Source organism: Spectribacter acetivorans (genome assembly GCF_031846305.1).
Lineage (GTDB): Bacteria > Pseudomonadota > Gammaproteobacteria > Nevskiales > Salinisphaeraceae > Spectribacter > Spectribacter acetivorans.
Genome location: NZ_JAVRHY010000013.1, coordinates 1 through 81,432 on the forward strand (window position 1 = coordinate 1; position 81,432 = coordinate 81,432).

83 protein-coding genes and 5 tRNA genes are annotated in these 81,432 nt (G+C 65.6%); 70 read left to right on the plus strand and 18 right to left on the minus strand.

Going from position 1 to position 81,432, the window contains the following annotated elements; genetic code table 11:
- Positions 1 to 96 precede the first annotated feature (96 nt).
- Positions 97 to 750: a YqgE/AlgH family protein gene (locus tag RM531_RS12500; protein WP_311659678.1), complete on the minus strand. Its 654-nt coding sequence runs from the start codon at positions 748 to 750 to the stop codon at positions 97 to 99.
- A 136-nt stretch (positions 751 to 886) separates the two neighbouring features.
- Here RM531_RS12500 and RM531_RS12505 point away from each other — a divergent pair, with 136 nt between their 5' ends.
- The 3 genes from RM531_RS12505 to RM531_RS12515 are packed head-to-tail and all read left to right on the plus strand — an operon-like array spanning position 887 to position 3,486.
- Positions 887 to 1,957 (plus strand): patatin-like phospholipase domain-containing protein, encoded by a 1,071-nt coding sequence (locus RM531_RS12505; RefSeq protein ID WP_311659679.1) that lies wholly within the window; start codon positions 887 to 889, stop codon positions 1,955 to 1,957.
- A gap of 33 nt (positions 1,958 to 1,990) precedes the next feature.
- Positions 1,991 to 2,578 (plus strand): Maf family protein, encoded by a 588-nt coding sequence (locus tag RM531_RS12510; protein ID WP_311659680.1) that lies wholly within the window; start codon positions 1,991 to 1,993, stop codon positions 2,576 to 2,578.
- Complete coding sequence (locus tag RM531_RS12515; protein WP_311659681.1) at positions 2,575 to 3,486, plus strand: bile acid:sodium symporter family protein; 912 nt, start codon at positions 2,575 to 2,577, stop codon at positions 3,484 to 3,486. Before RM531_RS12510 ends, RM531_RS12515 begins: the two co-directional genes overlap by 4 nt.
- Here the strand turns inward: RM531_RS12515 and RM531_RS12520 are convergent.
- Together RM531_RS12520 and msrA are read right to left on the minus strand one after the other, a co-directional pair.
- Positions 3,483 to 4,628: an alpha/beta fold hydrolase gene (locus RM531_RS12520; protein WP_311659682.1), complete on the minus strand. Its 1,146-nt coding sequence runs from the start codon at positions 4,626 to 4,628 to the stop codon at positions 3,483 to 3,485. The genes RM531_RS12515 and RM531_RS12520 overlap by 4 nt on opposite strands.
- A gap of 57 nt (positions 4,629 to 4,685) precedes the next feature.
- Positions 4,686 to 5,363 (minus strand): peptide-methionine (S)-S-oxide reductase MsrA, encoded by a 678-nt coding sequence (msrA, locus tag RM531_RS12525; RefSeq protein ID WP_311659683.1) that lies wholly within the window; start codon positions 5,361 to 5,363, stop codon positions 4,686 to 4,688.
- 81 nt (positions 5,364 to 5,444) lie between these two features.
- On the opposite strand from msrA, the gene RM531_RS12530 reads away from it, so the two are divergent.
- On the plus strand, positions 5,445 to 6,062 hold the full coding sequence (locus tag RM531_RS12530; RefSeq protein WP_311659684.1) for a class I SAM-dependent methyltransferase: 618 nt from the start codon (positions 5,445 to 5,447) through the stop codon (positions 6,060 to 6,062).
- A 16-nt stretch (positions 6,063 to 6,078) separates the two neighbouring features.
- Here RM531_RS12530 and RM531_RS12535 read toward each other — a convergent pair whose 3' ends face one another.
- The 6 genes from RM531_RS12535 to RM531_RS12560 all read right to left on the minus strand — a co-directional run bounded on the left by RM531_RS12535 (position 6,079) and on the right by RM531_RS12560 (position 13,079).
- Complete coding sequence (locus tag RM531_RS12535) at positions 6,079 to 6,921, minus strand: formate/nitrite transporter family protein (protein ID WP_311659685.1); 843 nt, start codon at positions 6,919 to 6,921, stop codon at positions 6,079 to 6,081.
- 76 nt (positions 6,922 to 6,997) lie between these two features.
- Positions 6,998 to 8,914, minus strand: coding sequence for an N-acyl-D-amino-acid deacylase family protein (locus RM531_RS12540; protein ID WP_311659686.1), 1,917 nt, complete (start codon positions 8,912 to 8,914; stop codon positions 6,998 to 7,000).
- Positions 8,915 to 8,997: 83 nt separating this feature from the next.
- Positions 8,998 to 10,752 (minus strand): pyrroloquinoline quinone-dependent dehydrogenase, encoded by a 1,755-nt coding sequence (locus RM531_RS12545; RefSeq protein ID WP_311659687.1) that lies wholly within the window; start codon positions 10,750 to 10,752, stop codon positions 8,998 to 9,000.
- Positions 10,749 to 12,059: an MFS transporter gene (locus RM531_RS12550; RefSeq protein ID WP_311659688.1), complete on the minus strand. Its 1,311-nt coding sequence runs from the start codon at positions 12,057 to 12,059 to the stop codon at positions 10,749 to 10,751. The genes RM531_RS12545 and RM531_RS12550 overlap by 4 nt, the downstream gene beginning before the upstream one ends.
- 90 nt (positions 12,060 to 12,149) lie before the next feature.
- Positions 12,150 to 12,554, minus strand: coding sequence for a gamma-glutamylcyclotransferase family protein (locus RM531_RS12555; protein ID WP_311659689.1), 405 nt, complete (start codon positions 12,552 to 12,554; stop codon positions 12,150 to 12,152).
- An 81-nt stretch (positions 12,555 to 12,635) separates the two neighbouring features.
- Entirely contained in the window at positions 12,636 to 13,079 is a 444-nt protein-coding gene (locus tag RM531_RS12560) for an Hsp20/alpha crystallin family protein (RefSeq protein WP_311659690.1), read from the minus strand.
- Between the two features lie 127 nt (positions 13,080 to 13,206).
- On the opposite strand from RM531_RS12560, the gene RM531_RS12565 reads away from it, so the two are divergent.
- From RM531_RS12565 to RM531_RS12580, 4 genes are read left to right on the plus strand one after another with little or no spacing between them, the layout of a single operon-like run.
- Positions 13,207 to 13,989 (plus strand): NUDIX hydrolase, encoded by a 783-nt coding sequence (locus RM531_RS12565; RefSeq protein ID WP_311659691.1) that lies wholly within the window; start codon positions 13,207 to 13,209, stop codon positions 13,987 to 13,989.
- Positions 13,982 to 14,821 (plus strand): MBL fold metallo-hydrolase, encoded by an 840-nt coding sequence (locus RM531_RS12570; RefSeq protein ID WP_311659692.1) that lies wholly within the window; start codon positions 13,982 to 13,984, stop codon positions 14,819 to 14,821. Before RM531_RS12565 ends, RM531_RS12570 begins: the two co-directional genes overlap by 8 nt.
- Positions 14,796 to 15,092 carry a hypothetical protein gene (locus RM531_RS12575; RefSeq protein WP_311659695.1) on the plus strand — a complete coding sequence of 99 codons (297 nt, stop codon included), beginning with the start codon at positions 14,796 to 14,798 and terminating at the stop codon, positions 15,090 to 15,092. Before RM531_RS12570 ends, RM531_RS12575 begins: the two co-directional genes overlap by 26 nt.
- Positions 15,089 to 15,859 (plus strand): crotonase/enoyl-CoA hydratase family protein, encoded by a 771-nt coding sequence (locus tag RM531_RS12580; RefSeq protein WP_311659697.1) that lies wholly within the window; start codon positions 15,089 to 15,091, stop codon positions 15,857 to 15,859. Before RM531_RS12575 ends, RM531_RS12580 begins: the two co-directional genes overlap by 4 nt.
- Before the next feature lie 24 nt (positions 15,860 to 15,883).
- Here the strand turns inward: RM531_RS12580 and RM531_RS12585 are convergent, their stop codons facing one another.
- Entirely contained in the window at positions 15,884 to 16,651 is a 768-nt protein-coding gene (locus RM531_RS12585) for a dienelactone hydrolase family protein (RefSeq protein WP_311659699.1), read from the minus strand.
- 134 nt (positions 16,652 to 16,785) lie between these two features.
- Between RM531_RS12585 and RM531_RS12590 the strand changes: the two genes are divergently transcribed.
- Entirely contained in the window at positions 16,786 to 18,558 is a 1,773-nt protein-coding gene (locus RM531_RS12590; RefSeq protein ID WP_311659702.1) for an AMP-dependent synthetase/ligase, read from the plus strand.
- A 3-nt stretch (positions 18,559 to 18,561) separates the two neighbouring features.
- On the opposite strand, the gene RM531_RS12595 is transcribed toward RM531_RS12590, so the two are convergent.
- From RM531_RS12595 to RM531_RS12610, 4 genes are all read right to left on the minus strand, one after another.
- Positions 18,562 to 19,356 carry an enoyl-CoA hydratase-related protein gene (locus RM531_RS12595; RefSeq protein WP_311659705.1) on the minus strand — a complete coding sequence of 265 codons (795 nt, stop codon included), beginning with the start codon at positions 19,354 to 19,356 and terminating at the stop codon, positions 18,562 to 18,564.
- 19 nt (positions 19,357 to 19,375) lie between these two features.
- Complete coding sequence (locus RM531_RS12600) at positions 19,376 to 21,064, minus strand: isovaleryl-CoA dehydrogenase (RefSeq protein WP_311659707.1); 1,689 nt, start codon at positions 21,062 to 21,064, stop codon at positions 19,376 to 19,378.
- Positions 21,061 to 21,711: a TetR/AcrR family transcriptional regulator gene (locus tag RM531_RS12605; RefSeq protein ID WP_311659709.1), complete on the minus strand. Its 651-nt coding sequence runs from the start codon at positions 21,709 to 21,711 to the stop codon at positions 21,061 to 21,063. The genes RM531_RS12600 and RM531_RS12605 overlap by 4 nt, the downstream gene beginning before the upstream one ends.
- Before the next feature lie 70 nt (positions 21,712 to 21,781).
- Positions 21,782 to 24,727 (minus strand): choice-of-anchor Q domain-containing protein, encoded by a 2,946-nt coding sequence (locus RM531_RS12610; RefSeq protein WP_311659711.1) that lies wholly within the window; start codon positions 24,725 to 24,727, stop codon positions 21,782 to 21,784.
- 184 nt (positions 24,728 to 24,911) lie between these two features.
- On the opposite strand from RM531_RS12610, the gene RM531_RS12615 reads away from it, so the two are divergent.
- A complete protein-coding gene (locus RM531_RS12615) occupies positions 24,912 to 25,685 on the plus strand; it encodes a class II aldolase/adducin family protein (RefSeq protein WP_311659713.1) in 774 nt (257 codons plus the stop codon).
- Positions 25,686 to 25,801: 116 nt separating this feature from the next.
- On the opposite strand, the gene murB is transcribed toward RM531_RS12615, so the two are convergent.
- On the minus strand, positions 25,802 to 26,794 hold the full coding sequence (gene murB, locus RM531_RS12620) for a UDP-N-acetylmuramate dehydrogenase (RefSeq protein ID WP_311659715.1): 993 nt from the start codon (positions 26,792 to 26,794) through the stop codon (positions 25,802 to 25,804).
- Positions 26,795 to 26,933: 139 nt separating this feature from the next.
- Here murB and RM531_RS12625 point away from each other — a divergent pair, with 139 nt between their 5' ends.
- Both RM531_RS12625 and RM531_RS12630 read left to right on the plus strand, forming a co-directional pair.
- On the plus strand, positions 26,934 to 28,112 hold the full coding sequence (locus tag RM531_RS12625; RefSeq protein ID WP_311659717.1) for a pyridoxal-phosphate-dependent aminotransferase family protein: 1,179 nt from the start codon (positions 26,934 to 26,936) through the stop codon (positions 28,110 to 28,112).
- Positions 28,113 to 28,140: 28 nt separating this feature from the next.
- On the plus strand, positions 28,141 to 28,833 hold the full coding sequence (locus tag RM531_RS12630) for an HAD-IB family hydrolase (protein WP_311659719.1): 693 nt from the start codon (positions 28,141 to 28,143) through the stop codon (positions 28,831 to 28,833).
- A 28-nt stretch (positions 28,834 to 28,861) separates the two neighbouring features.
- On the opposite strand, the gene RM531_RS12635 is transcribed toward RM531_RS12630, so the two are convergent.
- Complete coding sequence (locus tag RM531_RS12635; RefSeq protein ID WP_311659720.1) at positions 28,862 to 30,796, minus strand: pilus assembly protein TadG-related protein; 1,935 nt, start codon at positions 30,794 to 30,796, stop codon at positions 28,862 to 28,864.
- A 214-nt stretch (positions 30,797 to 31,010) separates the two neighbouring features.
- Here RM531_RS12635 and RM531_RS12640 point away from each other — a divergent pair, with 214 nt between their 5' ends.
- The 11 genes from RM531_RS12640 to RM531_RS12690 all read left to right on the plus strand — a co-directional run bounded on the left by RM531_RS12640 (position 31,011) and on the right by RM531_RS12690 (position 43,431).
- Positions 31,011 to 32,795: a M61 family metallopeptidase gene (locus tag RM531_RS12640; RefSeq protein ID WP_311659721.1), complete on the plus strand. Its 1,785-nt coding sequence runs from the start codon at positions 31,011 to 31,013 to the stop codon at positions 32,793 to 32,795.
- Entirely contained in the window at positions 32,792 to 34,636 is a 1,845-nt protein-coding gene (locus tag RM531_RS12645) for an AMP-dependent synthetase/ligase (RefSeq protein ID WP_311659722.1), read from the plus strand. The genes RM531_RS12640 and RM531_RS12645 overlap by 4 nt, the downstream gene beginning before the upstream one ends.
- Positions 34,637 to 34,649: 13 nt before the next feature.
- Positions 34,650 to 35,276, plus strand: coding sequence for a glycerol-3-phosphate 1-O-acyltransferase PlsY (gene plsY, locus RM531_RS12650; RefSeq protein WP_311659723.1), 627 nt, complete (start codon positions 34,650 to 34,652; stop codon positions 35,274 to 35,276).
- A complete protein-coding gene (locus RM531_RS12655; RefSeq protein ID WP_311659724.1) occupies positions 35,273 to 36,262 on the plus strand; it encodes a biotin--[acetyl-CoA-carboxylase] ligase in 990 nt (329 codons plus the stop codon). The genes plsY and RM531_RS12655 overlap by 4 nt, the downstream gene beginning before the upstream one ends.
- On the plus strand, positions 36,259 to 37,011 hold the full coding sequence (locus RM531_RS12660) for a type III pantothenate kinase (RefSeq protein ID WP_311659726.1): 753 nt from the start codon (positions 36,259 to 36,261) through the stop codon (positions 37,009 to 37,011). Before RM531_RS12655 ends, RM531_RS12660 begins: the two co-directional genes overlap by 4 nt.
- 209 nt (positions 37,012 to 37,220) lie before the next feature.
- Positions 37,221 to 37,296: transfer RNA gene (locus RM531_RS12665), tRNA-Thr, on the plus strand.
- 170 nt (positions 37,297 to 37,466) lie between these two features.
- A complete protein-coding gene (locus tag RM531_RS12670) occupies positions 37,467 to 37,934 on the plus strand; it encodes an NAD(P)H-dependent oxidoreductase subunit E (protein ID WP_311659729.1) in 468 nt (155 codons plus the stop codon).
- The gene (locus tag RM531_RS12675) at positions 37,931 to 39,454 is read left to right on the plus strand and encodes a formate dehydrogenase beta subunit (protein WP_311659731.1); all 1,524 of its coding nucleotides are present in this window, start codon (positions 37,931 to 37,933) and stop codon (positions 39,452 to 39,454) included. The genes RM531_RS12670 and RM531_RS12675 overlap by 4 nt, the downstream gene beginning before the upstream one ends.
- A gap of 36 nt (positions 39,455 to 39,490) precedes the next feature.
- On the plus strand, positions 39,491 to 42,343 hold the full coding sequence (fdhF, locus tag RM531_RS12680; RefSeq protein ID WP_311659733.1) for a formate dehydrogenase subunit alpha: 2,853 nt from the start codon (positions 39,491 to 39,493) through the stop codon (positions 42,341 to 42,343).
- A 7-nt stretch (positions 42,344 to 42,350) separates the two neighbouring features.
- Positions 42,351 to 43,199 (plus strand): formate dehydrogenase accessory sulfurtransferase FdhD, encoded by an 849-nt coding sequence (fdhD, locus tag RM531_RS12685; protein ID WP_311659735.1) that lies wholly within the window; start codon positions 42,351 to 42,353, stop codon positions 43,197 to 43,199.
- A complete protein-coding gene (locus RM531_RS12690; protein ID WP_311659737.1) occupies positions 43,192 to 43,431 on the plus strand; it encodes a formate dehydrogenase subunit delta in 240 nt (79 codons plus the stop codon). The genes fdhD and RM531_RS12690 overlap by 8 nt, the downstream gene beginning before the upstream one ends.
- Here the strand turns inward: RM531_RS12690 and RM531_RS12695 are convergent.
- On the minus strand, positions 43,423 to 44,349 hold the full coding sequence (locus tag RM531_RS12695; RefSeq protein ID WP_311659739.1) for a LysR family transcriptional regulator: 927 nt from the start codon (positions 44,347 to 44,349) through the stop codon (positions 43,423 to 43,425). The genes RM531_RS12690 and RM531_RS12695 overlap by 9 nt on opposite strands.
- Positions 44,350 to 44,503: 154 nt before the next feature.
- On the opposite strand from RM531_RS12695, the gene RM531_RS12700 reads away from it, so the two are divergent.
- The 46 genes from RM531_RS12700 (at position 44,504) to RM531_RS12925 (ending at position 78,628) form a co-directional block, all read left to right on the plus strand.
- A tRNA-Tyr gene (locus tag RM531_RS12700) sits at positions 44,504 to 44,588 on the plus strand.
- An 80-nt stretch (positions 44,589 to 44,668) separates the two neighbouring features.
- Positions 44,669 to 44,742 (plus strand) — tRNA-Gly (locus tag RM531_RS12705).
- Positions 44,743 to 44,913: 171 nt separating this feature from the next.
- A tRNA-Thr gene (locus RM531_RS12710) sits at positions 44,914 to 44,988 on the plus strand.
- Between the two features lie 185 nt (positions 44,989 to 45,173).
- Positions 45,174 to 46,364, plus strand: a complete 1,191-nt coding sequence (tuf, locus tag RM531_RS12715) for an elongation factor Tu (protein ID WP_311659740.1) — start codon at positions 45,174 to 45,176, stop codon at positions 46,362 to 46,364.
- Positions 46,365 to 46,503: 139 nt separating this feature from the next.
- A tRNA-Trp gene (locus RM531_RS12720) sits at positions 46,504 to 46,579 on the plus strand.
- Positions 46,580 to 46,616: 37 nt separating this feature from the next.
- On the plus strand, positions 46,617 to 46,991 hold the full coding sequence (gene secE, locus RM531_RS12725) for a preprotein translocase subunit SecE (protein ID WP_311659742.1): 375 nt from the start codon (positions 46,617 to 46,619) through the stop codon (positions 46,989 to 46,991).
- An 11-nt stretch (positions 46,992 to 47,002) separates the two neighbouring features.
- On the plus strand, positions 47,003 to 47,536 hold the full coding sequence (gene nusG, locus RM531_RS12730) for a transcription termination/antitermination protein NusG (protein ID WP_311659743.1): 534 nt from the start codon (positions 47,003 to 47,005) through the stop codon (positions 47,534 to 47,536).
- A gap of 149 nt (positions 47,537 to 47,685) precedes the next feature.
- Positions 47,686 to 48,114, plus strand: coding sequence for a 50S ribosomal protein L11 (gene rplK, locus RM531_RS12735; RefSeq protein WP_311654048.1), 429 nt, complete (start codon positions 47,686 to 47,688; stop codon positions 48,112 to 48,114).
- A gap of 4 nt (positions 48,115 to 48,118) precedes the next feature.
- Positions 48,119 to 48,814 (plus strand): 50S ribosomal protein L1, encoded by a 696-nt coding sequence (rplA, locus tag RM531_RS12740; RefSeq protein ID WP_311659744.1) that lies wholly within the window; start codon positions 48,119 to 48,121, stop codon positions 48,812 to 48,814.
- A gap of 271 nt (positions 48,815 to 49,085) precedes the next feature.
- Complete coding sequence (rplJ, locus tag RM531_RS12745) at positions 49,086 to 49,613, plus strand: 50S ribosomal protein L10 (RefSeq protein ID WP_311659787.1); 528 nt, start codon at positions 49,086 to 49,088, stop codon at positions 49,611 to 49,613.
- A 90-nt stretch (positions 49,614 to 49,703) separates the two neighbouring features.
- A complete protein-coding gene (gene rplL / locus RM531_RS12750; protein WP_311654045.1) occupies positions 49,704 to 50,090 on the plus strand; it encodes a 50S ribosomal protein L7/L12 in 387 nt (128 codons plus the stop codon).
- A 260-nt stretch (positions 50,091 to 50,350) separates the two neighbouring features.
- Positions 50,351 to 54,436 carry a DNA-directed RNA polymerase subunit beta gene (gene rpoB / locus RM531_RS12755; RefSeq protein WP_311659788.1) on the plus strand — a complete coding sequence of 1,362 codons (4,086 nt, stop codon included), beginning with the start codon at positions 50,351 to 50,353 and terminating at the stop codon, positions 54,434 to 54,436.
- 98 nt (positions 54,437 to 54,534) lie between these two features.
- Positions 54,535 to 58,773, plus strand: coding sequence for a DNA-directed RNA polymerase subunit beta' (gene rpoC / locus RM531_RS12760; protein ID WP_311659745.1), 4,239 nt, complete (start codon positions 54,535 to 54,537; stop codon positions 58,771 to 58,773).
- A 148-nt stretch (positions 58,774 to 58,921) separates the two neighbouring features.
- Positions 58,922 to 59,296, plus strand: a complete 375-nt coding sequence (gene rpsL, locus RM531_RS12765) for a 30S ribosomal protein S12 (RefSeq protein WP_311654043.1) — start codon at positions 58,922 to 58,924, stop codon at positions 59,294 to 59,296.
- A gap of 13 nt (positions 59,297 to 59,309) precedes the next feature.
- Positions 59,310 to 59,783 (plus strand): 30S ribosomal protein S7, encoded by a 474-nt coding sequence (gene rpsG, locus RM531_RS12770; RefSeq protein ID WP_311654042.1) that lies wholly within the window; start codon positions 59,310 to 59,312, stop codon positions 59,781 to 59,783.
- Positions 59,784 to 59,819: 36 nt separating this feature from the next.
- Positions 59,820 to 61,934, plus strand: a complete 2,115-nt coding sequence (gene fusA, locus RM531_RS12775; RefSeq protein ID WP_311659746.1) for an elongation factor G — start codon at positions 59,820 to 59,822, stop codon at positions 61,932 to 61,934.
- A 12-nt stretch (positions 61,935 to 61,946) separates the two neighbouring features.
- Entirely contained in the window at positions 61,947 to 63,137 is a 1,191-nt protein-coding gene (gene tuf, locus RM531_RS12780; RefSeq protein ID WP_311659740.1) for an elongation factor Tu, read from the plus strand.
- A 172-nt stretch (positions 63,138 to 63,309) separates the two neighbouring features.
- Positions 63,310 to 63,624, plus strand: a complete 315-nt coding sequence (rpsJ, locus tag RM531_RS12785; RefSeq protein WP_311654039.1) for a 30S ribosomal protein S10 — start codon at positions 63,310 to 63,312, stop codon at positions 63,622 to 63,624.
- A gap of 147 nt (positions 63,625 to 63,771) precedes the next feature.
- Positions 63,772 to 64,491, plus strand: coding sequence for a 50S ribosomal protein L3 (gene rplC, locus RM531_RS12790; protein ID WP_311659747.1), 720 nt, complete (start codon positions 63,772 to 63,774; stop codon positions 64,489 to 64,491).
- Between the two features lie 5 nt (positions 64,492 to 64,496).
- Positions 64,497 to 65,105 carry a 50S ribosomal protein L4 gene (gene rplD / locus RM531_RS12795; protein ID WP_311659748.1) on the plus strand — a complete coding sequence of 203 codons (609 nt, stop codon included), beginning with the start codon at positions 64,497 to 64,499 and terminating at the stop codon, positions 65,103 to 65,105.
- Positions 65,102 to 65,401 carry a 50S ribosomal protein L23 gene (gene rplW, locus RM531_RS12800; protein ID WP_311659750.1) on the plus strand — a complete coding sequence of 100 codons (300 nt, stop codon included), beginning with the start codon at positions 65,102 to 65,104 and terminating at the stop codon, positions 65,399 to 65,401. The genes rplD and rplW overlap by 4 nt, the downstream gene beginning before the upstream one ends.
- A gap of 37 nt (positions 65,402 to 65,438) precedes the next feature.
- Complete coding sequence (rplB, locus tag RM531_RS12805) at positions 65,439 to 66,275, plus strand: 50S ribosomal protein L2 (protein WP_311659751.1); 837 nt, start codon at positions 65,439 to 65,441, stop codon at positions 66,273 to 66,275.
- Between the two features lie 25 nt (positions 66,276 to 66,300).
- Positions 66,301 to 66,570 (plus strand): 30S ribosomal protein S19, encoded by a 270-nt coding sequence (rpsS, locus tag RM531_RS12810; RefSeq protein ID WP_311654034.1) that lies wholly within the window; start codon positions 66,301 to 66,303, stop codon positions 66,568 to 66,570.
- Between the two features lie 20 nt (positions 66,571 to 66,590).
- Complete coding sequence (rplV, locus tag RM531_RS12815) at positions 66,591 to 66,926, plus strand: 50S ribosomal protein L22 (RefSeq protein WP_311654033.1); 336 nt, start codon at positions 66,591 to 66,593, stop codon at positions 66,924 to 66,926.
- Between the two features lie 9 nt (positions 66,927 to 66,935).
- A complete protein-coding gene (gene rpsC / locus RM531_RS12820) occupies positions 66,936 to 67,616 on the plus strand; it encodes a 30S ribosomal protein S3 (protein WP_311654032.1) in 681 nt (226 codons plus the stop codon).
- 6 nt (positions 67,617 to 67,622) lie between these two features.
- Positions 67,623 to 68,036 (plus strand): 50S ribosomal protein L16, encoded by a 414-nt coding sequence (rplP, locus tag RM531_RS12825; RefSeq protein ID WP_311654031.1) that lies wholly within the window; start codon positions 67,623 to 67,625, stop codon positions 68,034 to 68,036.
- A gap of 14 nt (positions 68,037 to 68,050) precedes the next feature.
- Positions 68,051 to 68,254: a 50S ribosomal protein L29 gene (rpmC, locus tag RM531_RS12830; protein WP_311654030.1), complete on the plus strand. Its 204-nt coding sequence runs from the start codon at positions 68,051 to 68,053 to the stop codon at positions 68,252 to 68,254.
- Positions 68,255 to 68,259: 5 nt separating this feature from the next.
- The gene (rpsQ, locus tag RM531_RS12835) at positions 68,260 to 68,538 is read left to right on the plus strand and encodes a 30S ribosomal protein S17 (RefSeq protein WP_311659752.1); all 279 of its coding nucleotides are present in this window, start codon (positions 68,260 to 68,262) and stop codon (positions 68,536 to 68,538) included.
- Positions 68,535 to 68,900 (plus strand): 50S ribosomal protein L14, encoded by a 366-nt coding sequence (rplN, locus tag RM531_RS12840; protein WP_311659753.1) that lies wholly within the window; start codon positions 68,535 to 68,537, stop codon positions 68,898 to 68,900. The genes rpsQ and rplN overlap by 4 nt, the downstream gene beginning before the upstream one ends.
- Positions 68,901 to 68,908: 8 nt before the next feature.
- Positions 68,909 to 69,235: a 50S ribosomal protein L24 gene (rplX, locus tag RM531_RS12845; protein ID WP_349255445.1), complete on the plus strand. Its 327-nt coding sequence runs from the start codon at positions 68,909 to 68,911 to the stop codon at positions 69,233 to 69,235.
- A 15-nt stretch (positions 69,236 to 69,250) separates the two neighbouring features.
- Positions 69,251 to 69,811 carry a 50S ribosomal protein L5 gene (gene rplE / locus RM531_RS12850; protein WP_311659757.1) on the plus strand — a complete coding sequence of 187 codons (561 nt, stop codon included), beginning with the start codon at positions 69,251 to 69,253 and terminating at the stop codon, positions 69,809 to 69,811.
- A gap of 17 nt (positions 69,812 to 69,828) precedes the next feature.
- Positions 69,829 to 70,134: a 30S ribosomal protein S14 gene (gene rpsN / locus RM531_RS12855; protein ID WP_311659759.1), complete on the plus strand. Its 306-nt coding sequence runs from the start codon at positions 69,829 to 69,831 to the stop codon at positions 70,132 to 70,134.
- A 68-nt stretch (positions 70,135 to 70,202) separates the two neighbouring features.
- The gene (gene rpsH, locus RM531_RS12860) at positions 70,203 to 70,598 is read left to right on the plus strand and encodes a 30S ribosomal protein S8 (RefSeq protein ID WP_311659761.1); all 396 of its coding nucleotides are present in this window, start codon (positions 70,203 to 70,205) and stop codon (positions 70,596 to 70,598) included.
- Positions 70,599 to 70,622: 24 nt separating this feature from the next.
- Positions 70,623 to 71,153, plus strand: a complete 531-nt coding sequence (gene rplF, locus RM531_RS12865) for a 50S ribosomal protein L6 (RefSeq protein ID WP_311659763.1) — start codon at positions 70,623 to 70,625, stop codon at positions 71,151 to 71,153.
- A 50-nt stretch (positions 71,154 to 71,203) separates the two neighbouring features.
- A complete protein-coding gene (rplR, locus tag RM531_RS12870; RefSeq protein ID WP_311654022.1) occupies positions 71,204 to 71,560 on the plus strand; it encodes a 50S ribosomal protein L18 in 357 nt (118 codons plus the stop codon).
- Between the two features lie 89 nt (positions 71,561 to 71,649).
- Entirely contained in the window at positions 71,650 to 72,150 is a 501-nt protein-coding gene (rpsE, locus tag RM531_RS12875; RefSeq protein ID WP_311659767.1) for a 30S ribosomal protein S5, read from the plus strand.
- Between the two features lie 20 nt (positions 72,151 to 72,170).
- Positions 72,171 to 72,365, plus strand: a complete 195-nt coding sequence (gene rpmD / locus RM531_RS12880; RefSeq protein WP_311659769.1) for a 50S ribosomal protein L30 — start codon at positions 72,171 to 72,173, stop codon at positions 72,363 to 72,365.
- A gap of 2 nt (positions 72,366 to 72,367) precedes the next feature.
- On the plus strand, positions 72,368 to 72,796 hold the full coding sequence (rplO, locus tag RM531_RS12885) for a 50S ribosomal protein L15 (RefSeq protein WP_311659771.1): 429 nt from the start codon (positions 72,368 to 72,370) through the stop codon (positions 72,794 to 72,796).
- A gap of 36 nt (positions 72,797 to 72,832) precedes the next feature.
- On the plus strand, positions 72,833 to 74,143 hold the full coding sequence (secY, locus tag RM531_RS12890; protein ID WP_311654018.1) for a preprotein translocase subunit SecY: 1,311 nt from the start codon (positions 72,833 to 72,835) through the stop codon (positions 74,141 to 74,143).
- A gap of 113 nt (positions 74,144 to 74,256) precedes the next feature.
- Positions 74,257 to 74,373 carry a 50S ribosomal protein L36 gene (rpmJ, locus tag RM531_RS12895; protein ID WP_311659772.1) on the plus strand — a complete coding sequence of 39 codons (117 nt, stop codon included), beginning with the start codon at positions 74,257 to 74,259 and terminating at the stop codon, positions 74,371 to 74,373.
- 108 nt (positions 74,374 to 74,481) lie between these two features.
- Complete coding sequence (gene rpsM, locus RM531_RS12900) at positions 74,482 to 74,838, plus strand: 30S ribosomal protein S13 (protein ID WP_311654016.1); 357 nt, start codon at positions 74,482 to 74,484, stop codon at positions 74,836 to 74,838.
- Between the two features lie 56 nt (positions 74,839 to 74,894).
- Positions 74,895 to 75,299 carry a 30S ribosomal protein S11 gene (rpsK, locus tag RM531_RS12905; RefSeq protein WP_311659774.1) on the plus strand — a complete coding sequence of 135 codons (405 nt, stop codon included), beginning with the start codon at positions 74,895 to 74,897 and terminating at the stop codon, positions 75,297 to 75,299.
- Positions 75,300 to 75,313: 14 nt separating this feature from the next.
- Positions 75,314 to 75,943, plus strand: a complete 630-nt coding sequence (gene rpsD / locus RM531_RS12910) for a 30S ribosomal protein S4 (protein ID WP_311659776.1) — start codon at positions 75,314 to 75,316, stop codon at positions 75,941 to 75,943.
- Between the two features lie 49 nt (positions 75,944 to 75,992).
- Positions 75,993 to 76,994 carry a DNA-directed RNA polymerase subunit alpha gene (locus RM531_RS12915; protein WP_311659777.1) on the plus strand — a complete coding sequence of 334 codons (1,002 nt, stop codon included), beginning with the start codon at positions 75,993 to 75,995 and terminating at the stop codon, positions 76,992 to 76,994.
- A 33-nt stretch (positions 76,995 to 77,027) separates the two neighbouring features.
- The gene (gene rplQ / locus RM531_RS12920) at positions 77,028 to 77,429 is read left to right on the plus strand and encodes a 50S ribosomal protein L17 (protein WP_311659779.1); all 402 of its coding nucleotides are present in this window, start codon (positions 77,028 to 77,030) and stop codon (positions 77,427 to 77,429) included.
- 125 nt (positions 77,430 to 77,554) lie between these two features.
- On the plus strand, positions 77,555 to 78,628 hold the full coding sequence (locus RM531_RS12925) for a DUF481 domain-containing protein (RefSeq protein ID WP_311659781.1): 1,074 nt from the start codon (positions 77,555 to 77,557) through the stop codon (positions 78,626 to 78,628).
- Position 78,629: 1 nt separating this feature from the next.
- On the opposite strand, the gene RM531_RS12930 is transcribed toward RM531_RS12925, so the two are convergent.
- The gene (locus RM531_RS12930; protein ID WP_311659784.1) at positions 78,630 to 79,661 is read right to left on the minus strand and encodes a helix-turn-helix domain-containing protein; all 1,032 of its coding nucleotides are present in this window, start codon (positions 79,659 to 79,661) and stop codon (positions 78,630 to 78,632) included.
- 146 nt (positions 79,662 to 79,807) lie between these two features.
- On the opposite strand from RM531_RS12930, the gene RM531_RS16100 reads away from it, so the two are divergent.
- Positions 79,808 to 81,208 (plus strand): fatty acid desaturase, encoded by a 1,401-nt coding sequence (locus RM531_RS16100; RefSeq protein ID WP_349255444.1) that lies wholly within the window; start codon positions 79,808 to 79,810, stop codon positions 81,206 to 81,208.
- Positions 81,209 to 81,432: the final 224 nt, after the last annotated feature.

The window sequence follows — 81,432 nt, forward strand, 5'->3', positions numbered from 1 at the left end:
GGGAGGGCTTTAATCCGCCGCTTGGGCGTATATCCCGGCCACATCGGGTTCCTTATCAATAAAAGGCCGGGTCTGCGCTATACACGGGTTGGTGGCTCACAGGTCGCCGCCTTCTTCCTGCATCGCCGGCCCGCTGCGTCCGGTAATCCGCTCCATCAATCGAGCCCAGAGCGTGTCCGGCTCGGTTTCAAAGATATCCGCTGCCTCGGCGGTCGTAATCAGCCACGCGCCGGAGCTGATCTCCCGCTCCAGCTGATCGGCGTCCCAGGCCGTATAGCCGGCAAAGAAACGGACCTGGTTTGCCGCTGGCGCCTGTTCCAGTACGGCATCGATGCTTTCGGAATTGATGCTGTAGGACATGGCCGGGGTTACCGTCCGCATGCCGGATACATCGGCATCCGGCTCGGTTCGCTGTAACACACTCAACGCGCGCGGGCGTAGGGGGCCCCCCGAGAAAATGTTGTAGTCCGCCGTCTTATTGCTAGGTGGGTCCGCCAGGATATCCGCCAGTGTTCTGTCGGTGGCCCGGTTGACCACGACCCCGGCGGCGCCGTCGTCATCGTGACCGATCACCAGCACCGCGGTTTGCTGAAAGGGGCCCTGGGAGCCGGGGGCGGCCACGAGAAACGTACCCTGCAGACTGCTGGAGGAAGCAGGCGCCTCGGCGATGGCCGGACCTGCACTGATCCCGATAATGAAAACCGCCGCGATCATGCGTCGATAACGGCTGAACGTGTCATGGAAGATCATGGAAAAACCCGTTGTGATGAAGCCGGACCGATAGCGCCGCGTTCGGTTTCGGGGCGTTGATTCGGCCATAATATCCAGATGAACTCGACGGTACGGGATTTCGCGACAGGCCGCAGACGGATACGCGGGCGCGGTCGTGAATGATGCGCTGCTGGATATTCGCGCCGGGCCCGTCGCGCGGCAGTACATCGAGCGGCACGGCCTGACACCCACGGCGGTTCGGGCGGTGACCGGCGCCGCCGGCGGACCGAAATGGCTGATTCTGGGCAGTCTGGATCGTTGGCTGTTCGGGGATTGGTTGCACGGCGCCGGGCCGACGGTCGAACTGGTCGGCTCGTCCATCGGTGCCTGGCGTTTCGCGATGGCCTGCAGCCTGAACCATCCGGCGGGCTGTATTACCCAGCTGGAATCCGCCTACATCGAGCAGTGCTATTCCGCAGCCCCGTCGCGCGACGAGATCACGCAGACCACGCGCGGAATCCTGGACGGCTGTCTCGACGAAACGGTCCTGAAGGGTGTACTCGAGCATCCCCGCTTGCGCCTGACCGCGATCACGGCCCGCAGTCGAGGGCCGGCCGCGACCGAAGGCCGGCTTCCGTTGGGGATGGCCGGCGTTGCGGCGGCGACACTCAACCTCATCCACCGGCCGTGGCTGGGATCCCTGTTCGAGCGAGTCCTGTTCCAGTCGCCGGGGTCCCGGATACAGGTCGCCGCGGACGGGATTGCAACGAGGCGGGTTACGCTGAGCCGCGACAACATGGCCGACGCCATCTACGCCAGTGGCAGTATTCCGATGCTGATGGCCGGTGTTCGCGATCCGGCCGGGGCACCGCGTGGTTGTTATCGTGATGGCGGCATTGTCGACTATCACATCGATCAGCCGTTGATCGACGACGGCGTCGTACTCATGCCGCATTTCGCGGGCAGGGTCACGCCCGGCTGGTTCGATAAATGGGTACAGCGCAATCCGCGCTTCACTCGCCGACTGCTGCTGGTAGGGCCGGGCCCCGGCTTGCTGGCGCGCCTGCCGCACGGGCGGGTGCCGGACCGGCATGACTTCCGCCGCTACGCCGGCCACGATGACGCGCGCATCCGTGACTGGCGCCAGGCGGTGGGTGAGGGTGAGCGGTTCGCCGACGCCTTTGCACATGCCGTTGACCGGCAGTTGCTCGCGGCGCGGGTTCGGCCACTGGCGATGACGCACTGACCGACTTGCAGAATCCAACGCCCGAGACCTGCCATGAATAATCATGACGCCGCCGATCAGCTGATCGGCCTCGCCTCGCAATCGCCGCGTCGGTCGGCTCTGCTGGACCAGATCGGAATCGCTCACGCGACCATCCCGATCGCGGTGGACGAGCGGCCGTTACCCGGTGAACGGCCGGAGGACTACGTGATCCGGCTGGCGCTGGCGAAGGCCGAGGCCGGTCGCCGCGTACGTCCGACGCTGCCCGTGCTGGGTGCCGATACCTCGGTGATAATCGATGGCCGCATTCTCGGCAAGCCCGCGGACCGTGAGGATGCGTTGCACATGCTGGCGCTGCTGAGCGGTCGGGAGCACGCGGTGCTGACCGGCGTGGCGCTCGCCGGGCCGGCAAGCGATCACGTCCTGAGTGTCAGCCGCGTCACCATGGACCACATCGATCCGGTTCGCGCCGAAGCCTACTGGGCGTCAGGTGAACCCGTCGACAAGGCCGGCGCCTATGCCATTCAGGGGCTGGGCGCGGTCTTTGTCAGGCACCTGGCCGGCAGCTATTCCGGGGTGATGGGGCTGCCACTGGCCGAGACCGCAGAATTGCTGGCCGGCTACGGTATTCGCCGGCCATGACACTGGCAGTCGCGTTGACGCGGGGGCTGCCGCTGTTCGCGCTGCTCGCTGCGCTGACGGCGTTCGTCTGGCCGGGCGTGTTCGTGCCGGGCCGGGACCTCATCGTGCCGTTGCTCATGCTGATCATGTTCGGCATGGGCGCCACCCTGACCCCGCGGGACTTCGGCCATGCGTTTGCACGGCCCGGCGCCATCGGCCTGGGGGTGGCACTCCAGTACCTGGCCATGCCGCTGGTGGCCTGGTTGATTGCCACCGTCATGGCGTTGCCCGATCAGGTGGCAGTGGGGCTGATCCTGGTGGGTGCCGTATCGGGTGGCACCGCCTCCAATGTGATCTGCCATCTGGCCCGCGGTGACGTGGCCTTGTCCATTTCCATGACGGCCGTATCGACGCTGGTCGCCGTGGTGGCCACGCCGCTACTCACCTGGCTGTACGCCGGGCGCGGCGTACCGGTGCCGGTGTTCGACATGATGCTCAGCATCACGCGGATCGTGATCCTGCCGGTATGTGCGGGCATGGCGCTGAACGTGCTGGCTGGTGCCCGTCTGGCCGGACTCAAGCCTTGGCTGCCGGTGGTTTCCACCGTGGGCATCGTGCTGGTGATCGGCATCATCGTGGCGCTCAATCGTGAATCACTCGCCAGCATGGGTCCGGCAGTCGTGCTGGCGGTGGTACTGCACAACGGCGTCGGTCTCGCGCTGGGTTATGGCGCGGCCATCGTGATCTGGGGCGATCCCGTGCGGGCTCGAACCGTGGCCATCGAAGTCGGCATGCAGAATTCCGGGCTGGCGGTGGCACTGGCCACTCAGTACTTCAGTGCCGCGGCGGCCATGCCGGGGGCGCTGTTCTCGGTTTGGCACAACCTGTCGGGCTCGGTGCTCGCGGCCTGGTGGGCGCGCCGGGCCTAATCCGAACGCTCGGCCAGCCATTCCGCGGCCATGCGCCAGGTATTGGCGGGCGCCTTGCCGCCGGCGAATACGCCCGCATGGCCGCCCGGCGCCATGGCAAAGGTCTTGTCCGCGGACATGACTACGTCCATGACGGCACGGGCGCTGGCCTCGCCCACCAGCGTGTCGTTGTCGCCGGCGATTGCCAGCAGCGCGCAGTGGATGTGCTCGAACTTCGCTTCCGAGTCGCCCAGCGTGATGCGGCCGGTGGCCAGGGCGTTGTCCAGCCCTACCTTGACGAAAAAATCCTGCACGATGCCGCCGGGGTAATCGAGCATGTGGTCGAACCAGCGGCTGGTGGTGGTGTGAACCTCCACGTACTGGCGATCGGCCAGGTGCACCAGCAGATCCCAGTAGGTCATCAGGCTGCCCACCGGGGCGGTCATCTTGAACAATAGGGAATTGGCCCAGCCGGGGACCTGGAGATAGCCAGGATCCATGTCGTGGAGCCGGAAACCGGTGTAGCGCCGGACCACGTAGGTGGGCAGGTTCAGCAGCATCAGGACCCGCGCGGCCAGGGTGGAATCGTGCATGTCGATGGGACTGGCCACGGTGACGATATTGCGGATATGCGCATCGCCCGACACGCCGGCGTAGATCAGCGAAAACAGCCCGCCCATGCAGTAGCCGAACAGAGTCAGGTCGGTTTCGCCGGAATGGCGCCGAACTTCGGCCAGCGCTGCCGGCATCATCTCCATGGTGTATTCGCGCACGCCCAGATGGGAATGTTCGCGCCCCGGTTCGCCGAAATCGAGCAGATAGACATCGAACCCCCGGGCAAGCAGGTAGCGCACCAGACTGCGTTCGGGCAGCAGGTCGAAGATCAGGGTGCTGGCCGCCAGCGGCGGCACCAGTACGACCGGGGTGCGATGACGGCGCCGGGCCACCGGGATGCGGTCGTCCCCCACCCGAATGGTGCGGCTGGTCAGCGGCGGATAGTGACGCAGCTTGAGCAGGCCCGCCTCGAGCAGCACCTCGTAGGGTGTCTGATCCGCCTTGATCAGCCGCTCTGGCCGGAACAGCCGGTCGTAGCCGTTGGTCAGCGCCTGCGACACCCCCCCGGCGCGGCCGGGTCGTGCGTCCGGCGTGAATCGTCTGAACATGAATACCCCCGATGTCGGGGCTTCATGATACGCGCCGGGCCATTGGGCAACCAGCGATCAGGGCTTGCCGGCGGCGTCGCCCCAGAGCTCCTCCAGCCGGGCGGTGCGGCCACACGCGTTCTTGTAGAAGTTGTAACGGACCGGCTTCTTCTCGTAATAGTTCTGGTGATAATCCTCGGCGGCGTAGAAGGTCCGGGCCTCGCGGATCGGGGTGACAATGGGCGAGGGGGCATCAGCGTCGTCCTTCAGGGCCTGGCGCGAGGCTTCGGCCAGCCGGCGCTGCTCGTCATCGACCACGAATATCGCACTCAGGTACGAGTGCCCCTTGTCGCAGAACTGCCCGCGATCGTCCGTGGGGTCGACGTTGTGCCAGAACGATTCCAGCAGCGTCTCGTAGGTAACGACGGACGGATCGTAGCGGACCTGAACCGCCTCCAGATGACCGGTGTCGTTGTAGGTCACCTGCTCGTAGGAGGGATTCTCCACGTCGCCGCCGGTATACCCCGACGTGGTCTCGACCACGCCTTCCACCTCATCGAAAGCCTGCTCCACGCACCAGAAGCAGCCGCCGGCGAACACCGCCGTCGCCAGATCACCACTGGCCGCGGCCTCGTTGGTGTCATCGGTCGCGGCCGCCGCCGCTTCGGTCTCGTTGCCGGAAGTCGATTCGGCGCAGGCCGGCAGCATGGTGACGGCTGCCGTCAGGGTCAGCGTCATCGCTATCCATCGCATCATCGTGTTACCTGCCGTGGGTTCGCTCAGTAGACCGTGCTGCGGTCATAATGCTTGCCCGGAATAGTACGTCAGGACCGACCGATGGGATTCTACGATCGCTACTGTCTGCCGCTGCTGCTGGATTTCGCCTGCGGGATGAAGCCGATCCGCAAGCAGCGGGAGAAAATCCTGCCGCTGGCCCGCGGCCAGATTCTTGAAGTGGGCATCGGCACCGGCCTGAACCTGGCGCATTACGACCCCGCGAAGGTGGAAAAGATCTGGGGTCTGGACCCGGCCACCGACATGCATCGCAAGGCCAGGAAGCGGCTGGCCGGCACCTCGCTGGACGTGGAGCTGATGCCCCTGTCCGCGGAAACCATTCCTGGCGAGGATGCCCGTTTCGATACCGTGGTGCTCACCTACACGCTGTGCAGCATTCCCGACCCGGTGGCCGCCCTGCGGGAGATGAAACGGGTGCTCAAGCCGGGTGGCCAGCTGATCTTCTGCGAGCATGGCAAATCCCCCGATCCCGGTGTGGCCCGCTGGCAGGAGCGGCTGACGCCCGCCTGGCGCAGGATTGCCGGTGACTGCCGCATCGGCCGCGACATCCCGGCGCTGCTCGCCGAGGGCGGGTTCACGCCTGACGATCTTCAGCAGGGCTACATTCCCGGCCCGAAACCGCTGGCCTACAATTACTGGGGCACGGCCCCGGCGGGGTGACAGGCGCTTGGCGCGATTACTCGATTTCCTGCCGGACCTGGGCATAGGCCAGCAACGAGAACAGCGCGGTACCGCCGATCACGTTGCCGATGAACGCGGGCACCAGGAAACCCCAAAGGGCCTTGAGCGCGCCGATCTCGCCGGCCAGCAGTAACAGCCAGGCCTCCGCCGAGCCCACCACCACGTGGGCGAAGTCGCCGAGCACGATCAGATAGGTCATCAGCACCACCACCCAGATTTCAAAGCTGCGGCTGTTGGGCAGCATCCACACCATGGCCGCCACAAAAAAGCCTGCGGGGATGCCGTGAACAAGCATCTCGATCCAGCTTTTCTCCATCAGCGGCCGCGACACTGCGCGGAAGGAGTCCAGCTGTTCCGGAGTTGCAAAGCCAAAATGTGCGAACAGCACGGCAATCAGCGTGCCCGCCAGGTTGGCGGCGAATACCACCAGCCACAGCCGCAGGGTGTAGTAAAAGACACGGCTTGTGCGCTCGGCCATCAGCGGCAGCACTACCGTGATGGTGTTCTCCGTGAACAGCTGCATGCGGCCGAGCACCACGATCAGAAAGCCCACGCAGTAGCCGAAGTTCTCCAGCAGCGAGCGCCAGGCCGTGTCCGGTAGTTCCAGATGCAGCAGACCCTTGGCGAATACCGAGGCGGATATCACGATGCCGGCGGCCAGGCCGGACCACCACAGCGAGCCGAACGGGCGCTGCAGCTCATCTTCGCCGTCGCGCCTAATGGCCTGGTAAACCGCACGCGCCGTCAGACGGGTGCCGTGAAGTTCCTGGTGGGCGGTCTGCTGGGTGGCCATCCGCGGCGCGCCTCCGTTGTACTGGGTGGAGCGAGTGCCAGCCATGGCCGATACCCGCCGGGCGACAGCCTACCGGCGTCGCATTCCCCGGATCATCCCGGAAACGCCGAACCCGTGAGAATCATGCGGCTGCGGTGACGGTACGTTGTTCGCGGGGATGGTCACGCTGCCGCAGCGCCCGACCCAGACAGTCGTGCCCCAACGCCAACGTGAAACCACCGTCGCGCCAGGCGAACCGGCCGTTGACCATCACATGCCGCACCACGTCCGGCACACGGTTGACCATCTGGTGGTGGTCGAATTCGTCTCGCCAGACATGCTGCACGGTAGTGCCCGGGTCCCAGGCTCGCAGAGCCTGAGGGTCGATCACGGTGATATCCGCCTGCGCGCCAACGTCGAGGGTGCCGGCGGTCAGACCGAGGAACTCGGCCGGCTCCCGCGTCAGCCGCCGCACCTGGGTGGCCACCTGCGCCGGGCCGTCCTCGTCGGCGAGCTTGAGGGTTCGCAGGTTGCCGTCGTAGAAGGCCATGTTGGTCAGATGGGCGCCGGAGTCGTTGAAGCCGGGCAGGATCAGCGGGTGGAACAGCAGCTTCTTGAGCATCGCCGGATCGCGGTTGGCCACCGTGACGTGCCAGCGCAGATCGGTGTCGAAGGTGCGCAGCAGGTAGATGAAGAAATCGCAGTCGTCGCCCACCGGGTTCGGCATCGCGGCGAATGCAGCCTGTTCCCCGGTCGAGCGCGCCGCGCCCGTTTCGCCGGCCTGCCATCGCCGCAGCCGCTCGAAGACCACCTGCATGGATTCGCCGACCCATTCCGGCGCGCCGCCGGCGTCCAGGCACATATCGTCGAGCCGGCGGCTGAGGACTTCGTCTTCCAGCCGCAGCTTGCGTTTGAGGTTGGCCAGGTTGAAGCCGGACTTGCCCTTGCGCCACATGGCGCGGAAGCGGGCCACGAAGTCCGGGTCGTCGAGGATGCGCCGGCGGGCCGCCCGGTCTTCCAGGTCCGGTTCGTTGAGCTCGCGCAGTTCCGGAATTTCCTCGGACAGCGGGGTGATCGGCCCGTCGGCCCACACGGTGAACGGGGCGGACAGCGCCTGCAGCCGGAAGCGGCCGTTGAGGAAACGCGAATTGAGCAGCTTCGACAGCACCAGCCCCATTCGGCCGATGGAGCGATTGGTGGTCACGTCCAGCGCGGCTACCGCGGTCAGCTTGAGCGGCTTGCCGAACAGGCGCCCACTGGTGAGCAGGAACTTGCGGATGATCGACGGCCGGCTGTCCTTGTTGGGCGTGGCCTGCCACACCCGGCCGCGTTCGCGCAGGATGCCGGTCAGCCGCTTGAGCTCGGTATAGGTGGCGAACTGGGTGGGAATACGCACCCGCCGGTGCGGGTCGTTGGCGAGATAATGGAAGGGCAGGTCGTCGGTGGAGAAGCCGAGATAGCCCTCGTCCATGCCCTTTTCCAGCAGGCGGGCCATGGCCTCGATCTCGGCATCGGTCGGCGGCCGTGACACGCTCTCCTGCAGGCCCATCACCTCGATGCGCAGCATCGAGTGCGGAATCATCGGCGCGATGTTCGGGCCCAGGGCCAGCTGGTCGAAATGATCCAGATAGCCGCCGGACTCGTTCCAGGTGATCTGGTCTCCCACCTTCTGTAGCACGTGCTTGGGGATGTTTTCCACCCGGGCGAAACAGTCCACCAGCGGATCCTGGCCGGCCTTGCGCTGGTTGCCGAAAGCCATGCCCAGGCTGCAGTTGGCCACCAGGGCCGTGGTGGTGCCATGGCGGATGGCCTCCGGCAGCCCCGGGGCCAGTTCTACCTCGAGGTCGAAATGGGTGTGGATGTCGAGCAGGCCTGGCATCAGCCACAGGCCCTCGGCCTCGATCACGTCCGCGGCCGCGCTGCCGGGCAGGTCCGGCCCGCGCGCGGCGATGCGGCCGCCAGCGATGGCGATGTCCTCAACCTGCGGTAATGCGCCCTGGCCATCGAACACCAGCGCGCCGCGAATCAGTACATCCCATTGATCAGGTCTGGCAATCACGGTAACCCTCCCGGGCAGCACGGTAACCTGCCCCTAGGAAACCGCGCATACCGGCATTTGTCCAGTCCGGGGCTGGCAGCGTCCTAGTCGGGCAGGGCGAACACCAGCAGCCGATCCCCGGTAGGGAAGCCGAAAAGCCCGTTGCCGCCTGCCGCGACCGCCAGATACTGGCGCCCGTCGATGCGATAGGTGACGGCCGGCGCGTTGACGCCGTACTCGGCCTGGTGGGTCCAAAGGGGGGTCCCGGTTTCCGCATCCAGCGCATGGAACGCGCCATTACCCTCGCCGGTGAATACGAGGTCACCGGCGGTCGCCAGCAGGCCGCCGACCATGGGCTGATCGAAGCGCCGTTGCCAGATCAGCTTGCCGGTGACCGGGTCGATGGCGCTGACGTTGCCCCAGTCCGGCTCGTCGGTGAAGCGGAAGTAGCCGTAGCTTTCCCAGGGGCTGTCGGGGCCTGCTTCCAGCGGTTTGATGAAATAGGTCGCCGGTTTGTGAATGCCCTGCACGTAGATCAGCCCCCGTGCCGGATGCCGGGCCGCGGGGGACCAGCTGGCACCGCCCAGGATCGCCGGCGTGACGCGGGTGCCGTCCTCGGTGGGCGGCGCAAACAGGTTCTCCTGGGGCACGAACGGTTCGGAACGTTTCACCAGTTCGCCGCTGGTCCGGTCCAGCAGATACAGCCAGCCGGTCTTGCCGGCCTGCGCCAGCAGTTTGCGCGGCTTGCCGTCGATTTCGGCGTCGAACAGTACGGGCGGGCTGGCGGCCTCGTAGCCCCATTGGTCGTGGGGCACCTGCTGAAACGCCCAGGCCAGTTCGCCGGTGTCGATGTCCAGGGCCACGATGCTGGAGGTGTGACGGTTGTCGCCGGGCCGGGACTGGCCGTCGATCTGTGGCGACGGATTGCCGGTACCCACGTACAGCAGCCCCAGTTCCCGGTCGACCGCCGGGGCCTGCCAGATCGACCCGCCGCCCACGCGCCAGGCGCCGCCGTGGTCGGCCATGGCGGCGCGCTCGGCGTCGATGTCGCGTTTCAGAGGCGTGCCGCCGGGCGTGGTGGTGGCGAAGTCGCCTGCCCAGTCGGTCTTATTGACGGTGTGCCAGCGCCAGAGCTCCTTGCCGGTATCGGCGTCGAAGGCCGCGAGGAAGCCGCGCAGGCCCTTGTCACCGCCGGCAATGCCGATCACCGACAACTGTTGCTTTCCCTGCTCGTCGGTTTCGACATGCAGGCCGTAGCCCGCGCCGCTGGTGCCCACGAACACCTTGCCGTCGACCACCTGCGGCGCCATGTTGAATGACAGCCCGGTCGCGCCGACCACCTTGCCGCCCTTGAAATGGGGGTTGCCGGTGATGGCGGCCACCGCCTCGGCGGCGTCCGGCCGGGTATTGCTCGGCTGGACGTCCCAGATCACCTCGCCGGTATCGGCATCCAGCGCGATCAGCCGCGCATCGATGGTGCCCAGGAATACCCGGTTTCCGGCCACCGCCACCCCGCGGCTGGAGGGCCCGCAGCAGAACTTGTCGGTGGTGGTTTCGTGGCGATAGCGCCAGAGTTGCTCACCGCTGGTCGCGTCGAGGGCGACCACGTCGTTGTAGGGCGTGGACAGGTACATCCGGTCGCCGTGCACGATGGGCGTGGCCTGGAAGCTGGCCTTGCGACCGTTGTCGTGCTGCCAGACCAGTTCCAGGTCGTCCACGTTGTCCCGATTGATCTGCGACAGGGTCGCGAACCGCGTGTTGGCGTGGTCGCCGCCGTGCAGGGGCCAGTCGTTCGGGCTTGCCCCGACGCCGGTGCTTATCAGGATGGCCGCCAGCGCGGCCCGTGTCGTGTTGTTCATTGCACCTCCGGTAATCGAATGGCCAGCAGGCTGCCGGCGATGGCAAGCAGGGCCAGCAGCGTCAACGCCGCGGGCGTGCCCAGCAATGCCGCCAGCGACGCCAGTCCGCCGCCGACCAGCAAGAGTACGCCGATCAGCGTGTTGCTGACGGCGGTGTAGGCAGCCCGGTGCTCGGCATCGGCCAGATCCACCAGATAGGTCTTGCGCGCCAGCCGGACGCCGGCATGCAGCCACATCAGCGCGAAGAACGCAGCTGCCAGCAGCAACGTGGGTGTATGGAACAGTCCCATGGCGGCCACTGCCAGATGCACCAGCGCGGCCAGCAGACCGGTGGCGATCATCACCCGGCGGGCCGAGCGGTCCGAGGCCCGTCCCCACCAGGGCGCGCCGAGCAGGTCCGCCAGTCCGCTGACCGCCAGGAATACCGCGAAGCTGGTCAATGTGCCGCCGCCCTGGCGCGCCAGGTCCACGTAAAAGGGTGCTCCCAGGGCGGTGGAAACGAGCAGGCCCCGAACCAGGATGAAGCGGGCGAACGCCGGGTGATCCCGTACCAGGCGCAGATTGGCCCAGGCCTCAGTCAGGGCGTTGCCGCCGCCGCTGGTGGCGCCGGGCACTTCGCGCAGGCCGGCAAACACCGCCGCGGCGATCAGCCAGAGCAGGCCGGCCATCGCCAGCAGACCCGCGAGCATGGCCGGGGCGTCCGACAGTCCGGGCCACAGCAGTACCAGCGCCGACAGCAGCAGGGCGAACCCGCCCGCACCACTGGCGGCGTAACCGGATAATGTTCCCCGCCGGGTCTTGGCAATGGTCTTGCCGAGCACGTCCTTGTAGGCCACGGATGCCACGCCCCGGCCCAGCGACAGCAGGGCGAGCAGCGCCAGCAGCGTGGCCCCGGCGGCGACGCCCTCCAGCGACCACGCTGTCCAGGCCATGCCCGCCGCGGCCAGACCCTGGGTCGCGGCACCGGCCACCCAGAACCACTTGCGTACCGACACCCGGCGCATCCATCCGGCCACCGCCAGTTGCGGCAGCAGCGCCAGCGCCTCGCGCAGCGGTACCAGCCAGCCCAGCATCCAGGGCGGAGCGCCGAGCGATCCCAGCAGCCAGGGCAGGGTGAGTTTCGGGCTGGCCAGCAGGTCGCCGGCCTTGTTGGCGAACAGCGCCGGCAGGTGGACGAAGAAATTGGCCGGCTGCTCCCGGCACGCGTCGTCGGAAATATCGCGACAGACCCGCGCGTCCTCGTCACCAGTGACCAGGTCGTAGAGATCGCGGACAGGGCTGGCGGGTGGCGTGGCCGATCGGGTCATGCGCAAGCGGGCAAACGAGGCCTGGGGGCCGTGAGTGTCAGCGCCGCATCATGCCCCGGAACGTCGACGGGTTGGAAGACGGGAACACGATCAGCGTCGACGGGCCGATCCGCGTCCCGGCAAGCGCCGGCGCTTGCACCAGTCCCCGGCCAGGCGCGGCCATCGCGGATCGATCGCGGCCACCCAGAGATACAGCCAGGCCCCACCGAAGGGCGTGTCGATTTGCCAGCGGTTGTAGCTGCGTGGTACGTCCTCGAGACGATCCAGTGTTCGCAGCGTCGCGCGGTCCACCGCATAAACCTCACCGACCAGCGCATGGCGCCCGCGGGCCGCGGCGGCCGGAAACGGGCCGGTGTCGAACAGGTGATAACGGGGCGGGGTCACCGCCCGGCCGAGATAGGTCGCGTTGCGCAGGTACCCGGCGTTGGATTCGCCGCGGCGCAGAGTGCCGTAGACGAACACGCGAATCGGCCGGCTGTCGGTCAGGTCGTGCATGGGGAGCGGCGAGTGGCAGGCAAAAGAGAAACGCCGCCCGAGGGGGGCGGCGTTGACGTACATGGTCTAACGGTCGGCCGATCAGTGCTGGACCGTGATCTTGCGCGGCTGCGTGGCGGCGCGCTTGGGAATCGTGATCTCGAGTACCCCGTGACTGCCGCGGGCCTCGACCGCGTCGGCGTCGACCGTATCCGGCAGGGTGAATCGGCGGTGGAACCGGCCACGGGCGCGTTCCACGCGTCGGCGCACATCACCGTCGCTGGCGTCGGGCACGATCTGTTCGCGATCACCGCTGAGGGAGAGCACGCCGTTTTCCAGCGTGATGTCGATTGCCTCCGGGGCGACGCCCGGCACGTCGGCGTAGAGGACGAATCGTTCCGGATACTCGTGGATATCCACCGCCGGCACCCAGTCCGCCGTGGCACTGCTGGATTCGGCCGGCTGGCCCGATTCGTCGAACAGCCGGTTGATATCATTCTGGAGCTGGGAGAACAGGCTCCAAGGTTCGTAGCGCATCATGGTCATGACTACCTCCTGTACTCTTGAAGAATGAGCCTTGGCTCGACATCTGCTGAATAGGGACCGCGGCGGGCGTTTTCAAGACGCCCTCATTGCCTGTTCGGCGTCCTGATAATCCAAACGATCTAGCTTGATGACATCGCCCGAGGAACAGGTCGCCATCCGCGACGCCGCCACCGTCGTGATTCTCCGGGATGGTCCCGGTGGCCCCGAGACCTTCATGCTGCGCCGCAACCGCCGGACCGTGTTCGGTCCCGGGGCGCATGTGTTTCCCGGCGGCGCCGTGGATCGGGCCGATGCCGCGACGGATATGCTTGCCTGCTGCGACGGCCTCGACGATGCCGGTGCCAGTGCGCAGCTCGGTATCGTCGCCGGCGGCGCCGCCTTCTGGATTGCGGCCATCCGCGAATGCTTCGAGGAGGCCGGGGTATTGCTGGCCACCGACGACCAGGGCCGGCCGTTGCCGCCGGACATCGATCTGAGTGCCGAGCGGGCAGCCCTCAACGCCGGACAGACCACCCTGCGCGACATCTGCCACCAGCGCGGCCTGCGTCTGCCGTTGGACCGCATCGTGTACTACAACCACTGGATCACGCCGCCGGGCGAGCCGCGGCGTTTTTCCACCCGTTTCTTCGCCTGTCCGGCGCCGGCGGGTCAGGCCGCGGTGCATGATGGTCAGGAAACCGTGGCCGGTCGCTGGCTGCAGGCCGCCGAGGCGCTGGCTCTGCACGAGCGCGGCGAGCTGCCGATGATGCCGCCCACCGTGTTGCAGCTGCGCTTTCTGGCCGAGTATCCCGACGTGGCCGGCGTGATGTCGGTGCTGCGTGAGATCCAGGACGTGCCCGCGGTGTCGCCGACGCTGGAGCGGGATGGCGACGGGTTTCGCGTGCTGCTGAGCACCGGCCGGCATGACTGACGAGTTCGAGCCGGGTGTTGCGGTGCCGGTGGCTTCCGGGGTCCGGCGCATCACCGCCCCCAACGGCGGGCCGATGACCGGGCCCGGCACCAACACCTACTTGGTGGGCGAGCGCGATGTGGCGGTCATCGACCCGGGGCCGGACGATGCCGGGCATCTTGAGGCCATCGCCGAGGCCGCCGCCGGGCGCGCCCGCTGGATTCTCGTGACCCACAATCATCCCGACCATACCGCCGGGGCCCGGTCACTGGCCCGGCGGCTGAGGGTTGGGGTGTACGCGCATCCGGCGCCGCTGACCGGTATCCGCGAGCGCGGCTTCGCGCCCGATTATCATCTGGCGGACGGCCAGCGCATCGAAGGCGACGGGCTGACCTTGCGCTGCCTGCACACCCCCGGCCACAGCGCCGACCATGTCTGCTTCCTGCTGGAGAATCAGGGTCTGCTGTTCGCCGGTGACCACGTGATGGAGGGGGTGACCGTGGTGATCGCGCCGCCGGACGGGGACATGGCGGCCTATCTGGCATCGCTGCAGGCCCTTCGTCGGGAGCAACTGCAGCGGCTGGCCCCGGCCCATGGCGGGCTGCTCGACGATCCCGATCAGCGTCTGGCCGGGATCATCGCACACCGGCTGCAGCGCGAGGCCGATATTCTGGCGGCGCTCGAGGCTCGGCCCGCGGATGTTATGGCGCTGACCGCCGTGGTCTATCCGACGCTCGCCGAGCCGCTGCGAACGGTGGCCGGCTGGCAGATTCAGGCCCATCTGGACAAACTCGCGAATGAAAAAAGGGTCATGCAACGGGACGACAATGGCATCTGGCAACGTGTGGCGTAACGTCAGCCGGTGGTTTGCAGCGGTGGCGCTCATGCTGTCGCTGGCAGCCTGCGACGGCAGCATCAACCGCGACAACTTCGACCGCATTGAAGAGGGCATGAGCCGGTCGGCCGTGATCGAGCTGCTGGGCGAACCCGACGAGCAATCCTCGCTCGGCCTCGGCAGTTTCAGCGGGGCCACACTGCGCTGGGTGGACGGCGACCGCAGCATCGCGGTGATGTTCGCCAACGACGAGGTGGCGTTCCGCAGCTTCAGCCGGGCCGACCCGTGAGTGATACCCCTGTCGTGACCCGGCGCGACGGCGCCACGCTGATCGTCACCCTCAACCGGCCGGCAGCCCGCAATGCGGTCGACCAGCCCACCGCCGAGGCCCTGTCAGCGGCGTTCGAGCAGTTCGAGAACGATCCGGACCTGTCGGTGGCCGTTCTGACCGGCAGCGGCGGGCACTTCTGCGCTGGTGCCGACCTCAAGGCGGTGGCGTCGGGGCAACGGCGTAACCGGGTGGCGCCGGACGGCGACGGGCCGATGGGGCCGTCCCGGATGGCGCTGTCCAAGCCGGTGATCGCCGCGGTGGAGGGCCACGCCGTGGCCGGCGGGCTGGAGCTGGCCTGCTGGTGCGATCTGCGCGTGGCGGCGGAAGACGCGGTGTTCGGCGTGTTCTGCCGGCGCTGGGGGGTGCCGCTGATCGATGGCGGCACCGTGCGCCTGCCGCGCCTGATAGGCGCCAGCCGGGCCATGGACATGATTCTCACCGGCCGGCCCGTGGATGCTCGCGAAGCCCTGGACTGGGGACTGGTCAACCGCTGCGTGGCGCCCGGCACTGCCGAGGCGGCGGCGCTGGAACTGGCCCGCCAGCTAGCATCGTTTCCGCAGGACTGCCTGCGCCACGACCGGCTGTCCGCCCTCGAGCAGTGGTCGCTGCCGGCGGATTCGGCCCTGGCCAACGAGTTCGAGCACGGCCTGGCCTCGATCGAGCAGGCCGCCGCCGGGGCGTCCCGCTTCGCCGGCGGCGCCGGTCGCGGCGGTTCGTTCGACTAGGGGTTGCTGAAAAAAAACAGCCCCCTAGCGCGCGAACAGCTCGTCGAAGAAACGCTGCATGTGGGCCCAGGACCGCTGGGCGGCCGTGGCATCGTAGCCAACCCCGTCCATGCCCAGCGCGTCGGCAGCCGGGTTGGTGAAGGCGTGTTTCGCGCCGCCATGGGCGACGAAATGCCAGTCCACGCCGCCACGTTCGGCCATTGCCCGCTGCCAGGCGTAGGCGTTCGCTGCGGGCACCAGCGAGTCGGCCGCGCCGTGCTGGACGAGAATGGCGGCGTCGATGGCATCGCCGTCCCCGGGTACCGGCAGACTGCCGTGGAAGCTCACCACGCCGCCCAGGTCGGCGCCGCTGTAGGCCAGCTGCAGCACGCTGGTGCCGCCGAAGCAGAAGCCGATGGCCGCCAGCCGGTCGGCATCGACGCGATCATGTCCCGCCAGTTGCTCCAGTCCCGCCGCGGCCAGCCCGCGTAGTTCCGGGCCGGCAGCCTTGGACCATTCACCCGCCTCGGCCGGGTCCTCGGTGGTACGGCCGCCGCCGTACATGTCGGCGGCGAAGGCCACATAGCCCATTGCCGCCAGATCGCGTGCCCGCTTCCTGGCGTAGTCGTTCAGGCCCCACCACTCGTGGATGACGAGTACCCCGGGACGCGGCCCCTCGAGGCTGTCGTCATACGCGACATAGCCGCGATGTTCGGTGCCGTCGATGTCGTAGGACAGGGTATCGGTGCGAATGTCGGCTTGGGCGGTGGCGGTCATGGCAATCAGGCCGAGAGCGAACAGGCGAGGGAACATGGCAGGTCGAAGGATCAGGGAAGCCGAAGCCGAAGACTAGCCCGGTGAGCGGCAGCGGTCCAAACCCCGGATCGTTTGCTACCATCAACGGCCGCTGAACGAACGGTCAATTACCACAAGAGGGGAAGCGCCGCATGAGCGAGAACGTGATCCAGATTTTCCGCCAGACTGCGCGCACGCGGGCGGATACGGCGGCGCTCAAGAGTCCGCAGGGCGATGGCTGGCAGACCATGACCTGGCGCGAGTACGAGCGCGACGTAATGCTGGCTGCGCGCGGTTTCATGGCACTCGGGCTGGAACGCGGTCGGGCGGTGTCCATCATCGGCTTCAACCGGGCCGAGTGGCTGATTGCCGATCTGGCCGCGATCGCTGCCGGCGGGATGCCGGCAGGCATCTACACCACCTCCAGCGCGGAGCTGTGCGCCTACGTGGCCGGTCATTGCAAGGCCCAGGTCGTGGTGGTGGAAAACGCCGAGCATCTGGCCAAGTTCCAGAGGGTTCGCGACCAGCTGCCCGAGCTCAAGGCCATCGTGATGATGGACGGGTCCGACCCGGCCGAGGATGTCCATGCCTGGGAGGAGCTGCTGGCGCTGGGCGATCAGACCGACAACGCCGAGGACCTGGAGGCCCGCATTGCCGCCCAGACTCGGGATGACGCCGCCACCCTGATCTACACCTCGGGCACCACCGGCAATCCCAAGGCCGTGCAGCTGTCGCATCACAACCTGATCTGGACCGCCAGTACCGTGGCCCGCAAGGTCGACGCCCGTGCCGGCGACGATCAGATCAGCTACCTGCCGCTGTCGCACATCGCCGAACAGATGTTTTCCATCCACGGTCCGATCACCTTTGGCGGCACCATCTGGTTCGCCCCCAGCCTGGAGGAACTCGGCGCCACGCTCGCCGCCGTGCGCCCGCAGACCTTCTTTGCCGTGCCCCGCGTGTGGGAGAAGATTCAGCATCGCATGCAGGCGGCCGGGGCCGAGGCCTCGCCGGTGCAGAAGAAGATCGTGGCCTGGGCGAAATCGGTGGGCCTGAAGGCCGCGGCGGCGGAGGAGAACGGCGGCAGTCGGCCGCTGCTGTATCCGCTGGCCGAGAAGCTGGTATTCAGCAAGGTCAAGCAGCGACTCGGTCTGGATCGCACCCGCTTCCGGGGTACCGGCGCGGCGCCGATCTCGCGCGAGACCCTGGACTTCTTCGCCGGCCTGGATCTGATGCTCTACGAGGTCTGGGGTCAGAGCGAAACCACCGGGGCCGGCACGCTCAACGTGCCCGGCGAGGTGAAGCGCGGAGCCATCGGCAAGCCCTATCCGGAAACCGAAATCCGCATCGCCGATGACGGCGAGATCCTGATGCGCGGTCCCAGTGTGTTCATGGGCTATCTCGATAACGAGGAAGCCACCCGCGACACCCTGGATGCGGACGGCTGGCTGCACACCGGCGATGTCGGCCACATCGACGACGACGGTTTCGTGCACATCACCGATCGCAAGAAGGAGCTGATCATTACCGCCGGCGGCGAGAACATCTCCCCGGCCCATGTCGAGGGCGAGCTCAAGACCATCGGCGTGGTCAGCCAGTGCTGCGTGATCGGCGATCGCCGCAAGTACCTGTCCGCCCTGATCACGCTGGACGAGGAATCCCTGCCGGAAGCCGCGGCTGCGGCCGGCAGCCCGGCAAAGACTGCCGCCGAAGCCGCCGAGTGTGATCGCTTCCGGGCCTGGTTCGACCAGCAGCTGGCCGCGGTCAACGCGCGTCTGGCGCGGGTGCAGACAATCAAGCACTACCGGCTGCTGGCGGAGGATTTCACCATCGACGGGGGCGAACTGACGCCGACCATGAAGCTCAAGCGCCGGGTGGTCTACGACAAGTACGCCGACCAGATCGAGGCGCTCTACGCCGACTAGCCGTCAGCGGCCGCGAAAGGTCGGCGGCCGCTTTTCCATGAAAGCGCTGATGGCCTCGGCGAAGTCCTCGGTGTGCTGGCAGGCATCCTGGTAATCGGCTTCGCCGGCCATCTGGCCGGCGAGGCTGTCCCCCGCGCCGGCGTCGACCAGTTGCCGCGTCCAGGCCAGTGCCTGCGTGGGGCGGGCCGCCAGTGACGCCGCCAGCGACATCGAGGTGTCCTCCAGCTCGGCGTCGTCCACCACCTGCCAGATCAGGCCCCAGCGCTCGGCGCGTTCGGCGTCGATCACCTCGCCGGTGAGCATGGCACCCAGGGCCTTGGCCCTTCCGGCCAGCCGCGGCAGCAGATAAGTGGCCCCGGCATCCGGTACCAGGCCGATGCTGCTGAAGATCATCTGGAAAGCGCCGGCCCGGCCGGCTACCACCATGTCCACTGCCAGCGCCAGGCTGCAGCCGGCGCCGGCCGCGAGGCCCTGTACCGCCGACACCACCGGCATGTCCAGCCCGCGCAGCTTCTCGATCAGCGGGTTGTAGTGCACCCGTAGCGGGTCGCCCAGCTTGAAGTCGCCGCGGGTCATGCCGCTGCCCACGCCTTCCTTGAGGTCGGCGCCGCTGGAGAAGGCGCGGCCGTTGGCGCGCAGCAGCACCGCCCGGGCGTTGTCGTCGGCCTCGGCGGCATCCAGTGCCCGGGGCAGTTCCCGCAGCATGGCCTGATTGAGGGCGTTGAGCTGGTCGGGCCGGTTCAGGGTGATGACGGCCACGCCGTCGCGGACGGTGGTGTCGAGTGTCTCGTATTGCATGGTGGCTTCCGGTGGAGGGTCAGGCGGGCCGTGCCCGTTCGACGATGGCGCGTTGATCGAGGCCTTCCGGCAGCGTGCCGTAGGCCAGATAGCTCTGTTCGCCCAGTCTGCCGGCACAGAAGGCCTTTGCCACCGGCTCGTTGCCGGCGCGGATCAGGAGCGAGGCCTGCAGGCCCAGGGCCAGGTCTTCGGTGAACCGCCGCGCTCGGGGTTCGAGGTCGGCGGGCCGTTCGAACTGTGCCAGCAGGCGGGCGAGATGGGCGTCGAATGCCGGATGCTGGCCGCGCGAGGCGCGAAGTTCGGCGATCACCGCCTCGACCGATTCGGCATCCCGGCTCATCGCTCGCAGCACGTCCAGGCACTGGACATTGCCCGAGCCCTCCCAGATGGAATTGAGCGGCGACTGCCGGAACAGCCGCGGCATGATGGTTTCTTCCACGTAGCCGGCGCCACCCAGGCATTCCTGGGCCTCGTTGACCTGCGCGGGGGTGCGCTTGCAGATCCAGTATTTGCCTACCGGGGTGGCCAGGCGGGCGAACGCCTTTTCCGTCTCGTCGCCGTTGGCCGCGGCGCCGAATGCCCGCGCCAGCCGCAATGACAGCGCCAGGGCGGCTTCCGATTCCAGCGCCAGATCGGCCAGCACGTTGGTCATCAGCGGCTGTTCGATCAGGGGGCGGCCGAAGGCTTCGCGATGGGCGCAGTGGTGAATCGCCTGGGCGGTGGCCTGGCGCATCAGCCCGGCCGAGCCGACCATACAGTCCAGCCGGGTCTGGCCGACCATCTCGATGATGGTGGGCACGCCCCGGCCCTCGGCCCCGATCATCCAGCCGAAGGCGCCGCGGAATTCGACTTCGGACGAGGCGTTGGAGCGGTCCCCCAGCTTGTCCTTGAGCCGCTGGATGTGGATGGCATTGCGGACGCCTTCCGGACGCCACTTGGGCAGCAGGAAGCAGGACAGCCCGCCCTCGCTGTAGGCCAGCACCAGAAAACCGTCGCACATGGGCGCCGAGAAGAACCATTTGTGGCCCACCAGCTCGTATTCGCGGCCGGGTCCCGGTGTGCCCAGCGGGGTGGCGCGGGTGGTATTGGCGCGCACGTCGGAACCACCCTGTTTCTCGGTCATGCCCATGCCGATCGTCAGCCCCGTCTTTTGCTCGAACGGGCGGCAGCTCGGGTCGTAATCCGGTGCCAGAATGCCCGGCAGCCATTGTTCGGCCACATCCGGCTGATGCTTCAGCGCCGGGACCGCGGCGTGGGTCATGGTGATGGGGCACATGGTCCCGGACTCGAACTGGTTGTGCAGGTAGGCCAGGGCCGAGCGGACTACCTGCGCGCCGTCGCGGTCGGCCGTCCAGGTCAGGCTGTGCAGGCCGTGTTCCCGGGCCAGTTGCATCGAGCGGTGATAGGCGGGATGGAACTCGACTTCGTCGATGCGGTGGCCGTAGCGATCGAAGGCCCGGAGCTTCGGCGGGTTCTCGTTGGCCTGGAACCCGATGTCCAGCAACTCCTCACCGCAGATGGCCCCGAAGCGGCGCAGTTGTTCGTCGCCCCAGCCGCCGCCCTCGCGAGCCAGGGCGTCCACAAGGGCCTGGTCGCCGGTATAGGCGTTGGCGCCGGTCAGCGGGGGCGGCTGGTTGGTGACGTCGTGGGTGGGATGGGTAATGTCGGGCCATTCGGCGCCGTGGTCGATCGGATCGGGATGGCTCATGGGTGGCTCCGTGCCGAGACCGCGCGCAGGCACAGTGCTACGGTCTGCTGGGTGAATTCGTTGACCGGTAACGCCGGCGGGTCGGCGGCCTGTGGCGATAGCGGACCGACCAGTGTTTCCGCCAGCATGCCCACCAGGGCGGTGGCGCTGAGGTCGGGCGATTGCGGCGGAAATGCCGCCTGCCGGATGCCGTCACCGACCAGGTCCGCCAGGATCGCCGCATAGGTACGCCGGAACACCAGCCGTTCGGCCTCCACCAGCGGGTCGACCGGCTCGGCGAGCAGGGCATAGGCCAGGCGCGGCGCCGCTAGCGCTCGCTGAATGAAGGTCTCGGCGACGCGCTGCAGGCGGATGGCGGCACTATCAGGCCCACCGGCGGCGGCCGCAACGGCATCGACTTCCTGCCCGGCCACGCGCTGGAACACGGTGGCGAACAGCTCCGCCTTGGACGGGAAATGCCGGTAGATGGTGCCGGTGGCCACGCCGGCATCGGCCGCCACGATCTGCATCTGGGCCGCCTGATAACCGCCCGCGGCAATTCGCTGCCGCGCGGCCTGCAGAATGGCGGCCCGAGTGCTGGCCCGGCGCGACCTGATGAGATTGGTTTCTCGGTAGGCGATGGCAGTGGTTCGGCTTGGACTGCCCAAGAAGTGAACCGGGATTCACATCACCTGTCAAGCCGGCCGTGACAAGCGGATTGCCACGGCCGGATGGGATCTACAGGTTGATCAGGATGCCGGGCCCGAACACTGGCAGACCCTGGCCGACGACCACGCTGTCGGTGCTGCCGGCGGCTTCCAGTTCCAACAGCCGGAAACGGACATCACCCTGAATCGCCGGATCGCCGAAGAAGATCGGGTCCGGCGGCGGAATTTCGTCGCCTTCGCTGCAGGCGCTCAGCCCCACGGCCACCAGCACCGCCAGCATCAGCCAGCCGTGGCGGCCGCGCCGACGGCGGACCATCACCAGCAGGCCGGCCAGCAGGCCGCCGGCCATCAGCGGGGCATCGACCTGCCAGTTCTGCACCAGCGGGTCGTCGACCGGCTCTTCCGGCTCCGGCAGGGCGCGCAGCACGACCAGCAGGCTTTCGCTTTCGCCCGCGTCGAATACTCGCCCGGCGCCGCCGTCGAACTGGAACTGGGTGCCGGTTCCGTCACCGGTGCCAACCACGTCCGTTTCGTTGTCATCGAGGATGCCGTTGCCGTTCTCGTCCACGACGATCTCGAATTCCAGCGGCGCATCCAGGTCACGCAGTCGCAGCCCGATCAGTGCCTCGACCCCGCTGTTGAGCAACATGTCCGCGCGGAATCCGCTCAGGGTGACATCGTCGTCGCCGGTGTTCTCCAGGCGGAAGGCCAGCACCAGCAGGTCGCTGTCGAGGGTGGCGTTCACCGCCTCGGGGGCGGTGTTGGTGACGGTCAGACGCGGGGCGTCCGCGCGTTCGAAGGCGCCGCTGTCGCAGGGCGTAATGCGCTCTGCATCGCGCTGGTCGCGCAGGTTGACGGCCGGGTCGTTGCACAGCGCGTCGGCACCGGCGTCGACGGCGGGAGAGTCCGCCTGCAGCGGGTGGGTGGTGGTGGGGCCGCCGAACAGCTGGAGGTCGTCGAGGCTATCCGCGCCCGTGGTGACGGTATTGGCGTCGACCTCGACGGCATCGGCCACGAAGTCGTTGCCCTCGCCATCGGCGCTGTTGCCAGTGACCAGGCTGCTGGCCAGCGCGATGTCCGGCGTGGGTGTCGCGCCCACGGCCAAACCACCACCATCGCCGGCGGCGCGATTCTGCGCGACCGTGCTGAAACGCAGCTGGCTGCTGCCGCCGCTGATCTGATAGACGCCGCCGCCATCGCTGACCGTGGCTTGGTTGCCCGAGATGGTGCTGTTGGTCACCACCAGCGTGCTGTTGCCGCCGTTCCAGAGGCCGCCGCCCTGGCTGGCTGAATTGAAGGCCACCACCGAGTCGTCGATGCGGGCGGTGCCGCCGCTGACATGCAGCCCGCCGCCGTTGCCGGGGTTGCTGCCGGTCATGTTGCCGTCGGCTTCATCATCGCCGCCCAGGGTGACCTGATTTAGCTGCAGGTTGCCGCCGGTCATTTCGATCGCCGCGCCGGCCCGTTCGGCGGTGTTGCGGAACAGTTCGGTTCGGGTCAGCGTGACGTCGGCACCGGCGTTGAACAGGGCGCCGCCGGAGCCGCTTTCCCCGTCCGCCGCGTTGTTGCGCAGGCGGGAATTGCTCCAGTCGAGACTGCCGCTGGCCAGATAGACACCCGCGCCGCCCTGACCGACATCCGCGCCGGCCGCGCCATTGCTGGTGACGTCGATCTGACTGCCCGTCAAGGTGCCGCCGTCGCTCCAGATGGCGCCGCCGGCGATGGCAGCGCCGTTGCCGCGCAGGGACACGGTGTCCAGCGCCACGGTGCTGGCACCATCCACGTAGATGCCGCCGCCACGCAGTGTGCGGATATTGCTGCCGTCTTCTGGATCGGGCTGCAGCCCGTTGTTGGCGAAGGCGACGCGGCTGGCGCTGAACGACGCGCCGTCGAACAGGGCGAGCGTGCCGCCGTTACGCGCCGCATAGTTGGCATTGAGAATGCTGCCGTTGATCTGGATGCTGCCGCCGCGGCTGAGGATGCCGCCGCCGTCTCCGTTCTCGCCGGACGCGTCGCCGTCGGTGATGGTGCTTTCGACGATTTCGATGGCGCCGCCATCGTTGTAGATATTGCCACCACCCTCGCCTTCGGCATCGTGGCTGGTCAGATTGGACGCGGTGATCGTCAGCGTGCCGCTGCCGCCCAGCCAGATACCGCCACCGTTGCCGGTGGCCAGGTTGTTATTGATGTTGGCATCTTCCTGCAGCACCCCACCGTTGGGCAGATGCAGGCCGCCGCCGTCGGCGGGGTCGAAGCCCTCGCTGTCGCCATCCTCGTCACGCTCGCCGGCCACGTTACGGGTGATGAAACCGCCCGAGAATTGCACGTTGCCGGGTGCGCCGGAGCCGTCGGCGATGGCGCCGCCGGCACGATAGGCGGTGTTGTTGTTGAGGCTGCTGCCACTGGCGTTCAGGCTGCCGCCGACATCGATATAGACGGCGCCCCCGGCTCCGGTACCCGCGGCAGTGCCCGTGGCCAGCCCGTTGACGATATTCACGCTTTCCAGAGTCAGCGCAGCGCGGGCGATGATGTTGCCGCCGTTGGCAGTGGTTGCCCGGCCGCCGGCGAGATTGACCCGCTGCAGGGTCAGGGGCGTGTCCAGTTCGAGCACTCGGTGATCGGCATCGTTTTCGGCCAGGGCATCCAGGAGAACCCGGGGTTGATCGCTGTCGATGTCGGGATCGCCGCCGTCGATGGTCAGCGCGTTGCCGCCAGCATCGTTGACTGCCAGCGCCATCGTGGGCAGTTCCAGCGTGTTGCCGGCCAGGCCGCTGGCGAAGGTGATGATGTCGTCGCCCGGCGTGCCGTCAGCCGGGCAGTCCTCGTTATCGACCGCATTGGCATTGGCGTTGTCCAGCGCCTCCCGCAGGGTGCAGTCGCCGTCCGCGGCCACCGTGTCGTCGAGCACGGTGACTTCATAGGTTGCGGCCTGGGCAAGGGGCAGGACCAGCATCAGCACGCCGGCACCGGCCAGGCGCAGCCAGGGGCTGCGCACACTCGAAAGGGTCAGCATCATCATCAATCCTCGTTGTGCCGTGCCGGGCGGCGAACGGCCAGTCGAAAGCGCGTGATCGTAACATTGTGACGGGCTTGGACAGCGGCTCGCGCCAGTGGTGCGGCGCGGGTTAGAGTCGGTATCACACAACTGGCGGCATCAGGCCGGTGCCGACGGTCCCGATACGCCACCGAAGGGGATGTTCATGGTGACAGCCGCTACAACCAACCAGGATGTCCGTCGCCAGGTCAGCGACGCCGAGTGGGAACGCCGGGTGGACCTGGCCGCCTGCTACCGGCTGGTGGCCATGTTCGGCTGGGATGATCTGGTGTTCACGCACATTTCGGCCCGGGTGCCCGGGCCCGAGCACCATTTCCTGATCAACCCCTACGGCATGTTCTTCGAGGAGATTACCGCCAGCTCGCTGGTCAAGATCGACGCCGAGGGCAACAAGGTGATGGACTCGCCCTACGACACCAACCCGGCCGGGTTCACCATTCACAGCGCCATCCACGCCGCCCGCGAGGACGCGCTCTGTGTGCTGCACCTGCACACCCGCAACGGCATCGCCGTGTCGGTTCAGGACGAAGGCCTGCGGGCCTATTCGCAGCAGTCGCTGTTTCCGCTGGCCTCGCTGGGGTATCACGACTACGAGGGCGTGGCCCTCAACGAGGACGAAAAGCCGCGACTGGTGGCCGACTTGGGCGATGCCAACAATCTGATCCTGCGCAACCACGGGCTGCTGACCGTGGGCGAGACAGTGGCCGACGCCTTTCTGGCCATGTACCTGCTGGAGAGCGCCTGCCAGATACAGGTGCTGGCGCAGAGCACCGGTCAGACCCTGCGGGAAGTGCCCGATCCGATCGTGGCCGGCATCAAGCAGCAGGCGGACAAGGTCACGCGCGGGCTGGGCGGCAAGCTTGCCTGGCCGGGTCTGCTGCGCAAGCTAGATCGGCGCGACCCGTCGTTCAGGGACTGAGCCGGCCGGACGCCGCCCACAAAAAAGCCGACCCGCAGGTCGGCTCGCGACACGGGGCATACCCCCGAAGCCGCTGTCGAGTTCATAATTTGCCAGCGTCAGATGACAACTTTATTTCAGGGCGCCCGCGTGTCGGCGGGCAGCCGCGTTACCGGCGCGAACTCGCCCACGAACCCGATTTCGGGCGTGAGCCAGTGACCGGTCTCGGCCGACACCACTTGCTGCGCGTGCATGATCAGCGCGCAGATATCGGCGGCAGTGGCGCCGCCCCGGTTGACGATGATGTTGGCGTGCCGCGGTGAAATCTGCGCGCCGCCGCAGATCAGTCCCTTCAAGCCGCACTCGTCGATCAGCCGGCCCGCGCCGATGCCCTCGATCTTGCGGAAGATCGAACCGGCCGAGGGTTCCGTACCCAGCGGCGGATGACGCTGGCCGCGCCAGTCGAGATTGGCGGCCATGATCTCGCGTAGCCGTGCGGCGTCGGCCGGGGTCAGCGCGAAGGTGGCGGACAGCACGATGTCGTCGCGGTCGTGCAGCACCGAGTAGTCGTAGCCAAACCGGAAGTAATCCACGCCCACCTCCCGGTACTCTCCCTCGGCGGTGAGTAGCTGCGCGCTTTCCAGCACTTCCGCGATGAACATGGTGCGGTCCCGCTCGGGCGGCGGCGACAGAAAATGCAGGTTCTGCCACAGCGCCCCGCCGACGGTGGAGGGGATGCCGACGAAATGTTCCAGGCCGGACAGGCCGCGGTGAACCGCCGCGTCGATGACATCCGGGTACATGATGGCGCCGCTGTCCGCGGTGAGCCGATGGCCGGTCACGTTGATCGCGCCGCTGCTATTGCGGATCACCAGTCCGGGATGGCCGCGGTCGCCGACCAGCAGATTGGCGCCGCAACCCAGCAGCAGGTAGTCGATGTCCAGTCGGCGCGCGGCGCGCACGGCGTTTGCCAGGTCGTCCGCGCCACGAGTTTCGAGCAGGCACTCGGCGGTTCCACCGACCTGAAAGGTGGTCAGCGGCGCCAGCGGCACCTCGCGGGCGAGGGGGCGGCCGATGGCCTGCTCGAAATCCCGAATCTGGGCGGGATTGATGGGACGGACTCTGGGCATGGTTTGGCGGACATCGAGGCGACGGAACGCGCCGGGCAAGGCACCCATTTCAAGGTGCCGCCCGGCGGGCAGGGGTTAGCCAGCTTGCGGCGAATCCAGTATCGTACCGCGCTGGTTTGACTTTGATGAGCACCCGCCTGTGACGCTTACCAGTTTTCAGCCGCCCAAACGCCTGCTCATGGGGCCCGGCCCCTCCGACGTGCACGATCGCGTGCTTGCCGCGATGGGTCGTACCACCATCGGGCATCTGGACCCCGAGTTCATTCGCCTGATGGACCAGATCAAGGCGCATCTGCGCGCGGTGTTTCTCACCGACAACGATCTGACGATGCCCATCTCCGGTCCGGCCACCGCCGGCCAGGAAGCCACCATCGTCAATCTGCTGGAGCCCGGCGACAAGGTAGTGGTCTGCGTCAATGGGGTGTTTGGCGGCCGGTTGGCCGAAATGGCCCGCCGCGCCGGTGCCGAGGTGACCACGGTGGACCAGGACTGGGGCCGGGCCGTCGATCCGGAGGCCCTGCGCGCGGAACTCAAGCGCGTGGGCCCGGTGAAGCTGGTGGCGTTCGTCCACGCCGAAACCTCGACCGGCGCCCTGTCGGATGGCGAAACGCTGGCGAAGATCGCCCACGAGGCGGGGGCGATGGTGCTCATGGACACGGTGACGTCGCTGGCCGGGGTGCCCGTGCGCATTGACGACTGGGGCATCGACGCCTGCTATTCCGGCACACAGAAATGTCTGTCCTGCCCGCCCGGCCTGTCGCCGGTAACCTTCAGCAAGCGGGCCCAGGACGTGATGAACGAACGCCAGGCGCCGGTACAGAGCTGGTTCCTGGACCTGTCGCTGCTGACCGGCTACTGGAGCGGCGGCGCCCAGCGGGCCTATCACCACACCGCGCCGGTGAACGCCCTCTACGGGCTGCATGAATCGCTGGTGATGATTCTGGAAGAAGGGCTGGAATCGGTCTGGGCGCGCCATCGGCGCTGCCACGAAGGCCTGGTCGCCGGACTGGAAGCCATGGGGCTGACCATGGCCGTGCCCGCGGCGGAACGGGTGCCGGAACTCAATGCGGTCCGGGTGCCCGAGGGCGTGGACGAGGCCGGCGTGCGTCGGCGCTTGCTCGAGGACCACGGGATCGAAATCGGCGCGGGTCTCGGCCCGCTGGCCGGCAAGATCTGGCGCATCGGCCTGATGGGCCAGAGTAGCCGCCCGGAGAACGTCGCCCGTTGTCTGGCCGCGCTGGAAACGGTGTTGCAGCAGTCGGGTTATCAGGTCCGGCCCGGTGAAGCCACGGCAGCCGCCGAGGCCGTGGCCGGCTGAGCATGCCCACGGTGATCGGGGGCCGGGAATGCAGGCGGAGGTAGCCGATCCCACTGGGTCGGCGGCCGTCGGCACCCGGCGGGTGGCGGTATTCGATCTCGATGAGACCCTGACCCGTCACGATACGTTCCTGCCGTTTCTTCGCGGCTATCTGCGCCGTCATCCGGCCTGTGTGGTTGGCCTGCTGTGGTTGCCGGTACGCGTCGTGCGGGGCTGGCTGGCCAACCGGCGAACCGGAATCAAGCGCGCGGTGCTGGTCAGCGTTGCCGGCGGCCAGCCGCGGCAGCGGCTGCTGGCCTGGGCGCAGGCATTCGTCGACGATCTGCTCGAACACGGCATGCGCCCGGCCGCGCTGGACTGCCTGCGCGAACACCTGGCCGCAGGGGACCGGGTGATCCTGGCCACCGCCAGTCTCGACATCTACGTCGAACCATTGGCCCGGCGACTGGGTATCGAGGAAGTGGTCTGTTCGCGCGTGGCCTGGACCGGCGACGACCGGCTGGCCGGCATGAATGGCCTGAACTGCCGCGACGCCGAAAAGCTGGCCCGTGTCCGCGCGGTGCTGGGCGATGGCGTCGAGCCGACCGAAGTGATCATGTATTCGGATTCCCATGCCGATCTGCCCCTGCTGTCCTGGGCCGGGCAGGGGGTGGCGGTATCACCCACCCGCAAGCTCGCGGCATTGGCGGAAAAGCTGGGGCTGGATCATCGAGGCTGGTGAACGGCGGCAGTTTAGTGGAAAGCGCTTGCTAGTCCGCGTTGCACTGACGGTCGGTGCAGTAGATCGCGGGCTGGTTGATCAGGACCGACTGCACGGAAACGTCGGCCGCGCCGGCACTCAGGCCCAGCAGGTTGAACAGTGGTTCCAGCAGGGCATCGTCCAGCGTATCGAGTACCGGTTCCAGAATGCCGGTAACGAGGTCAAGCAGATCGCCGCTATTGGGATTGCCCAGACCGAGCAACCCGCCCAGCAGACCGTCCAGAATGCCGTCCAGCAATCCGCCGATCAGTCCGCCTACCAGCCCGTCCAGGGCATCGAAGACGTCGCCCAGGGCGCCGGCGTTGAAGAGGTCGACGTCCAGATTCGCCAGCAGGTTGTCGGACAGACCGCTCAGCGCGCCATTCAGGGAATCGGAAAGATCCGGGCCAACCGTTTCTGTCTGAATCTCGGCCTCGTCCTGCGGGGGGAAGGGGCCGACGAACTCCACTGCCTCGGAATCCGGCGCCCCGACCGAAACTCGCGGCGCGTTCTCCGCGGTGACCTGGGCCACGCCGGCAATGTTCAGAATCGTGATGTCCTGACCGGGTGCGGGTGGCTGCGGGTCGAACGCACCGATGTCGGCAAACTCGCCGATGCCGAGATCGGCGATGCGGGTGGTCGCGCCGACCTCGACGAAATGCTGGAAGGTTCCGTCGTTTTCGGCCAGCGGTGTCTGGCCCGCACACTGGATGTCGTCCAGCGTGGCTTCGGCAGATGCCACCTTGATGTAGATCGGCAGATTGAGAAACGGCCCGCCCAGTAGCCCCGGTAACACGTCGAGCACCGTCACGTTCAGCTGAATCGCGGCCTGTGCGGTGGTTGCGCGGGTACGCGGCTGGTTGCTGCCGTCGAGGCCCGCCCGGCCGAAGGCGATCTGCGGTGGCTCGATGATGTTGACTTGCCCATCCACGGTTGCGATGCCGCCCAGGTCCACGCCCACGGGAAGATCGACGGGCGAACCCAGGTTGGCCGCCTGCGCCAGCCCGGTGAGAAGATCCAGGGCGTTGAGGGGCAGGCTCGCTGCCAGGTCCTCGAAGCCCTCCTCGATATTCAGTATCTGGCCCAGCTGCGAACTGCGGCCGGGATCGGCCAGATCGGCCAGGTCCCGGAGCGTTGCAGCGGCCAGAGCGTTGGCGGAGCCGGTGGTGGCATCCAGCGTGTCGGCCAGGAAGCCGAGTGATTCTGGTAGCGTGAAGTTGGTTTGCAGCAGGTCCTCGACGCCGGTAACCGTCGCGTCGGCCTGTAGCAGATCCCCGATCGTGAGCTGGGCATCCGCGAGGCCCTCGTAGCTGACGAGGTTCACCTGGTTGGTGCCGAGCAGGGCGGCCAGAATGCCCTCGCTGCCGTCGAGTCCGCCAATGCGGGCCAGCGACGTGCCAACCGAAATACCCGCCTGGGGACGACTGATGGCGGTGGCCGAGGCGGTCAGCGGGCGATCGGCAGTGAAAAATGCCACCAGCGGCGTCGGCGCCGGGCGGGTCAGGGTGACCTGGGCCGAGTCGGCATCGAACTGATTACTCGGCTCGAAGCTCAATAAAGAGCCGTTAGATTGTTGAATGCCTAAAACTAAATCATTACTAATCGCTGGTGCGCCGTCATCGTCAGATTGGTTGTCGATGGCATTGTCTACCGCGCATTGAGCGGATTCCTGTTCGGTCGGATTCGGGCCAAGGTCACAACGTTCTGGAGGAGGCGATGGCGTACCCAATCCGCAGCCTCCAAGAGCGCGTGCCGCATCCAGCGCCGCAACCTCAGCCGTGCGCTGAAGCTGGGTCTGGGTGGCGTACAGCCGCCCCACGTCCACCGCCAGACCCAGTGTTGCCACCAGCGCGACCAGCGTGAACGCGGTAAAAACGAGGGTGGCCCCGCGCTGCCGTCCCGGACTGGCGGGACACCCTCGCAGTTGCGGAAGGCGATTGGGCATCGACAAACTCCAGGGAAAGACAAACGCCACCGGGGTGGCAGCGGCGCCGGAAGGTTCCGGTCGCCGTCCGGTTGCGCCACCCGATGCGGTACCTTGTCTATGGTTATCGGGAGTCTTGCAGAAAACCTGAGGGGCGGAAAGCCGACCAGCCCGGCACGCTGCATGCAATCCGGCCGGCAGCGGCGTAGAATCGCGCGCCTTTCAGGAACCCGGCATGCCGATGACACCGGTCGAGTACGAGGTCAGCGCCGTTTCGCCGCGTGGACACCGATTCCGCGTGACCTGCACCGTGCCCGCGCCCGATACCGAAGGCCAGCGGTTCACGCTGCCGGCCTGGGTGCCGGGCAGTTATCTGATTCGCGAATTCGCCCGCAACATATTGTCGGTGGCCGCCAGCGATGCGGCAGGCAACCCGGTCGTCGTACGCAAGATCGACAAACAGACCTGGCAGGTGGCGCCGGTGGCGGGCGCCCTGACCCTGACTTACGAGCTGCACGCGCGCGACAGCTCGGTGCGCGCCGCTTATCTGGATGATCAGCGTGGTTTCTTCGACGGCACCTCGGTCTATCTGCGTCCGGTGGGTCGGGAAACGTCGCCCTGTCGGGTTCGTCTGTCACCGCTGCCTGATCACGACTGGCAAGTGGCCACCAGTCTGCCCGCCGTGGCGGTCGATGCGGCAGGTTTCGGCGAGTATGCCGCGGATGATTACCGGAGCCTGATTGATCATCCCGTGGCTATGGGGCGGAACATCGACCGGATCGACTTCCAGGCCGGCGGGGTGCCACATGCCTTTGTCTGTCTGGGGCGTCATGATGCCGATCGCGAGAAGCTGGCCGCCGATCTGACCCGCGTGTGCGAAGCCCAGGCGGCGGTGTTCGGCGAGATGCCGATGGACAACTACCTGTTTCTGGCCCAGATCGCCGGCGCCGGTTACGGCGGTCTCGAGCACCGGGCGAGTGCCGCGCTGCTGGTCGACCGCAACGCACTGCCGGTGGCTGGTGCCGCCGCTCGCAGCGACGCCTATGCCGAGTTGCTCGGCCTGTGCAGCCACGAATATTTCCACCTCTGGAACGTCAAGCGGATTCAACCGGCCGCGGTGGCCGACAGCGACCTTGCGACGGAAGCCCATTTCGAGGATTTGTGGGCCTACGAAGGGGTGACCAGCTACTACGACGATCTGGCCCTGGTGCGGGCCGGGCTGATCGACGAAACCGCGTACCTCGGCCGGCTGCAGCGGATCGCCAACCGGCTGGCCGGCAATCCGGGCCGGCGCTGCCAGAGCCTGGCCCAGTCCAGCTTCGATGCCTGGACCAAGTTCTACCGGCCGGACGAGAACAGCCCCAATGCGGTGGTCAGCTATTACGGCAAGGGGGCGCTGGTGGCGCTTTGCCTGGATCTGCTGCTGCGTGACCGAACGGACGGCGACGTCAGCCTGGATGACGTGATGGCCCGGGTCTGGGCCGAGCACGGGCGTCCGGGCATTCCGGTGTCTGATAACGGGCTGGAGGCAATTGCCGCCAAGGTGGCGGGCGCCGATCTCTCCGATTTCTTCGACGGCGCCGTGCGGGGCACCGAAGAATTGCCCCTGGCCGAACTCCTGGCGCGCTTCGGCGTCCGGGCCCGCCGGGTAACGCCGGATACCCGCGACGGCGCAGCCTTTCTGCTGGCCCAGGGGCTGCGGCTCAATGCCGGCGCCGGGCCGGCGCGGTTGCTGCACGTGTTGACGGACAGTCCGGCAGAAGCCGCCGGCCTGTGCCCCGGGGACGTGATCGTGGCAGTGGACGGTCTGCGTGCCGAGGCGGATACCCTGACCCGGCGGCTTCGACGCGTCCCGACCGGGACCCCGGTAACCCTGCACCTGTTCCGCGATGACGAACTGCTCACGCGGCGCTTCGCCCCGCGGGCGCCGGCCGCTGACCAGTGGCGATTCCGTTTGATCAGCCGCTGCGACGCCGAGACGGCGGCGCGGCGCACGGCCTGGTTGTCGTTGCCGTCATGACGGATGCCATGCACTGGGTACCGGCCGCCCGGGCCACCACGCTGCCGGCGCTGTTCGCCGGCCGGGTGGCGCTCACGCCCAACGAAACCGCCTATCGCTACTTCGATCCGCCGGCCCGCCGCTGGCGATCCCTGACCTGGGCACAGGCCGAGCGGCTGGTCGGCCGCTGGCGGGCCGGTCTGGCCGGCAGCGAACTCGCCGCCGGGTCGCGAGTCGCCATTCTGGTGCGCAACAGCCCGAGCTGGGTGGCAGTCGATCAGGCGGCGCTGGATCAGGGGCTGGTGTCGGTAGGCCTGTTCTGCGGTGATACGCCCGCGAGCAGCGGCGACGTGTTGCGCGACAGCGGCGCGGCGCTGGTGGTGGTGGCCAAGGGCCGCTGGTGGCGGTCGATTCTGGCGGAGGACGACTGTCCCGCGGTGCAAACCGTGGTCGCTCTTGACGGGGATACCGACGGGGATACGCGGCTGGTGGCCGGCGATCAGTGGTTGCCCGACGAGCCGCAGCGGGCGTCGTTGACTCCGGCGCCGACGGAGCTGGCCTCGCTGGTCTATACCTCCGGCACCTCCGGCCGCGCCCGAGGGGTGATGCTCAGCCATGCCAGTCTGGTGTGGAACGCCTACGCCTGCGCCCGCGCGGTGGACACGCCGGTGGACGAGCATCTGGTGTCATTCGTGCCGCTGGCCCATGCCTACGAGCGCACGGTCGACTACCACCGCGCCCTGATTACTGGCGCCACGCTCTCGTTCTGCCGCCATCCGCGATTTCTCAGTCTGACCCTGGCCAACGCTCGTCCGACGGCGCTGGTCGGGGTGCCGCGAATCTACGAGCACTACTACACCGAGCTCCAGCGCAGTCTCACCCGGCGGCCCCGATGGGTGCGCCGGCTGGTGCGCCTGACCACGGAACTCGGCTGGTCGGTATTCGAACGCCAGCAGGGGCGCGGGCCCCGACGTTTGCGGCATCTGATCTGGCCGCTACTGCGGCAACTAGTGGCGCGACCCTGCCTGCGGCCCTTCGGCGGCCGGCTGGAAGTGGCGATTTCGGGGGCGGCGGCGCTGCCCCGGCCGGTAGCGCGAACGCTGATCGGCCTTGGATTGCCGATCCTGCAGGGCTATGGCCTGACCGAGGCCGGTCCGGTGGTCAGCGTCAACCGGATGGATGACAACGATCCCGCCAGTGTCGGCTCGCTACTGGATGACGTGCAGACCCGCCTGGGACCCGACAACGAGCTGTGGGTGCGCACCCCCGGCGTGATGCAGGGCTACTGGGGCGATGCCGAGGCCACCGCGGCGGTGCTGGAATCCGGCGGCAACTGGCTGCGCACCGGCGACAAGGTCAGCCGTCTGGACCAGAGCCGCCTGTTTCTCACCGGTCGGCTCAAGGAAATCATCGTGATGGCGACCGGCGACAAGGCCTCGCCCGAACCGCTGGAACGCACCATCGGCCTGGACCCGCTGTTCACCCGGGCGGCGGTGGTGGGCGAAGCCCGGCCCTATCTGGCGGCGCTGGTGACCTGCGATGACGCGGCGCTGCACGCCCTCATGGGCACGCTGGGGCTGGACCCCGAGAGCCCCGCGGACCGCTGGGATCCGCAGCTCGAGCGGGCGATGCTCAAGCGCATTGGTCAGCGCCTGCGCCATTTCCCGGGTCATGCGCAGATCCGCCGGGTGGCGGTCGTCGACGAGGTCTGGAGCGTCGACAATGGCCTGCTCACCGTGACCGAGAAGCTGCGCAGGCGGGCCGTGGCGCGGCGCTATGCCGGCGAGATCGAGCGGCTCTATGGTCGGCGGGCGGCGGCCGCGCAGAAGACCGATTTTTCCTACAATGTGAACGTCGGCTGATCGGGGGCAACCTGTGATTGCAACACTGCTGGTGATTGTCGCGGCCTATCTGATCGGCGCGCTGTCGGGTGGGCTGTTGATCGGCCGGCTGCTGGGCAAGGCCGACCTGCGCGCCGCCGGCAGTGGCAACGCCGGGGCCACCAATGCCCTGCGTACCGGGGGAAAGCTCTACGGCGTGCTGGTGTTGTTGTTCGATCTGGCCAAGGGACTGGTTGCCGGCGGACTGCTACCGCTGCTGGTGGTGGGTGGACCGGGCTGGCTGGCATTCGCCTGCGGCGCCGCCGCGGTGATCGGCCACGTCTATCCGGTGTACTTCGGTTTCGCCGGCGGCAAGGGGGCCGCGACGCTCATCGGCGTGCTTGTCGTGCTGGCGCCCGGGCCGCTGGTGCCCGGGGTGCTGACGTTCGTGGCCGTGCTGGTGCTTTCCGGCATGGTCAGTCTGGCGATTCTGCTGGCAATGGGGGCGGTCGTGTTCGCCCAGGCCGTCTGGGTGTGGCCGGCACTCGGTTCGGCGCCGGTTCTGTTCGCCCTGGCCATGTGGTTGCTGATGCTGTTCACCCACCGGAGCAATGTCTCCCGGCTTCTGGCCGGGGAGGAAAGCCGCTTCGAGCAGGTGATGCTGCTGCGCCGGCGCCGGTGAGCGAATCCGCCCGCGTGCCGCTGGACCCCGGCGCTGTCATCCACCATCTGGCCGACGGCCACTGGCATTCCGGTACCGCGCTGGCGGCTACGCTGGGTCTGAGCCGGGCCGCGGTATGGAAACGGGTGGCGGCGGCACGGGGGCTTGGCGTGACCATTCATGCCGTGCGCGGCCGCGGTTACCGGCTGGCGCGACCGTTCGAGCCGTTGCAGGCGGATGCCATTCGCAAGGCGATGCCGGTTGATGCCGCGTCGGCGCTGAACTCGCTCGCGGTCTGCGGCTCGATTGATTCCACCAGCGACCGTCTGCTGGCTGCGCCCGATACCGGCGCCCATGCCTTGTTCGCCGAGCACCAGAGCGGGGGGCGCGGTCGTCGCGGTCGCCAGTGGGTATCGCCCTATGGCGCGAATCTGTACCTGTCGCTGAGCTGGACGTTTGATCCGGCGCCCAATGCGATTGGCGCGCTGGGACTGGCGGTGGGCATCCGCCTGGCCGAGGCCCTGCGTGACCTCGGCCTGGCCGAGATCGGTCTCAAGTGGCCGAACGATCTGCTGGTGGACGGCGCCAAGCTCGGCGGAATCCTGATGGAACATCGCGGCGAGGCGGCGGGCGGCTGCCGGATCGTCACCGGCGTGGGCCTGAATGCCGCGATGGAAGCCGGGCAGGCCCGGGACGTGGACCAGCCCTGGACCGCCCTGGATCGGCTGCTCGCCGTACCGCCGCCGCGAAACCGGGTGGCCGGCCACTGTCTGGCCGCGGTGATCGGCGCGATGCAGGATTATCAGAAGCATGGCTTCCCGCCCTTCCAGCGGCGCTGGCCGGAGTTCGATGCCTTGCGGGATGCCCCGATCGAAGTGGATATCGACGGGCACCGCCAGGCCGGGTACGCGGCCGGTCTGGCGCCGGATGGGGCCCTGCTGGTGCGGCTGGATGACGGCGTGCGTCGCTGTTATGCGGGCGATGTCACGGTGCGGGGGCTGGCATGACGCTGCTGGTGGACATCGGCAACACCCGGGTGAAATGGGCCCGGGCCGATGCGGCCGGCCGACCGGGTCCGGTTCAGGCGCTGGCCCATGACGGGCGCGGCGACTGGGTCGACACCTTGCCGACCGATTTCGATGGCCCGGTCTGGTTTGCGACCGTGGCCGACGCCGATCTGGCTACACCGCTGCAGGCCTGGTCCCGGGATCGACTGGACCGGGCGGCGGTGGAGGTGGTGTCCACGGCGAGTGCCGCGGGTGTGCAATGCGCCTATGCCCGACCGGAATGCCTGGGCGTCGACCGCTGGCTGGCCTGCATCGGCGCGTTTCACCGCGGGCCCGGCTCGGTGGTGGTAGTGGATGCGGGCACGGCCCTGACCGTGGATGTGGTGGATGCCACGGGATGCCATCAGGGCGGATTGATCGTGCCGGGCATGGCGACGATGCAGCAGGCGATTCACGCGCATACTCGAATCCGGTCGCAGCCGGTTGAGCAGGTGCCGGATGATCTGGCCCGCGACACCGATACGGCGGTCGCGGCGGGAGCGCTGCACGCGGCCGTTGGTCTGATCGAGCGGGTGTGTCGGCGATTCGCACTGGATCGGCGGATACTGGCCGGCGGCGAGGCCGCACGGCTTGCCGATCGTCTGGAAGGCGACTGGCATCTGGCGCCGGATATCGTGCTGGAAGGACTGGGGCGAGTGGCCGTGGAATCCGCCATCAATGCATCGTCAAGCAACGGCCATTCGCGATAGACTTTGCGGCGCTCGGATCCGGCGCGGCCCGAGCGCGCCATTAGCGATGGATTGCCTCAAGCCGGCGTAGCTCAGTTGGGCTCGCCGGAGAGAGACGAAGCACGGCTTCGTTCCGGCGAGCGAGCGCCATGGATGGCGCCCCGGATAGCGCCGGATTGTTAAGCGAGGGCAGGACGCCCGAGCGTGACTAGTGTGATGGACCGCCTTAAGCCGGCGTAGCTCAGTTGGTAGAGCAACTGATTTGTAATCAGTAGGTCGCGGGTTCGACTCCTGTCGCCGGCTCCACATCCTCCCCATGGCGCGGCCGCCCATTCCGCGCCGCACCATTGCCCCTCTCTATCACCAAATCGGAAATTGCAATTTGACTGTGCCGTGCAGCGGCGTAGCTTCTTGAGGGCAATATGCGCGTTGTTCAGGTATCGCGCGACTGAAGCCATTAAAAAGAGCACGACAGCATGAGCGCGGAGGAAACAGCCAAGTCACGACAGGTTGAAGCCATCTGTGAGCGACACGCCAATCGGGAGGGGCCGTTGTTGCCCATTCTCCACGATTTGCAGGCGGCATTCGGCTATGTGCCGGGCGAGGCAATCGGTGAAGTCGCGCGATACCTGAATCTTTCCCGCGCCGAGGTCTACGGCGTGGTGACTTTTTATCACGATTTCCGGCGGACGCCGCCGCGCCCGCACAGTCTGAAGGTGTGCCGTGCGGAGGCCTGCCAGGCGGTGGGTGGCCGCGAAGTATGGGCAATGGCATCGTCGCTGGCGGCCGATCCGGCCTGCCGGGTGGACGTGGAGGCGGTGTACTGCCTCGGCAACTGCCCCTGTGCGCCGTCGGCCCAGTTCGATGAACGAACGCTCGGCCGGCTGACGCCGGACCGGGTCAGCAGCCTGATCGCCGGCGCGGTCGGAGGCGAGGCATCATGAGGGTATTCGTACCGGCAGACAGCACGGCGGTGTCCATCGGGGCCGACGAGGTCGCGGCGGCGCTGCGGTCCGCTGGCCTTGATGTGGTCCGGACGGGGTCCCGCGGTCTGTACTGGCTGGAACCGCTGGTCGAGGTGGAAACCGAAGGACGCCGCATCGGCTACGGGCCGATCCAGGCGAACGACACCGCAACGCTGGTGGAGGCACTTCAGGCGGAAAGCCGCGATGATCCGCGCTGCGTGGGCGACGTCGACGAGTTGCTCGCCAGTCAGGGGCAGCAACGGCTCACGCTTGGCCGCACCGGCCGGTTAGTGCCGGGCGACTGGGACGATTACGTCGCCCATGGCGGCACGGCCGGATTGCGCGCCGCGCTGGCCATGGAACCGCAGGCGATTGTCGATGAGGTCAAGGCCTCCGGGCTGCGCGGCCGCGGCGGGGCGGGCTTTCCCACCGGCATCAAGTGGCAGACCGTGCACGATCAGGAAGTTACGCCGAAGTACATCGTCTGCAATGCCGATGAAGGCGACAGCGGCACGTTTGCCGATCGCATGCTGATGGAAGGCGACCCGTTCTGCCTGCTGGAAGGCATGACCATCGCGGCCTTGGCGGTCGGCGCCGAACGGGGCTACATCTATCTGCGGTCCGAATATCCGGACGCCCATCGCATGCTGGAAAAGGCGCTGGAAGCGGCGCGCGCCAACGGCATGCTGGGCGAGTCGGTGATGGGCTCGGGCCAGGCCTTCGATATCGAAGTCCGCCTGGGCGCCGGGGCCTACATCTGCGGCGAAGAAACCTCATTACTGGAAAGCCTGGAAGGCAAGCGGGGCGTGATTCGCTTCAAGCCGCCGCTGCCTGCCATCCAGGGTTTTCTGAACCGGCCGACGGTGGTCAACAACGTGATCACGCTGGGCTCGGTGCCGGCCATTCTTGCCGACGGCGGCGCGGCCTACCACGCGGTCGGCGTGGAAAAGTCCCGCGGTACGCTGACCGTGCAGCTTTGCGGCAATGTGGCCCGGCCCGGTCTGTACGAAGTGCCGTTCGGGGTCACCCTCGGTCACTTGATCAACGAACTCGGCGGCGGCTGCGCCAGCGGTCGGCCCGCCCGGGCGGTGCAGGTTGGCGGCCCGCTGGGCGCATATCTGCCGCCGGACCTGTTCGACACGCCGCTGGATTACGAGGCCTTCGCCGAGGTCAACAGCATGATCGGCCACGGCGGCGTCGTGGTATTTGACGACACCGTGGATATGGTGGCGCAGGCGCGGTTCGCGCTGGAATTCTGCGCCATCGAGTCCTGCGGCAAGTGCACGCCCTGCCGTGTGGGGTCGGTGCGCGGCCAGGAGGTGATCGACCGGATCACCGCCGACGACGATCGCGACCGCAATATCGCGCTGCTGCGCGAGCTGTGCGAAACCATGATCCAGGGGTCGCTCTGCGCGCACGGCGGGATGGCGCCATTCCCGGTGCTGTCCGCCCTGAACCATTTCCCGGACGATTTCGAGCCGCGCACCGCCGCGGCCTGATTCCGAACTCATCAGCGGTCCTCCCAGGAGGCAGCCATGTCGACCCAGCTCAAACCCACCGATTTCGGCACCCCCGCCAGTCATTCCGACCAGCAGGTGACGCTGGAAATCGACGGTCAGTCCGTGACGGTGCCCGAGGGCACGTCGGTCATGCGGGCAGCCCTGGAATCGGGCATCGATGTGCCCAAGCTCTGTGCCTCCGACAACCTCGAGCCGTTCGGCTCCTGCCGGCTCTGTCTGGTCGAGGTCGAGGGCAAGCGGGGCTATCCGGCTTCCTGCACCATGCCGGTGGCCGAGGGCATGGAGGTGCGCACCCAGAGCGACAAGCTCAACGAGCTGCGGCGCGGGGTGGTGGAGCTGTACCTGTCGGATCACCCGGGCCAGAGCGTGACGCCCGACGGACACGGCGATGACGAACTGCTGCAACTGGCCGATCAGCTTGGCGTGACCGAGGTTCGCTACGGCCGCGACGGGGCCAATCACCAGGACGTCGAGCCCGATGCCTCCAACCCCTATTTCCGGTTCGACTCGAGCCGCTGCATCGTCTGTTCGCGTTGTGTGCGGGCCTGCAACGAGGTGCAGGGCACGTTCGCGCTGACGGTGGACGGCCGCGGTTTCGCGTCGATGATCAGTGCCGGTACCGATTCGGACGACTTCCTGAATTCCGAATGCGTGTCCTGTGGCGCCTGCGTGCAGGCCTGCCCGACCGAAGCGTTGCTGGAAAAGGACGTGATCGAACTGGGCATGCCGGAACGGGCGGTGACCACTACCTGCGCCTACTGCGGGGTGGGCTGTTCCTTCCAGGCCGAGATGAAGGGCGACGACGTCGTGCGCATGGTGCCCTACAAGGAAGGCAAGGCGAATCACGGCCATTCCTGCGTGAAAGGCCGCTTTGCCTGGGGCTATACCCAGCATCCGGACCGCATCACCTCGCCGATGATCCGGGAAAAGATCACCGACCCCTGGCGGGAGGTGAGCTGGGACGAGGCCTACGATTTCACCGTCCAGCGCATTCGTGCCATCAGTGACGAGTACGGTCGTGCGGCGCTCGGGGCGATCACCTCCAGCCGCTGCACCAACGAGGAAACCTATCTGGTGCAGAAGCTGGCGCGGGCCGTGTTCGGCACCAACAACGTCGACACCTGCGCCCGGGTGTGCCACTCGCCCACCGGTTACGGTCTGAAGACGACGCTGGGCACCTCGGCAGGCACCCAGGATTTCGACTCGGTGGAAGAATCCGACGTGATGCTGGTGATCGGTGCCAACCCCACCGACGCGCACCCGGTGTTCGCCTCGCAGATGAAGCGACGGCTGCGGGCCGGGGCCCGGCTGATCGTGGCCGACCCGCGGGCCATCGACCTGGTGCGTTCCGCGCACGTCGAGGCTGACCACCATCTACAACTCAAGCCCGGTACCAACGTGCCGCTGATCAATGCGCTCGCCCACACCGTGCTGGACGAGGGGCTGGCCGACGAAGACTTCGTCCGCGATCGCTGCGAGGTCGACGAATACGCGGAATGGCGCGACTTCATCCTGCGACCCGAAAACAGTCCGGAAACCGTGGCCGAAATCACCGGCGTGCCGGCCGCTGACATTCGCGCCGCGGCGCGGCTTTACGCCACCGGCGGCAATGCCGCGATCTATTACGGTCTGGGCGTGACCGAGCACAGTCAGGGTTCGACCATGGTCATGGGCATGGCGAATCTGGCCATGTGCACCGGCAACATCGGCCGCAATGGCGTGGGCGTGAATCCGCTGCGCGGCCAGAACAACGTGCAGGGCTCCTGCGACATGGGCTCGTTCCCGCACGAACTGCCCGGCTACCGGCACATATCGCGACAGGACGTGCGCGACATCTACGAGAAGGAATGGGGCGTCACCCTGGACACCGAGCCGGGTCTGCGGATTCCCAACATGATCGACGCGGCCACCGGCGGCACGTTCAAGGCGCTTTACGTGCAGGGCGAGGACATTCTCCAGTCCGACCCGAATATCAAGCACATCGCCGCCGGCCTGTCGGCGATGGAGTGCGTGATCGTGCAGGACCTGTTCCTGAACGAAACCGCCTCCTACGCCCACGTATTCCTGCCCGGTTCATCGTTCCTGGAGAAGGACGGCACCTTCACCAATGCCGAGCGCCGCATCAATCGCGTGCGCAAGGTGCAGGAGCCGCCGGCCGGCAAGGGTGACTGGGAAATCACCCAGGACCTGGCGCAGAAGCTGGGGTATCCCATGCACTACAACCACCCGTCCGAGATCATGGACGAGGTCGCTCGCACCACGCCGACGTTCCAGGGCGTGAGCTTCGAGCGTCTCGACCAGCTCGGCAGCATCCAGTGGCCGTGCAACGAGGAACATCCGGAAGGCACGCCGGTCATGCACATCGGCGAGTTCGTGCGCGGCAAGGGCAAATTCATGCTCACGCCCTATGTGGCCACCGACGAGCGGGCCAACCGCAAGTTCCCGCTGCTGCTGACCACCGGCCGGATTCTTTCCCAGTACAACGTGGGCGCCCAGACCCGTCGCACCGAGAACCGTGTCTGGCACGGCGAGGACTGGCTGGAACTGCATCCGTCGGACGCCGAGACCCGGGGTATCCGGGACGGCACGCTGGTAGCGGTGGCGTCGCGCATGGGTGAAACCACGCTGCGAGCGATCGTGAGCGAGCGCATGATGCCGGGCGTGGTCTACACCACGTTCCACTTCCCGGAGACGGCGGCCAACGTGATCACCACCGAGTATTCCGACTGGGCCACCGAGTGCCCCGAATACAAGGTGACCGCGGTGGAAGTGCGTCCCTGCAACACCATGTCCGAGTGGCAGAAGCGCTATCTCGACGATCGGGAGAATCAGCAGCGCATCGCGGAACCCGAAACCGAGAAGGCCTGACCGAATCATGACCGCCCCGGTCGACAGGGCCGATGCCGACCAGGCCTGGGTGGCCGGTCGGATAACCGCGCAGCGGTGGTCGGACGGCGCGGTCGAGCCGGTCACGCGCGCCTTCCCCGAGGAAGTGCCGGTGGCCGTGGTGGTCAACGACGAAAACTACGCGGTGATGCTGGCGTCGCCGGCCGATACCGAGGACTTCGCCTACGGGTTCCTGCGGTCGGAAGGCGTGATCCGGCATCCGGACGAAGTGGACAGCGTGATTCGGCACCTGCGGCCGGAAGGGCATGTCGTCGAGGTTCGTCTGATCGGGGAAATGCCGGCGTCCGCGCGACGCGAACGACGCCTGGCCGGGGTGAGCAGTTGCGGCCTGTGCGGGGTGGAAAGCCTGCGCGACGCCATCAAGCCGCTCGGGCGCGTACCCGACGGCCCGGCCTTCGACGGCAACGCGGTGCTGCGGGCCATGGCGGGGCTGCGCGACCACCAGCCGTTCAACGCGGTGGCGGGGGCCATGCATGCGGCGGCTTTCGCTGGTCCCGACGGCATGCTGCGGACGGCCCGCGAGGATGTGGGTCGACACAATGCCCTGGACAAGCTTATCGGCGCTCTGCTGCGAGACCGTGTGGATCCGGCGAGCGGCTTCGTGGTGATGTCGAGCCGCTGCAGTTATGAACTGGTTCAGAAGGCCTCGGCGTTCGGCCTGCGCCTGCTGTGCACCGCCTCGGCCCCGACCGCCCTGGCGGTACGGCTGGCGCGCGAGGCCAACATCACGCTGGCCTGTCTGGTGCGGGACGGCGGTTTTCTGCTGATGACGGGGGCGGAGCGAATGCAAATGCGGGAGGTGATCGCGAATGGATGACCACAAGATGGTTCACATGGCCAATCAGATTGCCGCCTACTTTCAGGCTTATCCCGAAGCACGTGCCCGGGAGGGCGTGCTCGACCACATCGTGAAATTCTGGCCGCCGCAGATGCGTTCTCAGCTGGTGGCATTCCGGGTCGGGGGCGGCGAAGGGCTGCACCCCCTGGTGGAGTGGGCCGCCCAGGAGTTGTCCGACGCAAATGCCGGGGCGCCCGCCGGTTCAGCCTGAATCCGCGGGGAGCAGGTGGTCGCCCGCCAGCGGAAACAGCGGCGTATCCCGGCAGACCTCGAACAGGGCAGCCACGATCGGCGATAGCGGGTCGCGTGCCAGGGTGACCAAGCCCACCTGGTGGCGCACCTCCGGCTCCACCAGTGGAATGCTGTGCACCGTGCTCTCGTTGCCGAACAGCTCGCTGAAATAGGCGGGCATGATGCTGGCCCAGCCGCCGAAGCGGACATGGGACCACAGCGCGACCACCGAATCCGTCTCGATTTCCGCCACCGGGCTGCACTGCGCAGCGTGAAACGCGCCGTTGATGATGCGCCGGTTCTGCATGTTGGGCGTGAGCAGGCAGAGCGGCAGCGCCGCCGCCTCGGCCCAGGTCACGCTTTCGCGGTTGGCCCACTCGTGCTCGGCCGGCAGAAACAGCTGGTAGTGCTCGTCATAGAGATGCCGGGTCTCCATACGCTCGATCGGCTCGTTATCGAGATAGGTAATACCGGCGTCGAAGTGGAACGCCTCCACCTCCCGAAGAATCTTGTCCGACGTGCGCGAATGGACGGACACCGCGACGCTGGGATAACGCGCGCGCATGGCACCGGATACCGCCACCACCATCGGCAGCGCGGACGGGATCACGCCCAGCGCCAGGCGCCCGCTCAGGCCGCCCTTGAGCGCGGAAAGCTCCTGGCGCATGGCATCGCAGTTATCGAGAATGGTCTCGGCCCAGCGCAGCACCCGTTCGCCTTCCGCGGTCAGCGCGTGATACCGGTGGTCGCGTTCCACGATCGGCACGCCCAGTTCCTGCTCCAGCTGGCGGATGCGGCCGGAGAGCGTGGGTTGGGTGACGTTGCAGCGCTGCGCCGCCCGCGTGAAATGTCGCTCCTGGGCAAGCGCGGAAAGATACTGAAGCTGCCGGATATCCATGGGGACGGACCCTGCCGAAGTTCGCTGACCGGCATGGTAACCGAGTCGATGGCGAATCGCCGCGCCGGCGGTTGACATCGTGCCGGTGAACCCGAAGAATACGCGGCTCTTCGCGGCCGGGTACGTGTCCCAAAGCTGCGGAGCGAGAAGCACCGGAGGGGTGCCCGAGCGGTCAAAGGGAGCAGACTGTAAATCTGCCGGCTTAGCCTTCGAAGGTTCGAATCCTTCCCCCTCCACCAAACAGGAAGCAGCCGCTAGCGGTTCTGCCGGTATTCGGCTGGCCGAAGAGCGAGGATTAGCGGGTGGGTTTAACGAGCAGGCGGGCGTAGTTCAACGGTAGAACCTCAGCCTTCCAAGCTGATGATGTGGGTTCGATTCCCATCGCCCGCTCCAGAATAACGAGGATGAGCAGCGACGAGTGAGTGGATGGTAATGGCGCCGCCAGGCGGGCTGATGATGTGGGTTGCTCGGCGTATCCATGCGCCTCGCCCTTCGGGCTCCCTGACGGTCGCGCCGATTCGTTCCATACGAATCGGTCGATTCCCATCGCCCGCTCCAGATCATGCCCGGATAGCTCAGTGGTAGAGCACTCCCTTGGTAAGGGAGAGGTCGGCGGTTCAAATCCGCTTCCGGGCTCCATGTTGATTCCGCCGGTCGGGCTTCCAGCCGCCACGGTGGAAGGCGAGCCGAGAATGCGGTTCTCGGTTCGCTACCGGTCGGGCATGCCGGCCGTTGGCACGGCCTTGTGCCATTGGGAGTCGTAAGACGGCTCCTTGTCGGGAAGGTTTCGGGAAACGGACTAGATACAAAGGTAGGCAGCATCCATGTCCAAAGCAAAATTCGAGCGCAGCAAGCCGCACGTGAATGTGGGCACGATTGGTCATGTTGACCATGGCAAGACGACGTTGACGGCGGCGTTGACGGTGGTATCGAACCGGTTGTTCGGGTCGGAGCTGTCGGCGTTTGACATGATTGACAAGGCGCCGGAAGAGAAGGCGCGCGGCATCACGATTTCGACCTCGCACGTCGAGTACGAATCGGAAGGCCGTCACTACGCCCACGTGGACTGCCCGGGTCACGCCGACTACGTCAAGAACATGATCACCGGTGCCGCGCAGATGGACGGCGCGATTCTGGTGGTGAGTGCGGCCGACGGCCCCATGCCGCAGACGCGCGAGCACATCCTGCTGTCGCGCCAGGTTGGCGTACCGCACATCGTTGTCTACCTGAACAAGGCCGACATGGTGGATGACGCCGAACTGCTCGAGCTGGTGGAAATGGAAGTGCGCGAACTGCTCGACGCCTACGACTTCCCCGGCGACGACACCCCCGTGATCGTCGGCAGTGCCCTCAAGGCCCTGGAAGGCGAAGAGTCCGAGCACGGCATCGAATCCATCGTCAAGCTCGTGCGCGCGATGGACGACTTCATCCCCGAGCCCGACCGTGCCGTGGACGGCGCCTTCATCATGCCGGTGGAAGACGTCTTCTCCATCTCCGGTCGCGGCACCGTGGCCACCGGCCGTATCGAGCGTGGCATCGTCAAGGTGGGCGACGAGATTGCGATTGTCGGCCTCAAGGACACCGCCAAGACCACCGTCACCGGCGTGGAAATGTTCCGCAAGCTGCTTGACGAAGGCCAGGCGGGCGACAACGTCGGCATTCTGCTTCGCGGCACCAAGCGCGAAGACATCGAGCGCGGCCAGGTGCTGGCCAAGCCGGGCAGCATCACCCCGCACACCAAGTTCGAGTGCGAGGTGTACGTCCTGAAGAAGGAAGAGGGCGGTCGTCACACCCCGTTCTTCAAGGGCTATCGGCCGCAGTTCTACTTCCGGACCACCGACGTGACCGGCGCCTGCGAGCTGCCGGCGGACGTCGAGATGGTGATGCCGGGTGACAACGTCACCATGAACGTGGAACTGATTGCCCCGATCGCCATGGAAGAAGGCCTGCGCTTTGCGATTCGCGAAGGCGGCCGCACCGTGGGCGCCGGGGTGGTGACCAAGATTACGGAGTAGGTCGGAAGGCCGCCGGTCCGGGCGCCCCGTGCGACCCGGGCCGGCCTTTTCGGCAGGCCGTACTGCCCGATTGCGAGCGACGCTTGTCGGTGCCCGCAGTTGTGGTACCATCCGCCTCCTTTTTCGGCGGCGCATCGACAGGCCAGTAGCTCAATTGGCAGAGCAGCGGTCTCCAAAACCGCAGGTTGGGGGTTCGAGTCCCTCCTGGCCTGCCATCTCAGTGTGCTGACCCGGTTCAGGATTGTAGATTCCATGGCAACTCAGGAAGAACACGGCAGTTCCGTGAAGGACACCGCGCTGCTCTGGCTGGCGGTGCTTGTCCTCGGCGGCAGCATGTTCGCCTATTACTGGTTCGAGCCGCAGTACAGCGACCTCGTCCGGGTCCTCGGCATGCTGGCGGGCGCGGCGGTGGCGGTGTTCATCGGCCTGCAGAGCGCGACCGGCAAGACGGCCTGGTCCTATATACAGGGGTCGCGCACCGAATTGCGCCGGGTGGTCTGGCCGGGTCGTCAGGAAACCATCCAGACGACGTTGATGGTCATTGTCGTGGTCATGATTCTTGCCGTTTTCATCTGGGCGCTGGACGTGATGCTCGGATGGGGCGTGCAGATGTTGACGGGTCGATAGGGGTTGTGGTGATGGCCAAGCGTTGGTACGTGGTTCACGCCTATTCCCAATACGAGAATCAGGTCAAGAAGGCCTTGATCGAGCACGTCAAGCGTCACGAAATGGAAGAGCATTTCGGCGATATTCTCGTGCCCACCGAGGAAGTGGTGGAGATCAAGGAAGGGCAGCGCCGCACCACGGAACGCAAGTTCTTTCCCGGCTATGTGCTCGTCAACATGGAAATGAACGACGACACCTGGCACCTGGTGAAGAACGTGCCCAAGGTGCTGGGCTTCATCGGTGGCACCGCGGACCGGCCGGCGCCGATTTCCGACAAGGAAGCCGCGCAGATACTCAACCGGGTCGAGGAGTCGGTGGAAAAGCCTCGGCCCAAGACCCTGTTCGAACCGGGCCAGGAGGTGCGTGTTACCGATGGCCCGTTCGCCGACTTCAACGGCGTGGTCGAGGAAGTCAATTACGACAAGAATCGCCTGCGGGTGGCGGTGATGATCTTCGGGCGCTCCACGCCGGTGGATCTGGATTTCTCGCAGGTCGAGAAGGGATAACGCAGTTTCGCGTTTCGTGTTGTCGGTTTTGTGCCGAAGGGTGTGCGAGTAATGCCCTGCTCAAGATGCCGACGCGCGAGACATTTCACTGATCTGGGAGCCGCGGGCGGTTCGTCCGACCCCGGCGCTGGCACCAGAAAGAGGTAATCATGGCTAAGAAGATCAGCTCGTACATCAAGCTGCAGATTCCGGCCGGCAAGGCCAACCCGAGTCCCCCCGTGGGCCCGGCTCTGGGTCAGCACGGCGTGAATATCATGGAATTCTGCAAGGCGTTCAACGCCGAAACCCAGGATACCGAGGCCGGCCTGCCGATTCCGGTGGTGATCACGGTCTACGCCGATCGCAGCTTCTCCTTCGTCAAGAAGACGCCGCCGGCATCGATCCTGCTCAAGAAGGCCGCCAAGATCGACAAGGGCGCAGCCGATCCGCTCAAGGAAAAGGTGGGTCAGGTCACGCGCGCGCAGCTCGAGGAGATCGCCGAAACCAAGTGGCCGGATCTCAACGCAGCCGATATGGACGCCGCGGTGGCGATTATTGCAGGTAGTGCCCGGAGCATGGGCATCAAGGTGGAGGGCTGAAATCATGGCGAAACTCTCCAAGCGTCAGCGGCTGTTCCAGGAGAAGGTCGACGCCGAGCGCGCCTACTCGCTGGACGAAGCGATCACGCTGCTCAAGGAACTCTCGAACGCCCGTTTCAATGAATCCGTAGAGGTCGCGGTCAACCTCGGTGTTGACCCGCGCAAGTCCGACCAGAACGTGCGTGGCTCCACCGTCATGCCCAACGGCACGGGCAAGAGCGTGCGCGTAGCGGTCTTCGCCCAGGGCGACAAGGCCGACGCCGCCCGCGAGGCCGGCGCCGATATCGTGGGCTTCGACGACCTGGCCGAACAGATCCAGGGCGGCGAAATCAACTTCGACGTGGTGATCGCCTCCCCGGATGCGATGCCGGTGGTGGGCAAGCTGGGCCAGATTCTGGGCCCCAAGGGTCTGATGCCGAATCCCAAGACCGGCACCGTCACCGCCGATGTGGCAACGGCCGTGACCAACGCCAAGGCGGGTCAGGTGCAGTACCGCACCGACAAGGGAGGCATCATTCACTGCGGCATCGGCAAGCTGGATTTCGGTGCCGAGGCATTGACTCAGAACCTCAATGCGCTGATCGCCGATCTCAAGAAGGCGAAGCCCGCCAACGCCAAGGGCATTTATCTCCGGAAGATGACGCTGTCCACGACCATGGGTCCGGGGATAACGATCGATCATTCGGGCGTCGCCGCCTGAGGCGACACCCGATTAACCGCACCGGCCGGCCTCGGCTGACCGGTGCGGCAGAGGAATCTTTGCTGCGTAGCCCATCGATCAAGGCTGCGTCGTCAAAGACCGCCGGTGGCTGGCCTCACGGCCGGCATTAAAGGCGAATCAACGCCGGCCTGCGCAGATGGCGTGTCGTTATTGTCGCGATTCGCCGTTGAACGGCGCCGGTCTTGCGACCGGGGTCATCAAGGGAATCGGCGTCGCGTGTTGCGGCGTCGAACGACAAGGAGTGATGGCTATGGCCATGAGTTTTGAAGCCAAGAAGGCCATGGTTGCGGAAGTCAGTGATGTGGCTGGCCGTGCCCATTCCGCCGTGCTGGCGGAATACCGCGGATTGACCGCGGGCCAGATGGATGATCTTCGGGTCAAGGCACGCGAAGGCGGCGCCTACCTGAAGGTGGTCAAGAACAATCTGGCCAGGATCGCGCTCAAGGGCACCGACTATGAATGCATGAGTGATGCATTCGTGGGACCGGTGATCCTGGGATTCTCGCTGGAGGATCCGGGCTCGGCCGCGCGGGTGATCAGTGGTTTCATGAAGGGTAACCAGACCCTGAAGGTCACCGCGATCGCATTTTCGGGGCAGGTTCTGCCGGGCGAACAGCTCGACCGCCTTGCCAAGCTGCCGACCCGTGACGAGGCGCTGGCCCAGCTGATGGGCGTGATGACCGCGCCGATCACCAAGTTGGTCCGCACCACGCGCGAACCGGTGGCACAGGTTGCCCGTGCCACGGCGGCGGTGCGAGATCAGAAGCAGGCCGCCTGATACCGCGGGTCCGGCACAACCGGATCACCATGGTTTTAACGATAACCGAAGGCGGCCCCGGCCGCTGATACTGAACAGGAGTAAATGAAGATGGCTGCTAGCAAGGAAGAAGTACTCGAAGCGATCAGCGAGATGTCCGTGATGGACGTGGTCGAGCTGGTCGAGATGATGGAAGAGAAGTTCGGCGTGTCTGCCGCGGCGCCGGTGGCGGTTGCCGCTGGTGGTGCTGCCGGTGGTGACGCCGGTGGTGAGGCTGCCGAGGAGCAGACCGAGTTCGACGTCGTCATGTCCAGCTTCGGCGAGAACAAGGTCGGTGCCATTAAGGCCGTCCGTGCCATCACCGGCCTGGGTCTCAAGGAGGCCAAGGAGCTGGTCGAGGGTGCGCCGTCCACGATCAAGGAAGGCGTTTCCAAGGACGATGCCGCGGAAATGAAGAAGCAGCTGGAAGAAGCTGGCGCGTCCGTCGAGCTCAAGTGATCGGCGTCGGTTCATTGCCGACATCCGTTTACATGGCCGCCGTGTGCGGGCCGGGGGATTCCCCGGCTCGCGTGCGGCGTTCAGATTGAGCTATAATCGCGCGACAGTTGCTCACGACCATATTTCGACAACGCTGACAGAATTCGGCTGGTAGCCCAGAGGCTGCCGGCCTTTTCCCGTTGTCCGACTCTGGCCGCGCCAATAGCGGCCCCGTGCCGCCGCCATTCCGATGGCGCATCTCGATGAGGTTTGCAACAGACATGGCCTACTCTTTCACCGAGAAAAAGCGCATCCGCAAGGATTTTGCCAAGCAGCATTCCGTGCTGGAGCTGCCGTTCCTGCTGGCCACCCAGCTGGGCTCGTACCGGCAGTTCCTGCAGGTTGATCTCGATCCCGCCCGCCGAAACGACATCGGCCTGCACAGCGCCTTCAGCTCGGTCTTCCCGATGGTCAGCTATTCGGGCAGCGCCGCGCTGGAGTATGTCAGCTACCGCCTCGGTGAGCCGGCCTTCGACGAGAAGGAATGCCGCATCCGCGGGTTGACCTACTCGGCGCCGCTGCGGGTAACCGTGCGCCTGGTCATCTACGACAAGGAAAGCAAGGCCAACCCGAAGCCGGTCAAGGACATCCGCGAGCAGGAAGTCTACATGGGCGAACTGCCGCTCATGACCGATACCGGTACGTTCATTATTAACGGCACCGAGCGGGTGATCGTCAACCAGTTGCACCGCTCGCCGGGCGTGTTCTTCGATCACGACCGGGGCAAGTCGCATTCGTCGGGCAAGTTCCTGTACTCCGCCCGGGTGATTCCGTACCGCGGATCCTGGCTGGACTTCGAGTTCGATGCCAAGGACAACCTATACGTGCGCATCGACCGCCGCCGCAAGCTGCCGGCGACGGTGCTGTTGCGGGCGCTGGGCTATGACACCGAGCAAATGCTCGAGATGTTCCACGACACCAACATGTTCCACCTCACCGACAAGAAGGTGGAGATGGAGCTGGTGCCCGAGCGCCTTCGCGGCGAAACCGCCACGTTCGATATCAAGGCCGGCCGCAAGGTGGTGGTCGAGGAAGGCCGCCGCATTACCGTGCGCCACATCCGCCAGCTGGAAGAGGCGGGTGTCAACAAGCTGGACGTGCCCGAGGCCTATCTGGTTGGCAAGGTGCTGGCGCGCAACATCGTCGATACCGATAGCGGCGAAGTGCTGGCGGCGGCCAACGAGGAAATTACCGAGGAAACGGTCGAGTCGTTCCGGGCGGCGGGTATCAAGGATATTCCGACGCTCTACATCAACGATCTGGATCACGGTCCGTACATTTCCAACACGCTGCAGGTGGATACCACCACCACGCCGCTGGAAGCGCTGGTGGAAATCTACCGCATGATGCGTCCCGGCGAGCCGCCGACCAAGGACGCCGCGGAGAGCCTGTTCGGCAACCTGTTCTTCAACGCCGAGCGCTACGACCTTTCGGCCGTCGGCCGGATGAAGTTCAACCGGCGTCTGGGTCGTGACGAGGTCACCGGGGAGTCGGTGCTGTCCAACGACGACATCGCCGCGGTGATGCGTGAACTGATCAGCATCCGCAACGGCATCGGCACCACGGATGACATCGACCATCTCGGCAACCGCCGCGTGCGGTCGGTGGGCGAGATGGCCGAGAACGCCTTCCGCACCGGCCTGGTGCGGGTCGAACGCGCCGTTCGCGAGCGCCTGAGCATGGCCGAGAGCGAAGGCTTGATGCCCCAGGACCTGATCAACGCCAAGCCGGTGGCGGCCGCGGTCAAGGAGTTCTTCGGCTCCTCGCAGCTGTCGCAGTTCATGGATCAGAACAATCCGCTGTCCGAGGTCACCCACAAGCGCCGCGTCTCGGCACTGGGCCCGGGTGGTCTGACGCGTGAGCGCGCCGGTTTCGAGGTGCGCGACGTGCACCCGACCCATTACGGCCGTATCTGCCCGATCGAGACGCCGGAAGGCCCGAACATCGGCCTGATCAACTCCCTGTCCGTCTATGCCCGGACCAACGACTACGGTTTCCTGGAGACGCCCTACCGCAAGGTGGCGGACGGCCAGGTTACCGACGAGGTGGAGTACCTGTCGGCGATCGAGGAAGGCCGTTACGTGATCGCCCAGGCCAATGCCAAGACCGACGAGAAGGGTCGCCTGGTCAACGAGCTGGTGTCCTGCCGGCACGCCAACGAATTCACCCTGGCTTCGCCGGACCGCGTCCAGTTCATGGACGTGTCTCCGAAGCAGATCATGTCGGTGGCCGCGGCCCTGGTGCCGTTCCTGGAGCATGATGACGCCAACCGCGCCCTGATGGGGGCGAACATGCAGCGTCAGGCCGTGCCCTGCCTGCGGGCGGACAAGCCGCTGGTGGGTACCGGCATCGAGCGCAAGGTGGCGATCGACTCCGGCAATGCCGTGACCGCGCGTCGCGGCGGGCTGGTGGACAAGGTCGACGCCGCCCGCATCGTGGTGCGGGTCAACGACGACGAGACCTCCGCCGAGGAGGCCGGCGTCGACATCTACAACATGGTCAAGTACACGCGTTCCAACCAGAACACGTGCATGAACCAGAAACCGCTGGTCAAGCCCGGCGACGTGGTCGCCCGCGGCGACGTGCTGGCCGACGGGCCGAGCACCGACATGGGCGAACTGGCCCTGGGCCAGAACATGCTCTGCGCGTTCATGCCCTGGAATGGCTACAACTTCGAGGATTCCATCCTGATCTCGGAGCGTGTGGTCGAGCAGGATCGTTTCACCTCGGTGCACATCGAGGAAATGACCTGTGTGGCCCGCGAGACCAAGCTGGGCCCGGAAGAGATCACCGCGGACATCCCCAACGTCAACGAGTCGGCGCTGCAGAAGCTGGACGAGTCCGGCATCGCCTTCATCGGCGCCGAGGTCAAGTCCGGTGACATCCTGGTGGGCAAGGTCACGCCCAAGGGCGAATCGCAGCTCACTCCGGAGGAAAAGCTTCTGCGGGCAATCTTCGGCGAAAAGGCCTCGGACGTGAAGGACACGTCCCAGCGCGTGCCGCCGGGTATGGACGGCACCGTGATCGACGTGCGGGTGTTCACCCGCGACGGCGTCGAGAAGGACGCCCGGGCCCTGTCGATCGAGGAAGACGAGATCAAGGACGTGCGCAAGGATCTGAATGATCAGCTGCGCATCTTCGAGGACGACATCTTCGATCGTCTGCGGAGCATGCTCATGGGCAAGGTCGCCGACGGCGGTCCTGCCAAGCTCAAGGCCGGCGCCAAGATTTCGGCGGCGTACCTGGATGAACTGGACCGCAACAAGTGGTTCGACATCCGGCTGCGCAACGAGGAATCCCAGGCCCAGCTCGAGGCCATGGCCAAGCGGCTGAAGGATCAGAAGGCCGAATTCGACCGGCGCTTCGCCAACAAGAAGGAAAAGATCACCCAGGGTGACGAGCTGGCCCCGGGCGTGCTCAAGATGGTCAAGGTCTACCTGGCAGTGAAGCGTCGCTTCCAGCCGGGCGACAAGATGGCCGGCCGTCACGGCAACAAGGGTGTGGTCTCGCAGATCGTGCCGGTGGAAGACATGCCGCATCTCGAGGACGGCACCCCGGTCGACATCGCCCTGAATCCGCTGGGCGTGCCCTCGCGCATGAACATCGGCCAGGTGCTGGAGATTCACCTGGGCTGGGCGGCTCGCGGCATCGGCCATCGCATCGAGGAAATGCTCGAGCAGCAGAAGGCGGTTGCCGATATCCGCGGCTTCCTGGAAAAGGTGTACGCCACCACCGGATCGCATCCGGAGGACATTGGCAGCCTCAGCGATGACGAGGTCCTCACGCTGGCGGGCAACCTGGTTGGCGGTCTGCCGACCGCGACCCCGGTGTTCGACGGCGCGCACGAGGACGAAATCCGCGAGCTGCTCAAGCTGGCCGGTCTGCCGGAATCCGGACAGGCCACGCTGATCGACGGTCGTACCGGCGAGGCGTTCAGCCGGAAGGTAACCGTGGGTTACATGTACATGCTCAAGCTCAACCATCTGATCGACGACAAGATGCACGCGCGTTCGACCGGGCCGTACAGCCTGGTCACCCAGCAGCCGCTGGGCGGCAAGGCGCAGTTCGGTGGTCAGCGCTTCGGCGAGATGGAAGTCTGGGCGCTGGAGGCCTATGGCGCGGCCTATACCCTCCAGGAAATGCTCACGGTGAAGTCCGACGACGTCACCGGACGCACGCGCATGTACAAGAACATCGTGGACGGCAACCACCAGATGGAGGCGGGCATGCCCGAGTCGTTCAACGTGCTGACCAAGGAGATCCGCTCGCTGGGTCTGAACATCGAGCTGGAAGAGGACGACACGTGAGGGGGCGCGCCACCCGCTGATGCGGGTTCGGTGAGCCCGGCCGGCAGCGGCCGGGCCTCGCCCCGCCACCTTCACGCCTTACGCTTGCGGAGCAAGAAATGAGAGATCTGCTTAACCTGTTCAAGACCGAGGATCACGTCGAGGAATTCGACGCGCTCCGTATCAGCCTCGCGGCGCCGGACACGATCCGCTCCTGGTCCTTCGGCGAGGTCAAGAAACCGGAAACGATCAACTACCGCACCTTCAAGCCGGAGCGCGACGGGCTGTTCTGTGCCCGCATCTTCGGTCCGGTGAAGGACTACGAGTGCCTGTGCGGCAAATACAAGCGCATGAAGCACCGCGGCGTGATCTGCGAGAAGTGCGGCGTCGAGGTCACGCAGACCAAGGTGCGCCGCGAGCGCATGGGCCACATCGACCTGGCCTCGCCGGTCGCGCACATCTGGTTCCTGAAGAGCCTGCCGTCGCGCATCGGTTTGCTGATCGACATGCCGCTGCGGGCGATCGAGCGGATCCTCTACTTCGAGGCGTTCGTGGTCGTGGACGGCGGCATGACGCCGATGGAAGTCGGCACGCTGTTGACCGAAGAGGAATACCTCGACACGGTCGAGCAGTACGGCGACGAGTTCGACGCCCGCATGGGCGCGGAAGCCGTGCTCGAACTGCTCAAGCAGATCGACATGCCGACCGAGGCCGCCAAGCTCCGCGAGGAGATGAGTGCCACCGGCTCGGAAACCAAGATCAAGCGTCTGGGCAAGCGCCTCAAGCTGATCGAGAATTTCATGCATTCCGGCAACAAGCCCGAATGGATGATCATGGACGTGCTGCCGGTGCTGCCGCCGGATCTGCGGCCGCTGGTGCCGCTGGACGGTGGCCGCTTCGCCACCTCGGATCTCAACGATCTCTACCGGCGCGTGATCAATCGCAACAACCGCCTGCGTCGGCTGCTGGAGCTCAACGCCCCGGACATCATCGTGCGCAACGAAAAGCGCATGTTGCAGGAGTCGGTGGACGCGCTGATCGACAACGGCCGCCGCGGCCGCGCGATCACGGGTTCCAACAAGCGCCCGCTCAAGTCGCTGGCCGACATGATCAAGGGCAAGCAGGGCCGTTTCCGTCAGAATCTGCTGGGCAAGCGCGTCGACTACTCCGGCCGTTCGGTTATCGTGGTCGGGCCCACGCTGAAACTGCATCAGTGCGGTCTGCCCAAGAAGATGGCGCTGGAACTGTTCAAGCCCTTCATCTTCAGCCGCCTGCAGCGGCTGGGTCTGGCCTCGACCATCAAGGCCGCCAAGAAGATGGTGGAGCGCGAGGAGCCGGAAGTCTGGGACATGCTCGAGGAAGTCATCCGCGAGCACCCGGTCATGCTCAACCGCGCCCCCACGCTGCATCGCCTCGGCATCCAGGCCTTCGAGCCGGTGCTGATCGAAGGCAAGGCCATCCAGCTGCATCCGCTGGTGTGCACCGCCTTCAACGCGGACTTCGACGGCGACCAGATGGCCGTGCACGTGCCGCTGTCGCTGGAAGCGCAGCTGGAAGCCCGCGTGCTGATGATGGCCTCCAACAACATCCTGTCGCCGGCGTCCGGTGCACCGATCATCGTGCCCACCCAGGACGTGGTGCTGGGTCTTTACTGGATGACCCGCGAACGGGTGAACGCGCCGGGTGAAGGCATGATCTTCGCCGACGTGCCGGAACTGCGCCGGGCCTACGATTCCGACGCGGTCGATCTCCAGGCCAAGGTGCGGGTGCGCATCGATGATGTCGAACGCGACGAGGCCGGGGAACTGCACCGCAAGACCCACATCGTGGATACCACGGTGGGCCGGGCGCTGCTTTCGGAAATCCTGCCGGATTCGCTGCCGTTCTCGCTGATCAACCGTGAACTCGACAAGAAGGCGGTCGGCGACGTGATCAACGTGGCCTACCGCGAGGCCGGTCTCAAGGACACCGTGGTGTTCGCCGACCAGCTCATGTACACCGGTTTCCGTCTGTCCACCAAGGCGGGTATTTCCATCGGTCTGGACGACATGGTGGTGCCCCCGGAGAAGGCCAAGTTCCTGGCTCACGCCGAGGATGAGGTCAAGGAAATCGAGCAGCAGTACACCTCGGGTCTGGTGACCCAGGGCGAGCGTTACAACAAGGTCATCGACATCTGGTCGCGTGCCAACGAGCAGATCGCCGCGGCGATGATGAACCAGCTCGGTACCGACACCGTGACCGACGCCGAGGGCAACGCCGTCGACCAGGATTCGTTCAACTCGATTTTCATGATGGCCGACTCGGGCGCCCGAGGCAGTGCCGCCCAGATTCGTCAGCTCGCCGGCATGCGCGGCCTGATGGCCAAGCCGGACGGCTCCATCATCGAGACGCCGATCACCGCAAACTTCCGCGAGGGTCTGAACGTCCTGCAGTACTTCATCTCCACCCACGGCGCCCGCAAGGGTCTGGCCGATACCGCGCTCAAGACGGCCAACTCGGGTTACCTGACCCGCCGCCTGGTCGACGTGGCCCAGGACGTGGTCGTGACCGAGCCGGATTGCGACACCGAGGAAGGTGTGTGGATGTATCCGATCGTGGAGGGCGGCGACGTGGTCGAGCCCCTGCGCGAGCGGGTGCTGGGCCGGGTGCTGGCCCGGGACGTGCTCAAGCCGGGCAGCGACGATGTGCTGGTCGAGTCCGGCACGCTGCTGGACGAGAAGCTGGTCAGCTACATCGAGGACAACTCGGTCGACGAGCTGTTCGTGCGCAGCCCGATTACCTGTGAAACGTCGTTCGGCGTGTGCGCCCAGTGCTACGGCCGCGATCTGGCACGCGGTCAGCTGGTCAACATCGGCGAGGCCGTGGGCGTGATTGCCGCCCAGAGTATCGGCGAGCCGGGTACCCAGCTCACCATGCGTACCTTCCATGTGGGTGGCGCCGCGTCCCGTGCGGTGTCCGCCGACGGCGTGGCCGCCAAGTCCGGCGGTACCGCCAAGCTGCACAACATCAAGACCGTGCAGCATGCGGAAGGCGGACACCTGGTTGCGGTGTCGCGCTCCGGTGAAGTCGGCGTGCTCGACGAGAACCACCGGGAGAAGGAGCGCTACAAGATTCCCTATGGCGCCACCATCCACGTGGCCGACGGCGACGCGGTCGAGGCTCAGCAGCGGCTGGCCGACTGGGATCCGCACACCCATCCGATCGTCACCGAGGTGGCCGGCAAGGTGAAGTTCGAGGACTTCGTCGACGGCGTCACGGTGCAGCGGGAGGTCGACGAGATTACCGGCGTCTCCACCCTGGTAGTCACCGAGGCGAAATCGCGCGGCTCAGGCGGCAAGGACCTGCGGCCGGTGATCAAGCTGCTGGATGGCAAGGGCAAGGAACTCAATTTCCCGGGCACCTCCATCCCGGCGGCCTACAGCCTGCCGCCGAAGGCGATCGTGACCGTTGAGGATGGTCAGACCGTGGTGGTGGGCGATATTTGCGCCCGCATTCCGCAGGAATCGTCCAAGACTCGTGACATCACCGGTGGTCTGCCGCGCGTGGCCGATCTGTTCGAGGCGCGCAAGCCCAAGGTGCCGGCGATTCTGGCCGAGGCCGCGGGCACCATCCGCTTCGGCGAGGGGACCAAGGGCAAGCAGCGCATCAAGATCGTCGACGCCGACGGCAGCGAGACCGAGCTCCTGGTGCCCAAGTGGCGGCAGATCAACGTGTTCGAGGGCGAGCACGTGGATAAGGGTGAAATCATCTCCGATGGTGAGCCCATGCCGCATGACATTCTGCGGCTGCAGGGTATTCCCAAGCTGGCCGAGTACCTGGTCAAGGAAATCCAGGATGTGTACCGCCTGCAAGGCGTGCGCATCAACGACAAGCACATCGAGGCGATCATTCGTCAGATGCTGCGGCGGGTGGAGATCGTGGATCCGGGCGATACCCGCTTCCTGCAGGGCGAGCAGATCGAGTACCAGACGTTCCTGGAAGAAAACCGGCGTATTCAGGCCCGCGAAGAGCAACCCGCCACCTGTGAGCGGCTGTTGCTGGGTATTACCAAGGCGAGCCTGTCGACCGAATCCTTCATCTCCGCGGCGTCCTTCCAGGAGACCACCCGCGTACTCACCGAAGCCTCGGTACGGGGCGCGCGTGACGATCTGCGCGGCCTGAAGGAGAATGTCATCGTCGGCCGTCTGATCCCGGCTGGTACCGGTCTGGCCTACCACGAGCAGCGTCGGCGTGACCGCGGCGGACTGCTCGGCTTCCCCGATGCCGCCCCGGCGGCCGCGGTGGAAGAGGAGGCTCTGACCCTCGAGCCGGAGCCGTCCGCAGAGGGCGGCGACAGCGCCGACGACGACCAGGCGTAGACGTTTTGCCCGCGCCGGGGCCGGTTCTGCGGCCCCGGTGCGGTATATCTTGACACCCGGGGTGGGAGTCTTTAGTATTCGCCGCCTCGCCGTGACAGGCCGGGTGCCCCCGGCCTGTCTTTTATTACCGGAAACAAGGTTTTAGCTCGTGGCTACGGTGAATCAGCTCGTCCGTAAGGGACGCAAGAACAAACCGGTCAAGAACGCCGTGCCGGCGCTGCAGGGATGCCCGCAGCGACGGGGTGTTTGCACCCGCGTGTACACGACCACCCCCAAGAAGCCGAACTCGGCGCTGCGTAAGGTCGCCCGTGTGCGGCTTACCAACGGTTTCGAGGTCACCAGCTACATCGGCGGTGAAGGTCACAACCTGCAGGAGCACTCGGTGGTGCTGATCCGCGGCGGTCGTGTCAAGGACTTGCCCGGTGTGCGGTATCACACGGTGCGTGGCGCACTGGATGCGTCCGGCGTCGAAGCTCGTCGCCAGGGCCGCTCCAAGTACGGCGCCAAGAAGCCGAAGTCGTAAGGGATAATTAGATATGTCACGTCGTGCCGCCGCACCCAAGCGCGAGATCCTGCCGGATCCCAAGTTCAAGAGTGACCTGCTTGCCAAGTTCATGAATATGCTCATGCGCGATGGCAAGAAGTCCAAGGCCGAAGCCATCATGTATGGCGCGCTGACCGAAATTTCGTCGCGCAAGAAGACCGACAATCCGCTGGAAGTTCTCGAAGAGGCGCTGGACAACGTTCGTCCGGCGGTCGAGGTCAAGTCCCGGCGTGTCGGTGGTGCCACCTACCAGGTGCCGGTGGAAGTGCGCGCCGTGCGTCGCACCACGCTGGCGATGCGCTGGCTGATCGATGCCTCCCGCAAACGCGGCGAGCATTCCATGGCGCGGCGTCTGGCCGGCGAAGTGATGGACGCGGCCGAGTATCGCGGCGCGGCGGTCAAGAAGCGGGAAGACACGCATCGCATGGCCGAAGCCAACAAGGCGTTTTCGCACTTCCGCTGGTAAGCGGTCGCGACATTCGACACTACTGCAGAGATTTCCATGCCCCGCAAGCATCCTATTGAGCGCTATCGCAACATCGGCATCATGGCCCATATTGATGCCGGCAAGACGACCACGACCGAGCGCATCCTTTATTACACCGGCATCTCCCACAAGATGGGTGAGGTGCATGACGGTGCGGCCGTCATGGACTGGATGGCGCAGGAGCAGGAGCGCGGCATCACGATCACGTCGGCGGCTACTACCTGCTTCTGGCAGGGCATGGAGCAGCAGTTTCCCGAGCAGTACCGCATCAACATCATTGATACGCCCGGGCACGTCGACTTCACCATCGAGGTAGAGCGCTCCCTGCGAGTGCTCGACGGCGCGGTGTGTGTGCTGGACGCGAACGCCGGTGTGGAGCCGCAGACCGAAACGGTATGGCGGCAGGCCAACAAGTACCACGTGCCGCGCATGGTGTTCGTCAACAAGATGGACAAGCTCGGCGCGGATTTCTACCGCTGCGTCGACATGATCGACAAGCGCCTGGGCACCAAGCCGGTGCCGGTGCAGCTGCCGATCGGCGCCGAGGACAATTTCGAAGGCGTGATCGACCTGCTGCGCATGCAGGCGATCTACTGGAACGAGGAAGACGCCGGACGGACCTTCGAGGCGCGCGAGATTCCCGATGCGCTCAAGGCCGACGCCCAGAAGTATCGCGATGCGATGATCGAGGCGGCCGCGGAAGCCAACGAAGAGTTGATGGACAAGTATCTCGAGGGCGGTGAGCTCACCGACGACGAGATCAAGAACGGCCTGCGCCTGCGCACGCTGTCCACCGAAATCTGCCTGTGCCTGTGTGGCACGGCATTCAAGAACAAGGGCGTGCAGGCGCTGCTCGACGCGGTCGTCGACTACATGCCGTCGCCGGTCGAAGTGCCGCCGATCAAGGGTACCGACGCCAACGACGAGGACAAGCCGGTCGAGCGCAATGCCTCCGACGACGAGCCGTTCGCCGCGCTGGTGTTCAAGATTGCCACCGATCCTTACGTCGGGTCGCTGGCGTTCATCCGGGTCTACTCCGGGGTGCTCAGTTCGGGCGACTCGATCTACAACTCGATCGACGGCAAGAAGGAGCGAATCGGCCGACTGCTGCAGATGCACTCCAATACCCGCGAAGAGATCAAGGAAGTCCGCGCCGGTGACATCGCCGCGGTGGTCGGGCTCAAGAGCGTGACCACGGGCTACACCCTCTGCGCGCTCGATTCCCAGGTGATTCTGGAGCGCATGGAGTTCCCCGAGCCGGTGATCGCCGTGGCGGTCGAGCCCAAGACCAAGTCCGACCAGGAAAAGATGGGCGTCGCGCTGGGCAAGCTGGCCCAGGAAGATCCCTCCTTCCAGGTGCGCACCGACGAGGAATCCGGTCAGACCATTATTTCCGGCATGGGCGAGCTGCATCTGGAAATCATCGTTGACCGCATGAAGCGCGAGTTCAACGTCGAGGCCAATGTCGGCGCCCCGCAGGTCGCGTATCGCGAAACCATTCGCGCCGCGGTGGAGCAGGAAGGCAAGTTCGTGCGCCAGTCGGGTGGCCGTGGTCAGTACGGTCACGTGTGGCTCAAGATCGAGCCGCAGGAAGAAGCGGGCGCGGGTTACGAGTTTGTCAACGCGATTACCGGCGGTGTCGTACCCAAGGAATACATTCCGGCGGTCGACAAGGGCGTCCAGGAATGCATGCGGAATGGCGTCATAGCGGGCTATCCGATGGTTGACGTCAAGGTTACGCTGTACGACGGGTCGTACCACGATGTTGACTCCAACGAAACGGCGTTTAAAATTGCCGGCTCGATGGCGTTCCGTGAAGGCGCAAGCAAGGCCAAGCCGGTCCTGCTCGAGCCGATGATGGACGTCGAGGTGGTGACGCCCGAAGAATACATGGGCGATGTCATGGGCGATCTGAATCGCCGTCGCGGCACCATCAAGCAGATGGAAGACGGACCCACGGGCAAGACCCTGTCCGCCGAAGTGCCGCTGTCCGAGATGTTTGGTTATGCCACGGACGTGCGCTCCATGAGCCAGGGCCGGGCGACCTACACCATGCAGTTTGAGAAATATTCCGAGGCGCCGGCGAGCATCGCCGACGGCCTGATCAAGAAGCAACCGGCAGAAGCCTAAGGGGAGTTAGCCGTGTCGAAGGCAAAATTCGAGCGCAGCAAGCCGCACGTGAATGTGGGCACGATTGGTCATGTTGACCATGGCAAGACGACGTTGACGGCGGCGTTGACGGTGGTATCGAACCGGTTGTTCGGGTCGGAGCTGTCGGCGTTTGACATGATTGACAAGGCGCCGGAAGAGAAGGCGCGCGGCATCACGATTTCGACCTCGCACGTCGAGTACGAATCGGAAGGCCGTCACTACGCCCACGTGGACTGCCCGGGTCACGCCGACTACGTCAAGAACATGATCACCGGTGCCGCGCAGATGGACGGCGCGATTCTGGTGGTGAGTGCGGCCGACGGCCCCATGCCGCAGACGCGCGAGCACATCCTGCTGTCGCGCCAGGTTGGCGTACCGCACATCGTTGTCTACCTGAACAAGGCCGACATGGTGGATGACGCCGAACTGCTCGAGCTGGTGGAAATGGAAGTGCGCGAACTGCTCGACGCCTACGACTTCCCCGGCGACGACACCCCCGTGATCGTCGGCAGTGCCCTCAAGGCCCTGGAAGGCGAAGAGTCCGAGCACGGCATCGAATCCATCGTCAAGCTCGTGCGCGCGATGGACGACTTCATCCCCGAGCCCGACCGTGCCGTGGACGGCGCCTTCATCATGCCGGTGGAAGACGTCTTCTCCATCTCCGGTCGCGGCACCGTGGCCACCGGCCGTATCGAGCGTGGCATCGTCAAGGTGGGCGACGAGATTGCGATTGTCGGCCTCAAGGACACCGCCAAGACCACCGTCACCGGCGTGGAAATGTTCCGCAAGCTGCTTGACGAAGGCCAGGCGGGCGACAACGTCGGCATTCTGCTTCGCGGCACCAAGCGCGAAGACATCGAGCGCGGCCAGGTGCTGGCCAAGCCGGGCAGCATCACCCCGCACACCAAGTTCGAGTGCGAGGTGTACGTCCTGAAGAAGGAAGAGGGCGGTCGTCACACCCCGTTCTTCAAGGGCTATCGGCCGCAGTTCTACTTCCGGACCACCGACGTGACCGGCGCCTGCGAGCTGCCGGCGGACGTCGAGATGGTGATGCCGGGTGACAACGTCACCATGAACGTGGAACTGATTGCCCCGATCGCCATGGAAGAAGGCCTGCGCTTTGCGATTCGCGAAGGCGGCCGCACCGTGGGCGCCGGGGTGGTGACCAAGATTACGGAGTAGGCTTGGTTTTGCTCGGCCTACCAATCGGGCGAGCGACACCAGCCGAGAGCTCTCGTGAAGCACGCCGCAAGGCCTGTTCACGAGCAGGAATAAGGGCCGTATTGCCGGCCGGGTGGTTGCCCGGCCGGCAAGCGACAGCGGCACCCTTTCGATAAGCGAGACATAGTAAGCAATGGCAACGAGTCAGAATATCCGTATCCGTCTCAAGGCGTTCGATCATCGTCTGATCGACAAGTCGGCGCGCGAGATCGTGGAGACGGCCAAGCGGACCGGGGCTCAGGTGCATGGCCCGATCCCGTTGCCAACCCGCAAGGAGCGCTACACCGTGCTGATCTCGCCGCACGTCAACAAGGACGCGCGTGACCAGTACGAGATCCGCACGCACAAGCGGATGATGGACATCGTCGAGCCGACGGAAAAGACCGTCGATGCGCTGATGAAGCTCGACCTGGCTGCCGGCGTGGACGTGCAGATCAAGCTGCAGTAACAGCGCAGCGCCTTGACGACCGCCGGCCCGCGGGGCCGGCGATGAAAACTGAGTTTAACGGGCCGCTGCTTGAGACACGGCGGCGGCCTCTGACACTTGAACTGTCGCCCCCGTTAGCGAGTGGCGATAAGCAAGAAGGAACTGGTAATGGCGATAGGTTTGGTTGGCCGCAAGCGCGGCATGACGCGCGTGTTCACGGACGCGGGCGCCTCCGTGCCCGTGACGGTGGTTGAGGTCACGCCCAACCGTGTGACCCAGATCAAGACCGCCGACACCGACGGGTATAGCGCTGTTCAGGTGACCACCGGCGAACGCCGCGCCTCGCGCGTCAACCGGCCCAGCGCCGGTCATTTCAAGAAGGCAGGCGTGGACGCGGGTCGCGGTCTCTGGGAATTCCGGCTGGCCGACGGCGAGGACATGCCCAAGCTCAAGCGTCCGGTTGCCGCGGCTGAACCGGCCGAGGGCGAAGAGGCTGACGCCGAGCCGTCGTTCGAGGAAGTCGATATCGAAGTCGGTGCCGAAATCACCGCCTCGCTGTTTGAGGATGGCCAGGTGGTCGACGTGGTCGGCCGCTCCATCGGTAAGGGCTACGCGGGCGTGATCAAGCGTCACAACTTCCGTGCCCAGCGGGCGACCCACGGTAACTCCAAGGCGCATCGCGCGCCGGGTTCCATCGGTCAGAACCAGACGCCGGGGCATGTGTTCAAGGGCAAGAAGATGGCCGGCCACATGGGTGACGCGCGCACAACGGTTCAGAATCTCGAGATTTTCCGGGTGGATGCCGCGCGCAACCTGTTGCTCATCCGTGGCGGTATTCCGGGTGCCAAGGGCGGCGACGTGGTCATCCGTCCGGCAGTGAAAGGCTGAAAATAATGGAACTTGCGGTAGCCAACGACGCCTCCGGCGTCAACGTTTCCGACGAGTTGTTCGGCGTGGACTTCAAGCCGGCACTCGTTCATCAGGTGGTCACGGCCTATTTGGCCGGTGGCCGTGCCGGAACCAAGGCGCAGCGTACGCGCGCCCAGGTTCGGGGCGGCGGCAAGAAGCCGTGGCGGCAGAAGGGCACCGGCCGTGCCCGTGCCGGCACCATCCGTAGCCCGCTGTGGAAGGGTGGCGGCCGGATCTTCGCGGCGAGCCCGCGTGATTTCGGCCAGAAGGTCAACCGCAAGATGTATCGCGGTGCCATGCGCTCGATTCTCGCCGAGCTGGTTCGTCAGGATCGCCTGGTGGTGGTCAAGGAGCTGAGCCTGGCCGAGCGCAAGACGCGCAAGCTGCTCGAGTTCCTGGACGCGACCGGTGCCGGCCGACGTGGCCTGATCGTGGTGACCGAGGTGGACGAGAATCTCGCCTACTCGAGCAATAACATCCCCTATCTGTCGTTGACGGACGTGGCGGGACTGGATCCGGTGTCGCTGGTCGGCGCCGAGAAGGTGATCGTGACCGTCGACGCAATCAAGCAAATCGAAGGGTGGCTGTCGTGAATCAGGAACGCATCTACGAGGTCCTGCGCGCACCGCACGTATCCGAGAAGAGTTCGGTTCAGGCCGATGCCCACAATCAGGTCGTGTTCCAGGTGGCGGTGGATGCCACCAAGACCGAGATCAAGACCGCGGTGGAGAAGCTTTTCAAGGTTCAGGTCGAGGGCGTGACCACGCTGAACGTGAAGGGCAAGACCAAGCGTTTCCGCGGTCAGCCCGGCAAGCGCGCCGCCTGGAAGAAGGCGTATGTATCCCTTGCCGCCGGGCAGGAACTGGATTTTCTGAGCGGCGTCGAGTAGGCGACGCTCAAGTCACTAGACACGGACGGATAGAGTCATGGCACTGAAAAAGGCCAAGCCGACATCAGCGGGACGGCGCTTCGTCGTCAGCGTGAAGAATGCGGAGCTCTACAAGGGGCAGCCGCAGGAATCGCTGGTGGCCAAGCAGTCCCGCAGCGGCGGCCGCAACAACGCGGGTCGCATCACCACGCGTCATCGGGGCGGCGGGCACAAGCAGCGGTACCGGATGGTCGATTTCCGCCGCGACAAGGTCGGCGTGCCGGCCAAGGTCGAGCGGATCGAGTACGACCCCAACCGCAGTGCGCATCTGGCCCTGCTGCTCTACGCCGATGGCGAGCGTCGCTACATCCTCGCGCCGCGGGGCGTGAAGTCCGGCGACCAGTTGCTGGCCGGGCCGGAAGCGCCGATCAAGCCGGGCAATGCTATGCCGATTCGCAGCATTCCGGTGGGCACGACGATTCATGCGATCGAGATGCGGCCCGGCAAGGGTGCGCAAATGGCGCGCAGCGCCGGCGTCTCGGCGCAGCTGGTTGCCCGCGAGGGTGATTACGCCACGCTGCGGCTGAAGTCCGGCGAAATGCGCCGGGTGTTTGCCGCCTGCACGGCCGTGATCGGTGAAGTGGGCAACGCGGAACATTCGCTGCGGTCGCTCGGCAAGGCCGGCGCGACCCGCTGGCGGGGCAAGCGCCCGACGGTTCGTGGTGTCGCCATGAACCCGGTCGATCATCCGCATGGTGGTGGTGAAGGCCGGACCAGCGGTGGTCGTCACCCGACCAGTCCCTGGGGCTGGAAGACGAAGGGCTTCAAGACGCGCACGAACAAGCGCACGGACAGCATGATCGTTCGCGGCCGCGGCAAGCGGAAGAAGCGTTGATCGCACTCGACTGGGGAATTTAGCAATGCCGCGTTCCATCAAGAAAGGGCCGTTCATTGACCTGCATCTCGCAAGCAAGGTCGCCAAGGCTCAGGAAAGTCAGACCAAGCGACCCATCAAGACCTGGTCGCGTCGGTCGATGGTGACACCCGACATGATCGGACTCACGATTGCCGTGCATAACGGCCGTCAGCATGTGCCGGTGTTCGTGTCGGAGAACATGGTCGGCCACAAGCTGGGCGAGTTTGCGCCCACCCGGACGTTCAAGGGCCACATCGGCGACCGGAAGTCCTAAGTTACCGGATTGGAAGTATCATGACGGATTCGTTTGCCAAATTGCGATTCGCGCGCATCTCGCCGCAGAAGGCGCGGCTGATCGCCGACCAGGTCCGGGGTATGCCGGTCGAGCGGGCGCTGGAAACGCTCCGGTTCCAGCCGAAGAAGGCGGCCCGGACGATTCACAAGGTGCTTGAGTCGGCCATCGCCAATGCCGAGCACAACGAGGGCGCGGACATCGACGAGCTCAAGGTCAGCGTCATCATGGTGGACGAGGGTCCGACCATGAAGCGGATCAAGCCCCGGGCACGCGGCCGCGCGGATCGGATTTTCAAGCGTACCAGCCACATCACCATCCGGGTGGCGGACAAGTAAGAGGCGATTATGGGTCATAAAGTCCATCCAACCGGTTTTCGGCTCGGGATCACCACCGAGTGGAGCTCGCGCTGGTACGCGGAGAACGCGGCCTATCGCGACACGCTCAATACCGATCTCGAAGTGCGTGAGTACATCCGCAAGCGCCTGGCGCATGCGTCGGTCAGCCGTATCCAGATCGATCGGCCGGCCCGCTCCGCGCGTATCACCATTCATACCGCCCGTCCGGGCATCGTGATTGGCAAGAAGGGCGAGGACATCGACAAGCTGCGCGGTGAAGTGAGCAAGCTCATGGGCGTGCCGGTGCACCTGTCGGTCGAGGAAATCCGCAAGCCGGAGCTGGATGCCAAGCTGGTGGCCGAGAACATCGCGCAGCAGCTGGAGCGCCGCATCATGTTCCGTCGCGCCATGAAGCGCGCCGTGGGCAACGCCATGCGCCTGGGCGCCGGCGGCATCCGCGTGAACGTGGCCGGTCGTCTGAATGGCGCCGAGATCGCGCGTTCGGAGTGGTACCGCGACGGCCGGGTGCCGTTGCACACGCTGCGTGCCGATATCGACTACGGGCTCGCCGAAGCCAAGACCACCTACGGCATCCTCGGTGTCAAGGTCTGGATCTTCAAGGGCGAGATCTTCGAAGCAGAGAAGCCGGTCGCCGTGGAAGGCGAGGAAGCCGGCCGGGCAACGGGATAAACCGCCATGCTGCAACCCAAACGAACCAAATTCCGCAAGGTCCAGAAGGGCCGCAATCGGGGCCTGGCCCAGCGCGGCGCGCAGGTCAGCTTCGGCGAGTACGGCCTGAAGGCGGTCGAACGCGGACGCATCACCGCCCGTCAGATCGAGGCGGCGCGTCGTGCCATGACCCGTCATATCAAGCGTGGCGGCAAGATCTGGATCCGGATTTTTCCGGACAAGCCGGTCACCAAGAAGCCGATCGAAGTGCGCATGGGCAAGGGCAAGGGCAACGTCGAATACTGGGTTGCCCTGATTCAGCCCGGCCGCATGCTTTATGAAATGGAAGGCGTCCCGCGTGAAGTCGCGCAGGAAGCGTTTCGCCTGGCTGCCTCGAAGCTGCCGGTGCGTACCGCCTTTGTTGAACGCAGCATTCTGTAACGGGAAGTCAAGCGATGAAGCCGTCTGAGCTACGGGAAAAATCGGACGCCGATCTGGGCAAGGAACTGATCGAGCTGCGGCGCGAGCGCTTCAACCTGCGCATGCAGGCGGCGACCGGTGCGCTGGAAGGCAGCCATCAGTTCCGAACCATCCGGCGGAGTATCGCGCGGATCAAGACCATTCAGCGCGAACGCGCCGCGACGGCGAACAAGGGTTGAGTCTCATGAGTGAACAAAAGACACAGCGTGTGGTGGTCGGCCGCGTCGTGAGCGACAAGGGCGACAAGACCGTTGTCGTGCTGGTCGAGCGGCGGGTGCAGCACCCGTTGTATGACAAGTACGTGCGGCGTTCGACGCGCATTCCCGCGCATGACGAGGCCAACGAGGCGAATGCCGGCGACCTGGTCGAAATCCAGGAGTGCCGCCCGATTTCGCGGCGCAAGGCCTGGCGCCTGGTTCGTGTGGTCGAGCGCGCTGGTGAACTGGAGGCGGCAGGACAATGATCCAGACAGAATCACAACTGTTTGCGGCGGACAACAGCGGCGCGCGCCGGGTCCAGTGCATCAAGGTGCTGGGCGGCTCGCATCGTCGCTATGCCGGCGTGGGTGACATCATCAAGGTGACCGTCAAGGACGCGATCCCGCGCGGTCGCGTGAAGAAGGGTGACGTGCTCAACGCCGTGGTCGTTCGTACCCGGCGTGGCGTGCGGCGTTCGGATGGTTCGATCATCCGCTTCGACCGCAACGCGGCGGTGCTGCTGAACGCGCAGAACGAACCGGTAGGCACGCGTATTTTCGGCCCGGTGACGCGTGAACTTCGTGCGAAGTTCATGCGCATCATCTCGTTGGCACCGGAGGTGCTCTAACCATGGCGTTGAAGCGAATCCGCAAGGGCGACCAGGTGGTCGTGATCGCCGGCAAGGACAAGGGCCGGCGGGGTACGGTGCTGGGCGTGCGCGATGATCGTCGCGTACTTGTCGAAGGCATCAATCTGGCCAAGAAGCACGTCAAGGCCGACCCCAATGCCGGTGTGCAGGGGGGTATCGAGGAACGCGAGATGCCGTTGGCCGAGTCCAACGTCATGCTCTACAACCCCGAGACGGGCAAGGGTGATCGGATCGGCGTCAAGTGGGTTGATGCCAGTGGCAGTCGCCGCAAGGTTCGGTATTTCAAGTCCAACGGCGAAGTCGTCGACGCGTAAGGCGTGGAACTGGTAATGAGTGAAACAGAAATCGATACAACACGGCTGCGCCAGTATTACCGCGAGCAGATCGTGCCCGCGCTGATGGAGCAGTTCAGCTACACCAGCCGCATGGCGGTCCCGCGGGTCAGCAAGATCACGCTGAACATGGGTGTGGGTGAGGCGGTCGCCGATCGCAAGGTCATCGACCATGCCATGGCGGATATGGCGGCGATTGCCGGCCAGAAGCCGCTGATGACCCGGGCACGCAAGTCGGAAGCGGGTTTCAAGATCCGTGAAGGCTGGCCGGTGGGTTGCAAGGTGACCCTGCGGCGCTCGCGCATGTACGAATTCCTGGACCGGCTGGTCAACGCGGCCCTGCCGCGGATCCGGGACTTCCGCGGTCTGAATCCGCGCGCGTTCGACGGTCGCGGCAATTACGCGCTGGGTGTGAAGGAACAGATCGTGTTCCCCGAGATTGAATACGACAAGGTGGACGTGCTTCGCGGCATGGACATCATCATCACCACCACCGCACGAAACGACGAAGAGGGGCGGGCGTTGCTCCAGGGCTTCAACTTCCCCTTCCGCAAGTAACCACGGAACCGTTCGTTATGGCGAAGAAAAGCATGGTGGCGCGCGACGTTAAGCGCGCCCAGATGGTCAAGAAGTACGCGGCCAAGCGCGCCGAACTCAAGGCGCGCTGTGTCGACATCAATCTGCCGCCGGAAGAGCGCTTCGCGGCCGGGCAGGAGTTGCAGCGGTTGCCGCGCGACGCCAGCCCCACCCGTATGCGCAATCGCTGTCAGGTCACGGGCCGGCCGCGCGGTTACTACCGCAAGTTCGGTCTGGCGCGGAACAAGATTCGAGAAGCGGCCATGAACGGGGAAATCCCCGGTCTGGTGAAGTCCAGTTGGTAACAGTGTTGTGGTCGCCGCGGCTCAGGTCGCATGGGCCACGGAATCACCGAATATAGGTATCGGTACATATGAGTATGACTGACCCAATCTCCGACATGCTGACCCGGATTCGTAACGGGCAGACAGCGGAGAAGACCCAGGTGAGCATGCCGGCATCGAAGCTCAAGAAAGCGATCGCCGAAGTGCTCCGCGACGAAGGCTACATCCAGGATTTCGCGGAAACCGAGGTGGGCGGCAAACCGCAGCTCACGGTTCGGTTGAAGTATTTCCAGGGTCAGCCCGTGATCGAACGAATCGAGCGGATCAGCAAGCCCGGACTGCGCATTTATCGGGGCAAGAATGATCTCCCGAGCATCGTCGGCGGGTTGGGTATCGCCATTGTGTCCACGTCCCAGGGCGTGATGACCGATCGCGCGGCGCGCGACGGCGGGCACGGTGGCGAAGTGCTTTGCATGGTCGCGTAACCCCAGTCAGAGGCAACGTAAGCAATGTCCAGAGTCGCAAAGGCGCCGATCAACATCCCGTCCGGCACCGAAGTCAAGCTCGACGGGGGGGTCGTGTCGGTCAAGGGCAAGAACGGCGTGCTCGAATTCCGCCTGCCCGTCGATACCAGCCTCGAAATCGAGGATGGGGAGGCGCGCGCGGTATCCACCGCCCGGGTGACCAACCTGGCGATGGCCGGCAGTGTCCGGGCGATCGTCGCCAATATGGTCCACGGCGTGTCGGAAGGTTTCGAGCGCAAGCTTGAATTGGTGGGCGTGGGGTATCGTGCCCAGGCGCAGGGCAAGAATCTGAATCTGGCGCTGGGCTTTTCGCATCCGGTCGTGTACGAGGTGCCGGAAGGCGTCACGGTGGAAACCCCGAGCCAGACGGAAGTCCTGGTCAAGGGGGCGGACAAGCAGGCCGTCGGTCAGGCTGCCGCCAACATTCGCGCCTTCCGCCCGCCGGAACCCTATAAGGGCAAGGGTGTGCGCTACGCCGATGAGCGCGTGATCCGCAAGGAAGCCAAGAAGAAGTAGCGCCGATACCGACGCTCCATTTGCAACCGTTTGGTACGGAAACCGCAATCATGCACAAGAAACAGGTAAGTCGACTCCGCCGGGCCCGCCGCACGCGCATGCAGATGCGTGCGCAGGGTGCGCACCGCCTGGTGGTCAATCGGACGCCGCGACATATCTACGCGCAGATCATTGCGCCGGCAGGCGACCGCACGCTGGTGTCGGCCTCCACGCTGGAAAAGGATCTGCGTGCGTCGCTGGGCGTTACCGGAAACACCGAGGCGGCCAAGGCCGTGGGCCGTGCGATCGCCGACAAGGCCAAGGCGGCCGGGATCGAGTCGGTGTCGTTCGACCGGTCGGGATTCGCCTATCACGGGCGGGTCAAGGCACTGGCCGACGCTGCCCGCGAGGGTGGTCTGCAGTTTTAATGCAAGGTGACCGACCCTGCATCGCGGCGTGATTGCCGTGTGCGGCGGGCCGGTCACTGATCGAGAGTCACGAATCACTAGAGTCAAACATGGCACAGGTTGAACGTACGGAAGGCGACCTTCTCGAGAAGCTCATCGCCGTGAATCGTGTGGCCAAGGTGGTCAAGGGTGGCCGCCAGTTCGGTTTCACCGCGCTGACCGTGGTCGGCAACGGGGACGGCAAGGTCGGCTTCGGCTATGGCAAGGCCCGCGAGGTGCCCCTGGCCATCCAGAAGGCCATGGAAGCCGCGCGCAAGAACATGGTGGATGTACGCCTCAAGGGCAGTACCATCCAGCACGCGACCACCGGCTGGCACGGTTCCAGCAAGGTCATCATGCGCCCGGCCAGCGACGGTACCGGCGTGATTGCCGGTGGCGCGATGCGAGCGGTGCTGGAAGTTGCCGGCGTCGGCAACGTGCTGGCCAAGAGCTATGGCTCGCGCAATCCCATCAACGTGGTTCGGGCAACGGTCAATGGTCTGCGGGACATGCATGACCCGCAGTTCATTGCGGCCAAGCGTGGCCTGAGTGTCGAACAACTCACCGCGTAATCCCGGACAGGCAGGACATCATGGCGAACGATAGCGCGAAACAAATCAATGTCACTCTGGTGCGCAGCACGGCCGGTCGGCTGGAGAAGCACCGTGCCTGCGTGCGCGGGCTGGGCCTGCGTCGGATGCACCAGACGGTGACGGTCGCGGCAACGCCCGAGAATATGGGCATGATCAACCGCGTGTCCTACATGCTGTCGGTCGAGGAGGCCTGATCATGCGTTTGAACGATCTTCATCCGGGCGAAGGGTCCCGGCAGGCGGAAAAGCGGGTCGGTCGTGGTCCGGGTTCCGGTCTCGGCAAGACAGCCGGTCGTGGCCACAAGGGCCAGAAGGCCCGTTCCGGTGGTTATCACAAGGTCGGCTTCGAGGGCGGTCAGATGCCGCTGCAGCGGCGCGTGCCCAAGCGTGGCTTCCGTTCGGTCACCGAGCAGACCGTGGCGGTCCGTCTCGACGCCCTGAACAAGCTTAGCGGCACAGTCGATCTGGCTACGCTCAAGGACGCCGGCATCGTGCCGCGCGAGGCCAAGCGGGCCAAGGTGATCGCCTCCGGGCAGATCACCGCTGCGGTGGAGCTCCAGGGTATTCGTGCCTCCGCCGGTGCGGCGAAGGCCATCGCGGAAGCCGGCGGCAAGGTCGAGGGGTAATACGTGGCACGAGGCGCCAAAAACACGGGCGGCGGCATGATGCCGGATGCGGGAAAGCTCACCGAGGTGCGGCAGCGTCTGCTGTTCCTGCTGGGCGCGCTGATCGTATTCCGCATCGGTTCGTTCATTCCGGTGCCGGGCATCGATCCGGCGCAGCTGGCGCAGATGTTCGAGCGCCAGTCGGGCACCATCCTGGATCTCGGTGTCATGTTCACCGGCGGTGCGCTCGAGCGCCTGTCGATTCTGGCGCTGGGCGTGATGCCCTATATCTCGGCCTCCATCATCATGCAGTTGATGACGGCCACGGTGCCTTCGCTGAAGGAAAAGAAGAAGGAGGGCGAGGCCGGCCGTCGTCAGATAACCCAGTACACCCGCTACGGCACCCTGGGTCTGGCGAGTTTTCAGTCGATCGGCACCGGTATCGCGCTGTGGAACCAGGGCATTGCCCTGGACGGCGTGACCCAGTACAGCTTCATCTTCACCACCGCCATCTGCCTGACCACCGGCGCCCTGTTCCTTATGTGGCTGGGCGAGCAGGTCACCGAGCGGGGTATCGGTAACGGCATCTCGATCCTGATTTTCGCCAGTATCGTGTCGGGGCTGCCATCGGCGATAGGCGGCACCATGGATCTGGTGCGCACCGGCGAGCTCAATGCGCTCACCGCGGTCGTCCTGTTCATCGGCGCACTGGCGGTGCTGGGCTTCGTGGTGTTCATGGAACGCGCCCAGCGGCGGATTCCGGTGCATCACGCCCAGCGACAACGCGGGCGCAAGATGTACGGGTCCCAGACCCAGCATCTGCCGCTGAAGCTGAATATGGCGGGTGTGATTCCGCCGATTTTTGCCTCCAGCATCATCCTGTTTCCCGCCACCATCGTCCGCTTCCTGGGCGAGGGCGGCACCATCGGCAACTGGGTGGCCAACGCGATTTCGCCGGGGCAGCCGCTGTACGTGCTGCTGTACTCGCTGATGATCATCTTCTTCTGCTTTTTCTACACGGCACTGGTGTTCGATTCGCGCGAAACCGCCGACAACCTCAAGCGCTCCGGTGCGTTCATTCCCGGTGTACGTCCCGGTGTGCAGACGGCCAACTACATCGACACCGTGCTGACGCGGCTGACGGTGGCCGGCGCGGCCTATATCACGGCGGTCTGCCTGTTGCCGGAGTTCCTGATTCTGCAGTGGAACGTGCCGTTCTACTTCGGTGGCACCTCGCTGTTGATCATCGTGGTAGTGGTCATGGACTTCATGTCGCAGCTGCAGGCACACCTGATGTCGCATCAGTACGAGGGTCTGCTGAAGAAGGCCAACCTCAAGGGCCACGGCGGCGCGGGGATGTTGCGCTGAATTGGAGCGAGCGGCGACGGACGCAAGGCGCATTGCGAGGCTGATTCGGCGCGAGCCGGGCAACGCGTTCCCCTTCGCGCCCCTCGCGGATCAACGTTTTTAGGTGACGAACTATGAAAGTCAGGGCATCGGTCAAGAAAATCTGCCGCAATTGCAAGATTGTCCGGCGCAACGGCGTGGTCATGGTCATCTGTGCCACCGATCCGCGCCACAAGCAGCGGCAGGGTTGAATTATCTGCCGAGAAACGGTACATTGGCCGGCTTTCCCGGGGGTCCCGCGAGGTTCCGCCCGCGGCCGCGGCCAATGCCTTTGATCAACGGTTAGCGAAGGTCCTTCAATGGCGCGAATTGCTGGAGTCAATCTCCCGATCAACAAGCACGCGGTAGTGGCGCTTACGTCGCTCTACGGTGTCGGCCCCACGCGGGCGAAACTCATCTGTGAGACCGCGCAGGTCGGCACCGATACGAAGATCAAGGACCTCACCGAAGGCGAGGTCGAGCAGCTTCGCGCCGCCGTGGGTCAGTACACCATCGAGGGCGACCTCCGGCGCGAGGTGTCGATGAACATCAAGCGCCTGATGGACCTGGGTTGCTATCGCGGTATCCGTCATCGGCGCGGATTGCCGGTACGCGGCCAGCAGACGCAGACCAACGCACGCACCCGCAAGGGGCCGCGTCGTCCCATCCGTCGCTAGTCGCGACGAGAGGGTAATTCCGGCCTCCGGGTCAGATCACGGGCATTAATACGACTATGGCGACAGAGAGCACGGGAACGAGCACGCGGGCGCGCAAGGCCAGGGCCAAGCGCAACGTGGCCGAAGGTATTGCGCATATTCACGCGACCTTCAACAACACCATCATCACCATTTCGGACCGGCAGGGCAATGTGCTGGCTTGGGCCACTGCCGGCGGCAGCGGTTTCAAGGGCTCGCGCAAGAGCACGCCGTTCGCTGCCCAGGTGGCGGCCGAAAAGGCCGGTCAGGGTGCTGCGGACTACGGCGTGAAGAATCTCGAAGTGCGCGTGAAGGGACCCGGTCCGGGTCGTGAAGCCGCGGTTCGTTCGCTCAACGGCGCCGGCTTCAAGGTCACCAGCATCATCGACGTGACCCCCATTCCGCACAACGGCTGTCGCCCGGCGAAAAAGCGCCGCGTCTAGAGGATTCAACGAATATGGCCAAGTTCATCGGTCCCAAGTGCAAGCTGTCGCGCCGCGCCGGCACGGACCTGTTCCTCAAGGGACGGGGTCGTTCGCTGGAAGGCAAGTGCAAGCTCGATTCCCCACCCGGTGCGCGCGGTGGCGGCGGGCAACGGCGCCAGCGGCTGTCGGATTACGCGCTGCAGCTGCGGGAAAAGCAGAAGCTGCGGCACATGTACGGCGTGCTCGAGCGGCAGTTCCGTAACTACTACAAGAAGGCGGCCCAGCAGAAGGGCGCTACCGGCACGCTGCTGTTGCAGTTGCTGGAGCGGCGACTGGATAACGTGGTGTACCGCATGGGTTTTGCCAGCACCCGTGCCGAGGCGCGCCAGCTGGTCAGCCATCGGTTGATTGCGGTCAACGGCTACCCGGTCAACATCCCCTCCTATCAGGTCAAGGAAGGTGATGAAATCGAGGTGCGCGAAAAGGCCAAGCAGCAGACCCGCATTCACGCGGCCATCGAAGTTGCCAGCCAGCTCGGCATCAGCGACTGGGTCGATGTTGACGAGAAGAAGCTGACCGGGACGTTCAAGACGGTGCCCGATCGCGACCAGATTCTTCAGGAAATCAACGAAAATCTGGTGGTCGAGCTCTACTCCAAGTAAGCCGCCGACCTTTGAACCTTCAGTCAACGCCTTGTTGAGAGGATTGCGAATGCAGCCTGCATCCACACAATTGCTCAAGCCGCGCCTGGTCGAGGTCGAGCAGATCAGCGACCGACGGTCCCGCGTGGCCCTCGAGCCGCTCGAGCGCGGCTACGGTCATACGCTGGGCAACGCCCTGCGCCGGATTCTGTTGTCGTCCATTCCGGGCGCCGCCATTACCGAAGTCAGCATCGACGGCGTGCTGCACGAGTACACCACGGTCGAGGGCATGCAGGAAGACGTCATCGACGTCCTGCTCAACCTCAAGAACGTGGCAGTGCGCATGCACAGTCGTGAAGAAGCCGAACTGCATCTGAACAAGAAGGGCCCGGGCCCGGTGCTGGCCGGCGACATCACCACCGATCACGATGTCGAGATCATCAATCCGGATCTGGTGATTGCCAACCTCACCAGCGGTTCTCTGCAGATGAGTCTCAAGGTGCGCCGCGGCCGCGGTTACGAGCCTGCCCAGAGCAAGGCGGAACCGGGTGACGACGATACCGGGGCCACTGAAATCGGCGCCCTGCGTCTGGACGCGTCCTTTTCGCCGATCCGGCGGGTCAGCTACACGGTGGAGCGTGCGCGTGTCGAACAGCGTACGGACCTCGACAAGCTGGTGCTGGACATCGAGACCAACGGCAGCGTCGAGCCGACCGAGGCGATCCGTTTCGCTGCGGGTACGCTCTACGATCAGCTGTCGGTATTCGTGGATCTCGAAGCCAAGCCGGTGGCGGCGGCTGCCAGCAAGGAAAGCGGCGTCAACCCGATCCTGCTGAAGGCCATCGACGAGCTGGACCTCACGGTTCGTTCGACCAACTGCCTCAAGGCCGAGAACATCCACTATGTGGGTGATCTGGTCCAGCGCAGCGAGAACGAACTCATGAAGACGCCGAATCTCGGCAAGAAGTCGCTGACCGAAATCAGCGAAGTGCTCAGCGAGCACGGTCTCAAGCTCGGCATGAGCCTCGAAGACTGGCCGCCGGCGGAACTGGAAACGGCCAACGCGGGCTGAATGCCTCCGCGTCGGCACAGGAGAAATTAAGTCATGCGTCATCGCAAAAGCGGCAGCAATCTCGGGCGACCGTCGGATCATCGCCGGGCCATGATGCGGAACATGTCCGCATCGCTGTTCAAGAACGAACTCATAAAGACCACCGTGCCGCGCGCCAAGGCCCTGCGCCAGGTGGCGGAACCGCTGATCACCCTGAGCAAGACTGATTCGGTCGCCAATCGCCGCCTTGCGTTCTCGCGCCTGCGGGACAAGGAAGCGGTAGGCAAGCTGTTCACCGAGCTGGGCCAGCGTTATGCCGAACGCCCGGGCGGCTATCTGCGGATTCTCAAGTGTGGTTATCGCGCCGGCGACAACGCCCCGATGGCCTATGTGGAACTGGTCGACCGGCCGGTTGCCATGGAAGACGAGGGCGGACAGGAAACGGCCGAGGCCTGATCCGGGCCCGCAGATCGATGCCTAACTGAAGCCGGCTTTCGAGCCGGCTTTTTCGTGGGCGACGCCTTCGCCGGCTGATGGGCAGCGTATCTCTGGTAGACTCACTGCATCGATTTGATGCCCAAATGTTTATCATGATCAAAGCGTTACAAAACGCGCTGGCGCTGATTCTGGTGCTGGCCCCGACCACCCTGCTTGCCGATGCGGTTTATCTGGCGGACGAAAGCGTCATCAAGGGCGAGATTATCTCGCTGGATGGCGAGGCGCTGGAGATCGAGACCAGCTTCGCCGGCACGCTGACCGTGGAGCGGGACGCCATCGACGGGCTTGCCACCGATGAACCGATGGTCATCACCACCGAGGAAGGTGACGAGGTGGAGGGGCGGCTGGCCTTCGTGCCCGGCGAAGGGCAACGCATCGCCGATTCCGCGTTTGGCACCACTACCTTCGAACTCTCGCGTCTGAGCGCGTTACGCGGTGCCGGCGAGCCGTCACCCGCCGAGGTGCGCCTGGCGGAACTGCGCGAACGGCGGGCGAACCTCTGGTCCGGGCAGTTGCTGGTCGGCCTCGGCGGTACGTCGGGTAATTCGGAAAGCCGTAGCCTCAATTTCGGCGCGCGCGCCAAGCGCGAAGCCGAGGATGATCGGCTGTTCCTGAACCTGCTGGTGAACAAGGCGCAGCAGGATGGTGTGGAATCGGCCGACGAGAAGATCGGCACGGTAAGGCTGGAACGGGATTTCTCGGAACGTTTCTTCGTGTTCGCCCAGACCGAGGCAGAGCGTGACGATTTCGAGAACATCGACTTCCGTTCCACTACCACGCTCGGCCCGGGCTATTTCTTCCTGGAACGTCCGGGACACCAGCTCAAGGGCCGCATGGGTCTGGGTTACGAGTACATTGCCCGCAATACGGGTCAGGACGAAAGCGAGGCGGTCCTGACGCTTGGCTACGACTATCTGCTGGATGTATCCGATTGGTTCCAGTTCACCCACAATCTGACCGTGATCCCGCAGGTCAGTGATTCGCCGGCGGACAATTTCCGGGTGGACTCGACGCTGGCGCTGGAAGCGCCGCTCGGGGGGTCATCCCTGTGGTCGCTGGCGGCCCAGTATCGCCATCAGTACAACAACAACCCCGAGCCGGGCGTCGAGGATCTGGATGCCACCTATCTACTGAATCTGGCGCGAACGTTCGAGTAGCCTAGTTGGGCGCGGCGGGTGGCTGCTGCCGCCATTGGCTCGGCGTCAGACCGGTGTCGCGCCGGAAGGCCCGGGAAAAGTTGGCGGCATCGGCATAGCCCAGTTCCATGGCGATCTCCGTGACCGACAGCCGGTCCTGTGACAGCAGGTCGCCGGCGCGGTCCTTGCGTGCCTGCTTGCTCAGTTCGCGAAACGACGTGCCTTCCTTCTGCAGATAGCGGTCCAGCGTGCGGCTGGAGATATTGAGCGCGGCAGCCAGCTCGCAATGCCCCGGCGGCGGGCCGTGGGCCTCTCGCAGCATCATGCCGACCCACGCGGCGACGCCCTCGCTGACCCGCGCCCGTTCCAGCATCTCGGCGCAGCGGCTCTCGGCCATTCGCAGCGCGGTCGGGTCCGACATTGCCAGCGGCCGGGACGCGAGGTCTCTTGGCCAGATCATGTCGGCGCCCGGCTGGCCCATGACGCCGAAATGCGTGCGCATCTCCCGCAGTGAGTCATACCGGGCGACATGCGGCGGGGTCTCGATCGAGAAATGCACGTCGTAGGGCGGCATGTCGCCGGCGATGAGGTCGTGAAGCTCTCGGTGGACGCAGGCCACGATCAGTTCCAGATGAAAGGCGAAGCAGGCGTGCGACATGCCGGCCGCGGGCGTCAGCGTCAGGCGCATGGTGTTGTCGCGGCAGCCGTAGCGCACCCGGAAGGTTGGCAGGATCAGGCTGAAGAAACGGGCCACCAGGCCCAGGGCGTAGCCGGCCGTGGGGCTGCTCAGGATTCCGTAGCTGACGGCGCTGTGGGAGGTCAGCTTCAGCGCGGCCGCCAGCGCCAGCCCGAGATCACTACGCCCCGTGGCGGCTTGAGTCGCCGCGAGCAGATTCTCGATCTGCGCCAGGCTGATTGTGCCTTCCGGCTCGGCCAGCGCGTCCGCGGCAATGCCGCTGTCCGCGATCAGCGCATCGGTATCGATATCCATCGCGCGGACGACTTCCATCAGCCGTGCGTAGTATCTCGCCGGCACCTGCCGTTCCGTCGACATGGACGCTCCCGGTAAAACCCACGACGTCAGTGTCTGAAAATGACAGGTGGTTGTCAAAAAATAACCAGCGCGAGCGGTCGAGCAGGGGCAACATATCGTCAACGGAGTCTCCATAGATTCCGAATGTTGCGGAGAAGAGGATGACCATGACGGTACGAAGCATGGACGGGAGCAATCCCGTCGAGTGGACCGATGGCAAGCGCGTGCTCTGGCTGCTAAGCCCGCTGTTGCCGGCGCTGGGCGTGGCCTTTCTGGTGGCCTTCTACGCCAGCCAGTCGGGGCTGCTGCTGTGGGGCATGCCGCTGTTCTTCTACGGCCTGATCCCCGTGCTCGATCTGCTGATCGGGGTGGATCGCAACAATCCGCCCGAGGCGGTTGTGGTGGACCTGGAGCAGGATCGCTACTACCGCGCCATCGTCTACGGTTACATTCCCACCCAGTATCTGACCACCATCCTGGGCGCCTGGCTGCTGGCCACCCAGCCCATGGCCTGGTGGGAAATCCTGGGCCTGATCTTCACCGCCGGCATCGTCAACGGCGTGGGCATCAACACGGCGCATGAGCTGGGTCACAAGAAGGCGTCGCTGGAGCGCTGGCTGGCCAAGCTGACGCTGGCGCCGGTGGCCTACGGGCATTTCTTCGTCGAGCACAACAAGGGCCACCACCGCCATGTGGCCACGCCGGAGGATCCGGCCAGTTCCCGCATGGGCGAAACCTTCTGGGAATTCCTGCCGCGAACCATGATCGGCAGTGTCCGCTCGGCCTGGGGCATCGAGAAGGAACGTCTCGGCCGCCAGGGCAAGAGCGTCTGGAGCCCGGAAAACGACAATCTGCAGGCCTGGGGCATGACCGCAGTCCTGTTCGGCGGCCTGACCGTCTGGCTGGGCTGGGCGGTGCTGCCGTTCCTGTTGGTCCAGGCATTCGTGGGCGCGTCGCTGCTGGAAGTGGTCAACTACATCGAGCACTACGGCCTGCTGCGGCAGAAGGACGAAAAGACCGGCCGCTACGAGCGCTGCAATCCGTCGCATTCCTGGAACAGCAACAACGTGGTCACCAATCTGTTTCTGTACCAGTTGCAGCGGCACGCCGATCATCACGCCAATCCCACCCGGCGCTACCAGTCGCTGCGCCACTTCGACGAGTCGCCGCAGCTGCCGTCGGGGTATGCATCGATGATCGTGCTGGCCTATATCACCCCGCTGTGGTTCCGCCAGATCGATCCGCTGGTGGCCAAACACTACGACGGCGATGTCTCGAAGGCGAACCTGCAGCCGCGCAAGCGGGAGGCATTGATTGCCCGCTGGCAGGATGCCGATCTGGATACCGGCCATCCCGACCCCTATCCGGATGCTCACCAGACGCCGGCACCGCCGACGCGATCGGACGCTGGCCAGTACCGTTGCACCGACTGTGGTTACGTCTACGACGAGGCCGTCGGCTGCCCGGATGAGGGTTTTCCGGCCGGCACCGCCTGGGCGGATATTCCGGAGGACTGGGCCTGCCCCGACTGCGCGGTGCGGGAAAAGCCGGACTTCGCGCCGCTCTAGCGTCCCGGCGAATTGCCGGGTCCATGATTCAAGTTCGCGGCCGATTACCCCGTGCAGACCGGGGCAAGCGGCCGCCCTCGACACAGGAAAGAACCATGAACCGTTTGATCCAGACCATCACGTTGATGACCGCCGCGGGGTTCTGTCTCCATGGCGCCACTGCCTTCGCCAAGGTCCCCGAAAGCGAGGCATCCAAGCTGGGCGGTGAGCTGACCCCGGTGGGC

Bases quoted from the DNA above. Each gene is read 5' to 3' on its own strand.
- rplJ (WP_311659787.1), top strand. From the start codon at position 49,086: ATGGCCATGAGTTTTGAAGCCAAGAAGGCCATGGTTGCGGAAGTCAGT.
- secY (WP_311654018.1), top strand. From the start codon at position 72,833: ATGATGCCGGATGCGGGAAAGCTCACCGAGGTGCGGCAGCGTCTGCTG.
- rpsJ (WP_311654039.1), top strand. From the start codon at position 63,310: ATGGCAACGAGTCAGAATATCCGTATCCGTCTCAAGGCGTTCGATCAT.
- rpoB (WP_311659788.1), top strand. From the start codon at position 50,351: ATGGCCTACTCTTTCACCGAGAAAAAGCGCATCCGCAAGGATTTTGCC.
- RM531_RS12670 (WP_311659729.1), top strand. From the start codon at position 37,467: ATGAGCGCGGAGGAAACAGCCAAGTCACGACAGGTTGAAGCCATCTGT.
- RM531_RS12575 (WP_311659695.1), top strand. From the start codon at position 14,796: ATGGCATCTGGCAACGTGTGGCGTAACGTCAGCCGGTGGTTTGCAGCG.
- RM531_RS12555 (WP_311659689.1), bottom strand. From the start codon at position 12,554: ATGCACGACCTGACCGACAGCCGGCCGATTCGCGTGTTCGTCTACGGC.
- rplL (WP_311654045.1), top strand. From the start codon at position 49,704: ATGGCTGCTAGCAAGGAAGAAGTACTCGAAGCGATCAGCGAGATGTCC.
- rplN (WP_311659753.1), top strand. From the start codon at position 68,535: ATGATCCAGACAGAATCACAACTGTTTGCGGCGGACAACAGCGGCGCG.
- RM531_RS12690 (WP_311659737.1), top strand. From the start codon at position 43,192: ATGGATGACCACAAGATGGTTCACATGGCCAATCAGATTGCCGCCTAC.
- RM531_RS12560 (WP_311659690.1), bottom strand. From the start codon at position 13,079: ATGACCATGATGCGCTACGAACCTTGGAGCCTGTTCTCCCAGCTCCAG.
- rplK (WP_311654048.1), top strand. From the start codon at position 47,686: ATGGCTAAGAAGATCAGCTCGTACATCAAGCTGCAGATTCCGGCCGGC.
- fdhF (WP_311659733.1), top strand. From the start codon at position 39,491: ATGTCGACCCAGCTCAAACCCACCGATTTCGGCACCCCCGCCAGTCAT.
- rpsK (WP_311659774.1), top strand. From the start codon at position 74,895: ATGGCGACAGAGAGCACGGGAACGAGCACGCGGGCGCGCAAGGCCAGG.
- RM531_RS12600 (WP_311659707.1), bottom strand. From the start codon at position 21,064: ATGAGCCATCCCGATCCGATCGACCACGGCGCCGAATGGCCCGACATT.
- RM531_RS12640 (WP_311659721.1), top strand. From the start codon at position 31,011: ATGCCGATGACACCGGTCGAGTACGAGGTCAGCGCCGTTTCGCCGCGT.
- rpsS (WP_311654034.1), top strand. From the start codon at position 66,301: ATGCCGCGTTCCATCAAGAAAGGGCCGTTCATTGACCTGCATCTCGCA.
- RM531_RS12510 (WP_311659680.1), top strand. From the start codon at position 1,991: ATGAATAATCATGACGCCGCCGATCAGCTGATCGGCCTCGCCTCGCAA.
- RM531_RS12930 (WP_311659784.1), bottom strand. From the start codon at position 79,661: ATGTCGACGGAACGGCAGGTGCCGGCGAGATACTACGCACGGCTGATG.
- rplP (WP_311654031.1), top strand. From the start codon at position 67,623: ATGCTGCAACCCAAACGAACCAAATTCCGCAAGGTCCAGAAGGGCCGC.
- tuf (WP_311659740.1), top strand. From the start codon at position 45,174: ATGTCCAAAGCAAAATTCGAGCGCAGCAAGCCGCACGTGAATGTGGGC.
- RM531_RS12630 (WP_311659719.1), top strand. From the start codon at position 28,141: ATGCAGGCGGAGGTAGCCGATCCCACTGGGTCGGCGGCCGTCGGCACC.
- RM531_RS12545 (WP_311659687.1), bottom strand. From the start codon at position 10,752: ATGAACAACACGACACGGGCCGCGCTGGCGGCCATCCTGATAAGCACC.
- RM531_RS12550 (WP_311659688.1), bottom strand. From the start codon at position 12,059: ATGACCCGATCGGCCACGCCACCCGCCAGCCCTGTCCGCGATCTCTAC.
- rplD (WP_311659748.1), top strand. From the start codon at position 64,497: ATGGAACTTGCGGTAGCCAACGACGCCTCCGGCGTCAACGTTTCCGAC.
- rpsE (WP_311659767.1), top strand. From the start codon at position 71,650: ATGGCACAGGTTGAACGTACGGAAGGCGACCTTCTCGAGAAGCTCATC.
- RM531_RS12530 (WP_311659684.1), top strand. From the start codon at position 5,445: ATGGGATTCTACGATCGCTACTGTCTGCCGCTGCTGCTGGATTTCGCC.
- murB (WP_311659715.1), bottom strand. From the start codon at position 26,794: ATGCCCAGAGTCCGTCCCATCAATCCCGCCCAGATTCGGGATTTCGAG.
- msrA (WP_311659683.1), bottom strand. From the start codon at position 5,363: ATGATGCGATGGATAGCGATGACGCTGACCCTGACGGCAGCCGTCACC.
- rpmJ (WP_311659772.1), top strand. From the start codon at position 74,257: ATGAAAGTCAGGGCATCGGTCAAGAAAATCTGCCGCAATTGCAAGATT.
- RM531_RS12520 (WP_311659682.1), bottom strand. From the start codon at position 4,628: ATGTTCAGACGATTCACGCCGGACGCACGACCCGGCCGCGCCGGGGGG.
- rplA (WP_311659744.1), top strand. From the start codon at position 48,119: ATGGCGAAACTCTCCAAGCGTCAGCGGCTGTTCCAGGAGAAGGTCGAC.
- rpsH (WP_311659761.1), top strand. From the start codon at position 70,203: ATGAGTATGACTGACCCAATCTCCGACATGCTGACCCGGATTCGTAAC.
- RM531_RS12535 (WP_311659685.1), bottom strand. From the start codon at position 6,921: ATGGCTGGCACTCGCTCCACCCAGTACAACGGAGGCGCGCCGCGGATG.
- rplF (WP_311659763.1), top strand. From the start codon at position 70,623: ATGTCCAGAGTCGCAAAGGCGCCGATCAACATCCCGTCCGGCACCGAA.
- fdhD (WP_311659735.1), top strand. From the start codon at position 42,351: ATGACCGCCCCGGTCGACAGGGCCGATGCCGACCAGGCCTGGGTGGCC.
- RM531_RS12645 (WP_311659722.1), top strand. From the start codon at position 32,792: ATGACGGATGCCATGCACTGGGTACCGGCCGCCCGGGCCACCACGCTG.
- RM531_RS12585 (WP_311659699.1), bottom strand. From the start codon at position 16,651: ATGTTCCCTCGCCTGTTCGCTCTCGGCCTGATTGCCATGACCGCCACC.
- rplO (WP_311659771.1), top strand. From the start codon at position 72,368: ATGCGTTTGAACGATCTTCATCCGGGCGAAGGGTCCCGGCAGGCGGAA.
- RM531_RS12565 (WP_311659691.1), top strand. From the start codon at position 13,207: ATGACATCGCCCGAGGAACAGGTCGCCATCCGCGACGCCGCCACCGTC.
- rpmC (WP_311654030.1), top strand. From the start codon at position 68,051: ATGAAGCCGTCTGAGCTACGGGAAAAATCGGACGCCGATCTGGGCAAG.
- RM531_RS12695 (WP_311659739.1), bottom strand. From the start codon at position 44,349: ATGGATATCCGGCAGCTTCAGTATCTTTCCGCGCTTGCCCAGGAGCGA.
- RM531_RS12915 (WP_311659777.1), top strand. From the start codon at position 75,993: ATGCAGCCTGCATCCACACAATTGCTCAAGCCGCGCCTGGTCGAGGTC.
- RM531_RS12615 (WP_311659713.1), top strand. From the start codon at position 24,912: ATGGTGACAGCCGCTACAACCAACCAGGATGTCCGTCGCCAGGTCAGC.
- rpsD (WP_311659776.1), top strand. From the start codon at position 75,314: ATGGCCAAGTTCATCGGTCCCAAGTGCAAGCTGTCGCGCCGCGCCGGC.
- rpsN (WP_311659759.1), top strand. From the start codon at position 69,829: ATGGCGAAGAAAAGCATGGTGGCGCGCGACGTTAAGCGCGCCCAGATG.
- RM531_RS12590 (WP_311659702.1), top strand. From the start codon at position 16,786: ATGAGCGAGAACGTGATCCAGATTTTCCGCCAGACTGCGCGCACGCGG.
- rplV (WP_311654033.1), top strand. From the start codon at position 66,591: ATGACGGATTCGTTTGCCAAATTGCGATTCGCGCGCATCTCGCCGCAG.
- RM531_RS12595 (WP_311659705.1), bottom strand. From the start codon at position 19,356: ATGCAATACGAGACACTCGACACCACCGTCCGCGACGGCGTGGCCGTC.
- rplR (WP_311654022.1), top strand. From the start codon at position 71,204: ATGCACAAGAAACAGGTAAGTCGACTCCGCCGGGCCCGCCGCACGCGC.
- rplC (WP_311659747.1), top strand. From the start codon at position 63,772: ATGGCGATAGGTTTGGTTGGCCGCAAGCGCGGCATGACGCGCGTGTTC.
- rpmD (WP_311659769.1), top strand. From the start codon at position 72,171: ATGGCGAACGATAGCGCGAAACAAATCAATGTCACTCTGGTGCGCAGC.
- fusA (WP_311659746.1), top strand. From the start codon at position 59,820: ATGCCCCGCAAGCATCCTATTGAGCGCTATCGCAACATCGGCATCATG.
- RM531_RS12610 (WP_311659711.1), bottom strand. From the start codon at position 24,727: ATGATGCTGACCCTTTCGAGTGTGCGCAGCCCCTGGCTGCGCCTGGCC.
- RM531_RS12500 (WP_311659678.1), bottom strand. From the start codon at position 750: ATGATCTTCCATGACACGTTCAGCCGTTATCGACGCATGATCGCGGCG.
- secE (WP_311659742.1), top strand. From the start codon at position 46,617: ATGGCAACTCAGGAAGAACACGGCAGTTCCGTGAAGGACACCGCGCTG.
- RM531_RS12515 (WP_311659681.1), top strand. From the start codon at position 2,575: ATGACACTGGCAGTCGCGTTGACGCGGGGGCTGCCGCTGTTCGCGCTG.
- rpsG (WP_311654042.1), top strand. From the start codon at position 59,310: ATGTCACGTCGTGCCGCCGCACCCAAGCGCGAGATCCTGCCGGATCCC.
- RM531_RS12675 (WP_311659731.1), top strand. From the start codon at position 37,931: ATGAGGGTATTCGTACCGGCAGACAGCACGGCGGTGTCCATCGGGGCC.
- rplE (WP_311659757.1), top strand. From the start codon at position 69,251: ATGAGTGAAACAGAAATCGATACAACACGGCTGCGCCAGTATTACCGC.
- rplQ (WP_311659779.1), top strand. From the start codon at position 77,028: ATGCGTCATCGCAAAAGCGGCAGCAATCTCGGGCGACCGTCGGATCAT.
- RM531_RS12570 (WP_311659692.1), top strand. From the start codon at position 13,982: ATGACTGACGAGTTCGAGCCGGGTGTTGCGGTGCCGGTGGCTTCCGGG.
- RM531_RS16100 (WP_349255444.1), top strand. From the start codon at position 79,808: ATGACGGTACGAAGCATGGACGGGAGCAATCCCGTCGAGTGGACCGAT.
- rplB (WP_311659751.1), top strand. From the start codon at position 65,439: ATGGCACTGAAAAAGGCCAAGCCGACATCAGCGGGACGGCGCTTCGTC.
- rpsM (WP_311654016.1), top strand. From the start codon at position 74,482: ATGGCGCGAATTGCTGGAGTCAATCTCCCGATCAACAAGCACGCGGTA.
- RM531_RS12635 (WP_311659720.1), bottom strand. From the start codon at position 30,796: ATGCCCAATCGCCTTCCGCAACTGCGAGGGTGTCCCGCCAGTCCGGGA.
- rpsQ (WP_311659752.1), top strand. From the start codon at position 68,260: ATGAGTGAACAAAAGACACAGCGTGTGGTGGTCGGCCGCGTCGTGAGC.
- nusG (WP_311659743.1), top strand. From the start codon at position 47,003: ATGGCCAAGCGTTGGTACGTGGTTCACGCCTATTCCCAATACGAGAAT.
- rpsC (WP_311654032.1), top strand. From the start codon at position 66,936: ATGGGTCATAAAGTCCATCCAACCGGTTTTCGGCTCGGGATCACCACC.
- RM531_RS12660 (WP_311659726.1), top strand. From the start codon at position 36,259: ATGACGCTGCTGGTGGACATCGGCAACACCCGGGTGAAATGGGCCCGG.
- rpoC (WP_311659745.1), top strand. From the start codon at position 54,535: ATGAGAGATCTGCTTAACCTGTTCAAGACCGAGGATCACGTCGAGGAA.
- RM531_RS12925 (WP_311659781.1), top strand. From the start codon at position 77,555: ATGTTTATCATGATCAAAGCGTTACAAAACGCGCTGGCGCTGATTCTG.